Origin of the sequence: Serratia sp. Nf2 (assembly GCF_003028435.1) — a bacterium.
GTDB classification, from domain to species: domain Bacteria; phylum Pseudomonadota; class Gammaproteobacteria; order Enterobacterales; family Enterobacteriaceae; genus Serratia; species Serratia marcescens_L.
The window spans coordinates 1-110,675 of the sequence record NZ_PYTW01000005.1 but is presented as its reverse complement, the minus strand read 5'-3'; the positions used below and the strand labels follow the sequence as shown (position 1 = coordinate 110,675).

Annotated in this window: 117 protein-coding genes and 1 pseudogene (1 of these 118 running past the window's edge); 51 read left to right on the top strand and 67 right to left on the bottom strand. The window is 58.8% G+C overall.

Annotated features, from left to right (window positions below; genetic code table 11):
- From cyoA to C9411_RS12790, 6 genes are all read left to right on the top strand, one after another.
- Window positions 1-788, top strand: the 3' portion of a protein-coding gene (gene cyoA / locus C9411_RS12815) for a cytochrome o ubiquinol oxidase subunit II (protein ID WP_004940365.1). It extends 163 nt beyond the left edge of the window; 788 of the gene's 951 nt are visible here — the last part of the coding sequence; its start codon lies off the left edge, out of view; the stop codon is at window positions 786-788.
- Between the two features lie 3 nt (window positions 789-791).
- Window positions 792-2,783, top strand: a complete 1,992-nt coding sequence (gene cyoB / locus C9411_RS12810) for a cytochrome o ubiquinol oxidase subunit I (protein ID WP_063990972.1) — start codon at window positions 792-794, stop codon at window positions 2,781-2,783.
- Window positions 2,773-3,387: a cytochrome o ubiquinol oxidase subunit III gene (locus C9411_RS12805; RefSeq protein ID WP_004940367.1), complete on the top strand. Its 615-nt coding sequence runs from the start codon at window positions 2,773-2,775 to the stop codon at window positions 3,385-3,387. Before cyoB ends, C9411_RS12805 begins: the two co-directional genes overlap by 11 nt.
- Window positions 3,387-3,725: a cytochrome o ubiquinol oxidase subunit IV gene (locus tag C9411_RS12800; RefSeq protein WP_063990971.1), complete on the top strand. Its 339-nt coding sequence runs from the start codon at window positions 3,387-3,389 to the stop codon at window positions 3,723-3,725. Before C9411_RS12805 ends, C9411_RS12800 begins: the two co-directional genes overlap by 1 nt.
- Window positions 3,726-3,742: 17 nt before the next feature.
- On the top strand, window positions 3,743-4,633 hold the full coding sequence (cyoE, locus tag C9411_RS12795; protein ID WP_025301761.1) for a heme o synthase: 891 nt from the start codon (window positions 3,743-3,745) through the stop codon (window positions 4,631-4,633).
- A gap of 198 nt (window positions 4,634-4,831) precedes the next feature.
- Window positions 4,832-6,196, top strand: a complete 1,365-nt coding sequence (locus C9411_RS12790) for an MFS transporter (RefSeq protein WP_060423360.1) — start codon at window positions 4,832-4,834, stop codon at window positions 6,194-6,196.
- Window positions 6,197-6,230: 34 nt separating this feature from the next.
- On the opposite strand, the gene C9411_RS12785 is transcribed toward C9411_RS12790, so the two are convergent.
- Window positions 6,231-6,722: a YajQ family cyclic di-GMP-binding protein gene (locus C9411_RS12785; RefSeq protein ID WP_033637310.1), complete on the bottom strand. Its 492-nt coding sequence runs from the start codon at window positions 6,720-6,722 to the stop codon at window positions 6,231-6,233.
- Between the two features lie 182 nt (window positions 6,723-6,904).
- Between C9411_RS12785 and panE the strand changes: the two genes are divergently transcribed.
- Both panE and yajL read left to right on the top strand, forming a co-directional pair.
- Window positions 6,905-7,816, top strand: coding sequence for a 2-dehydropantoate 2-reductase (gene panE / locus C9411_RS12780; protein WP_033647309.1), 912 nt, complete (start codon window positions 6,905-6,907; stop codon window positions 7,814-7,816).
- On the top strand, window positions 7,779-8,369 hold the full coding sequence (yajL, locus tag C9411_RS12775) for a protein deglycase YajL (protein ID WP_063990970.1): 591 nt from the start codon (window positions 7,779-7,781) through the stop codon (window positions 8,367-8,369). The genes panE and yajL overlap by 38 nt, the downstream gene beginning before the upstream one ends.
- Window positions 8,370-8,435: 66 nt before the next feature.
- Here the strand turns inward: yajL and thiI are convergent, their stop codons facing one another.
- Window positions 8,436-9,884 (bottom strand): tRNA uracil 4-sulfurtransferase ThiI, encoded by a 1,449-nt coding sequence (gene thiI, locus C9411_RS12770; protein ID WP_063990969.1) that lies wholly within the window; start codon window positions 9,882-9,884, stop codon window positions 8,436-8,438.
- 160 nt (window positions 9,885-10,044) lie between these two features.
- Here thiI and xseB point away from each other — a divergent pair, with 160 nt between their 5' ends.
- The 4 genes from xseB to C9411_RS12750 all read left to right on the top strand — a co-directional run bounded on the left by xseB (window position 10,045) and on the right by C9411_RS12750 (window position 14,216).
- Window positions 10,045-10,308, top strand: a complete 264-nt coding sequence (xseB, locus tag C9411_RS12765; RefSeq protein WP_033642062.1) for an exodeoxyribonuclease VII small subunit — start codon at window positions 10,045-10,047, stop codon at window positions 10,306-10,308.
- A gap of 5 nt (window positions 10,309-10,313) precedes the next feature.
- Window positions 10,314-11,234: a (2E,6E)-farnesyl diphosphate synthase gene (gene ispA, locus C9411_RS12760; protein WP_063990968.1), complete on the top strand. Its 921-nt coding sequence runs from the start codon at window positions 10,314-10,316 to the stop codon at window positions 11,232-11,234.
- Window positions 11,235-11,268: 34 nt separating this feature from the next.
- A complete protein-coding gene (gene dxs, locus C9411_RS12755; protein ID WP_063990967.1) occupies window positions 11,269-13,134 on the top strand; it encodes a 1-deoxy-D-xylulose-5-phosphate synthase in 1,866 nt (621 codons plus the stop codon).
- A 107-nt stretch (window positions 13,135-13,241) separates the two neighbouring features.
- A complete protein-coding gene (locus tag C9411_RS12750) occupies window positions 13,242-14,216 on the top strand; it encodes an aldo/keto reductase (protein WP_107227181.1) in 975 nt (324 codons plus the stop codon).
- A 33-nt stretch (window positions 14,217-14,249) separates the two neighbouring features.
- On the opposite strand, the gene pgpA is transcribed toward C9411_RS12750, so the two are convergent.
- The 6 genes from pgpA to nrdR all read right to left on the bottom strand — a co-directional run bounded on the left by pgpA (window position 14,250) and on the right by nrdR (window position 18,365).
- Window positions 14,250-14,744, bottom strand: coding sequence for a phosphatidylglycerophosphatase A (pgpA, locus tag C9411_RS12745; RefSeq protein WP_004940382.1), 495 nt, complete (start codon window positions 14,742-14,744; stop codon window positions 14,250-14,252).
- Entirely contained in the window at window positions 14,737-15,729 is a 993-nt protein-coding gene (gene thiL / locus C9411_RS12740) for a thiamine-phosphate kinase (RefSeq protein ID WP_063990965.1), read from the bottom strand. Before thiL ends, pgpA begins: the two co-directional genes overlap by 8 nt.
- Window positions 15,730-15,780: 51 nt before the next feature.
- Complete coding sequence (nusB, locus tag C9411_RS12735; RefSeq protein ID WP_004940384.1) at window positions 15,781-16,197, bottom strand: transcription antitermination factor NusB; 417 nt, start codon at window positions 16,195-16,197, stop codon at window positions 15,781-15,783.
- A gap of 20 nt (window positions 16,198-16,217) precedes the next feature.
- Window positions 16,218-16,688: a 6,7-dimethyl-8-ribityllumazine synthase gene (ribE, locus tag C9411_RS12730; protein WP_004940385.1), complete on the bottom strand. Its 471-nt coding sequence runs from the start codon at window positions 16,686-16,688 to the stop codon at window positions 16,218-16,220.
- Between the two features lie 107 nt (window positions 16,689-16,795).
- On the bottom strand, window positions 16,796-17,905 hold the full coding sequence (gene ribD / locus C9411_RS12725; protein WP_063990964.1) for a bifunctional diaminohydroxyphosphoribosylaminopyrimidine deaminase/5-amino-6-(5-phosphoribosylamino)uracil reductase RibD: 1,110 nt from the start codon (window positions 17,903-17,905) through the stop codon (window positions 16,796-16,798).
- Between the two features lie 10 nt (window positions 17,906-17,915).
- The gene (gene nrdR / locus C9411_RS12720; RefSeq protein WP_004940387.1) at window positions 17,916-18,365 is read right to left on the bottom strand and encodes a transcriptional regulator NrdR; all 450 of its coding nucleotides are present in this window, start codon (window positions 18,363-18,365) and stop codon (window positions 17,916-17,918) included.
- Window positions 18,366-18,541: 176 nt separating this feature from the next.
- Here nrdR and C9411_RS12715 point away from each other — a divergent pair, with 176 nt between their 5' ends.
- Window positions 18,542-19,102, top strand: coding sequence for a DUF3251 domain-containing protein (locus C9411_RS12715; RefSeq protein ID WP_063990963.1), 561 nt, complete (start codon window positions 18,542-18,544; stop codon window positions 19,100-19,102).
- A gap of 64 nt (window positions 19,103-19,166) precedes the next feature.
- Here C9411_RS12715 and secF read toward each other — a convergent pair whose 3' ends face one another.
- From secF to queA, 5 genes are all read right to left on the bottom strand, one after another.
- Complete coding sequence (gene secF / locus C9411_RS12710) at window positions 19,167-20,135, bottom strand: protein translocase subunit SecF (RefSeq protein WP_004940389.1); 969 nt, start codon at window positions 20,133-20,135, stop codon at window positions 19,167-19,169.
- Window positions 20,136-20,145: 10 nt separating this feature from the next.
- Window positions 20,146-21,993, bottom strand: a complete 1,848-nt coding sequence (secD, locus tag C9411_RS12705) for a protein translocase subunit SecD (RefSeq protein ID WP_071845295.1) — start codon at window positions 21,991-21,993, stop codon at window positions 20,146-20,148.
- A 24-nt stretch (window positions 21,994-22,017) separates the two neighbouring features.
- Window positions 22,018-22,350 carry a preprotein translocase subunit YajC gene (gene yajC, locus C9411_RS12700; RefSeq protein WP_004940391.1) on the bottom strand — a complete coding sequence of 111 codons (333 nt, stop codon included), beginning with the start codon at window positions 22,348-22,350 and terminating at the stop codon, window positions 22,018-22,020.
- Between the two features lie 33 nt (window positions 22,351-22,383).
- Window positions 22,384-23,508 carry a tRNA guanosine(34) transglycosylase Tgt gene (gene tgt, locus C9411_RS12695; protein ID WP_033647322.1) on the bottom strand — a complete coding sequence of 375 codons (1,125 nt, stop codon included), beginning with the start codon at window positions 23,506-23,508 and terminating at the stop codon, window positions 22,384-22,386.
- Window positions 23,509-23,580: 72 nt separating this feature from the next.
- Window positions 23,581-24,651 carry a tRNA preQ1(34) S-adenosylmethionine ribosyltransferase-isomerase QueA gene (gene queA, locus C9411_RS12690; protein ID WP_016928878.1) on the bottom strand — a complete coding sequence of 357 codons (1,071 nt, stop codon included), beginning with the start codon at window positions 24,649-24,651 and terminating at the stop codon, window positions 23,581-23,583.
- 120 nt (window positions 24,652-24,771) lie between these two features.
- Here queA and C9411_RS12685 point away from each other — a divergent pair, with 120 nt between their 5' ends.
- The 3 genes from C9411_RS12685 to ggt all read left to right on the top strand — a co-directional run bounded on the left by C9411_RS12685 (window position 24,772) and on the right by ggt (window position 28,183).
- The gene (locus tag C9411_RS12685; RefSeq protein WP_063990909.1) at window positions 24,772-25,353 is read left to right on the top strand and encodes an ACP phosphodiesterase; all 582 of its coding nucleotides are present in this window, start codon (window positions 24,772-24,774) and stop codon (window positions 25,351-25,353) included.
- 229 nt (window positions 25,354-25,582) lie between these two features.
- The gene (locus tag C9411_RS12680) at window positions 25,583-26,185 is read left to right on the top strand and encodes a peroxiredoxin C (protein WP_019454212.1); all 603 of its coding nucleotides are present in this window, start codon (window positions 25,583-25,585) and stop codon (window positions 26,183-26,185) included.
- Between the two features lie 234 nt (window positions 26,186-26,419).
- The gene (ggt, locus tag C9411_RS12675; protein WP_107227180.1) at window positions 26,420-28,183 is read left to right on the top strand and encodes a gamma-glutamyltransferase; all 1,764 of its coding nucleotides are present in this window, start codon (window positions 26,420-26,422) and stop codon (window positions 28,181-28,183) included.
- 53 nt (window positions 28,184-28,236) lie between these two features.
- Here ggt and malZ read toward each other — a convergent pair whose 3' ends face one another.
- The gene (gene malZ, locus C9411_RS12670; protein ID WP_107227179.1) at window positions 28,237-30,060 is read right to left on the bottom strand and encodes a maltodextrin glucosidase; all 1,824 of its coding nucleotides are present in this window, start codon (window positions 30,058-30,060) and stop codon (window positions 28,237-28,239) included.
- Window positions 30,061-30,307: 247 nt separating this feature from the next.
- Here malZ and C9411_RS12665 point away from each other — a divergent pair, with 247 nt between their 5' ends.
- The 4 genes from C9411_RS12665 (at window position 30,308) to C9411_RS12650 (ending at window position 32,617) form a co-directional block, all read left to right on the top strand.
- Window positions 30,308-31,564, top strand: coding sequence for a mechanosensitive ion channel family protein (locus tag C9411_RS12665; RefSeq protein ID WP_063990906.1), 1,257 nt, complete (start codon window positions 30,308-30,310; stop codon window positions 31,562-31,564).
- A gap of 132 nt (window positions 31,565-31,696) precedes the next feature.
- Window positions 31,697-31,966, top strand: a complete 270-nt coding sequence (locus tag C9411_RS12660) for a hypothetical protein (protein WP_063990905.1) — start codon at window positions 31,697-31,699, stop codon at window positions 31,964-31,966.
- A gap of 85 nt (window positions 31,967-32,051) precedes the next feature.
- A complete protein-coding gene (locus C9411_RS12655; protein WP_107227178.1) occupies window positions 32,052-32,330 on the top strand; it encodes a type II toxin-antitoxin system RelE/ParE family toxin in 279 nt (92 codons plus the stop codon).
- Window positions 32,330-32,617 (top strand): HigA family addiction module antitoxin, encoded by a 288-nt coding sequence (locus tag C9411_RS12650; RefSeq protein WP_025160069.1) that lies wholly within the window; start codon window positions 32,330-32,332, stop codon window positions 32,615-32,617. Before C9411_RS12655 ends, C9411_RS12650 begins: the two co-directional genes overlap by 1 nt.
- Before the next feature lie 45 nt (window positions 32,618-32,662).
- Here C9411_RS12650 and proY read toward each other — a convergent pair whose 3' ends face one another.
- The 5 genes from proY to phoB form a co-directional block, all read right to left on the bottom strand.
- The gene (gene proY, locus C9411_RS12645; RefSeq protein WP_063991170.1) at window positions 32,663-34,069 is read right to left on the bottom strand and encodes a proline-specific permease ProY; all 1,407 of its coding nucleotides are present in this window, start codon (window positions 34,067-34,069) and stop codon (window positions 32,663-32,665) included.
- A 73-nt stretch (window positions 34,070-34,142) separates the two neighbouring features.
- Entirely contained in the window at window positions 34,143-35,459 is a 1,317-nt protein-coding gene (gene brnQ / locus C9411_RS12640; RefSeq protein ID WP_049188672.1) for a branched-chain amino acid transport system II carrier protein, read from the bottom strand.
- 486 nt (window positions 35,460-35,945) lie between these two features.
- Complete coding sequence (locus C9411_RS12635) at window positions 35,946-36,908, bottom strand: PstS family phosphate ABC transporter substrate-binding protein (protein ID WP_107227177.1); 963 nt, start codon at window positions 36,906-36,908, stop codon at window positions 35,946-35,948.
- 14 nt (window positions 36,909-36,922) lie between these two features.
- Window positions 36,923-38,239: a phosphate regulon sensor histidine kinase PhoR gene (gene phoR / locus C9411_RS12630; protein WP_038873234.1), complete on the bottom strand. Its 1,317-nt coding sequence runs from the start codon at window positions 38,237-38,239 to the stop codon at window positions 36,923-36,925.
- Window positions 38,240-38,263: 24 nt separating this feature from the next.
- The gene (gene phoB, locus C9411_RS12625) at window positions 38,264-38,953 is read right to left on the bottom strand and encodes a phosphate response regulator transcription factor PhoB (protein WP_004940438.1); all 690 of its coding nucleotides are present in this window, start codon (window positions 38,951-38,953) and stop codon (window positions 38,264-38,266) included.
- Window positions 38,954-39,168: 215 nt separating this feature from the next.
- On the opposite strand from phoB, the gene sbcD reads away from it, so the two are divergent.
- From sbcD to licT, 3 genes are all read left to right on the top strand, one after another.
- Window positions 39,169-40,401: an exonuclease subunit SbcD gene (sbcD, locus tag C9411_RS12620; protein WP_107227176.1), complete on the top strand. Its 1,233-nt coding sequence runs from the start codon at window positions 39,169-39,171 to the stop codon at window positions 40,399-40,401.
- On the top strand, window positions 40,398-43,649 hold the full coding sequence (gene sbcC / locus C9411_RS12615; protein ID WP_107227175.1) for an exonuclease subunit SbcC: 3,252 nt from the start codon (window positions 40,398-40,400) through the stop codon (window positions 43,647-43,649). Before sbcD ends, sbcC begins: the two co-directional genes overlap by 4 nt.
- Window positions 43,650-43,880: 231 nt before the next feature.
- On the top strand, window positions 43,881-44,729 hold the full coding sequence (licT, locus tag C9411_RS12610; protein ID WP_049270780.1) for a BglG family transcription antiterminator LicT: 849 nt from the start codon (window positions 43,881-43,883) through the stop codon (window positions 44,727-44,729).
- Here the strand turns inward: licT and C9411_RS12605 are convergent.
- The 3 genes from C9411_RS12605 to mak all read right to left on the bottom strand — a co-directional run bounded on the left by C9411_RS12605 (window position 44,726) and on the right by mak (window position 46,359).
- Window positions 44,726-45,112: a type II toxin-antitoxin system VapC family toxin gene (locus tag C9411_RS12605; protein WP_038873221.1), complete on the bottom strand. Its 387-nt coding sequence runs from the start codon at window positions 45,110-45,112 to the stop codon at window positions 44,726-44,728. The genes licT and C9411_RS12605 overlap by 4 nt on opposite strands.
- On the bottom strand, window positions 45,109-45,342 hold the full coding sequence (locus tag C9411_RS12600; RefSeq protein WP_107227174.1) for a type II toxin-antitoxin system Phd/YefM family antitoxin: 234 nt from the start codon (window positions 45,340-45,342) through the stop codon (window positions 45,109-45,111). Before C9411_RS12600 ends, C9411_RS12605 begins: the two co-directional genes overlap by 4 nt.
- A 102-nt stretch (window positions 45,343-45,444) precedes the next feature.
- Window positions 45,445-46,359: a fructokinase gene (gene mak / locus C9411_RS12595; RefSeq protein WP_107227173.1), complete on the bottom strand. Its 915-nt coding sequence runs from the start codon at window positions 46,357-46,359 to the stop codon at window positions 45,445-45,447.
- A gap of 215 nt (window positions 46,360-46,574) precedes the next feature.
- Here mak and rdgC point away from each other — a divergent pair, with 215 nt between their 5' ends.
- A complete protein-coding gene (rdgC, locus tag C9411_RS12590) occupies window positions 46,575-47,486 on the top strand; it encodes a recombination-associated protein RdgC (RefSeq protein WP_004940461.1) in 912 nt (303 codons plus the stop codon).
- A gap of 64 nt (window positions 47,487-47,550) precedes the next feature.
- Here rdgC and ppnP read toward each other — a convergent pair whose 3' ends face one another.
- The 10 genes from ppnP to C9411_RS12540 form a co-directional block, all read right to left on the bottom strand.
- Window positions 47,551-47,841 (bottom strand): pyrimidine/purine nucleoside phosphorylase, encoded by a 291-nt coding sequence (gene ppnP, locus C9411_RS12585; protein WP_004940463.1) that lies wholly within the window; start codon window positions 47,839-47,841, stop codon window positions 47,551-47,553.
- Between the two features lie 151 nt (window positions 47,842-47,992).
- Entirely contained in the window at window positions 47,993-48,814 is an 822-nt protein-coding gene (locus tag C9411_RS12580; RefSeq protein WP_107227172.1) for an energy transducer TonB, read from the bottom strand.
- 2 nt (window positions 48,815-48,816) lie between these two features.
- Window positions 48,817-50,148, bottom strand: coding sequence for an HlyD family type I secretion periplasmic adaptor subunit (locus C9411_RS12575; RefSeq protein ID WP_107227171.1), 1,332 nt, complete (start codon window positions 50,146-50,148; stop codon window positions 48,817-48,819).
- Entirely contained in the window at window positions 50,145-51,923 is a 1,779-nt protein-coding gene (locus C9411_RS12570; RefSeq protein WP_107227311.1) for a type I secretion system permease/ATPase, read from the bottom strand. The genes C9411_RS12575 and C9411_RS12570 overlap by 4 nt, the downstream gene beginning before the upstream one ends.
- 72 nt (window positions 51,924-51,995) lie before the next feature.
- Window positions 51,996-52,565: a heme acquisition protein HasA gene (locus C9411_RS12565; protein ID WP_033647344.1), complete on the bottom strand. Its 570-nt coding sequence runs from the start codon at window positions 52,563-52,565 to the stop codon at window positions 51,996-51,998.
- Between the two features lie 78 nt (window positions 52,566-52,643).
- Entirely contained in the window at window positions 52,644-55,343 is a 2,700-nt protein-coding gene (locus C9411_RS12560) for a TonB-dependent receptor (RefSeq protein WP_107227170.1), read from the bottom strand.
- Window positions 55,344-55,499: 156 nt separating this feature from the next.
- Window positions 55,500-56,453, bottom strand: a complete 954-nt coding sequence (locus C9411_RS12555) for a FecR domain-containing protein (protein WP_107227169.1) — start codon at window positions 56,451-56,453, stop codon at window positions 55,500-55,502.
- A gap of 76 nt (window positions 56,454-56,529) precedes the next feature.
- On the bottom strand, window positions 56,530-57,030 hold the full coding sequence (locus tag C9411_RS12550; protein WP_063990895.1) for an RNA polymerase sigma factor: 501 nt from the start codon (window positions 57,028-57,030) through the stop codon (window positions 56,530-56,532).
- A 145-nt stretch (window positions 57,031-57,175) separates the two neighbouring features.
- On the bottom strand, window positions 57,176-57,376 hold the full coding sequence (locus C9411_RS12545) for a YaiA family protein (RefSeq protein WP_004940491.1): 201 nt from the start codon (window positions 57,374-57,376) through the stop codon (window positions 57,176-57,178).
- Window positions 57,377-57,423: 47 nt separating this feature from the next.
- Window positions 57,424-57,828 (bottom strand): nuclear transport factor 2 family protein, encoded by a 405-nt coding sequence (locus tag C9411_RS12540; RefSeq protein WP_063990894.1) that lies wholly within the window; start codon window positions 57,826-57,828, stop codon window positions 57,424-57,426.
- Between the two features lie 96 nt (window positions 57,829-57,924).
- On the opposite strand from C9411_RS12540, the gene C9411_RS12535 reads away from it, so the two are divergent.
- Complete coding sequence (locus C9411_RS12535; protein WP_107227168.1) at window positions 57,925-58,668, top strand: AraC family transcriptional regulator; 744 nt, start codon at window positions 57,925-57,927, stop codon at window positions 58,666-58,668.
- A gap of 36 nt (window positions 58,669-58,704) precedes the next feature.
- On the opposite strand, the gene aroL is transcribed toward C9411_RS12535, so the two are convergent.
- From aroL to C9411_RS12515, 4 genes are all read right to left on the bottom strand, one after another.
- Window positions 58,705-59,229 carry a shikimate kinase AroL gene (gene aroL / locus C9411_RS12530; RefSeq protein WP_107227167.1) on the bottom strand — a complete coding sequence of 175 codons (525 nt, stop codon included), beginning with the start codon at window positions 59,227-59,229 and terminating at the stop codon, window positions 58,705-58,707.
- 109 nt (window positions 59,230-59,338) lie between these two features.
- A complete protein-coding gene (locus C9411_RS12525; RefSeq protein WP_107227166.1) occupies window positions 59,339-59,857 on the bottom strand; it encodes a GNAT family N-acetyltransferase in 519 nt (172 codons plus the stop codon).
- 53 nt (window positions 59,858-59,910) lie between these two features.
- Complete coding sequence (locus C9411_RS12520; protein WP_107227165.1) at window positions 59,911-62,034, bottom strand: TonB-dependent siderophore receptor; 2,124 nt, start codon at window positions 62,032-62,034, stop codon at window positions 59,911-59,913.
- Window positions 62,027-63,142 (bottom strand): ABC transporter substrate-binding protein, encoded by a 1,116-nt coding sequence (locus C9411_RS12515; protein ID WP_107227164.1) that lies wholly within the window; start codon window positions 63,140-63,142, stop codon window positions 62,027-62,029. The genes C9411_RS12520 and C9411_RS12515 overlap by 8 nt, the downstream gene beginning before the upstream one ends.
- 219 nt (window positions 63,143-63,361) lie before the next feature.
- Here C9411_RS12515 and C9411_RS12510 point away from each other — a divergent pair, with 219 nt between their 5' ends.
- Window positions 63,362-63,823, top strand: coding sequence for a GNAT family N-acetyltransferase (locus C9411_RS12510; protein ID WP_063990889.1), 462 nt, complete (start codon window positions 63,362-63,364; stop codon window positions 63,821-63,823).
- Here the strand turns inward: C9411_RS12510 and C9411_RS12505 are convergent, their stop codons facing one another.
- Entirely contained in the window at window positions 63,824-64,381 is a 558-nt protein-coding gene (locus C9411_RS12505; RefSeq protein ID WP_033642027.1) for a class I SAM-dependent methyltransferase, read from the bottom strand. It abuts the gene before it with no gap.
- 241 nt (window positions 64,382-64,622) lie between these two features.
- Window positions 64,623-64,907, bottom strand: a complete 285-nt coding sequence (locus C9411_RS12500) for a YdgH/BhsA/McbA-like domain containing protein (RefSeq protein WP_063990888.1) — start codon at window positions 64,905-64,907, stop codon at window positions 64,623-64,625.
- A 311-nt stretch (window positions 64,908-65,218) separates the two neighbouring features.
- Here C9411_RS12500 and C9411_RS12495 point away from each other — a divergent pair, with 311 nt between their 5' ends.
- Complete coding sequence (locus tag C9411_RS12495) at window positions 65,219-66,394, top strand: low temperature requirement protein A (RefSeq protein WP_063990887.1); 1,176 nt, start codon at window positions 65,219-65,221, stop codon at window positions 66,392-66,394.
- 200 nt (window positions 66,395-66,594) lie between these two features.
- Here C9411_RS12495 and C9411_RS12490 read toward each other — a convergent pair whose 3' ends face one another.
- Entirely contained in the window at window positions 66,595-67,956 is a 1,362-nt protein-coding gene (locus C9411_RS12490) for an esterase-like activity of phytase family protein (RefSeq protein ID WP_063990886.1), read from the bottom strand.
- A gap of 426 nt (window positions 67,957-68,382) precedes the next feature.
- On the opposite strand from C9411_RS12490, the gene aqpZ reads away from it, so the two are divergent.
- Window positions 68,383-69,078: an aquaporin Z gene (gene aqpZ, locus C9411_RS12485; protein ID WP_025301712.1), complete on the top strand. Its 696-nt coding sequence runs from the start codon at window positions 68,383-68,385 to the stop codon at window positions 69,076-69,078.
- A gap of 56 nt (window positions 69,079-69,134) precedes the next feature.
- On the opposite strand, the gene C9411_RS12480 is transcribed toward aqpZ, so the two are convergent.
- A complete protein-coding gene (locus C9411_RS12480) occupies window positions 69,135-69,905 on the bottom strand; it encodes a class I SAM-dependent methyltransferase (protein ID WP_063990885.1) in 771 nt (256 codons plus the stop codon).
- Between the two features lie 117 nt (window positions 69,906-70,022).
- On the opposite strand from C9411_RS12480, the gene C9411_RS12475 reads away from it, so the two are divergent.
- The 3 genes from C9411_RS12475 to C9411_RS12465 all read left to right on the top strand — a co-directional run bounded on the left by C9411_RS12475 (window position 70,023) and on the right by C9411_RS12465 (window position 72,324).
- On the top strand, window positions 70,023-70,808 hold the full coding sequence (locus C9411_RS12475) for a helix-turn-helix transcriptional regulator (RefSeq protein WP_038873182.1): 786 nt from the start codon (window positions 70,023-70,025) through the stop codon (window positions 70,806-70,808).
- Window positions 70,809-70,933: 125 nt separating this feature from the next.
- Entirely contained in the window at window positions 70,934-71,680 is a 747-nt protein-coding gene (locus tag C9411_RS12470) for a DUF2076 domain-containing protein (protein ID WP_107227163.1), read from the top strand.
- 95 nt (window positions 71,681-71,775) lie between these two features.
- Window positions 71,776-72,324, top strand: a complete 549-nt coding sequence (locus C9411_RS12465) for a GNAT family N-acetyltransferase (RefSeq protein ID WP_107227162.1) — start codon at window positions 71,776-71,778, stop codon at window positions 72,322-72,324.
- Here C9411_RS12465 and C9411_RS12460 read toward each other — a convergent pair.
- From C9411_RS12460 to C9411_RS12440, 5 genes are all read right to left on the bottom strand, one after another.
- Window positions 72,315-72,566 carry a hypothetical protein gene (locus C9411_RS12460; RefSeq protein ID WP_025301707.1) on the bottom strand — a complete coding sequence of 84 codons (252 nt, stop codon included), beginning with the start codon at window positions 72,564-72,566 and terminating at the stop codon, window positions 72,315-72,317. The genes C9411_RS12465 and C9411_RS12460 overlap by 10 nt on opposite strands.
- An 86-nt stretch (window positions 72,567-72,652) precedes the next feature.
- Window positions 72,653-73,105, bottom strand: coding sequence for a DUF393 domain-containing protein (locus C9411_RS12455; protein ID WP_107227161.1), 453 nt, complete (start codon window positions 73,103-73,105; stop codon window positions 72,653-72,655).
- Between the two features lie 73 nt (window positions 73,106-73,178).
- Entirely contained in the window at window positions 73,179-73,508 is a 330-nt protein-coding gene (locus tag C9411_RS12450; RefSeq protein WP_063990881.1) for a hypothetical protein, read from the bottom strand.
- Window positions 73,509-73,662: 154 nt separating this feature from the next.
- Window positions 73,663-74,289 carry an isochorismate family cysteine hydrolase YcaC gene (gene ycaC, locus C9411_RS12445; RefSeq protein WP_033653308.1) on the bottom strand — a complete coding sequence of 209 codons (627 nt, stop codon included), beginning with the start codon at window positions 74,287-74,289 and terminating at the stop codon, window positions 73,663-73,665.
- 118 nt (window positions 74,290-74,407) lie between these two features.
- Window positions 74,408-75,289 (bottom strand): pirin family protein, encoded by an 882-nt coding sequence (locus C9411_RS12440; RefSeq protein WP_107227160.1) that lies wholly within the window; start codon window positions 75,287-75,289, stop codon window positions 74,408-74,410.
- Window positions 75,290-75,414: 125 nt separating this feature from the next.
- Between C9411_RS12440 and C9411_RS12435 the strand changes: the two genes are divergently transcribed.
- Entirely contained in the window at window positions 75,415-76,323 is a 909-nt protein-coding gene (locus C9411_RS12435) for a LysR family transcriptional regulator (RefSeq protein WP_063990879.1), read from the top strand.
- Here the strand turns inward: C9411_RS12435 and C9411_RS12430 are convergent, their stop codons facing one another.
- The gene (locus C9411_RS12430; protein ID WP_107227159.1) at window positions 76,324-76,707 is read right to left on the bottom strand and encodes a VOC family protein; all 384 of its coding nucleotides are present in this window, start codon (window positions 76,705-76,707) and stop codon (window positions 76,324-76,326) included.
- A 2-nt stretch (window positions 76,708-76,709) separates the two neighbouring features.
- Window positions 76,710-77,492: a DeoR/GlpR family DNA-binding transcription regulator gene (locus tag C9411_RS12425; RefSeq protein WP_107227158.1), complete on the bottom strand. Its 783-nt coding sequence runs from the start codon at window positions 77,490-77,492 to the stop codon at window positions 76,710-76,712.
- A 33-nt stretch (window positions 77,493-77,525) separates the two neighbouring features.
- Here C9411_RS12425 and C9411_RS26010 point away from each other — a divergent pair, with 33 nt between their 5' ends.
- A complete protein-coding gene (locus tag C9411_RS26010) occupies window positions 77,526-77,816 on the top strand; it encodes a hypothetical protein (protein WP_233221905.1) in 291 nt (96 codons plus the stop codon).
- Entirely contained in the window at window positions 77,758-78,282 is a 525-nt protein-coding gene (locus C9411_RS12420; protein ID WP_233221904.1) for a hypothetical protein, read from the top strand. The genes C9411_RS26010 and C9411_RS12420 overlap by 59 nt, the downstream gene beginning before the upstream one ends.
- 35 nt (window positions 78,283-78,317) lie before the next feature.
- Here the strand turns inward: C9411_RS12420 and C9411_RS12415 are convergent, their stop codons facing one another.
- The 4 genes from C9411_RS12415 to C9411_RS12400 form a co-directional block, all read right to left on the bottom strand.
- Complete coding sequence (locus C9411_RS12415; protein WP_004940597.1) at window positions 78,318-78,581, bottom strand: DUF333 domain-containing protein; 264 nt, start codon at window positions 78,579-78,581, stop codon at window positions 78,318-78,320.
- Between the two features lie 49 nt (window positions 78,582-78,630).
- Window positions 78,631-79,119 carry a DUF2501 domain-containing protein gene (locus tag C9411_RS12410; protein WP_015376789.1) on the bottom strand — a complete coding sequence of 163 codons (489 nt, stop codon included), beginning with the start codon at window positions 79,117-79,119 and terminating at the stop codon, window positions 78,631-78,633.
- A gap of 126 nt (window positions 79,120-79,245) precedes the next feature.
- Window positions 79,246-79,836, bottom strand: coding sequence for a lipid IV(A) palmitoyltransferase PagP (gene pagP / locus C9411_RS12405; RefSeq protein ID WP_049202316.1), 591 nt, complete (start codon window positions 79,834-79,836; stop codon window positions 79,246-79,248).
- Window positions 79,837-80,010: 174 nt separating this feature from the next.
- The gene (locus C9411_RS12400) at window positions 80,011-80,472 is read right to left on the bottom strand and encodes a universal stress protein (RefSeq protein ID WP_107227156.1); all 462 of its coding nucleotides are present in this window, start codon (window positions 80,470-80,472) and stop codon (window positions 80,011-80,013) included.
- Between the two features lie 674 nt (window positions 80,473-81,146).
- Between C9411_RS12400 and C9411_RS12395 the strand changes: the two genes are divergently transcribed.
- Window positions 81,147-82,826: an alpha-keto acid decarboxylase family protein gene (locus tag C9411_RS12395; protein ID WP_107227155.1), complete on the top strand. Its 1,680-nt coding sequence runs from the start codon at window positions 81,147-81,149 to the stop codon at window positions 82,824-82,826.
- Window positions 82,827-82,878: 52 nt separating this feature from the next.
- Here the strand turns inward: C9411_RS12395 and C9411_RS12390 are convergent, their stop codons facing one another.
- Complete coding sequence (locus C9411_RS12390; protein WP_063990874.1) at window positions 82,879-83,982, bottom strand: DUF1615 domain-containing protein; 1,104 nt, start codon at window positions 83,980-83,982, stop codon at window positions 82,879-82,881.
- 178 nt (window positions 83,983-84,160) lie between these two features.
- Here C9411_RS12390 and tehB point away from each other — a divergent pair, with 178 nt between their 5' ends.
- A complete protein-coding gene (gene tehB, locus C9411_RS12385; protein ID WP_107227154.1) occupies window positions 84,161-85,024 on the top strand; it encodes an SAM-dependent methyltransferase TehB in 864 nt (287 codons plus the stop codon).
- Here the strand turns inward: tehB and C9411_RS12380 are convergent.
- Window positions 85,019-85,732 (bottom strand): 2OG-Fe(II) oxygenase, encoded by a 714-nt coding sequence (locus tag C9411_RS12380; protein ID WP_107227153.1) that lies wholly within the window; start codon window positions 85,730-85,732, stop codon window positions 85,019-85,021. The two genes, tehB and C9411_RS12380, sit on opposite strands and share 6 nt — an antisense overlap.
- Window positions 85,729-86,784, bottom strand: a complete 1,056-nt coding sequence (gene ada / locus C9411_RS12375; RefSeq protein ID WP_063990871.1) for a bifunctional DNA-binding transcriptional regulator/O6-methylguanine-DNA methyltransferase Ada — start codon at window positions 86,782-86,784, stop codon at window positions 85,729-85,731. Before ada ends, C9411_RS12380 begins: the two co-directional genes overlap by 4 nt.
- Before the next feature lie 237 nt (window positions 86,785-87,021).
- Between ada and leuE the strand changes: the two genes are divergently transcribed.
- Window positions 87,022-87,660: a leucine efflux protein LeuE gene (leuE, locus tag C9411_RS12370; RefSeq protein ID WP_107227152.1), complete on the top strand. Its 639-nt coding sequence runs from the start codon at window positions 87,022-87,024 to the stop codon at window positions 87,658-87,660.
- Between the two features lie 159 nt (window positions 87,661-87,819).
- Window positions 87,820-89,319 (top strand): aldehyde dehydrogenase family protein, encoded by a 1,500-nt coding sequence (locus C9411_RS12365; protein WP_033653317.1) that lies wholly within the window; start codon window positions 87,820-87,822, stop codon window positions 89,317-89,319.
- Window positions 89,320-89,352: 33 nt separating this feature from the next.
- On the opposite strand, the gene feaR is transcribed toward C9411_RS12365, so the two are convergent.
- The 3 genes from feaR to C9411_RS12350 all read right to left on the bottom strand — a co-directional run bounded on the left by feaR (window position 89,353) and on the right by C9411_RS12350 (window position 91,562).
- Window positions 89,353-90,252, bottom strand: a complete 900-nt coding sequence (gene feaR, locus C9411_RS12360; RefSeq protein ID WP_107227151.1) for a transcriptional regulator FeaR — start codon at window positions 90,250-90,252, stop codon at window positions 89,353-89,355.
- Between the two features lie 138 nt (window positions 90,253-90,390).
- Window positions 90,391-91,032 (bottom strand): DsbA family protein, encoded by a 642-nt coding sequence (locus tag C9411_RS12355; RefSeq protein ID WP_107227150.1) that lies wholly within the window; start codon window positions 91,030-91,032, stop codon window positions 90,391-90,393.
- 107 nt (window positions 91,033-91,139) lie between these two features.
- On the bottom strand, window positions 91,140-91,562 hold the full coding sequence (locus C9411_RS12350; RefSeq protein WP_107227149.1) for an Exc2 family lipoprotein: 423 nt from the start codon (window positions 91,560-91,562) through the stop codon (window positions 91,140-91,142).
- Between the two features lie 192 nt (window positions 91,563-91,754).
- Here C9411_RS12350 and C9411_RS12345 point away from each other — a divergent pair, with 192 nt between their 5' ends.
- Window positions 91,755-92,003 (top strand): hypothetical protein, encoded by a 249-nt coding sequence (locus C9411_RS12345; RefSeq protein ID WP_019454278.1) that lies wholly within the window; start codon window positions 91,755-91,757, stop codon window positions 92,001-92,003.
- Here the strand turns inward: C9411_RS12345 and C9411_RS12340 are convergent.
- Window positions 92,000-92,767 carry an NAD(P)H-dependent oxidoreductase gene (locus C9411_RS12340; protein WP_063990865.1) on the bottom strand — a complete coding sequence of 256 codons (768 nt, stop codon included), beginning with the start codon at window positions 92,765-92,767 and terminating at the stop codon, window positions 92,000-92,002. The two genes, C9411_RS12345 and C9411_RS12340, sit on opposite strands and share 4 nt — an antisense overlap.
- An 84-nt stretch (window positions 92,768-92,851) precedes the next feature.
- On the opposite strand from C9411_RS12340, the gene C9411_RS12335 reads away from it, so the two are divergent.
- The gene (locus C9411_RS12335) at window positions 92,852-93,232 is read left to right on the top strand and encodes a helix-turn-helix domain-containing protein (RefSeq protein WP_038873124.1); all 381 of its coding nucleotides are present in this window, start codon (window positions 92,852-92,854) and stop codon (window positions 93,230-93,232) included.
- Here C9411_RS12335 and C9411_RS12330 read toward each other — a convergent pair.
- Window positions 93,229-93,810 carry a flavin reductase family protein gene (locus tag C9411_RS12330; protein WP_107227148.1) on the bottom strand — a complete coding sequence of 194 codons (582 nt, stop codon included), beginning with the start codon at window positions 93,808-93,810 and terminating at the stop codon, window positions 93,229-93,231. The two genes, C9411_RS12335 and C9411_RS12330, sit on opposite strands and share 4 nt — an antisense overlap.
- Window positions 93,811-93,984: 174 nt before the next feature.
- On the opposite strand from C9411_RS12330, the gene C9411_RS12325 reads away from it, so the two are divergent.
- The 5 genes from C9411_RS12325 (at window position 93,985) to C9411_RS12305 (ending at window position 99,574) form a co-directional block, all read left to right on the top strand.
- Entirely contained in the window at window positions 93,985-95,586 is a 1,602-nt protein-coding gene (locus C9411_RS12325; protein WP_063990863.1) for an ABC transporter substrate-binding protein, read from the top strand.
- Between the two features lie 230 nt (window positions 95,587-95,816).
- Complete coding sequence (cybB, locus tag C9411_RS12320; protein ID WP_079656961.1) at window positions 95,817-96,341, top strand: cytochrome b561; 525 nt, start codon at window positions 95,817-95,819, stop codon at window positions 96,339-96,341.
- Window positions 96,342-96,394: 53 nt separating this feature from the next.
- Complete coding sequence (locus C9411_RS12315) at window positions 96,395-97,681, top strand: hypothetical protein (RefSeq protein ID WP_107227147.1); 1,287 nt, start codon at window positions 96,395-96,397, stop codon at window positions 97,679-97,681.
- Entirely contained in the window at window positions 97,678-98,853 is a 1,176-nt protein-coding gene (locus C9411_RS12310) for a hypothetical protein (RefSeq protein ID WP_107227146.1), read from the top strand. Before C9411_RS12315 ends, C9411_RS12310 begins: the two co-directional genes overlap by 4 nt.
- Before the next feature lie 16 nt (window positions 98,854-98,869).
- On the top strand, window positions 98,870-99,574 hold the full coding sequence (locus C9411_RS12305) for a hypothetical protein (RefSeq protein WP_107227145.1): 705 nt from the start codon (window positions 98,870-98,872) through the stop codon (window positions 99,572-99,574).
- A gap of 3 nt (window positions 99,575-99,577) precedes the next feature.
- On the opposite strand, the gene C9411_RS12300 is transcribed toward C9411_RS12305, so the two are convergent.
- Window positions 99,578-100,675, bottom strand: coding sequence for a hypothetical protein (locus C9411_RS12300; protein ID WP_107227310.1), 1,098 nt, complete (start codon window positions 100,673-100,675; stop codon window positions 99,578-99,580).
- 496 nt (window positions 100,676-101,171) lie between these two features.
- Here C9411_RS12300 and C9411_RS12295 point away from each other — a divergent pair, with 496 nt between their 5' ends.
- Window positions 101,172-101,702 carry a hypothetical protein gene (locus C9411_RS12295; RefSeq protein ID WP_107227144.1) on the top strand — a complete coding sequence of 177 codons (531 nt, stop codon included), beginning with the start codon at window positions 101,172-101,174 and terminating at the stop codon, window positions 101,700-101,702.
- Between the two features lie 51 nt (window positions 101,703-101,753).
- On the opposite strand, the gene C9411_RS12290 is transcribed toward C9411_RS12295, so the two are convergent.
- On the bottom strand, window positions 101,754-101,972 hold the full coding sequence (locus tag C9411_RS12290) for a TM2 domain-containing protein (RefSeq protein WP_015376761.1): 219 nt from the start codon (window positions 101,970-101,972) through the stop codon (window positions 101,754-101,756).
- A gap of 613 nt (window positions 101,973-102,585) precedes the next feature.
- Here C9411_RS12290 and C9411_RS12285 point away from each other — a divergent pair.
- From C9411_RS12285 to C9411_RS12275, 3 genes are all read left to right on the top strand, one after another.
- A complete protein-coding gene (locus tag C9411_RS12285) occupies window positions 102,586-103,032 on the top strand; it encodes a DUF4231 domain-containing protein (RefSeq protein WP_228703462.1) in 447 nt (148 codons plus the stop codon).
- A complete protein-coding gene (locus C9411_RS12280; protein ID WP_107227143.1) occupies window positions 103,029-104,117 on the top strand; it encodes a nucleoid-associated protein in 1,089 nt (362 codons plus the stop codon). The genes C9411_RS12285 and C9411_RS12280 overlap by 4 nt, the downstream gene beginning before the upstream one ends.
- Before the next feature lie 133 nt (window positions 104,118-104,250).
- A complete protein-coding gene (locus C9411_RS12275) occupies window positions 104,251-105,105 on the top strand; it encodes a GTP pyrophosphokinase family protein (RefSeq protein WP_107227142.1) in 855 nt (284 codons plus the stop codon).
- A 136-nt stretch (window positions 105,106-105,241) separates the two neighbouring features.
- On the opposite strand, the gene C9411_RS12270 is transcribed toward C9411_RS12275, so the two are convergent.
- From C9411_RS12270 to C9411_RS25595, 5 genes are read right to left on the bottom strand one after another with little or no spacing between them, the layout of a single operon-like run.
- Window positions 105,242-106,633, bottom strand: coding sequence for a relaxase/mobilization nuclease domain-containing protein (locus C9411_RS12270; protein WP_233221903.1), 1,392 nt, complete (start codon window positions 106,631-106,633; stop codon window positions 105,242-105,244).
- Complete coding sequence (mobC, locus tag C9411_RS12265) at window positions 106,614-107,003, bottom strand: plasmid mobilization relaxosome protein MobC (protein ID WP_107227141.1); 390 nt, start codon at window positions 107,001-107,003, stop codon at window positions 106,614-106,616. Before mobC ends, C9411_RS12270 begins: the two co-directional genes overlap by 20 nt.
- Window positions 106,970-107,263 (bottom strand): hypothetical protein, encoded by a 294-nt coding sequence (locus tag C9411_RS12260; protein WP_052945334.1) that lies wholly within the window; start codon window positions 107,261-107,263, stop codon window positions 106,970-106,972. Before C9411_RS12260 ends, mobC begins: the two co-directional genes overlap by 34 nt.
- Window positions 107,260-107,436 (bottom strand): hypothetical protein, encoded by a 177-nt coding sequence (locus tag C9411_RS25830; RefSeq protein ID WP_199200128.1) that lies wholly within the window; start codon window positions 107,434-107,436, stop codon window positions 107,260-107,262. The genes C9411_RS12260 and C9411_RS25830 overlap by 4 nt, the downstream gene beginning before the upstream one ends.
- An 18-nt stretch (window positions 107,437-107,454) precedes the next feature.
- On the bottom strand, window positions 107,455-107,637 hold the full coding sequence (locus tag C9411_RS25595; RefSeq protein WP_021553256.1) for a hypothetical protein: 183 nt from the start codon (window positions 107,635-107,637) through the stop codon (window positions 107,455-107,457).
- A 373-nt stretch (window positions 107,638-108,010) separates the two neighbouring features.
- On the opposite strand from C9411_RS25595, the gene C9411_RS12255 reads away from it, so the two are divergent.
- Window positions 108,011-108,559 carry a hypothetical protein gene (locus tag C9411_RS12255; protein WP_233221902.1) on the top strand — a complete coding sequence of 183 codons (549 nt, stop codon included), beginning with the start codon at window positions 108,011-108,013 and terminating at the stop codon, window positions 108,557-108,559.
- Between the two features lie 92 nt (window positions 108,560-108,651).
- The gene (locus C9411_RS12250) at window positions 108,652-109,461 is read left to right on the top strand and encodes a hypothetical protein (RefSeq protein ID WP_107227140.1); all 810 of its coding nucleotides are present in this window, start codon (window positions 108,652-108,654) and stop codon (window positions 109,459-109,461) included.
- Window positions 109,462-110,548: 1,087 nt separating this feature from the next.
- On the opposite strand, the pseudogene C9411_RS26005 reads toward C9411_RS12250, so the two are convergent.
- Window positions 110,549-110,675, bottom strand: a pseudogene (locus tag C9411_RS26005) (MFS transporter); the annotation flags it as partial.

The following is a 110,675-nucleotide window of genomic DNA, read 5'->3' as shown; positions in this document are numbered from 1 at the left end:
TGGTGCCAGTTATCTTCATGGCGTTCGCCTTTGCCTGGAAGTATCGCGCTTCCAACAAAGACGCCAAGTACAGTCCGAACTGGGCCCACTCCAACAAGATCGAAGCGGTCGTCTGGACCATTCCTATCATTATCATCGCCATCCTTGGCACCATTACCTGGAAGACCACCCACGAACTCGACCCGTTCAAGCCGATTGTCACCGACAAGAAGCCGATGACGATCGAAGTGGTGTCGCTCGACTGGAAATGGCTGTTCATCTACCCGGAACAAGGCATTGCGACCGTTAATGAGCTGGCTTTCCCGAAAGATGTTCCAGTCGAATTCAAGATCACCTCGAACTCGGTAATGAACTCGTTCTTTATCCCGCAGTTGGGTGGACAGATTTATGCGATGGCCGGCATGCAGACCAAACTGCACCTGATCGGCAACGAAGCCGGTGCCTACAAGGGCATCTCCAGCAGCTACAGCGGCGCAGGCTTCTCCGGTATGAAATTCACCGCGATCGTTACCCCGACCGAAGGCGACTTCGATCAGTGGGTGGCCAAGGTGAAGGCATCGTCTAAAAACCTGAACACCACCGACGACTTTAACAAACTGGCAGAGCCGAGTGAAAACAACCCGGTTGAGTACTTTGCCGCTGTCAAACCGAATTTGTTCAAAGAAACAATTGCCAAATTCATGGGCGACATGGATATGCACAAGGGCGCTGGCGCGCACGAAGGCATGGACATGAGCCAAGGTATGGACATGGGTGAACATGCTGCTCACGCCGGAGCCGAGGAATAACTGATGTTGGGAAAATTAACACTTGATGCGGTTCCGTACCACGAACCGATCATCATGGTCACCGTAGCCGCAATTATTGTCGGGGGCCTGGCAGTGCTGGCGCTGCTGACATATTTCGGCAAATGGAAGTGGCTGTGGAGCGAATGGCTGACTTCGGTCGACCATAAAAAAATTGGTATCATGTACATCATCGTGGCGATGGTCATGCTGCTGCGCGGCTTCGCCGACGCCATCATGATGCGTAGCCAGCAGGCGTTGGCGTCCGCCGGCGAAGCCGGGTTCCTGCCGCCGCACCACTACGACCAGATCTTCACCGCGCACGGCGTTATCATGATCTTCTTCATGGCGATGCCTTTCGTGGTCGGCCTGATGAACGTCGTGGTGCCGCTGCAAATCGGTGCGCGCGACGTCGCCTTCCCGTTCCTGAACTCCCTGAGCTTCTGGTTCTTCGTGGTGGGCGTTGTGCTGATCAACATCTCCCTGGGGGTCGGTGAGTTCGCTCAGACCGGTTGGCTGGCGTATCCGCCGCTGTCGGGTAAAGAGTACAGTCCTGGCGTCGGGGTCGATTACTGGATCTGGAGCCTGCAGATTTCCGGTCTGGGTACCCTGCTGACCGGCGTGAACTTCTTCGCCACCATTCTGAAGATGCGTGCCCCTGGCATGCCTCTGATGAAGATGCCGGTGTTCACCTGGGCGGCACTGTGTACCAACGTCCTGATCATCGTTTCTTTCCCAATTCTGACCGTCACCATCGCGCTGCTGACCCTGGATCGCTATCTGGGCACCCATTTCTTCACCAATGATATGGGCGGCAACATGATGATGTACATCAACCTGATTTGGGCCTGGGGTCACCCAGAGGTGTATATTCTGGTTCTGCCGGTGTTCGGCGTGTTCTCCGAAGTCACCGCAACCTTCTCCAGAAAACGCCTGTTCGGCTATACCTCACTGGTATGGGCAACCATCGCGATCACCGTTCTGTCGTTCATCGTCTGGCTGCACCACTTCTTCACCATGGGGTCCGGCGCGAACGTTAACGCCTTCTTCGGTATCGCCACCATGATCATTTCCATCCCGACCGGGGTGAAAATCTTCAACTGGCTGTTCACCATGTATCAGGGCCGTATCAAGCTCAACTCCGCGATGCTGTGGACCGTTGGCTTCATCATCACCTTCTCCGTGGGTGGTATGACCGGCGTTCTGCTGGCGGTGCCGGGCGCGAACTTCGTGCTGCACAACAGCCTGTTCCTGATCGCTCACTTCCACAACGTCATCATCGGTGGCGTGGTGTTCGGTTGCTTCGCGGGCCTGACCTACTGGTTCCCGAAATCCTTCGGCTTCACGCTGAACGAAAAATGGGGCATCCGCGCGTTCTGGTTCTGGATCATCGGCTTCTTCACCGCCTTCATGCCGCTGTACGCATTGGGCTTTATGGGCATGACCCGTCGTATCAGCCAGAACATCAACCCTGAGTTCCACCCTCTGCTGCTGGTTGCAGCCGGCGGTGCGGCGCTGATCGCCTGCGGCATCCTGTGCCAGCTGATTCAGATCTTCGTCAGTATCCGTGACCGCGAACAGAACCGCGATCTGACCGGTGACCCATGGGGTGCTCGTACTCTGGAGTGGTCAACGTCTTCTCCACCGCCGTTCTATAACTTTGCCGTAGTGCCGCAGATTCATGACCGTGATGAATTCTGGGACATGAAAGAAAAAGGCGAAGCGTATAAGAAACCGGCTAAATACGAACCGATTCATATGCCTAAGAACACCGGCGCCGGCGTTATCATCGCCTTCTTCAGCCTGGTCTTCGGTTTCGCAATGATTTGGGAAATCTGGTGGATGGCTCTGGCCGGCTTCATCGGTATGATCGTTGTCTGGATCGGCAAGAGCTTCGATCACGATGTTGACTACTATGTGCAGGTTGATGAAATCGAGCGCATTGAGAACCAACACTACGAACAAATCCGTAAAGCAGGCGTGAACCATGTCAACTGAAACTCTGACCAATCATAACGCAGCCCATGCAGAGCATGGGCACCACGACGCGGGAGAGACCAAAGTCTTCGGATTCTGGATCTACCTGATGAGCGACTGTATTTTGTTTGCGAGCTTGTTCGCGACTTATGCAGTCCTGGTGAACGGGACCGCTGGCGGTCCCTCAGGCAAAGACATCTTCGACCTGAAGTTTGTCCTGGTCGAAACTTTCCTGCTGTTGTTCAGCTCCATCACCTACGGCATGGCGATGATCGCCATGAACAAGGGTAAAGTTGGCGGTGTAAACACCTGGCTGTTCCTGACCTTCCTGTTTGGTCTGGGCTTCGTGGCGATGGAAATCTATGAATTCCATCACCTGATCGCCGAAGGCTTCGGTCCGGATCGCAGCGCGTTCCTGTCCAGCTTCTTCGCGCTGGTCGGCACCCACGGTCTGCACGTGACTTCCGGCCTGATTTGGATCATCGTGCTGATGATTCAGGTGAGCAAGTTCGGCCTGACCGCGACCAACAAAACCCGCCTGATGTGCCTGAGCCTGTTCTGGCACTTCCTGGACGTGGTCTGGATCTGCGTATTTACCGTTGTCTACCTGCTGGGGGTTATGTAATGAGCCATTCATCCCATGAAACCTCTCACGGCGGCGCAAGCCACGGCAGCGTGAAGTCATACCTGGTCGGCTTTATCCTGTCGATCATCCTGACGGTAATTCCATTTGCGATGGTAATGAACGGCTCCGCCTCTCATTCCACCATCCTGGCGGTTGTTGTCGGTATGGCGGTTATCCAGGTGATTGTTCACCTGGTTTACTTCCTGCACATGAACACCTCATCGGAAGAGCGCTGGAACCTGGTGGCATTGCTGTTCACCGCTATGATCATCGGTATCGTTGTTGTAGGTTCACTCTGGATTATGTACAACCTCAACATCAATATGATGGTCGATTAAGAGCTGAGCTGCACGTGATGATTAAGCAATACCTGCAAGTCACTAAACCAGGAATTATTTTCGGCAATTTAATTTCTGTCGTTGGGGGATTCCTGCTCGCTTCCAAAGGGAGCATCGACTATCCCCTGTTTCTCGCCACCCTGGTGGGTGTCTCGTTGGTGGTCGCGTCGGGCTGTGTGTTTAACAACTACATCGACCGCGACATCGACAAGAAAATGGAGAGAACGAAGAATCGGGTGCTGGTAAAAGGCCTGATCGCGCCGAGTGTCACCCTGGTTTATGCGACCGCTTTGGGTATTGTGGGCTTTGCGTTGCTGTATATCGCAGCCAACCCGCTGGCCATGTGGCTGGCGGTGATGGGCTTCGTGGTTTATGTCGGCGTTTACAGCCTGTACATGAAACGCCACTCGGTCTACGGCACGCTGATCGGCAGCCTGTCGGGCGCCGCGCCGCCGGTTATCGGCTACTGCGCGGTGACCAACGAGTTCGACGCCGGCGCGTTGATCCTGCTGGCTATCTTTAGCCTGTGGCAGATGCCGCATTCTTATGCGATCGCTATCTTCCGCTTTAAAGATTACCAGGCGGCCAACATTCCGGTCCTGCCGGTGGTGAAAGGCATTTCCGTCGCCAAGAACCACATCACGGTCTACATCCTGGCATTTATGATCGCCACGTTGATGCTGACCTTGGTGGGTTACGCCGGCTACAAATACCTGATCGTCGCTGCGGCGGTGAGCGTATGGTGGCTCGGCATGGCGCTGCGCGGTTACAAGACCGAAAACGACAGCGTCTGGGCGCGTAAACTGTTCGTGTTCTCGATCGTCGCCATCACCTCGCTGAGCGTGATGATGTCGATCGACTTCAGCGCCACGGCGGCGCCTGAAGCGCTGGTGACCTACGTTTGGTAAGCCAAATCATCTGTGAATGGGCCGCTTTTGCGGCCCATTTTATTTGTCACGCTGAAAAGCGGCCGAACTGTAATATCTGTTAAACAACATTCGATTTACCCCCCCTGCCCTGCACACTAAAATGACGCAGCTTTACAGAAATCATGCCATCAGGCGCTGTCGCAACGTCTGATGGCATGGTTTTTACCGAGGTTTGATGTGAACGATAATTCAATGACCCCGCAGGAGCGCCGCGCCACCTGGGGATTGGGCACCGTATTCTCCTTGCGCATGCTCGGCATGTTTATGGTACTGCCGGTGCTGACCACCTACGGCATGGCGCTCAACGGCGCCAGCGAAGCGCTGATCGGCATCGCCATCGGCATCTACGGCCTGGCGCAGGCGGTGTTTCAAATCCCGTTCGGCCTGGTGTCCGACCGCATCGGCCGCAAGCCGCTGATCGTCGGCGGCCTGCTGATCTTTGCCCTCGGCAGCGTGATCGCCGCCGCTACCGACTCAATCTGGGGCGTGATCCTCGGCCGCGCGCTGCAAGGCTCCGGCGCGATCGCCGCCGCGGTCATGGCGCTGCTCTCCGATCTGACCCGCGAGCAGAACCGCACCAAGGCGATGGCGTTTATCGGCGTCAGCTTCGGCATCACCTTTGCCATCGCCATGGTATTGGGCCCTATCATCACCCACGCCTTCGGCCTGCATGCGCTGTTCTGGATGATCGCCGTACTGGCGCTGGCCGGCATTGTCATCACCCTGGCAGTAGTGCCTTCCGCCGACACTCACCTGCTGAACCGCGAGTCCAGCATCGTGCGCGGCAGCTTCCGCAAGGTGCTGAGCAACTCGCGCCTGCTGAAGCTCAACTTCGGCATCATGTGCCTGCATATCCTGCTGATGTCGAGCTTCGTGGCGCTGCCGCTAGCGATGGAAAAAGCCGGACTGGCAGCCAGCGAGCACTGGATCGTTTACCTGGTCACCATGCTGGTGTCATTCGCCGCCGTGGTGCCTTTCATCATCTATGCCGAAAAATATCGCCGCATGAAGCAGGTCTTTATGGGCTGCGTGGCGGTGCTGTTTTGCGCCGAAGTGCTACTGTGGCTCTCCGGCGCGCACCTCTGGGGCATCATCGCCGGCGTGCAGCTGTTCTTCATGGCCTTCAACGTGATGGAAGCCATTCTGCCTTCTCTGATCAGCAAAGAATCGCCGGCCGGCTATAAGGGCACCGCAATGGGGGTCTACTCCACCAGCCAGTTTATCGGCGTGGCGATCGGCGGCAGCCTCGGCGGCTGGCTGTACGGTTTGCAGGGGGCGGGCTTGGTGTTTATCGCCGGCGCCGTGTTGGCCGCGCTCTGGTTCCTGGTCAGCAGCACAATGAAAGAGCCGCCGTATGTCAGCAGCCTGCGCATTACGCTGTCGGAACTGGCGGTGAAGGATTCGGCGCTGGAAAGCCGCCTGAAGGCGCAGCCCGGCGTGGCCGAGGCGATCGTGGTGCCGGAAGAGCGCAGCGCCTACGTCAAGGTGGATACCAAACAGACCAATCGCGGTCAGTTGGAAGCGCTGGTCAATTCGCTGTAAAGAAACGGGGCCGGCAATGCCGGCCCCGAAGAGATTAATCGCGGAAGTTCTTGAACTGGAACGGCTGCCCCAGATCGCCGCCGCGTACCAGCGCCATCACGCTCTGCAAATCGTCGCGTGACTTGCCGGTCACCCGCACTTCTTCGCCCTGGATCTGCGCCTGCACCTTCAGCTTGCTGTCTTTGATCAGCTTGACAATTTTCTTCGCTACAGAGGTTTCAATCCCCTGCTTCAGCTTGGCTTCCACACTGTAGGTTTTACCGCTGTGGGTAAACTCTTCCGGGATCTCCAGCGCAGCGCCGTCGATACTGCGCTTGCTCAGCTTTTCGCGCAGAATGTCGAGCAACTGCTGTACCTGGAAATCAGACTCGCTGGCAACCTTGATGCTTTGGTCTTTCTCGTTTAGCTCAAAGCTGGCCGGCACGTTGCGAAAGTCCCAGCGGGTGCCGAGATCGCGGGTGGCGTTCTCAACGGCGTTACGCACTTCCTGCATATCAATTTCGGAAACGATGTCGAAAGATGGCATACTTCTTCCTCCTGAATGAGTGCCTAATAGCTTAGGCGATTTTGATGCCGAGCATGATAACCGCTTTGCCGCCTCAGACAAAATCTGCTGAACGCACGCAGGGATAGCGCTTCGGGCTGCCATACAGCCTATAGTTAATTCACGGTAATTGAGCGGTATTCCCGTGTTTCCAAGGAGACTGAATGAAAATAACCATTCTTGGTTGCGGCGCGCTCGGACAACTGTGGCTCTCCCGGCTGTATCAGCAGGGCCACGATGTACAGGGATGGCTAAGAGTGCCGCAGCCTTTTTGCGCGGTGAACGTGATAGAGCCGGAAGGCGTCTCGTTCAATCGCAACTTGCCCACCAACGATCCGGAGCACCTTGCGCAAAGCGAGCTGCTGCTGGTGACGCTGAAAGCCTGGCAGGTGTCCAGTGCGGTCAGCGCGCTGCTGCCGAAGCTGAACCCCCAGTGCGCCATTTTGCTGCTGCACAACGGCATGGGCACCCAGGAGGAGCTGCCGCCGAACGGCCAGCCGATCCTGCAGGGCACCACCACCCACGCCGCGCGCCACGAAGGCAGCACCATTATCCACGTCGCCACCGGCATCACCCACATCGGCCCGACCTCGCCGGCCGCCCAGCACCTCAGCCACCTGGCGGAAGTGCTGCATCAGGCGCTGCCCGACGTTGCCTGGCACAACAACATCGCCTCGGCCAACTGGCGCAAGCTGGCGGTCAACTGCGTGATCAACCCGCTGACGGCGCTGTACGGCTGCCGCAATGGCGATCTGCAGCGCTACCCGGAACAGATCGAAACGCTGTGCCGTGAAGTCGCCAGCGTGATGGCGATGGAGGGCTACCACACCTCCTGCGAAGGCCTGATGCAATACGTGATGGACGTGATCCACAGCACCGCCGACAACGTTTCGTCGATGCTGCAGGACATCCGCAGCCAGCGGCACACCGAGATCGACTACATCACCGGCTATCTGCTGCGCCGCGCGCGCAGCCACGGCCTCACGTTGCCGGAGAATGCGCGGCTGTTTGAACTGATTAAACGAAAGGAAAATGAATATGAGCGTATCGGCGCTGGTCTGCCTGGCACCTGGTAGCGAAGAAACCGAAGCCGTCACTGCCATCGATCTGCTGGTGCGGGCGGGCGTAAAAGTCACTACCGCCAGCGTTGCCGGCGACGGCGAGCTGACTATCGTCTGTTCGCGCGGCGTCAAACTGCTGGCCGACGCGCCGCTGGTGGCGATCGTCGATGAGCCGTTCGACGCCATCGTGCTGCCTGGCGGCCTGAAAGGCGCGGAATGCTTCCGCGACAGCCCGCTGCTGGTGGAAAAGGTGCGGCAGATGCATCTGCAGGGCAACATCGTCGCCGCCATCTGCGCGGCGCCGGCACTGGTGCTGCAGCACCACGATCTGTTTCCGATCGGCAACATGACCGGCTTCCCGGGCCTGAAAGACCAGATACCGGCGGATAAATGGATGGAGCGCCGCGTGGTGTACGACGCACGCGTCAACCTGCTCACCAGCCAGGGGCCGGGCACCGCGATGGAGTTCGCGCTGAAGCTGATAGACCTGCTGCTTGGTAAGGCCAAGGCGGCGGAGATCGCCGCGCAGCTGGTGCTGATCCCGGGGATGTACGACTTCCGCGACTGAGCGGCTTACCGATAAAAAAAGGGCTGAACATCGGTTCAGCCCTTCACGTTTATGCCGCTCCGTGCGTTACGGGCGATAAACCTTCACGTTGTTGAAGCCCTGCTCCAGCAGGTACAGCGCCTGCAGGCGGCTCATCACGCCGCGCTCGCAGTACAGCAGGTAGGTTTTGCTCTGATCCAGATCGCCAAACTGGGTGCTCAGCTTGTAGAACGGCAGCGCTTTCACTTCAACCTGTTCCAACTGCAGCGGTTTTTCTTCCTGCTCGTCGTTGGAGCGGATATCCAGGATCACCTCGTCGGCGCCGAAGGCCGCGACGGTTTCCACCTCGGTCACCTGCTCCTGTGCCTGCTCGGCGATAGAGCGGATATCGACGTTCTTCGCTTCGCTCACCACCCGGTCGAGAATGCTGAAATCGAAGTGGCTCTCTTCCTCTTCAATCTTGGCCTTGATCGCTTTCACCGTTGGGCTCTTCGAAATCACGCCGCAGTATTCCGGCATGGTTTTGGCGAAGTCTTCGGTGCCGATTTCGCGCGCCAGTTTGATGATATGCTCTTTATCGTGCGAGATCAGCGGACGCAGGATCAGGGTATCGGACGCATTGTCGATCAAACGCAGGTTGGTCAGCGTCTGGCTGGAGACCTGCCCCAGCGCCTCGCCGGTCACCAGCGCTTGAACGCCATAGCGTTCGGCCACTTGCGAAGCGGCGCGCACCATCATGCGCTTGAGCACCACGCCCATCTGGCCGTCGTCGACCTTCTCCAGGATCTCGCCCACCACCGGTTCGAAGTCGATAGCGACGAAGCGCACCTTGTGCGAGCTGGCAAAACGGTTCCACAGGTAGTGCGCCACCTGCTTCACGCCAATCTCGTGCGCAGCGCCGCCCAGGTTGAAGAAGCAGAAATGCACGCGGCAGCCACGGCGCATCAGCATGTAGCTGGACACGCCCGAGTCGAAACCGCCGGAAATCAGCGACAGCACGTCTTCCTGAGTGCCGACCGGATAACCGCCGATGCCTTCGAGGCGGCGTTTGACCAGCATCAGCTTGTCGTCTTCAATCTCCAGGTTTACCGTGACCTGCGGGCGGGTCAGGTTAACGCGCGCGCTCTCGATATGCTGGTTCAGGCCGCCGCCGACGTAGCGCTCCACGTCCTGCGAGTTGAACGCCTGCTTGCCGCGGCGCTTGACGCGCACGCAGAAGGTTTTGCCTTCCAGCTGGGCGCGGTAGGCTTCCAGCGTCTGCTCGAAGATGTGATGGATGTCGGTATAAGCGCGGTCTTCCACTTCCAGAATATGGTGGATGCCGGGAATGCGCGTCAGGGCGTCGGCGATGACCGGCCGCTGGTTTTCATCTTTGGCGCGAACTTCGATATGATCCCAGTGACGGACGACCGCCAGCGTTTCATCATACTGCTTCAGGACGTTGCGAATATTGGTCGAGAGAATCTTGATAAAGCGCAAGCGCACAGATTGGCTCTTGATGGTGATTTCCGGGAACAATTTAATGATAAACTTCATGGCGGTCTTTGTTGTCAGATAAGAATTACGGCGCGGAGTATATCACCATATCGCCGTGCTCTGCGCACAAAACCACACATGAGCGCCATGATTTGCTAATCAAGATCCGCTAGGATAGGCTCTGGCGCCACGGTTCACATGATGACGTAAAAAGAAAATTATGCCGAAAAAACCAGCACAATCAGCCAGTACAGAGCAAACAGCCAGCTTTGAAAGCGCCCTCGGCGAGCTGGAAAGCATCGTGACGCGTCTGGAATCAGGCGAACTGCCGCTGGAAGACGCGCTGAACGAATTCGAACGCGGCGTGCAGTTGGCGCGTCAGGGCCAGCAGAAACTGCAACAGGCGGAACAGCGTGTGCAGATACTCCTTAACGACAGCGCCGACGATGCCGCGCTGGCGCCTTTCACACCGGATACCGAGTAACCGACATGTCTGAGATCGCCCCATCGGCCGCTTTTGCCGATCAAATGCAGATTTTCCGCCAGCGCGCCGATCGCGCGCTGCTGGACTTCATCGCCCCGCTGCCGTTCAACGACGGCAACATGGTGGCGGCGATGCGTCATGGCGCCTTGCTGGGCGGCAAGCGCCTGCGCCCGTTCCTGGTCTACACCACCGGCCAGATGTTCGGCGTGTCGCTGAGCAACCTGGACGCGCCGGCGGCGGCGGTAGAATGCATTCATGCCTACTCGCTGATCCACGACGATCTGCCGGCGATGGACGACGACGATCTGCGCCGCGGCCAGCCGACCTGCCACATTAAATTCGGCGAAGCCAACGCGATCCTGGCCGGCGATGCGCTGCAAACGCTGGCGTTTTCGATCCTGGCCGATGCCGAAATGCCTGACGTAGCGTTGCGCGATCGGCTGGCGATGGTCTCCGAACTGGCGACCGCCAGCGGCGTAGCCGGCATGTGCGGCGGTCAATCGCTCGATCTGGAGGCAGAGGGCAAGCACATCAATCTGCAGGCGCTGGAGCAGATCCACCGCCACAAAACCGGCGCGCTGATCCGCGCGGCGGTGCGCCTGGGCGCGCTGAGCGCCGGCGAAGCCGGGCGAGCGGCGCTGCCGCAGCTGGATCGTTACGCCGCCGCGGTTGGTCTGGCGTTCCAGGTGCAGGATGACATTTTGGACGTTGTCGGCGAGACTGAAAAAATCGGCAAGCGCCAGGGCGCGGACCAACAACACGGAAAGAGTACCTACCCGGCGTTGCTCGGGCTTGACAGCGCGAAAGCAAAAGCGTGGGATCTCTATCAGGAAGCCTTAGCTGCATTAGACACTTTGGCAGCGCAATCTTATAACACAGCGCCATTGCGAGCGTTAGCCAGCTTCATTATTGAACGCGACAATTAACGTGTGACGTTAACTCCTCTGATATGAGTATCGAATGAGTCTTGATATAGCCAAATACCCAACCCTGGCGCTAGCGGAAAACCCCGAGGAACTCCGCTCACTGCCCAAAGAGAGCTTGCCGAAGCTGTGCGATGAGCTGCGGCAATACCTGCTGAACAGCGTCAGTCGCTCCAGCGGCCACTTTGCCTCCGGGCTGGGTACCGTCGAACTGACGGTGGCGTTGCATTTCGTCTACAACACGCCGTTCGATCACCTGGTGTGGGACGTCGGCCACCAGGCCTACCCGCACAAAATTCTGACCGGCCGCCGCGACCGCATCGCCACCATTCGGCAAAAAAACGGCCTGCATCCCTTCCCGTGGCGCGCCGAAAGCGAATACGACGTGCTGTCGGTCGGCCACTCGTCGACCTCAATCAGCGCTGGTCTCGGCATGGCGGTGGCGGCGGAGCGTGAAGGCAAAGGCCGCCGCACGGTGTGCGTGATCGGCGACGGCGCCATCACCGCCGGCATGGCGTTCGAAGCGATGAACCACGCCGGCGACATCAATCCGGACATGCTGGTGGTGCTGAACGACAATGAGATGTCGATCTCGGAAAACGTCGGCGCGCTGAACAACCATCTGGCGCAGCTGCTGTCCGGTAAGCTTTACTCCACCCTGCGCGAAGGCGGCAAGAAAGTGCTGGCCGGCGTGCCGCCGATCAAGGAGCTGGTGAAACGCACCGAAGAGCACCTGAAAGGCATGGTGGTGCCGGGCACGCTGTTCGAAGAGCTGGGCTTTAACTACATCGGTCCGGTAGACGGGCACGACGTGCAGGGGCTGGTTGCCACGTTGAAAAACATGCGCGATCTGAAAGGCCCGCAGCTGTTGCACATCATGACCAAGAAAGGCCGCGGTTACGCGCCAGCGGAGAAAGATCCGATCAGCTTCCACGCGGTGCCGAAGTTTGATCCTGCCAGCGGCACGCTGCCGAAAAGCGCCGGCGGTCTGCCGACCTATTCGAAAATCTTCGGCGACTGGCTGTGTGAAACCGCCGCCAAAGACAGCTCGCTGATGGCGATCACACCGGCGATGCGCGAAGGTTCCGGCATGGTGCAGTTCTCTCGTGACTACCCGCAGCAATATTTCGACGTGGCGATCGCCGAGCAGCACGCGGTCACCTTCGCCGCCGGGCTGGCGATCGGTGGCTACAAGCCGGTGGTGGCAATCTATTCCACCTTCTTGCAACGCGCCTACGACCAGCTGATCCACGATGTGGCGATCCAGAACCTGCCGGTGATGTTCGCCATCGATCGCGGCGGCATCGTCGGCGCCGACGGCCAGACTCACCAGGGGGCGTTCGATCTGTCGTTCATGCGCTGCATCCCGACCATGGTGATCATGACGCCGAGCGACGAGAACGAATGCCGTCAGATGCTGTACACCGGCTATCACTACAATGCCGGCCCGAGCGCGGTGCGCTATCCGCGCGGCACCGGCACCGGCGCGACGCTGGAGCCGCTCAACCAGCTGCCGATCGGCAAAGGCGTGGTGCGCCGCCAGGGAGAAAAGATCGCCATTCTCAACTTCGGCACCCTGCTGCCGGAGGCCGCGCAAGCGGCGGAGGCGCTCAACGCCACGCTGGTCGACATGCGCTTCGTCAAACCGCTGGACGAGCAACTGGTGCTCGAATTGGCCGCCAGCCATGAAACGCTGGTCACGCTGGAAGAGAACGCCATCATGGGCGGCGCCGGCAGCGGCGTCAACGAACTGCTGATGGCCAAACGCCGTCCGGTGCCGGTGCTGAACCTCGGCCTGCCGGACAGCTTCGTCTCGCAGGGCAGCCAGGAAGAGCTGCGCGCCGATCTGGGGCTGGACGCCGCCGGCATTCAGCGCCAAATCGAAACCTGGCTGGCGCAGTAATCGCCACTCGCGCCTGACAAAACGCCTCCGCCTTCGGGGGCGTTTTCATTTCCGCCCTCCGGGATCCGCGCTACAGTTACTGTCTGAGCTGTGAATGGGAGGCAAGCATGAAGTACCTGAAACTGGGCAACACCGATCTGAACGTTTCGCGCATCTGCCTGGGTTGCATGACCTACGGCGAACCGAACCGCGGCAATCACGCCTGGACGCTGCCGGAAGAGAGCAGCCGCCCGCTGCTGAAACAGGCGCTGGAAGCCGGCATCAACTTTTACGACACCGCTAACAGCTATTCCGACGGCAGCAGTGAGGAAATCCTCGGCCGGGCGCTGCGCGACTATGCGCGCCGCGAAGACGTGGTGGTCGCCACCAAGGTGTATTTCCCGCTGAGTAACCTGAAGCGCGGTTTGTCGCGCGCCAACATCATGCAGTCCATCGACGACAGCCTGCGGCGCCTGGGTACCGACTACGTCGATTTGCTGCAAATCCACCGCTGGGATTACGAAACGCCGCTGGAAGAGACGCTGGAAGCGCTGCACGACGTGGTGAAAGCCGGCAAGGCGCGTTACATCGGCGCCTCTTCGATGTACGCCTGGCAGTTCGCCAAGGCGCTGTATACCGCCGATCTGCACGGCTGGACGCGCTTCGTCAGCATGCAGGATCAATACAACCTGATTCAGCGCGAAGAAGAGCGCGAAATGCACCCGCTGTGCGCCGCCGAAGGCATCGCCGTGCTGCCGTGGAGCCCGCTGGCGCGCGGCCGCCTGACCCGCCCGTGGGGCGAAACCACCGCGCGGTTGGTTTCCGACCAATTCGGCAAGAGCCTGTACGAGGAAACTGAAGGCATCGACGCCATTATCGCCGAACGCGTCGCCAGCCTCGCCGAGGAACGCGGCGTTTCACGCGCGCAGATCGCGCTGGCCTGGTTGCTGAACAAACCGGCGGTCAGCGCGCCGATCGTCGGCGCTTCGCGCAGCGAACAGCTGGATGACGCCATTGCCGCGGTCGATTTGAGTTTATCGCCGCAAGAGGTGGCGGAGCTGGAGACGGCTTACGTGCCGCACCGGGTGACGGGGTTTGAATAAAGAGAAGCGGGCGCGAAACAGCGCGCCCGTCTGTCAGAACAGCCCGATCGGCCAGTGATGCCCAATCAGGTAGATGATGCCGGCGGACAGCACGCCGGCGATGATATCGTCGACCATGATGCCCATGCCGCCATGTACGTTGCGGTCGAACCAGCGGATCGGCCACGGTTTCCACATATCCAGAATGCGGAAGATGACGAAACCGGCGGCGACCCAGCGCCAGTCGTTGACCGGCAGCGCCATCAGCGTGATCCACATGCCGACGAACTCGTCCCAGACGATGCTGCCGTGATCGTGCACCTTCATGTCTTTTGCCGTACGGTGGCAAATATAGACGCCGATGCAGATGCTGAACATCACCGCCAGCGAGTAAAGCTGCCACGGCAGCTGGATCAGCAGCAGCCAGAACGGGATCGCCGCCAGCGATCCCATGGTGCCCGGCATCACCGGCGACAAACCGCTGCCAAACCCGGTGGCCAGCAGGTGCCACGGATTGCTCATCCGCAGCCGACGCTTGGCTTCATCCATGGGTGCCCGGCTCCGCGTTGAAATGATCGAACCCAATCCAATCCAGCTCTACCGCTTCGTCGTCGCGATAATAGCGGATGCCTTCAGACAGCGGGCCAATTTGGCCGATGCAGGTGTAGTCAGCTCCGAGGTGACTCAGCGCCACTTCCAGCGCGCCGCGGTTGATCTCCGGCACGGTGAAGCACAGTTCATAATCTTCACCGCCCGCCAGCGCCCAACGCAGCGCCTGCTCGGCATCGGCGTGGCTGCTCAGCGCCTGCGACATCGGCAGCTCGTCCAGCACGATGCGCGCGCCACAGTCGCTGGCCTTCAGGATATGCTTCAGATCGGAAATCAGGCCGTCGGAGATGTCGATCGCCGAGCTGGCCAGATCGCGCAGCGCCTGCCCCTGCAGCACCCGCGGCTGCGGCCGCAGATGACGAGCGATCAGATAATCGCGCGCCGCCGCATCCGTCACCGCCAGGCGATCCTGCAGGATCGCCAGACCGGCGGCGCTGTCGCCCAGCGTGCCGGTCACATAGATCCAGTCGCCGATGCGCGCACCGCTGCGGGTCAGCGCCCGACCGGCCGGGATCAGCCCCTGAATGGTCAACGTCATGCTCAGCGGCCCGCGCGTGGTATCGCCGCCGATCAGCTGCATGCCATAATAGTTGAGCTGATCGAACAGGCTGTCGCTGAAGGCCTTCAACCACGGCTCGTCCACCTCCGGCAGGGTCAGTGCCAGCGAGAGCCAGGCCGGATCGGCGCCCATCGCCGCCAGATCGCTCAGATTGACCGCCAGCGCCTTATAACCGAGATCGGCCGGATCGATGTCCGGCAGGAAGTGAATGCCCGCGACCAACGTATCGGTACTGACGGCCACCAGCTGTTTTTCCGGCACTGCCAGCAGTGCGCAGTCATCTCCAATGCCCAACTGTACATCCCGGCGCACACGCTTAAACCGGTCAAAATAGCGGGCAATGAGGTCAAATTCGCCGCATGCCATATCGATATTCCACTAGAAGAAATTAAGGCCGGGAATGCCGGCCTTAATGTTTTACTTTTTCTTGCGAAGGGTTGGTGCCACTTTATCCAGCACCCCGTTCACAAACTTGTGGCTGTCTTCTGCGCCGAAGGTTTTCGCCAGTTCGATCGCTTCGTTGATCGCCACCTTGTAAGGGACATCCTCGCGCATTTTCAGTTCAAACAGCGCGACGCGCAGCACCGCGCGTTCTACCTGGCCCAGCTCTTCGAGCTGACGCGACAGGTAAGGCGCCATCAGTTCGTCCAGCATACCTGCATTCACTGCCGCGCCGGACAGCAACTCGCGAAAATAGGCGACGTCAACATCTTTGACATCCTGCTCCGTCAGGAACTGGTGTTCAACATCGGCAAGGTCGTTTTTAGACAACTGCCAAGAGTAAAGCGCTTGAACAGCGCACTCACGAGCGCGGCGACGAGCAGCAGGTTTCACGGAATTCCCCTTAACTAAATTCAGGCTTTAATAGCTTTGATAACATTAATCATTTCAAGTGCGGTCAGCGCGGCTTCAGCGCCCTTGTTACCCGCTTTGGTGCCGGCGCGTTCGATCGCCTGCTCGATGCTTTCGGTGGTCAGCACGCCAAAGGCAACCGGGATTTCGGCATTCATCGCAACGTTGCCGATGCCGGAGCTGGCTTCACCCGCCACATATTCGAAGTGCGCGGTGCCCCCACGGATAACGGTGCCCAGCGCGATAACCGCGTCGTATTTGCCGGTTTTGGCCAATACGCTCGCCGTCAGCGGCAGCTCGTAAGCGCCCGGGACCCAGACAACGGTGATGTTGTCGTCAGCAACCTGACCAATGCGTTTCAGCGCGTCGATGGCACCTTCCAGCAGGCTGTCGTTGATGAAATTGTTAAAACGTGCAATTGCGATCGCCACACGGGCATTTGGAGTAGCAACAACACCTTCGATAACTTTCATGGGCTTTCCTTAAAAATGGGTTCAATACCCCGCAGGGGGGCGGATTCTATCATATTCTTTCATCGCCTGCGCGGCGCTTTTGTAAAACCGGCGCGCGGGCGCGAGATTCAGTGTTTCGCCCGCAGGCGCAAACGCAGATCGGGGCCGACCTGACGCACGTCGCTAAAGACGAATTCCGGCGCGTCGGCCAATCGCTCCAGGCCCGGCAGGTGGCACAGGCCACGGCCATTATCGCCCAACAGTTTCGGCGCGATGTACAAAATGAGCTCATCCACCAGGCCGGCCTGCAGCAGCGCACCGGCCAGCGATGCGCCCGCCTCCACCCAGATTGAATTCACCTGGCGCTTGGCCAACAGCATCATCATCACCACCAGATCGACGCCGCCGCCGTGCGCCGGGCAGATAAACTGCTCAACGTCTTGCGGCCAGGCCTGTTCATCCGCCTGCAGGCGCGCCAGCCAGGTGGCGCCGGGCTGCTGCACCACGCGGTGCTGCGGGGTAATGCGGTTTTGGCTGTCGAGCAGGATGCGCAGCGGCTGGCGTAGATTGTCGCGCGGATAGAGGCGCTGCGTCTCGGCGTCCAGTTCATCCCAACGCACCGTCAGCGACGGATCGTCCGCCAGCACGGTGGCGCTGGTGCTGAGGATGGCGGCGCTCTGCGCGCGCAGGCGCTGCACGTCCTGACGCGCTTCGGGTGAGGTGATCCACTGGCTCTCGCCGGAGGCCATCGCCGTGCGGCCGTCCAGCGACGCGCCCAGCTTCAGCTGCACGTAAGGGAAGCCGGTGCGCATGCGCTTGAGGAAGCCCAGATTGACCGCTTCGGCCTCGGCCAGCATCAGGCCGTGCCGCACCTTGACGCCGGCCTGCTGCAGCTTGTACAGCCCGCGCCCCGCCACCTGCGGGTTAGGATCTTGCATCGCCGCGACCACCCGCGTCACCCCGGCGGCCACCAGCGCATCGGCGCAGGGCGGCGTGCGGCCGTGGTGGCTACACGGCTCGAGCGTGACATAGGCGGTGGCGCCGCGCGCCTTGTCGCCCGCCATGCGCAACGCATGCACTTCCGCGTGCGGCTCGCCGGCGCGCAGATGATAGCCTTCACCGACAATTTCGCCGTCGCGCACGATAACGCAGCCGACGTTCGGATTGGGCGCGGTGGTGAAACGCCCCAGCCGCGCCAGTTCGAAGGCGCGCGCCATGTAAAATTCGTCGTGATGCATGAAAGATCCTTTAGTCTTGCAGGCGGGCAATCTCTTCGCCGAACTCGCGCACGTCTTCGAAGCTGCGGTACACCGACGCGAAGCGGATATAGGCGACCTTATCCAGCTTTTTCAGCGCATCCATCACCAGATTGCCCACCAGTTTGGTCGGCACTTCGCGTTCGCCGGTGGCGCGCAGTTGGGATTTGATGTGATTAAGGGCGTTTTCCACATCATCCGAGCTGACCGGGCGCTTTTCCAGCGCTTTCAGCATGCCGCGGCGCAGTTTGTCTTCGTTGAACGGCTCGCGCACCTCATCGCTTTTAATCACTCGCGGCATCACCAGCTCGGCCACCTCGAAGGTGGTGAAACGTTCATTGCACACCAGACACTGGCGGCGGCGGCGCACTTGCGAACCGTCCCCCACCAGGCGGGAATCAATGACTTTGGTATCAACGGCGGCGCAGAAAGGGCAATGCATAACACGTCCTGATAAACGTTTTTTATAGATAAAAGCAGTTTACCCCGAAGTGCAGCCACAACAAAGGGCGGCGGCCATTTGTTGCGACAGGCGGCGGAAAGGCGGCAACGATATGACTTTCACCGCCATGCGGACTAAGCTTGATAGCAGGAGACTCAGCATAGGAAATCGCCGTCATGACAACCTGTTACCCTAAAATCGCCCTGCTCGCCGCCGCTATTTTGCTGGCGGGCTGCGCGCACAACGCCGCCGTGCCCCAGCTGCGCCATCAGGTCGCCGCGCTGAACCAGAAAGTGAGCGTGCTGACCGATCAGACCACTGCGCTGGAGCGGCAAAATCTGCTCAATCAGCACTCCGACAACGGCGTCTACCTGCTGCCGGCAGCCCGAAGCGCCGCCCGTTTGCAGAGCGGCATCGGCGAGCTGAGCGTTTCGCTGAGCCACATCAAGAACGAAGCCAACGGCACGCAGGCGCAGCTGCATGTGCGCATCCTCTCACAGGCCACGCTGCCGCCGTTCAAAGCCGTGGTGGAATGGGGCCAGTTGGACGAGGCCACCGGCCGGCCGCTGACCGCCGAGGCGCTGTCGCAACCGATCGCCAGCGCCGACTCGCTGCTGCCGAAGCCCGGCCAGGACTTCGAGCTGCGTTTCAGCGGCCTGACGCCGGAACAATTGGGCTATATCCGTCTGCACAGTCTGGTTTCGATCGCCCAACCGGCGGTGGTGCAGCAACACTGAAACCCGAGGCAAAAAAAAGGAGCGCCATCGGCGCTCCTTCTCATTTCGCTGAATACTGCGGCGGTTAAGGCAGAATCGAAGGCTGATCTGCGCCCTCTTTTTCCACTTTTTGCTGCAGCATGTGTTCGCGTTTCATCCCCAGCTTCAACGCCAGCGCGGACGCGACGTAAATGGAGGAAACGGTACCGATCGACACGCCGATCAGCATCGCCAGCGAGAAGCCTTGCAGCATCGCGCCACCGAAGATGTACAGCATCAGCACTACCATCAGGGTGGTCCCGGAGGTCATCAGCGTACGGCTCAGCGTTTGGGTCAGCGACACGTTCATGATCTCGTAAGGCGTACCGCGGCGGATCTTGCGGAAGTTCTCACGAATACGGTCGGAGACCACGATGCTGTCGTTCAGCGAGTAGCCGATAACCGACATCAGGGACGCGACGATGGTCAGGTCAATCTCGATGTGGAACAGCGACAGCACGCCCAGCGTGATGATCACGTCGTGCGCCAGCGCGATAACCGCCCCCAGCGCCAGGCGCCATTCGAAGCGGAAACCGACGTAGATCAGGATACAGATCAACGCCACCAGCAGCGCCATGCCGCCGGTTTGCGCCAGTTCGCTGCCCACGCTCGGGCCGACGAACTCGATGCGCTTCACGGTGGCGTTTTTATCCACCGAGTCGTTGATCACGCCGATCACCTTGTTGCCCAGTTCCTGACCTGCGGTGCCGGTCGCCGGTGGCATGCGCACCATCACGTCGCGGCTGCTGCCGAAGTTCTGGATGATCGGATCCTGGAACCCGGCCTTCTCCAGCGTATCGCGCATCAGGTCGAGGTTAGCCGGTTTCTCCAGGTTGATTTCAATCACCGTACCGCCGGTGAAATCCAGACCCCAGTTAAACCCGCGCACCGACATGGTGACGATCGACGCGACCAACAGCAGCAACGAGATGCCGAAGGCCAAATAGTCCCAGCGCATAAAGTCGTAGACTTTACGGCCGTAGTTGAGTTGCTCAACAGTATAATCCTGTGCCACAACGCACTCCTCAGATAGACAGCTTGTTAATGCGTTTGCCGCCGTAAAGCAGGTTGACGATGGCACGGGTACCGACAATCGCGGTGAACATGGACGTCGCCACACCGATAGCGGTGGTGATCGCAAAGCCTTTGATCGAACCGGTGCCCACTGCGTACAGGATGACCGCGGTGATCAGCGTGGTGATGTTGGCGTCGACGATACTGGAGAACGCGCCTTTATAGCCCTCATGGATCGCCTGCTGAACGGACCTGCCGTTCTTCAGCTCTTCCTTGATACGTTCGTTAATCAGTACGTTGGCGTCGACCGCCACCGCCAGCGTCAACACGATCCCGGCAATGCCCGGCATGGTCAGCGTCGCCCCCGGTAACAGGGACATCACGCCGACGATCAGCACCAGGTTGGCGACCAGCGCCGTGGTGGCGATCACGCCGAACTTACGGTACCAGACCACCATGAAGACGATGGACGCCACCAGGCCCCACAGACAGGCTTCCAGACCTTGGGTGATGTTCTGCTGACCCAGGGTTGGACCGATGGTGCGCTCTTCGACGATCTGAATCGGCGCGATCAGCGCGCCCGCACGCAGCAGCAGCGAAAGCTGACGCGCTTCGTTCGGGTTGCCGATACCGGTGATGCGGAAGCTGTTGCCCAGACGCGACTGAATGTTCGCCACGTTGATCACTTCTTCCTGTTTCACCAGCACCGCACGGCCGTTGGCGTCTTTCTTGCCGCTGTCCTTATACTCCACGAACAGGGTCGCCATCGGCTTGCCGATGTTGTCCTTGGTGAAGTTGGACATCGACGTGCCGCCGGCGCTGTCCAGCGAGATGTTAACCTGCGGCTGGTTGTATTCGTCGGTGCTCGAGGTGGAGTCGGTGATGTGGTCACCGGTCAGGATCACGCGCTTGTACAGCACGATCGGCTGGCCGTCACGGGTGTATTTCACCTCGGAGTCGCCCGGCACGCGGCCGTTGGCCGCCGCAGTGGCGTCCGCATTGGTGTTCACCAAACGGAACTCCAGGGTCGCGGTGGCGCCCAGAATTTCTTTGGCGCGCGCAGTGTCCTGAATGCCCGGCAGCTCGACCACGATGCGGTCGGCGCCCTGGCGCTGCACCAGCGGTTCGGCAACGCCGAGCTGGTTGACGCGGTTACGCAGGATAGTGATGTTCTGCTGGACGGCGTATTCGCGCGCTTCGCTCAGACGGGCGTCCGTCAGGCTGGCTTTCATGGTGTTGGCGCCGTTGGCGGACAGCACCAGATCGCGCTGACGCGGGCCGATGTAGCTGATGGCCTGGTCGCGAGCCGCATCGTCACGGAAGCGAACTTCCACACCGTTGTTGTCCAGCTTGCGGATAGACGCGTAAGGAATGCCCTTCTCACGCAGCTCGCTGCGCAGGGTATCCATGGTCTGTTCCTGCAGCTTGCTCAGCGCGGTGTCCATGTCCACTTCCATCAGGAAGTGCACGCCGCCGCGCAGGTCCAGGCCGAGTTTCATCGGCTCTGCGCCCAGCATGGCCAGCCAGGTCGGCGTGGCCGGCGCCAGGTTCAGCGCCACGACGAATTTGTCACCCAGCTCGGTCACCAGCGCTTCGCGGGCGCGCAGCTGAACGTCAGGATCTTTAAAGCGAGCCAGGATGGCGCCATTTTCCAGCGCAATCGACTTGCTCGCGATGTTGTCTTTTTCTAATACGGTACGGACCTGGTCCAGCGTAGTTTCACTGGCGGCGACGCCGCGCGCGCCAGTGATTTGTACGGCCGGATCCTCACCGTAGATGTTGGGAAGCGCATAAAGCAGACCGACGAGGATCACGACGATCAACATCAGATACTTCCACAAAGGATAACGGTTTAGCACGGCAATTCCCTTCGGGAAAAAAGATTACAGGGCCTTCATGGTACCTTTCGGCAGAACGGCCGCCACGAAGTCACGCTTGATCATCACTTCCGTGGTGTCGTTCAGCGCGATGGCGATGATGCCGGTGTCGGCCACTTTGGTCACGCGACCGATCAGGCCGCCGGTGGTCAGCACTTCGTCGCCTTTACCGATGGAGTCCATCAGCTTCTTGTGATCTTTAGCGCGCTTCTGCTGTGGGCGCAGGATCATGAAGTAGAAGATCAGGCCGAACACCACCAGCATAATGATCAGAGAGTACGGGCTTCCCTGAGCCGGAGCCCCTGCGGATGCGACGGCGTCAGAAATGAAAAAGCTCATTGAAATTCCCTCATTAAGTTATCAATTATTAGATCAAGCGTTTAAAGGCGGAATCGGCTTACCGATCCGACCATAGAAATCCGCAACAAACTGCTCTAATTTACCCTCTTCGATAGCCTGGCGTAAACCCGCCATGAGGCGCTGGTAGTGACGCAGGTTATGAATCGTGTTCAGTCGAGCACCCAATATTTCGTTGCAACGGTCGAGATGGTGCAAGTAGGCGCGGCTGTAATGGCGACACGTGTAGCAATCACAGTCCTTATCCAGCGGAGAAGTATCATCCTTGTGCTTGGCATTACGGATTTTTACCACACCGTCAGTCACGAACAGATGGCCGTTGCGGGCGTTGCGGGTCGGCATGACGCAGTCGAACATGTCGATGCCGCGACGCACGCCTTCCACCAAATCTTCCGGCTTGCCGACGCCCATCAAATAGCGTGGCTTATCTTCCGGAATTTGCGGGCAAACGTGTTCAAGAATGCGATGCATATCCTCTTTCGGCTCGCCTACAGCCAAGCCGCCCACAGCGTACCCGTCAAAGCCGATATCCACCAGCCCTTTGACGGAAACATCACGTAAATCTTCGTAAACACCGCCCTGAATGATGCCGAACAGCGCATTTTTATTTTCCAGCTCGTCGAAACGCTTGCGGCTGCGCTCCGCCCAGCGCAGCGACATTTCCATTGAACGCTTGGCGTAGTCCCAGTCGGCCGGGTACGGCGTACATTCGTCGAAGATCATCACGATGTCGGAACCCAGGTCATACTGGATTTCCATCGATTTTTCCGGGCTCAGGAATACCTTGTCGCCGTTGATCGGGTTGCGGAAGTACACGCCTTCCTCTTTGATCTTGCGCATCGCCCCCAGGCTGAATACCTGGAAACCGCCGGAGTCGGTGAGGATCGGCCCATGCCACTGCATGAAGTCGTGCAGATCGCCGTGCAGTTTCATGATCTCCTGGCCCGGGCGCAGCCACAGGTGGAAGGTGTTGCCCAGCAGGATCTGTGCGCCGGTCTCTTTCACTTCTTCCGGCGTCATGCCCTTGACCGTACCGTAGGTACCGACCGGCATAAAGGCCGGGGTTTCCACCACGCCGCGGTCGAAGATCAGGCGGCCGCGACGCGCGCGGCCATCGGTAGTTTGTAGTTCGTACTTCACAAAGCCTCCAGCATCAGAGAAACAGTCTGATGTCGTTGAAACGGGGCCGCGCCGTGGGCGCAGCCCGGGAAATTAACCGCCGACGGACTCGTTTTCCGCCTGCGGGTTACGGCTGATGAACATCGCATCGCCGTAGCTGAAAAAGCGATACTGCTCGGCCACCGCCTGCTGATAGGCATTCATGGTATTTTTATAGCCGGCGAAGGCCGACACCAGCATGATCAGGGTCGATTCCGGCAGGTGGAAATTGGTCACCAGCGCGTCGATCACCTGGTAGTGATAACCCGGATAGATAAAGATGCTGGTATCGCCGAAGAACGGCGCAATCAGCGCCTCTTTGCTGGCCGCCGCGGCGCTTTCCAGCGAGCGCACCGAGGTGGTGCCCACCGCCACCACGCGTTTGCCGCGCGCCTTGCAGGCCAGCACCGCATCGACCACGTCCTGCGGCACTTCGGCGTATTCGGCGTGCATCACGTGATCTTCGATGGTCTCCACCCGCACCGGCTGGAAGGTGCCGGCGCCGACGTGCAGCGTCACGAACGCCATTTCCACGCCCTTGGCGCGCAGCGCCGCCAATAGCGGCTCGTCGAAGTGCAGGCCGGCGGTCGGCGCGGCGACCGCGCCGGGCTTCTCGCTGTAGACCGTCTGATACAGCTCGCGGTCGGCGTCTTCATCCGGGCGGGCGATATAAGGCGGCAGCGGCATGTGACCGGCGGCGTTGAGGATAGTGAACACGTCGCGCTCGTCGTTGAAGCGCAGCTCGAACAGCGTCTCGTGGCGCGCCACCATGGTCGCGGCGATGCTCTCGTCATCCCCCAACAGCAGCTCGGCGCCCGGCTTCGGCGCTTTCGACGCGCGCACGTGCGCCAGCACGCGATGGTCGTCCAGCACGCGCTCCACCAGTACTTCAATCTTGCCGCCGCTGACCTTGCGGCCGAACATCCGCGCCGGGATCACGCGGGTATTGTTGAACACCAGCAGATCGCCGGCTTCCAGCTTATCCAGCAGATCGGTGAATACGCCGTGCGTCAGCGCCCCGCTCGGCCCATCCAGCTGCAGCAGGCGGCATGCGCTGCGTTCGGCCTGGGGATAGTGGGCAATCAGGGATTCGGGAAGTTCAAACGAAAAATCAGCGACGCGCATGGGTATTCACTTCTTCAATTTAGGGCTGGTTGGTAAAAAACAGGCGGCCTAGTCTAAAGCCGGGGGCGGTCAGCGGCAAGAAATAAGGAGGATTTGCCTGACTTCGGGTATAGTTGTGGGATGAATTTTCTCGCTCATCTTCATTTGGCCATGTTGGCGGACAGCTCGCTGCTGGGCAACCTGCTGGCCGATTTCGTGCGCGGCAACCCCGCCGCCGACTACCAGCCCGACGTGGTGGCCGGCATCATGATGCACCGCCGCGTCGACGTGCTGACCGACAGCCTGCCGCAGGTGAAAGCCTGCCGCGACTATTTCAGCGCCCCCTACCGCCGCGTGGCACCGATCACCCTCGACGTGGTGTGGGACCATTTTCTGGCGCGCCACTGGCAGCAGTTGGAGCCTTCGCGCGATCTGCACCAGTTTACCCAGGAAGCCCGCAGCCAGATCGAGCCTTATCTGCCGCTCACGCCGCCGCGTTTTCAGAACCTGAACGGCTACCTGTGGCCGGAGCGCTGGCTGGAGCGCTACGCCGAATTGCCGTTCATCGCCCGGGTGCTGCAGGGCATGGCCAGCCGCCGCCCGCGCCTCGAAGCGCTGGCCGGTTCGTTCGCCGACGTCGAGCAACATTATCATCAGCTTGAAACACAGTTCTGGCAGTTTTACCCGCAAATGATGCGGCAGGCGAAGGACAAAGCGCTCTGAGGTCAAGCCCAAGCCATTGAAATTGCAACGCCTTGCAAGAATTTACGTTTTGCCGCTTGCCCTTTTGTGGGAAAAGGTTATTTTTAAAGCTCGCTAAATTATATCAACGACTTTGATAGGTGAAAGCTATCTCATCGATTGGTCTTTTACCCTTTATTCACCAAGTCGCGGCCCCTATACTGGCCCTTGTTTTTACATCCACCCTTTAACACCTATTACAGGAGTAATTATGGTCCTGGTAACTCGTCAAGCCCCTGACTTCACTGCAGCTGCCGTACTGGGTAGCGGCGAAATCGTTGAAAACTTCAACCTGAAGAAGCACCTGAACGGCAAACCGGCCGTGCTGTTCTTCTGGCCAATGGACTTCACCTTCGTATGCCCTTCCGAGCTGATCGCTTTCGATCACCGCTATGAAGAGTTCCAGAAGCGTGGCGTTGAAGTGGTTGGCGTTTCCTTCGACTCAGAGTTCGTTCACAACGCATGGCGTAAAACCCCTGTCGACAAAGGCGGCATCGGTGAAGTGAAATATGCAATGGTTGCTGACATCAAGCGTGAAATCCAGAAAGCTTACGGCATCGAACACCCGGAAGCCGGCGTTGCGCTGCGCGGCTCCTTCCTGATCGACAAAGACGGCATCGTGCGTGCTCAGGTTGTTAACGACCTGCCAATCGGCCGTAACATCGACGAAATGATCCGTACCGTTGATGCGCTGCAATTCCACGAAGAGCACGGTGAAGTGTGCCCGGCTCAGTGGGAAAAAGGCAAAGCAGGTATGGGCGCTTCTCCAGACGGCGTTGCAAAATACCTGTCTGAAAACGCTGCCAAGCTGTAATTTCAGCCTGATAGTGAATCAACCGGCCCACGCGGCCGGTTTTTTTATGCCCCTTTATGGGGCAGACCGCCCACCTTCAGTGCTTTATTTCCCTGTTTCCGCTCACATTTCCCACCCTGCTCGCCGCGCGCACGCCCATCTGCGGCTACTATCAATAACGCTGGCTCGCGCTTTGCAAGTGAACAGCGGCAAGCAAACACAACACAATAAAAAACTGACAGGGTAGGAATAACTATGTTTTTACAGAAATGGAGCAAACCCCTGACCATGGCGGCGCTGCTGGTCAGCGGCAGCCTGTATGCGGCATCCAACCCAGCGGTGGAAGCCAAAAACGGCATGGTGGTCACCTCGCAACACCTGGCCTCGCAGGTCGGCGTGGATATCCTGAAGATGGGCGGCAACGCCATCGACGCCGCCGTGGCGGTCGGCTATGCGCAGGCGGTGGTTAACCCCTGCTGCGGCAACATCGGCGGCGGCGGCTTTATGACCGTCCACCTGGCGGACGGCACCGACACCTTCATCAACTTCCGTGAAACCGCGCCGGCGGCGGCCAGCGCCAACATGTATCTGGATGCCGACGGCAAGGTAAAGAAAGACGCCAGCCTGTACGGCTATCTGGCGGCGGGCGTGCCGGGCACCGTGCTGGGGATGGAAACCGCGCGTGAGAAGTACGGCAAGCTGAGCCGCGAACAGGTGCTGGCGCCGGCTATCAAGCTGGCGCGCGAAGGCTTTGTGCTGACCCGCGCCGATACCGATATTCTCGACACCACCATCGCGCGCTTCAAACAGGATCCCGAGTCGGCCAAAATCTTCCTGCGCCCGGACGGCAGCCCGCTGCAGCCGGGGGACAAACTGGTGCAAACCGATCTGGCCAATACGCTGGAAGCCATCGCCAAAGGGGGAACCGATGCCTTCTATAAAGGCAAGATCCCGCAGGCGGTGGAGGCGGCGGCCAAACAGGGCGGCGGCATCTTGACCGCCGCCGACTTCGCCAATTACAAGGTCACCGAAACCCCGCCGATTACCTGCAGCTATCGCGGCTACAAGTTCGTGTCGGCGCCGCCTCCCAGCTCCGGCGGCGTGACGCTGTGCGAAATCCTCAACGTGGTGGAAGGCTATGACCTGAAAAGCATGGGCTTCAACTCGGCGGCGGCCATTCACACCATGACCGAAGCGATGCGCCATGCCTACATGGACCGCAACACCTACCTCGGCGACCCGGAATTCATCAAGAACCCGATCGACCGGCTGGTGAGCAAGAGCTACGCCGAGCAGATCCGCAAGAAAATCGTCGCGGACAAGGCCACGCCGTCGGAAAACGTGCAGCCCGGCATGGAACCGCATGAAAAACCGGAAACCACCCACTATTCGATCGTCGATCACGACGGCAACGCCGTCTCCACCACCTATACCGTCAACGGCCGTTTCGGCGCCGTGGTGATCGCACCGGGCACCGGCTTCTTCCTCAACGACGAGATGGACGACTTTACGGTCAAAGTGGGCGAGAAAAACCTGTACGGGCTGGTGCAGGGCACCGCCAACAGCATTGCCCCCGGTAAGCGCCCACTATCGTCGATGAGCCCGACGCTGGTGACCAGGGACAACAAGATCTTTATGGTACTGGGCTCGCCGGGCGGTTCGCGCATCATCACCATTACCCTGCAGACCGCGTTGAACGTGATCGACCACGGCATGGCACCGCAGGAAGCGGTGGACGCGCCGCGCATCCATCACCAATGGTTGCCGGATGAGGTGTACTACGAACAGCGCGGCGTTTCCGCCGATACGTTGAAGCTGCTGAGCGGCATGGGCTATAAGATGGTCGAGCAAACGCCGTGGGGCGCCGCCGAACTGATTCTGGTCGGTTTGCCGGGCGCGGCGGGCGTCAGCCCGGCCAACTCCGGCAACGACTCGGCGGTTTCCGGCAAGGTGCGCGAAGGCTATCTGTACGGCGCCAACGACGTGCGTCGCCCGGCAGGTTCTGCGGTCGGTTACTGATGTAAACGCCTACTCACCTTGATCGCGGGGGCCCTATGGCCCCCGCAGTTGCTTTAGCCTTCGCAGCGCCACACGCTGGCCGACGCTTCCGTCAGCTGCAGGCGCAGCCCGCCCGCCGTTTCGCTCAGCTCTCCCCGCCCTTCCACACGCTGCCACGGGCCGCGCGCCAACAGCGGGTTATGCGGCAACTGCGCCTGGCCACTGCCGTCGCGCTGCAGCGCCACCAGCACCTGCTCCTGTTGATACAGGCGCACGAACACCAGCGTTTCTCCGTTGGCATACAGCACCTGACAGCCGCCGCGGCGCAATGCCACGCTCTGTTTACGCAGCGCCGCCATGCGCTGGAACAGCGCCAACAGCGGCCGGTCCCAGTCGCCGACGTCCCACGGGAACGGCTTGCGGCAGAACGGATCGTTGCCGCCGTCCAGACCAATCTCATCGCCGTAATAGAGACAAGGCACGCCAATCCAGCTCAGCAACCACACCGCCGCCATCTGCATGCGCGCCGCGTTCCCCTGCAGCAGCGTGAGGAAACGCGCGGTATCGTGGCTGTCCAGCTGGTTGAACTGGATCAGCTGGCGGCCGTGCGGCAGCCCGGCGCGGTAACCGTCCATCCACTGTGCGCACCCGGCGGCGTCCAGCCGCACCGGGTGATAGGCCACGTCCAGCCCCGCCAAGAACGCCCGCACCGGCAGCGCGAACCCCATGTAGTTCATCGCCGCGTCCTCCACGCCGGCGTGCAGCCAGCGGCGCGCGTCGCCGAAGTGCTCGCCCAAGACGTAGGCCTGCGGGTTCTCCTGCTTCACCGCCTGATAGATGCCAGCCAGGTGGTTCAGGTTACCGGTGGCGCCGCCGTTCTCTCCCAGCATGTGCACCACGTCCAGCCGCCAACCGTCGATGCTGTACGGCGGGCGCAGCCAGTGGCGCACCACGCTGCCTTCTCCGCGATAGATCGCTTCCGCAACCTGCGGCTCGGCGAAATTAAGCTTCGGCAGGCTGGCGTTGCCCTTCCAGTCGAGCGCGCGGCCGTCCGGGTAAAAGTTGAACCAGCCGCGATACGGTGAATCGGGGTGGTGACAGGCGCCGTTTTCGCCCTGGCGATGGCGGTCGAACCACGGATGCGAGTCGCCGGTGTGGTTGAATACCCCGTCCAGCACCAGTTTCATGCCCACCTTGTGAGTGCTCACTCGCAAACGCTGCAGCGCCGCGTTGCCGCCGAAGTGCGGATCGACCTGGTAATAGTCCTCGGTATCGTACTTATGCACGCTCGGCGCGGTAAAAATCGGGTTCAGATACAGCGCCGTCACGCCCAGCTGCTGCAAATACGGCAGTTTGGCGCTGATGCCGTCCAGATCGCCGCCGTAAAAGGTCGAGGCAGCGTGGCGATCCTCCAGCGGATGCTGCCAGTCGCGCCGAATCACCTCGGCACCGGCCGCGTGATGGCGGTAGCTGCCGCTCTGGATGCCGTGTTCGCCGCCGCTGCTGGCGAACCGATCGGGGAAAATCTGGTAGAACAGCTGATCCGCCACCCACTCGGGGCCATTGTCAGGATCGTCGACGGCGAACTGCGCCAGCTGGCCCGGCGGCGTTGATGACCAGCCCTGCGGGCCGAACCACTGCTGGCGATCGGCCCACAGCAGCTTGAAGCAGTAACGCCGCGTCGGCTCGCCCTCATTCAGCGTCAGGCTGGCCTGGTAGCGCCGCATCCCCTCGTGGCGCTGCGCTTTCATCACCAGCAGCCACTCTTCGTTGTCCGGTTCGGCGCGCAAAAACACCCGCTCCGGCAGTTCATCCCCCTGTAACCACAGCGTGATATCCAAACGTTGCCCTTGCTTCACCACAAAAGGCGGGACCGGTTGATGCCAGGCGTTAAGCATACTGTTTCTCCTGCTGTACCAAACGAAATCGACGGCGTTCTTCAAGAAGCGAACAATGCCACGTTAAGTGCAACTCCCCCTCCTCTCTGGCCGCAAAACCCGGGGATGAGCCGGGGGGCGGAGACCGAAAAATAACGCTAACCCGATGTAAAAAAAGGTAAACAGGCACAAATCCTGCACGTTACCCCTTAGGCTAACGCGTTTTAAGTTTACAGGATATTTTTTGCGCATTTTTTAAGGAGCGGTAATGCAACAACAGATAACGCGCTGGCTGGAACAGTTTGGTTTGGAATTCGGCGGAGTGATGTCGCTGTTGATGGTATTGGGGTTGATTGTCCTGATCTCGGTGGTGATCCACCTGGTGCTGCACCGGGTGGTGTTGGCCGCCCTTCAGCGCCGCGGCCAGCAATCGCAGCGCGTCTGGCAACAGGCCATCACCCAATACAAACTGTTCCAGCGCGTGGCGCTGCTGCTGCAAGGGGTGATCATCAGCATCCAGGCGACGCTGTGGTTACAGAGCGGCAGCCAGACCCAGGCGGTGATCGTCACCGCCGCACAGGTGTGGATCCTCGCCTTCACCCTGCTGTCGCTGTTCTCGCTGCTGGATACGCTGCTGGCGCTGCTGCGCCAAAGCCCGATTTCCAATCAGCTGCCGCTGCGCGGCATTTTCCAGGGCCTGAAACTGGTGGCGGCGATCCTGATCGGTATCATGATCGTCTCGCTGCTGATGGGCAAATCGCCGCTGCTGCTGCTCAGCGGCCTGGGCGCCATGACCGCGGTCCTGATGTTGGTGTTCAAGGATCCGATCCTCGGGCTGGTGGCCGGCATTCAGCTCTCCGCCAACGATATGCTGAAGATCGGCGACTGGCTGGAAATGCCGAAATATGGCGCCGACGGCGCGGTCACCGACATCGGCCTGACCACGGTCAAAGTGCGCAACTGGGACAATACCGTCACCACCATTCCCACCTACGCGCTGATCTCCGACTCGTTCAAAAACTGGCGTTCGATGTCGGAATCCGGTGGGCGTCGCATCAAGCGCAGCCTGAATATCGACACCGGCAGCGTGCACTTCCTGTCGCAAGAGGAACAGCACCGCCTGCAGCGCAACCCGCTGCTGCACAGCTACCTGAACGTCAAGACCCAAGAGCTGAGCCAGCACAACCAGGAGATCGCCATCGATCTGGCCTCGCCGCTCAACGGCCGCCGCCTGACCAACCTCGGCACGCTGCGCGCCTATCTGGAAGCCTATCTGCGCGCTCACCCGCGCATTCACCAGAACATGACGCTGATGGTGCGCCAGCTGGCGCCGACGCCGGAAGGCCTGCCGCTGGAAATCTACGCCTTCACCAACACCACGGTCTGGGCGGAGTATGAAAGCATTCAGGCGGATATTTTCGACCATATTCTGGCGGTGATCGACGAGTTCGGCCTGCGCGTGCATCAGACGCCAACCGGCAATGACCTGCGCGGCATGCTGCTACAAAACGCGAACGCTTCCTGACGTCGGCTGACGTAACTGTGTCTGCTGGTAATGATGTTCTTTCAATTGCCAGCAGATATCTCCATCCCCTTCTTTTCCCCGATAAAAACGGCGTTAATGCGCCATCACCTTCACCACCGAGAGGGAAAGCCCTTGCTGAAACGGTTACGTCATCGGCTGTTTACCCTGATGGCCACCCTGCTGTTTATCGGCTGCCTGCACAGCGCTTCGCTGGAGGAAAGCCGCATGCCCCGCAACCTGCAACCTTCGCTGAGCGCGCTCAGCAGCAATATGCAGGACATTCGCGAAGTGTTGGCGCGCTGCGCCGGCGAGGAAGAGGAGGAACGCCTTAACGGCGGCGACGTGCGCATCGAAGCGCGCGCCGCCGGGGAGGATGAAGTGGAAGACAAACGCTTGGCATAGTAGGTTAAAAAACGCCCCATCTTGTTGCGTCACACGCAACACCTGGCTATGATGCGTATAGCGCAACACTCATGGAGCCGTCAGGATGATAAGAAGCTTCAAGCATAAGGGACTCAAAAAGTTTTTCGAAACCGGTTCAACGGCGGGTATCGACGCCAAGCAGGCGAAGAAAATCGCGCTGCGGCTGAGCGTACTGGATCTGGCGAAAGTGATTGATGACGTAGATCTGCCCGACTTCTTCTTGCACCCGCTAACGGGCGCTCGCAGCGGGCAATGGTCCGTCACCGTAACCGGCAACTGGCGTATCACGTTTGAACTGGTCGAGGGTGATGTTTATATCGTGAATTATGAGGACTATCACTAATGAACCGCATGCATAATCCCCCTCATCCTGGCGAGTTGATCAAAGAAACCATGGAAACGCTGAATCTCAGCGCGCGCGCGCTGGCTAAAGCGCTGGACGTCGCGCCCTCCACGGTTCAACGCCTGATCAGCGGAAAGTCCGATATCTCGCCGGAAATGGCCATCCGCCTGTCTATCGTGATAGGCAGTTCCGAACAGGTTTGGATGGGTATGCAGGATGCTTACGATCTGTGGCAGGCCAGGCAGTCCATCGACGTTTCGAAACTGCGCAAGCTGGACTTCGCTTGACGCCTGCCCCTAAAAAAACACCGGCCTTAGCCGGTGTTTTTCCATTTAGTCTTGCTGCGCCGCCAGCGGCGCGCGTTTTTTCTGATGGTTGACCTTGAACCAGTATCCCGCCAGCAGCAATACCACCCAAACCAGGCCGGCGTACAGCGAGACGCGCGTGGTCGGGAAGTAGCCGATCAGGCCGATGATGAACACCAGGAACACGATTGCCACCACCGAGGTGAACACTCCGCCGCGCAGCGGGAACGCCAGCTGCTTCACCTGCTCTTTGCTCAGGCTGCGGCGGAAGGCGATTTGGGAGAACAGGATCATGATCCACACCCACACGGTGGCGAAGGTCGCCAGGGACGCGATCACCAGGAACACGCTCTCCGGCATGATGTAGTTTAGGTATACCGCCAGCAGCAGCGCCAGCATCATCACCACCACCGTCACCCAGGGAATGCCGCGCTTCGATACCTTGCTGAACATCTTCGGCGCATGGCCCTGCTCGGCCATACCGTGCAGCATGCGACCGACGCCGAACACGTCGCTGTTGATCGCCGACAGCGAAGCGGTGATCACCACGAAGTTGAGGATACCCGCCGCCACGGTGATGCCCATATGCTGGAAGGTCAGCACGAACGGACTGCCGTTGGTGCCCACCTGGTTCCACGGGTAGATAGACATAATGACGAACAGCGTGCCGACGTAGAACACCAGAATGCGCCAAGGCACCGAGTTGATGGCTTTAGGAATCGATTTTTTCGGATCTTTGGCTTCGCCGGCGGTGATGCCGATGATTTCAATGCCGCCGTAAGCGAACATCACCAGCTGCAGCGACAGGATCATGCCGATAAAGCCGTTGCTGAAGAAGCCGCCGTTCGACCACAGGTTATGAATGCCGGTCGGTTGCCCGCCGTTGCCGATGCCCCAGATGATGATGCCGATGCCGGCCGCGATCATGATGATGATGGTGGCGACCTTGAAGAACGAGAACCAGAACTCCAACTCGCCGAATACCTTGACGCTCATCAGGTTGATGGCGCCGATGATCAGCACCACGCTCAGCACCCAGATCCAGTGCGGCACTTCCGGGAACCAGACCCCCATATAGATGCCGAAGGCGGTCACGTCGGCGATGGCGACGATCAGGATTTCAAAGCAGTAAGTCCAACCGGTGATGTAACCCGCCATCGGGCCGAGGTAGTCCTGCGCGTAGCGGGAAAACGAGCTGGCCTGCGGGTTGTTGACCGACATCTCCCCCAGTGCGCGCATGATGATAAAGGCCACGATGCCGCCGATCAGGTAAGCCAGCAGCACGCTCGGGCCGGCCATTTTGATGGCGTCCGCCGAGCCGTAGAACAACCCGGTGCCGATGGCCGATCCCAGCGCCATAAAGCGGATATGACGCGTACTGAGGCCGCGTTTCAGCTTATTGTCGGGGGCCGTGGTGGGTGACTGTTGTTGCATGAAGATGACCCATAGTTTTAAACGTAAAAAAGCCACGGACATGTCCGTGGCCCTGGATTAAGCCGGGGGATTATCAGTGCGCGGTCACTTGGGAACGCGTGCACACCCGATCATAAATCGCGACCAGCGCCAGCATCAGCAGCGAAGGCGGCAACCATGCCAACCCCTGCTCCGCCAGCGGCAGGTGAGTGGTCCAGGCCGGCAGCAGCTGCTGGAAACTGGAGGCTTTCACCGCGTCAAGGATACCAAACAACAGGCTGACAAGCATCACCGGCGCGATGATGCGCGGCGCACTGTGCCACCAACGCAGGGTGAAGCTCAGCACCACCAGCACGATGCACGGCGGGTAAATCGCAGTCAGCACCGGAATGGAGATCTGGATCAGGTGGCTCAGGCCGAGGTTGGACACCACCATCGAGAACAGGCCCAGGATAAATACCAGCGTCTTGTACGAGAACGGCAGGTATTGCGCGAAGAACTCGGCGCAGGCGCAGGTCAGGCCGACCGCGGTCACCATACAGGCGATGAAGATCAGCGCCGCCAGGAAGAAGCTGCCCAGGCCGCCGAAGGTGTTCTGAACGTAAGCGTGCAGGATCACCGCGCCGTTGGTGGCGTCAGGCACCAGCGCGCCGCTGCCGGAGCCCAGCTTGAACAGGCTCAGGTAAACCAGCGTCAGGCCCACGCCGGCGATCAAACCGGCCAAGATGGTGTAACGGGTCAACAGACCGGCGTCTTTCACGCCGCGCGAGCGCGCCGCATTGACGATAACGATGCCGAATACCAGCGCACCCAGCGTATCCATGGTCAGATAGCCGTTAACGAAGCCGGAGGAGAAAGGCACGCTCTGGTAAGCCGCCGTCGCCGGGATCGGCGCGCCGGCAGGCCACAGCAGCGCGGCGATGCCCAATACGGCCAGCGCCACAATCTTCAGCGGTGCCAGCACGTGGCCGACGGTGTCGAGCAGGCGGCCCGGATACAGGGAGATGCCGATCACCAGCGCGAAGTACACCAGGCTGTAGATGAACAGCGGCATGGCACCGTCGCCGGTCAGCGGGGCGATACCCACTTCAAAGGACACGGTGGCGGTGCGCGGCGTGGCGAACAGCGGGCCGACGGCCAGGTAGCAGACGGTCGCCAGCAGCAGGCCGGCGCCGCGGCCGATCGGTGAGCTGAGGGCGTCGATGCCGCCGCCGACGCGCGCCAGCGCGATGACGGTAATGACCGGCAGACCGACCGCGGTGATCAGAAAGCCCAGCGCCGCGGTCCAGACGTGTTCACCGGACTGCAAGCCGACCATCGGCGGGAAGATGATGTTCCCGGCCCCAACGAATAAGGCAAAGGTCATGAAGCCCAGTGCCAGGATATCTTTTGACGTTAAACGATGACTCATACGATGTCGTGTTGCCTGTTCAAATGAAAAAATATGGTCCGATAGCGTGGTGGCGTGACGCCCCACCCGGTTGCCGGCATGCCCGATCGTTGCAGCACCAAATAAGCACCCTAAACGCAGTCGATCCGGCGTTTATGTCCCTATTCGAAAGTGGCCACTCATGAAGATGGGCAAAATTTTAGGAGTTATAAAAATGGAGGTTTAATCCGACAACGAGGGCTAAGGTAAACGTTTATAGCGCTTCAAGGCAAGACGCACGGCGAAAAGCAGAGCTATCGACCATATAAACTTTAGCCACCAGTCGATCATATTGGCTATCAATAAATATACACTACATGATTTGTATCATTTTTGAACAACAGATTCACAAAACGTGAAGCATATACCACTTTACCGCGCGAAAACGCCAATAAATGCCCGATTTTCGCGTGGCATAAGCTCCGTTCAGCCGTTAAAAAAGGCGAAAATTACGCCACATTTTGTCGCTTATTGCACCGTGGCCGACGCGAGCGGCTGCAAGCCGAGCGCCTGGCGGGTCTTCTGCAGGGCGGCCGGCGGCAGCGGCAGATAGCCGTCGTGATTGACCAGGTTCTGCCCTGCGGCCGACAGCACGCGGTCGAGGAACGCGGCGGTCAGCGGCTCGAGCGGTTGATTGGGGGCTTTGTTGATATAGATATAGAGATAGCGCGACAGCGGGTAGCGATCGTTGCGCACGTTGGCGGCGGTAGGCGCGACATAGTCCTCACCCGACTCTGCCAACGGCAGTAGCCGCACGCCGCTGGCGCGAAAGCCGATGCTGGCATAGCCGATGCCGTTGAGCGAACCGGCCACCGCCTGCACCACCGAGGCCGAACCGGGCAGCTCATTGACGCGCGGCATAAAATCGCCGCCGCACAGCGCGCGCAGTTTGAAATACCCGTAGGTGCCGGAAGCCGAATTGCGGCCGAAGCGCTGCAGCGAGCGCGTCGCCCAGTCGCCGCTGAGCCCCAGCTCGCCCCAACGCGTCAGCGGTTTGCTTTCTCCGCAGCGCCGGGTGGCGGAGAAAATGCGATCGAGCTGCTGCAGATTGAGGCCGCGCAGCGGATTGTCCTGATGCACCAACACCACCAGCGCATCCACCGCCACCGGCACCGCCAGCGGCGCATAGCCGTAACGGTGTTCGAACGCCGAGACCTCGGCCGCCTTCATCGGCCGGCTCATCGGGCCCAACTGCGCGGCGCCCGCCGCCAAGGCGGTCGGCGCGGTCGACGAGCCGGCGGCCTGGATCTGCAGGTTAACGTTGGGGTAATGCCGGCTGAAATCCTGCGCCCACAGCGCCATCAGATTCGCCAGGGTGTCGGAACCGACGCTGGACAGGTTGCCCGCCAGCATGCCGTCGGGCTGCGCCAGCGCGCCGCGTCCGGCCAGCAGCGCCAGGCAAAGCAACAGCCCTCGGGTTATTCGGGTCATACCGGTGTCTCGCGTTAATTTTTCACCGCATTCTCTGATAAAGCGGCGGGAACAATCAACCGGTTGGGTAAGGTAAAGATAAAGCGGGTGCCGATCCCCGGCTCGCTGAGGATCTCCAGCCGCGCGTCGTGATGGCTGAGCGCGTGTTTGACGATCGCCAGCCCCAACCCGCTGCCGCCGGTTTGGCGCGAACGGGCCTTATCGACGCGGTAAAAACGCTCGGTCAGGCGCGGCAGGTGTTCGGCGGCGATGCCCGGCCCGTTGTCGCTGACCTGGAACTGCGCACCATGCGCCGTCTGCTGCCAGCTCACTTCGATGTGGGTGCCCTTCGGCGTGTGATTGACCGCGTTGTACACCAGGTTAGACACCGCGCTGCGCAACTGATCTTCATTGCCGAACACGTTGAGCTGTTCGTTTACCCGGAAGCTGATCTCGTGATTGCCACCGCTCAACGATTGCGCCTCGCGCTGCAACACTCGCAGCATCAGCGGGATATCCACCCGCTCGTTCATGTCGACATTGGGCGCCGCCTCGATGCGCGACAGCGTCAGCAGCTGCTTGACCAGCCCGTCCATTCGACGGGTCTGTTCTTGCATGGTGCCGAGCGCCTTGCTGCGCAGCGAGCCGTCCTGCTCTTCGTCGCCCATCATCTCCAGGTAACCCTGCAACACCGTCAGCGGCGTGCGCAGTTCATGGCTGACGTTGGCGAAGAAGTTGCGCCGCGCGCCCTCCAGCTGGCGCATCTGGGTGACGTCGCGCGCCACCATCAGCAGTTGCCCTTCGGAATAAGGCATCACGCGGAATTCGACGTAGTGTTCGTTGTTCAGCTGCAGCGTCAGCGGGCGCGAGAACTCCTGCTGTTGCAGGTAGTGGCTGAATTCCGGATAACGCAACAGGTTGAGGATGTGCTGGCCGTTGTCTTCCGGCCAGCGAAAGCCGAGCAGATGCTGCGCCAGCCCATTACACCAGAAGATGTTGCCTTCGACGGTGGTCATCACCACCGCATCAGGCAGCGATTCGGCCCCGCTGCGAAAGCGCTTGATCAGCAGCGCCAGCTCGCGCCGGCGGCGGCGATTGCGCTGCTGCATCTGATACAGGCCATAGAACAGCGGCTCCCAGCTCCAGCGGCCGGGCGGCGGCGTCATGCTGCGGTCAATCCACAGCCAATGGGAGAGTTTGAGCTGGTTGTAGAAATTCCACACCAGCGCAGCCAGCGCGGAGGCCAGCAGGAACCAGGGCAGATAACCGAAAATCAGCCCCAGCAGTAAGGCGGGCAGGCAAAAAAGAGCCAGCTCCAGAGCCAGCCTCTTCCACGACAGACGTTCTAACACGGCATATTCTCCAGCGCAGCGCGATCAGTAGCGCGTTGAGAACCGGTAGCCGGTGCCCCGAACGGTTTGAACCATTTTATCATGCCCACTGGTTTCTAACGCCTTGCGGAGCCGACGGATATGCACGTCAACGGTACGGTCTTCCACATAAACGTTAGTGCCCCAGACGTGATTAAGCAACTGCTCACGGCTATAAACCCGCTCCGGGTGGGTCATAAAGAAGTGCAGCAGCTTGAACTCGGTCGGCCCCATGTCCAGCGCCTGATCGTTAGCCATCACGCGGTGGGAGGACGGATCCAGACTCAGCCCTTGCATTTCAATCACTTCTTCCACCGCCATCGGTGAAATGCGGCGCATGACCGCCTTGATGCGCGCCACCAGCTCCTTGGGCGAGAACGGCTTAGTGATGTAATCATCCGCCCCCACTTCCAGGCCGCGCACGCGGTCTTCCTCTTCGCCGCGCGCGGTCAGCATCATGACCGGAATATCGCGGGTCAGCGCTTCGCGCTTCATATGTTTGATAAACTGAATGCCGGAACCGCCGGGCAACATCCAGTCGAGCAACACCAAATCAGGGAACGGCTCAGACAGGCGCGTCACGGCGCTGTCATAATCCTCGGCTTCCAACGGTTGGTAACCATTCTGTTCCAACACAAAGCACACCATCTCACGGATCGGCGCTTCGTCTTCCACCACCAGTATGCGTCTTGCCATCGTCAATCCTGCCAATGTGTTAGCGACTTTGCGGGCGCCATTATGCGTCAGTTTTGTGACACTTTTATGAAAAAAAGCGGCTGTTATAGGCAGTAAGCATAGCGATTATTTCCCGGCGCAAAGAAAAATCATTCCGTGGTCATCGCCATTGCGCCGGGACAGCCGCCGCCGCGGCCTTTATAATCATCGCCATTACCTTTGCATCCGGGAGTGTCATGCGCCTGATCCACACCTCTGACTGGCATCTTGGCCAGTACTTTTTCACCAAAAGCCGTGCCGCCGAACATCAGGCTTTTCTGAACTGGCTGATCGAACAGATCGAGCAGCAGCAGGTGGATGCGCTGATCGTCGCCGGGGATCTGTTCGATACCGGCTCGCCGCCCAGCTACGCCCGCGAGCTGTACAACCGCTTCGTGGTGGAACTGCAGCGCACCGGCTGCCAGCTGGTGGTGTTGGGCGGCAACCACGACTCGGTAGCGACGCTGAACGAATCGCGGGAACTGCTCTCTTGCCTGAACACCACGGTGATCGCGAGTGCGCAGGGCTCCCTTGAGCAGCAGATCGTGGTGCTGAATCGGCGCGACGGCCAGCCGGGCGCGGTGCTGTGCGCCATTCCTTTTCTGCGGCCGCGCGATCTGCTCACCAGCCGCGCCGGCGAATCCGGCGCGCAGAAACAGCAGGCGCTGCAGGAAGCCATCGCCGAACATTACCAAGCGCTGTATCAGGCGGCCTGCGAACGCCGCGATCGGCTGGGCCTGCCGCTGCCGATCGTCGCCACCGGCCACCTGACCACCGTCGGCGTCACCACCTCCGACTCGGTGCGCGACATCTATATCGGCACCCTGGACGCCTTCCCGGCGCAGGCCTTCCCCCCTGCCGATTACATCGCGCTGGGCCACATTCACCGCGCGCAGAACGTCGCCAAGTCGGAACATATTCGCTATAGCGGCTCACCGATTCCGCTCAGCTTCGATGAACTGGGCAAAGCCAAAAGCGTCTTCCTGGTCGATTTCGCCGACGGCGCCCTGCAGCAGGTAGAGGCGTTAACGATCCCGCAGTTCCAGCCCATGCAACTGATCAAAGGCGATCTGGCCGAGATCGAACGGCAGCTGCAGCAATTTGCCGACTATGCCGGCGAGCTGCTGGTTTGGCTGGATATCGAAGTGGCGACGCAGGACTACCTCAGCGATATCCAGCGCCGCATCCAGCTGATGGCGGATGAGCTGCCGGTGGAAGTGGTGCTGCTGCGGCGCAGCAAAGAGCAACGCCGCCAGGCGATCGCGCAGCAGGACAAGGAAACGCTGAACGAGCTGAGCGTCAACGAGGTGTTCGAACGGCGCCTGGCGCAAGAGGCCGACATGCCCGAAGCGCGCCAACGGCGGATGCATCAACTGTTCCGCCAGGTAGTCGATGCGGTGCAGCACAATCTTGAGGAGCCCCACCCATGAAGATCCTCAGCCTGCGGTTAAAAAACCTCAACTCGCTGCAGGGCGAGTGGAAAATTGACTTCACCGCCGAGCCGTTCGCCAGCAACGGCCTGTTCGCCATTACCGGCCCGACCGGCGCGGGCAAAACCACCCTGCTGGACGCCATCTGCCTGGCGCTGTACCACCAGACGCCGCGTCTCAACGTCACGCCGAGCCAGAATGAACTGATGACCCGCCACACCGCCGAATCGCTGGCGGAGGTCGAATTTGAGGTTAAGGGCATCGGCTATCGCGCCTTCTGGAGCCAGCGTCGCGCCAAAAACGCGCCGGACGGCAATCTGCAGGCGCCGAAGGTCGAACTGGCGCGCCGCGAGGACGGTAAGATCCTGGCGGATAAGGTGCGCGATAAGCTGGAGATCACCGCCGCCATCACCGGGCTGGACTTCGGCCGCTTCACCAAATCGATGATGCTGTCTCAGGGGCAGTTCGCCGCGTTCCTCAACGCCGACGCCAACGATCGCGCCGAGCTGTTGGAAGAACTGACCGGCACCGAAATCTACGGGCGGCTGTCCGAACAGGTGTTCGAATCCCACAAGCAGGCCAAAACTGACCTGGATGCGTTGCACCAGCGCGCCAGCGGCATCGAGCTGCTGAACGATGAACAGCGCTACTCCCTGACTGAACGGCTAGCGGCGCTGAGCGCGCAGGAAAGCGCTCTCGGCAAGCAAACTCAGCAACAGCAACAGGCGCTGAGCTGGCTGCAGCAATGGCAGCGCCTCCAGCAACAGCAAAACGAGGGGCAACGGCGGCTGGAAACCGCCCAGCGCGAGCAGGCCGAGGCCGCCCCGCAGCTGCAGCGGCTGGCGCTCAGCGAACCGGCCGAGAAATTGCGGCCGCTGCGCAGCGAACGCGATCGCTGCCGCGCCGAGCTGCAGACGATACAACAGCAGGCTGCCCAGCTGACGCAGCAACAGGAGCAGCACTCGGCGCAGCTGGCGCCGCTGCAGCAGGCGGTGGAAAAGGCCCGTCTGGCGCAGCAAGCCCATGCCGAGCATATGCGTCAGCAGCAACAGCTGATCGATGACCAGGTCGCTCCGCTCGACCATCAGATCGCCCAACTGCAGTCGATGCAGGCCGAGCGGCGACAGGCCGGCGATGCCGCCGCGCAGCAGTGCGCCCAACAGCAGACCGCACTGGAGCAGCTCACCGCCCAGCGCAGCCAGCTGACGGCGCAGGCCGCACAGCATCAACAGCAGTTGAACGCACTGACCGAAGCGCTGGCCGCTCAACAGCAACAACGGCAGGCGTTGGAGGCGCAAACGCCGCTGGCCCCGCTGCGCCAGCGCCTGAGCGCTCTGGCGGATCTGCGCCCGACGCGCCAGCAGTTATTTACGCTCGCTTCCCTTAACCGTCAGACCCGCGAGCGTCTGGCCCGGCAACAGGCGGAGCACGCCGAACGGCAAACGCAGCTCGCCGGGCTGCAACACCAGCTGGAGAACGCGCGTCAGCAATTCAAACAGCACAAGGCACAGCTGCAGGAAGTGGAGCGGATCCACGAGCTGGAAAAACGCATCGTCAGCCTGGAAGCGGAGCGCGCCCTGTTGCAGAGCGGCGCCCCCTGCCCGCTGTGCGGCTCCACCAGCCACCCGGCGGTGGAGCAATATCAGGCGGTGCAGCCTTCGGCGACGGAACAACGCTTGGTTGAGATGCGCACCCTCGCCGAGAAACTGCAAACCCAGGGCACCGAGCTGCGCACCCGCTGTGAAGGCCTGCAAGAGCAGCAGCAACGCCAGCAGCAGGCTATCGCGCAGGATGAGCAGCAGCTGGCTGCCCAACAGCAGCAGTGGCAGCAGCTCAGCGCGCCGCTGGCATTCGACTTTACCCTGGCGGAGGGCGAGCAACTCAGCGCCTGGCTGAGCGGCTGCGACGACGAAGAGCGACACGGGCAGCACGCGCTGCAGCAGCATGAACAGGCGGCGCAGGCGGTGCAGCAGGCAAAAGACGCGCTCGCCGCTCTGCAAACGCAGCAGCAGCAGGCGCAGCAACAGCTGGCGCTGCTCGAAGAGCGCTTTACGCTGCTGCAAAAGACCCATGCCGACAGCCTGCAACAGCAGCAAGACCTGCAACAACGCTGGCAAGAAGGCGAGAAAACTCTTGCAGAACGGCGCGCGCAGCGGCTGGCGCTGTTCGGCGAACAGCGGATCGCCGAGGTGCGCGAACAGCTGCGCGCCAAACAAACCGCCTGTGAACAGGCCAGCTTGCAGGCCGCCGAGCAATGGCAAAAGGCGCAGGAACTGCGCGAGCGCCTGGCCGGCCAGCAGGCCGGGTTACAACAGCAGCACGCCCAAATGCAGGAACGGCTACAGCAGGCGCAGCAGCAATGGCAGCAGGCGCTGGCCGACAGCGAATTTACCGATGAAACCGCCTTCGCCGCCGCGCTGCTGGACGATGCCCTGCGCCGCGAATTGCAGCAGCGCAAAGAGCAGCTGCAACAGCGGCAGGTAGAGGCTGCGGCCCTGCTGGCTCAGGCGACGCAAACGCTGGAGCAGCATCGGCAGAACCGCCCGGAAGGGGTGGATGAGGCCAACGCGGATCTCGACGCGCTCACCCAATCGCTGGCCGATCTGGCACAGCAGTTGAAGGCGCTGCAGCTGAGCCAGGGCGAACTGCGCAACCAGTTGGAAAGCGACGCCGCCCGCCGTCTCAATCAACAGGCGCTGTTCGAGCAAATCGCCCGCAGCCAGCAAGACTACGACGACTGGAGCTACCTCAACCAGCTGATCGGCTCGAAAGAAGGCGACAAGTTCCGCCGCTTCGCTCAGGGGCTGACGCTCGATCATCTGGTTTATCTGGCCAACCTTCAGCTCGGCCGGCTGCACGGGCGCTACCTGCTGCAGCGCAAAACCAGCGACGCGCTGGAGCTGCAGGTGGTGGACACCTGGCAGGCCGACGCGCTGCGCGATACCCGCACCCTGTCCGGCGGCGAGAGCTTCCTGGTCAGCCTGGCGCTGGCGCTGGCGTTGTCCGATCTGGTCAGCCACAAAACCAGCATCGATTCGCTGTTCCTCGACGAAGGCTTCGGCACGCTGGACGCAGAAACCCTCGATACCGCACTGGACGCGCTGGACAGCCTGAATGCCTCCGGTAAAACCATTGGCGTGATCAGCCACGTCGAGGCGATGAAAGAGCGTATTCCGGTGCAGATCAAAGTGAAAAAGGTCAACGGGCTCGGCGTCAGCCGGCTGGAGGCGCACTTCAGGCTGGAATGATCCCGCGGCGCGCGGCGCAGAAGTGTGACCGCGGCGGCACTCCGCGGTGAAAAGCGTTGAGCCGCGGCGAGCACGGGTTATTATGCAGGCATAACAGGATTGTTACTGTATCCCCTCCGCCGCTCAGGCCGCAGGACAGAAACATAAAATACAGGCAAAACCTGACGCCCGGGATCGCTTCCGGGCGTCAGGTTTTTTCGTTTTCAGGATGCTGAAACACCGGGAAAGACCATGAAAATCGCTAAAATACTCAATAATAACGTGGTGATTACGCTGGACGACCGTCAGGAAGAGACGGTGGTCATGGGAAAAGGAATCGGCTTTAAAAAGAAGCCCGGCGACACGCTGGACGAAAGTCTGATCGAAAAGGTGTTCACCCATAACGGCGGCGAAATCGCCGAGCGCTATAAAGAGCTGCTCTCCGAGATCCCGCTGGCCTGCGTCACCACCGCCGACAGGATTATTACCCTCGCCCGCGAACGGCTGCCGGGCAAGTTGCATAACATCGTCTACATCACGCTGACCGACCACATCCATTTCGCTCTGCAGCGCCACGCGGAAGGGCTGGATATCAAAAATGCGTTGCTGTGGGAGATTAAAAAGCTCTATCCGGCCGAGTTCGCCGTCGGCCTGGAGGCGCTGGCCCTGATCGCTCAGCGGCTGGATACCGCGTTGCCGGAAGACGAAGCCGGATTTATCGCCCTGCACCTGGTCAACGCCCAGCTTAACGACGAGATGCACAATACGCTGCACATCACCCGCGTGATGCAAGAGATCCTCAACCTGGTCAAATACCACTTCCGCTTTGATTACAACGAGGAAGCCCTGAGCTACCACCGTTTCGTCACCCATTTGAAATTCTTCGCCCAGCGCCTGCTGGGGAAAAACTACGTCGACAGCGACGACGACTCGCTGTATCAGGTAGTGAAAGAGAAATACCGTGAGTCATTCGCCTGCGCCGGCAAGATCAACCGCCACATCGAAAAGCACTATCAGCATCAGCTCACCACGGAAGAGATGATGTTCCTGACCATTCATATCGAACGGGTGCGCAGCGAAAGCGAGGAAAAACCGGCTTAACGGCGGGCGTCCGCCACCCGCACGCCGTACTGCGGAAACACCGCGTCGGCGGAGATCAGCGTCAGCCCTTCGGCCTGCGCCTGTGCGATCAGCATGCGATCGAAAGGATCCTGATGATAGGGCGGCAGTTGCCCGGCCTGTTGGCAGTGAAAGGCGTCCATCGGCAGCGCCAGAAAATCTTCGGCCTCGATGATCGCAAAGATGTCTTCCGGCAGCGCCAGCTTGCCCAGCGCCTGTTTGATCGAGATCTCCCAAATGCTGGCCGCGCTGACGTACACCGCATTGCCCGGATCGGCGATCTGCCTTTTGGCGTTCGCGCCCAGGCAGGCGTCATCAATCAGCCACCACAGCAATGTGTGGGTATCCAGCAGCAGACGCTTCATTCATCGCCCTCAAACAGCGCCGCAATGGCCGCATCCCCCGCGTTGAAATCCGCCGGCACGGTGAACTTGCCTTTGGCCGCGCCGGGGCGGCGCGCTTCGCCCTGGATCGCGACCAGCTGTACGTACGGCTTCCCTGCTTTTGCAATAATCACGGTTTCTCCCTCCGCGGCTCTGTCTGCCAGCTGGCTCAGATTGGATTTGGCTTCGTGCATATTGGCCTGAATCGGCATACGCGTCCTCCTTAGCTAAGTTAGCTAAAGCATAAAGCGCCGTCCAGTTTTTGTACAGGGGAGGGTTTAAAGCGCGAGCAGCCTCGCGCTTTGTTGCAACGCTTAGCGCTGCTGTTGCGGCCACAGCCAGGCCGCGCCGCGTACGCCGCTGGAGTCGCCGTGGATCGCCTTGCGGATCGGCGTTTCACACTCGCCGCCGAACACCCAATCTTTCACCCGCTGCGGCACGGTGCGATACAGGCGATCCACGTTGCTCATGCCGCCGCCGAGCACCACCACGTCCGGATCCAGAATGTTGATCACGTGCGCCAACGATTTTGCCAGCCGCATTTCGTAGCGAACGATCGCCTGCTCCGCCAGCGCATCGCCCCGCTCGCTCAGCGCCATGATCTCATGCCCTTGCAGCGCGTTGCCGCTCAGGCGCGCATAGTCGGTGGCGAAACCGGTACCGGAAATAAAGGTTTCGATGCAGCCCGGTTTGCCGCAGTAGCACGGCACTTCGCGGGCGTAGCGCAGCTCATCCTCATCTTGCCACGGCAGCGGATTGTGGCCCCACTCGCCGGCGATGCCGTTGCCGCCGGAATGCGCCTGGCCGTTCAGCGCCACGCCGGCACCGCAGCCGGTGCCGATAATGACCGCAAACACGGTTTGCGCGCCGGCGCCTGCACCGTCGGTAGCTTCCGACACCGCCAGGCAGTTGGCGTCGTTGGCGATACGCACCTCGCGCGCCAGCAGTGCCGACAAATCTTTGTCCAGCGGTTGGCCGTTGAGCCATACCGAGTTGGCGTTTTTCACCCGCCCGGTAAACGGCGACAGCGTGCCGGGAATGCCGACCCCGACCGATCCCCGCTCGCCGGTATGATCTTCCGCCAGTTTCACCAGCCCAGCGATCGCCGCCAGGGTTTGCCCGTAGTCATGGCGCGGCGTGGCGATACGATGGCGAAACAGCTCTCGCCCGTCGTCCGCCAACGCAATCACTTCAATTTTCGTCCCACCCAAGTCGATGCCAATGCGCACGTTTTTTCTCCTCGATGCAGCGCAGCGTTGCCACAGCCTAATGTAAGCGCGCGGATGAATCACCTGTTTCCCTCTCCCCGGCCAGGGCTTTTCCGCTGCGTACGGCGACGCAATTCGGAGAGAATGGGGCGATTTTTCAGCGTCAATTCGTTATCATGCCGCCCTGCTTTTGACGAATCAGCGTGCCGAACGCACGCCCAGCCAGGGATAACATTATGCTGTGGTTTAAGAATTTGATGGTTTACCGTTTGAGCCGCGAAGTGGCGTTAAACGCGGATGAAATGGAAAAACAACTCAGCGCGTTCGCCTTCACGCCGTGCGGCAGCCAAGACATGGCGAAGACCGGCTGGGTCTCCCCGATGGGCTCGCACAGCGATGCGCTGACGCACGCGGTCAACGGCCAAATCGTCATCTGCGCGCGTAAGGAAGAGAAAATCCTGCCGTCGCCGGTCATCAAACAAGAGCTGCAGGCCAAGATTGAGCGCCTGGAGGCGGAACAACACCGCAAACTGAAGAAAACAGAGAAAGACGCGCTGAAGGACGAAGTGCTGCACAGCCTGCTGCCGCGCGCGTTCAGCCGCTTCAATCAGACCTTCATGTGGATCGACACCGTCAACGATCTGATCATGGTCGATGCCGCCAGTGCAAAACGCGCCGAAGATACGCTGGCGCTGCTGCGCAAAAGCCTCGGCTCGCTGCCGGTGGTGCCGCTGACGATGGAAAGCCCGATCGAACTGACGCTGACCGAATGGGTGCGTTCCGGCGAGATGCCGGCCGGCTTCGCCATTCAGGATGAAGCGGAATTGAAAGCGATTCTGGAAGAAGGCGGCGTGATCCGCTGCAAGAAACAGAATCTGATCAGCGACGAAATCGCGGTGCATATCGAAGCCGGCAAGCTGGTGACCAAGCTGGCGGTGGATTGGCAGGAACGCATTCAGCTGATGCTGTCGGACGACGGCTCGCTCAAGCGCCTGAAGTTCGCCGACACGCTGCGCGAGCAGAACGACGATATCGATCGCGATGACTTCGCCCAGCGCTTTGACGCCGACTTTATCCTGATGACCAGCGAGCTGGCGGCGTTGATCAAAAACACCATCGAAGCGCTCGGTGGCGAAGCCCAGCGTTAATCCCGCCGCAGAAACGACCAGGGCCCAGCATCCGCTGAGCCCTGCGTTCCCCTAACAAGCAACGTTATTTGCTCAGGTAGCGGCACAGATAGGCGGTCGCGTCGGCCACCTGCAGGTTGAACTCGCTGTGCCCCGGCACGAAGAACTTCTCGCCCGGCGTAAACACCTGCCAGTCCGGCGCCCCCGGCAGCAGCACTTTCAGCGCCCCGGTGATCACCGTCATTTCTTCCGGCTGCGCGGTGGAGAAGGTGTATTCGCCCTCTTCCATCACGCCCACGCTGGTAAGACCGATGCTGCTACTGTCAAAACCGATAGACTTCACTTTTCCGGCAAAATACTCATTCACTTTCAGCATAGACTGGCACCCGCGTAATCATCTTGATGGAAAATCCATATTGGGGGATTGCGGTTGATCTGTCACTGGTTTTTCGCGCGAAATGCGATCACGGCGCAGAGGCAAAGGTTACCGTGCGCAACGCCCAGACCATCGGCATGAAACAGCCGCGTCAAAAACCCGCGCCGCGCAAACTGAAATCGATCGGCAGCGTCAATTCCACCGTGCCATTGACGTAAGCGTCCGCCGGCGGCGTGGGCAGCGGCGAAGCGCGTTTGACCAGCGCCTGGATTTCGCGATCCAGCGATGGCAGCCCGGCGCTGCTGACCAGCGTCACCGCCAGCACATGGCCCTGCCTGTCCAACGTGAAACGCACCTGCCCGACGCCCTGGCGCTTTAGCCGCAATGCGTCTTTGGGGTAACGTTTAAAACGATTCAGGCGGCCGCTGATGCGGCTGCGCCAGTTGTCCACCCCCGCTTGAGCATAGGGCGTCAGGCGAGTTTGCGGCGCGGCCGTTTTATCCGCCCGGCCCGGCGGCGGCGCGCCGACGCTTTGCTCCTGAACCTTCGGCGGCGCGCCGACGCTTTGCTCCTGAACCTTCGGCGGCGCGATCGTTTTCTCCTGCGGCGGTGTGCGCGGCAGGGGGGGATTCTTCACCGGCTTGGGCGGTTTTTTCTGCTTCGGCGGTACGGCGATGTTCGGCCGTATGGCTTCAGGCACCTTCACCGTCGGCAACGGCTCCGGCGGCGCCGGCGGTTCAACCTGAGGCGGCGTTCTTTGCCCCGGCGGTTGCTTTACTTCGGCTGGAGCCTGCGGTGCGGCAGCCATCACCACCATAACCGCCGGCGGCGGCACCCACGGCGGCTCAACCTTGTCCTGCCAGGGCCAGAACAACGCCGCGGCCAGCAGATGCAGCGCCAGCACCAATACCAGACAACGGCGCCAGGGCATGGCGGCGCCGGGCGCGGCGAAAGGCAGCGGCGAAACCGACATGCTCACTCTTCCGTCAGCGCCAAGTGAAGGCGATCGGTCAGCGGTTTGAACAGATAGTTCATCATCGAACGCTCGCCGGTGCGGATGAACCCTTCGACCGGCATCCCTGGGCGGATCTCCAACCCGTTCAAACGTTGCAATCCTTCTTCGCTGACCTTGGCGCGCACGCTGTAATAAGGCGCACCGCTTTTCTCGTCGGTCAGGCGATCGGCCCCGACCAGCGTCACTTCGCCCTCAACGCGCGGCGTGGTGCTTTGGTTAAACGCCGAGAACAACAGCTCGACCGGCAACCCCACCTGCACCTTGTCGATCAGCTCGACCGGGATACGCGCCTCCACCTGCAGCCCCCGATCGCTGGGCACGATCTCCATCAGTTGCTGGCCGGCGCCGATCACGCCGCCTTCGGTGAACACGCTCAGCCCCACCACGGTGCCCGCCACCGGCGCTTTCACCTGCGTATGGCCCAGATCGGCCTCCGCCTTGGCCAGGCGGTTATCCAGTTCGTCCAGCTTCATCCGCACCTCGGCCAGTTGGCTGCTAACCTCTTTCTGATACTCTTCCCGCCGCTGGATCGCCCGCAGCTTCAGCTCCAGGATCTGGCGCCCCAGGCGGCCGATATTGCCCGTGTCCTCGGATGCCTGGCCGTCGATCTGCGCATACTGCCCTTCCAGATCCAGCAGCCGATTGCGCGCCACATATCCCTGCGCCGCCAGCTTGCGCATGCCGCCCAGCTGCTCTTGCAACATGGCCTTTTGTCGCTGTTTGCTGGCGTAAGACTGCCGGATCCCCTCCAGCATCGCCTGCGATCCGGCGATGCTCTCCGCGATCGCCGCCAGCTCGCTCTGCAACGCCGCGCGGCGGCTGGTGAACAGCTGCTGTTGCAGCAGCATCAACGACATCACCTCCGGCTCCCCCCGCCGCGCCTGCAGCAATGCAGGGAAAGCGATCGCCTGCAGGCCGTCGCGCTCGGCCTGCAGCCGCGCCCGCTGCGCGGCGTTGCTCAACTGCTGGCTGCGCAGCGCATCGCGCTGGGTGCGGCTGTCGACGGTATCCATCAGCAACAGCACCTGCCCGGCGCGGACCCGGTCGCCTTCATGCACCTGAATTTGCGACACCACGCCGCCGCTCGGGTGCTGCACCGCCTTGCGGTTGCCGGCCACCACCACGCTGCCGGAAACCGGCACGCCCTTATCCAACGGTGCCAACAGCCCCCACAGCAGGAAGCCGCCAAATCCCAGCAGCACCAGCCAGCCGCCGAGCCGCAGATGGCGCCCTTCGTCGAACTGCCGGGAAAGGGCGTCGATATCGCCGAGGATCACACTCTGATTGCTCATACTTTTCGTTCACCGCTGGCCGTTTTGGAAAAGTTGGCGTAGTTGACGTTGAAGCCGCCGCTGCTGCGGCCGGCGTTGGCCGGTACGGCCGCGGGTGCAAAACCAGGCAGTTTTTTCAGGATGGCGTCACTGGGGCCGAAGTGCTGCACCTGGCCGGCGGCCAGCACCAGCAATTTGTCGGTCGTCGCCAGGATCGCCGGTTTGTGGGTGACCAACACGATGGTGGTACCGCGCGCCTTCAGCGCTTCGATCGCCCGCTGCAGCGCCTCTTCCCCTTCACGGTCGAGGTTGGCATTCGGTTCGTCCAACACCACCAACGCCGGAGAGCCATACAGCGCGCGCGCCAGCGCCACCCGCTGACGCTGGCCGCCGGACAGGCCGCTGCCGCCCTCGCCCAGCTCGGTTTCATACCCTTTGGGCAAATGCAGGATCAATTGGTGCACGCCGGCCAGCGCGGCGGCGGCCACTACCTTCTCGGCGTCAACCTGGCCAAAACGGGCGATGTTTTCCGTCAGCGTACCGGCGAACAGCTGGATATCCTGCGGCAGATAGCCGATATGCGGCCCCAGTTGCTGTTTGTCCCACCGCCGGAGATCCGCACCGTCCAGCCGCACGTCGCCGCTGAGCGGCGTCAGCGCGCCGACCAGTTGGCGCATCAGCAGCGTTTTGCCGGAGCCGGACGCGCCAATGACGCCCAGCACCTCTGCGGCCTCCAGACGAAAACTGACGCCGTGCAACACCGGCGCGCTCCCGCCGGGCGCGCTGGCGGTCAGCTGATTCACGGCCAATGTGCCGCTGGGCGCCGGCAGCGGCAGGCTCGCCGCCTGCGGCGGGTTGGCGGCCAGCATCACCTCCAGCCGCTGCAGGGACTGGCGTGCCGACGACCACTGCTTCCAGGCGCCGATCAGCTGATCGATCGGCCCCAGCACCCTGCCGATCAGGATCGATCCGGCGATCATCATGCCCGGCGTAATGTCGCCGTTAACCGCCAGCAGCGCGCCGCAGCCCAACATCAGCGACTGCAGCGCCAGCCGCACGGTTTTCGACCAGGCGGTGACGGCGGCGATTTTCTCGCTGGCGCGGTTCTGCAACAGCAGGAACTGCTGGTGCTGCCGCAGCCAGCGCAGGCGCAAATCGGTCAGCATCCCCATGGCGGCGATGGCTTCGGCATTGCGCAGGTTGCCGTTGGCCTGCTGCGTGGCGCTCAGCGCGACCCGGCCGGCCTCCGCGAGCGGCGCCTGCGACACCCGCTGGTTGAGCCAGGCCAGCAGCACCAGCACGATCACCCCGGCGCTGGCCAACGCGCCAAGCCAGGGATGGAGCAGAAAAACCACCAGCAGATAAACCGGGAACCAGGGGGCATCGAAAAAGGCGAACAGCGCATTGCCGGTGGCGAACTGGCGCAGGTTGGTCAGATCGTTCAGCGCCTGTCCCGCCAGCGGGTTGCCGGTTTTCAGGTTGGTTTCGAAGGCGGCGTCGTAGACCCGCTGATTCAGGCGCATATCCATCTGGGCGCCGAGGCGGATCACCACCTGACTGCGCACCCACTCCAGCAGCCCCATAAACAGATAAAGGCCGACCACCATCAGGGTCAGCATCGCCAGCGTCATGCGGTTGCCCGACGGCAACACGCGATCGTAGACCTGCAGCATGTACAGCGCCGGGGCCAGCATCAACAGGTTGATCACCGCGGTAAACAGCGCGATGCCCCAAAACCCGCGCCGGTATGCGGCCAGCACGCTCATCACTTCTCCGCGCCTGACGGCGTTTTTCATGGCGTTTTCCATCGGCTAAAAACGAGAAAATGCCCGCCGGGGCGCGCGGCGCCGGCGGGCAAACGGCCGCAATCAGGCCGCCAGCAGTTCCGGGCTGTCGGCATGCTGCACGCCCACCGCCGTCGCCGCCGCCACCTGATCGAAGGTGGAGTTGACGCTCAGGCCGTAGTCGTCGAGGATGCCGTTCAGCGCGGTCTCCAGCGCGCCGGTATCGCCGGACATCAGGCCGTACACCACCTGGTGCACCACGCCATCGTGGCCCTGCGCCTGCAGGCTGCTGAGGTTCAGGCCGCCGAAGCTGACGTCAGGCACCTGAATGCTGTACGGTGATGTATCGCCACCGCTCAAACCGTCGCCGAACGACAGGGAATCCAGCTGGCCGTACAGGGTATGCGCCGGTTCATTGAACAGTGTGTAGGTCAGGTTGCCACCCGCCACGACCGACGTGACATGGTTATCCGTACTGGTCACGGCGTATTGGCTACCGGACAACCGGCCGCCGTAGAAGCCACCGCTGTTTGAGCCTTCGACGACATTGCCGTTGGTATGGTTGATATCACCGAATGTCGAAGCCCATTGGCCCAGATAGTCATGAATGCTGTAACCGCCAAAGCTGCTGTCATAGTTAACTGAAAATGCCATTTCTCTATCTCCATTGATGAACGGCGCCCCTTGCGGGGCTGCCCTTGTGCTCAAGGATGAGCAACGCCCTTTTACTGCTTAAAAACGGTATTCCACCCCGCCCTGCACGGTGCGGCCGCGCCCGAGGGTATTGGCCAGCGTCTCGCCGTAGCTGACGACATAGGCGCGGTTGGTCAGGTTCTCCACCGAGCCGCGCAGCGTCAGGCTGTCGGTCAGCTTGTAGCTGGCGTACAAATCGAACAGGGTGTACTTCGGCCAGTCGGCCAGGTACGGGTAGTTGGATGGCACCGAGCTGTCCTGATAGCCCGGCGCAAAGCGCACGGTCACCCCGGCGTCCAGCTTGCGATCGAAGGCGCGACCGCCCAGCGTCACCGAGCCGCGATCGCCTGGCAGGTAGGCGGCGGAGCCGAACTGCGTTCCCCCGTCACACGTGACGAAGTCATTGGAAGCGGCATCCGGCTCAACATAGAAGTTGCCGCGGCGCGATCCGTCGCCGTAGCGCAGACGCCCTCCCAACCAGGCCTTGTTCGAGCAGAACTCGTTTTTACCGATCATGTGGGTATAGGTCAGGTCGGCGTAGAATACCCCTGCGTCATAGTTGAGCTGGTACTCCAGCCCACGGAAGCGGGTTTTAGACAGGTTGTTGACGTAAGCGGCATTGCCGATGCTCGGCTGCACCAGCCCCGGCTTATTGCGGTCTATCGCCAGGTTGATGTAGTTATCCACTTTGGTGTCAAAGTAGGCCACCTTGGCCACCAACCGATCGCCCTCAAACCACAGATCCGGCTGCTGCACGTTGAACCCGACTTCCCAGGCACGCGAACGCTCGGGCTGCAGGAAGGGGTTGGGGTATTGCGTGGAAGAACTGTGCGCGCTGCCGTTGGTCAGCGTTTCGGTGATCGCCGGCGGCCGCCAGGATTTGCCGTAGGTAGTATACAGCTCAAGCCACTCCACGCCGGGGCGCACCGCCACCGCCAGCGTCGGCGACAGCTTGCCCTGATCGCGATCCACGTTCCAATCTTCACGGGTCGTGGTTGAACAGCCGGTCAGACGCAACTCTTTGCAAGGATTGTCAATCGTGTAGCGCTGCCCATCTTTGGCCAAATCCGGATAGCTCAGGCCGGTCTGGCCGCGCAGGCGATAGCGGTCGTAACGCAGCCCCCCCTCCAACGTCAGCCAGCCGTCGTAGTCGTAGGTCAGGTTGGCGAACAGGCTGGCTACCGAACGGTTGCCGGCCGGCGTCACCCCTTCCATGCCTTGGCGGGAAGAGTCGCTGGTTGCCTTGTCGTAATAGAACTCCAGCCCGTAGTTGGCGCGGAAGTCATGCCCCGGCGCCAGGCTGAAGCGCGAGGTATTTTGCGCCTGCGCGCCGTAGGTACGCAGCCGGGTACGCGTCGCGTAGCCGTTGTCCAGCAGCGAGCTGGTGCTGTAGGTGTCGCTGTCGTCCTGAGTATCGACGTAATACAGCTTGGCCTGAAAATCGAGCCAGTCGACGTCTTCCGGCGCCAGGCTGTAGTCGAACGCCGCGTTGCGCGCCATCACGTCGCTGTAACCGGTGCGCTTCCAGCCCAGTTCATAGGGCGGGCGGGTGCCCAGGTTGGTCAACGTGCCGGCGATCGGCGACGCGGTCTGGGTCTGCAGATAGCTCAGCTGCAGGCGCTGGTTGGCGGGCAGATTCCAGCCCACCTTGGCCAGCCGCGAGTGCATGCGGTAATTTGTGTCGGGGATTTTGTTGTTCTTGATGCTCTCGGCGTAGCGATCGTAATTGCCGGTGTCGTTATTGATGCGAATGTTGCCGATGTCGCCCTGGTTGCCGGGCCAATAGTCGCCGAGGTGGCGTTCGCTGGCAGCCAGCAGGATATCGCCGGTTTCGTTGCCCAATGCCAATATGCTGCTGCCGATGAAGTGGGTGCCGTTGTCGCCGGTGCTGGCGTGCAGCTTGCCGCCCAGCTCTTTGCCTGGCGCCAGGAAATCGCTCGCGCTGACGGTATTGAAGGTGGCGATGCCGCCGAGCGTGCCGGCGCTGCCCATACCGCCGGTGGTGCCCTTGTCGATGGTCACGCCGGACAGCAGTTCGGAATCGATGTACATGGTGCCGTTACGCTGGCCATGGCCGCTCTTTTGAAAATTCTGTCGCATGCCGTCGATGTTCATGTTCACCCGGCCATAGTCTTGTATGCCGCGGATGTTGACCGACAGCGCCGGATCTTGCTGGCTGACGCTGGAATAGGCTCCCGTCGTCTGCTCCAAAATATCGGCCGCGTGTCGCGCCGGGCGGTTGTCCATCTGCTCACGGCTGATGACGCTGACCGAGCGCGGTTCGTCGTAAACCCAATCGTTGGCGTTGATGCCGCCGGCGCCCAGCACCGTCAGGCTATCCAGCGCCAGCGCGCCGCCGTCGCCGTTCGCCGTCGGCAGCCGGCTCAATACGATCTGCCCCTGCGGCTGCAGGCGGAAAGCCACCGGATTGCCGCCGATCAAGCGCCGCAGGCCCTGTTCAACGCTCATGCTGCCGTTCAGCGCCGCCGCCTGCATGCCGTCGAGCTTCACCTCGTCGAAAAACACCTGCATGCCGGCCTGCTCGGCGAAGCGCAACATAGCGCTCTGCAGCGGCTGCGCCGCAATGTTGAAATGCTTTTGCTGTGCGGCCTGCGCGCCGCTCGCTTCAGCCTGGGCGGCGAGCGCCACCGCCGGCTGAGTCAACATCATCGCCGCCAGCGCGGCGCGTACCGCCGTGGCCAATCGGCCGGCCGGCGTGGTTCCCTTGTGAATAAGCATGCGTGTGTGTTCCACCCGAAAGAATGTCAAACCAAGTGATAATGGAAATCAATCTCGTTTAAACATAAGGACGTTCCGGGAGGCAAAAACCCGTAAAGATTTTTTACAGAAAGTGAAAATAGCGGCGAAACGGGCATCCCGGCCCGCCTTTGCCGCTCAGTAAAGCAGCGTGATGCCGGGGAGATTCAGCTGGCGGGCGGAGAGTTCCTGACGAATGGCGCCGACGCCGTCGTCGAGTTTATTGAGCGCGAACACGCCGCTCACCGTGCGCGCTCTTAGCGCGGGATTGACCGCCACGATGCGGGTCTCGCGATAGCGGTTGAGCTGCGCGAGCGCCTGCGTCAGCGGTTGGCGGTCGATCACCAGCCAGCCGCGTCGCCAGGCGTCATCACCGGCCGTTTGCCGCGTCAGCTGCAGCTGCCCATTGCGGTAATGCGCCGCCTGGCGTTGCGCGACCACCAGCGAGCGCTCACCGCGATCAAGCGTTACCCGCACGCTGTGCTGATGTACGCTGACGTCGACGCCCCGTTCGGTGCGCGCCACGCTGAACTCAGTGCCCAACGCCTGGGTGACGCCGTTTTCCGCCTCCACCCTGAACGGGCGGCTTTCCGCCCCGCCCAACGGCGCGACGATAAAATAGGCGCCGCCGCTCAGCAGCCGCACCTTGCGTTCGCCTGCGGAATACGCCAGCGCGATCGCGCTGCCGCTGTCCAGCGCCACCCGGCTGCCGTCCGGCAGCGCGACTTCGCGCACTTCGCCGCGAACGGTTTGATAATCCGCCTGCAGGCCAATCCACAGATCCGGCCCGCGATAAACGCCGAAGGAAACGGCGATCGCCACCGCCGCCGCCACCGCCCAGCGGGGCCACCTGCGATGGGATGACGTTTTCAGCGCCGCCACCTGTGGTTGTAACGCCCGCCGCTGCTCTGGCGGCAGTTGCCCCAGCGTCGTCCACAGCAGGCGAGCCTGACGCAGCGCCGCCGGATGCTGCGGATCGGCGGCCAGCCAGGCGTCCAACGCTCGCCGCCGATCGGCCGGCAACGCCCCTTCGGCCAGGCTCACGGCCCAGGCGGCCGCCTGCTGTCGCGCCTGTGCGGTTAGCGGTTTCATAATGGCATAGACCTCTGTTTTTTCTGGTTATAGGTTAAGACGTCTGAGCGCGGATAAACCCGTAAAAAAATTGCCATTATTGTTCTTCCATCCGTGCCATCAGCCGCTCGAGCGCGCTGGCCAGGTGTTTTTCTACCGTGCTGAGCGACACGCCCAGCTGCGCCGCCACCTGCGCCTGGGTCAGGCCATCGAGCCGGTTAAGGCGGAAAATCTGCTGCGTGCGCGGCGGCATGTCCGCCAGCGCCTGCTGCAACAGCTGCAGCAATTGGCTGTCGATCGCCAGTTGTTCAAGCGCCGGTTCACCGGAGGGATACTGCGCCAGAATGTCGTCTTCGACCGCTTCGGTCTGCCGCCGCTGCTGCTGGCGCACATGGTCGAGCATCAGATTTTTGGCGGTTTTATACAGGTAGGCCTCGATATCGAGAATGTTACCCTGCGGATACTGCTCGGTAAGACGGGTAAAACTTTCCTGCGCCAAATCCGCGGCCAGCTGAGGGTCGCGCAGTTTGGCGTTCAAATAGGCTTGCAGCGGCCGCATATGGCGCAGAAACAGCGCCTGCAACTCGGAATTGGACATCTCTTTTCCCAGAAGTGAAACACCCAATAGGGGCGATAAAAATCACATAAATGATTATCATTATCAATATTGTTCTGGGAAATATGTGCTAAGGCGGGGGATAAACAGGAAACCGGCCTGGCGCCGGTTTCCGCTGGGCAGCAGGTCAGAGCTCTAGCGCCTCGTCCTCATAGCGGTGCTTGGCGTCGAGCGCTTCCTGCTCGGTTTCATGTTCACTGAGCAGCGTATTCGGCTCAATGTCGTCGGTGCGCACTTCAAAACGGCGCAGATGCAGGTTCGGGTCGCCCCGAAACACCTCTACGACGCGGGCGCTCCGTGGATAAGCAGGTTGATCATTTTCGCGCATGCCGTTCTCCCGTGTGTTTCACACAGTAGCAAGTATAGCAGCCGCCCTCATTCCGACACGCGCGAGCCAAGATCGCGATCGCCGGGGGCGCCCGCCAACAGCTCGGTCAGTTCGTCGCAGGCGCAAATGCGGCCTTCACGCACGGTGAAGTGCGCCAGCACCCGCACGCGGCTGCAGGAGCCGTCGCGCTTTTCCAGCTCGACCAAATGGTGGGTCAGCACCGCCTCGCCCTGCTCCGCCGCCGCGATCACGCTCAGCGTCATGCGGCGAGTTTGCCGCTTCAGCAGCGCCATGTGTTGCTCAAACTGCTCGAAGTTCAGCACCTTGCCATCCACCTGCTGGCGGTAGCCTGCACTGAAACGGGCGGCGAGCTGCGTCGGCCGATGTTCCGGGCTGGCGACGACCTGCTGCAGCGTATCGAGTACCAGATCCAGTGGGGTAAGTTGAGTCATCACGTTTCTCCGAAATAGGGTGAACGGCGATCCTATCCCGGTCCGGCGGTGGCATAATAACCACATTAAGACTTTTAATCACGTTAAACGGCCAATATGACGCAGATCCGCAGCCAACGCCTTCAGCATGAAAAAAAACACCTAACGCCCTGGCACCGGCACGAAGGCGGCCAGATCTATCTCTTGACGCGCGGCATGCTGGCAATGGAGCTCCCGGGCCGGCAATGGGCAATCACCGGCGGTACGCTGGGCTGGCTGCCGCCGGGATGCGCCCATCAGGCGCTGGCCTGCGGCGACGTGGCGGGCTGGAGTCTGTATCTGCCGGTGGAAAGCGTGCCGGAGATGCCGCCGCTGCCGCAGCTGTTCACGGCCTCTGCGCTGTTGCAGGCCCTGGTGGAGCGCATCGCGCAGTTCCCCGCCGGCCCGCTGAATGCGCCGCAACGGCGGCTGCTGCAGGTGCTGCTGGACGAAATGCACGCGGCAAGCCGCGCCCCTTTGCAATTGCCGCTGCCGCAGGACGCCCGGTTGCTGAACATCGCCCGGGCGCTGCTGAACGATCCCGCCAGCCTGCGCAGCCAGCGCGACTGGGCCGCCTGGGCCGGGCTCAGCCCGCGCACCCTGAGCCGCCTTTTTCTGCAGGAAACCGGCATCAGCTTCGCGCTGTGGCGCCAGCAGGCGCGGGTATTGCGTTCACTGGAGGGATTATCACGTGGCGAAGCGGTCGGCGAGGTGGCCGACGCCTGTGGCTATGACAACGTCAGCGCCTACATCGCCGCCTTTCGCCGCCGCTTCGGCGTCACGCCCGGGGCATACTTTGCGCCGGCTCGGCAAACGGAATAAGAAAACGGGCGCCCAGCGCCCGAAGAGAAGAAAGGGTTACTTCACCGCCTCACGCGGCAACACCGCGAGGATTTGTTCCACCACCCGCTGCGGATCGGCGGCGCCGTCTATCACGTAATGCGCGGCGTCCTGATACAGCGCTTCGCGCGCCGCCAGCACCTCGAGCATCTCCTCGGCGATCGGCCTGCCGGTGAGCGTCGGGCGCTGCGCATCTTCCGGGTACTCTTCCAACCGCTGCGCCAACACGCTGGCCGGCGCGCGCAGGTAGATAACGGTGCCGTGCTGACGCATAAACTGACGGTTCTCCTCCGCCAGGATCGCCCCGCCGCCGGTGGCAACTATAGTTGACGGCTTGGTCACGGTTTGCAACGCGATGGTCTCGCGCCGGCGGAACCCCAGCCAGCCCTCGCGCTCGACCATTTCCGCCACGCTCATCTGCGCCGCCTGCTGCATAAACAGATCGGTATCGACGAACTGATAGCCCAACGCCAACGCCAATGCGCTGCCTACCGTGGTCTTGCCGGCTCCGCGAGCGCCTATCATGAACAGGGTTTGTGTCATTACGGGTTGTCCCTTATGCGGTGACTTGAGTGCATTGCATACCAAAATACCGAGCGGGTGCGATGGCGTGGTGGCTGCATCATACCCTGCCCGCTCTGTATTTCAATATTTACGATAGTGTAAATTCCATGGCACAGCGACTGCCGACGGCAAAGCCGTGCGCCAGATCCTCATCCAGGTGCCGCCGCAGGGCAGCCGTGAGCCGCGCGTCGTCGAGCGGCCGGAATCCCAGCCGCCGGTAGTAAGGCGCATTCCACGGCACCTCAATGAAGGTGGTGAGCGTCAGGCGACAGGCGCCCTGCCGTTTGGCCTCTTCCGCCACCGCGCCGATCAGGCGATGGCCGACGCCCTGCCGCTGCCAGGTGCCGGCGACCGACAATTCGGCGATGTGCCAATCTTCCCCCTGATCCTGCACGGCGATAAAACCGGCGCACTCGCCGCTGTCGCTTTCCGCCAGCCATTCACGGCGCTCGGCGATAAACGCGGCATGCTGCTGCGGGGCCATCACCTCACCTTCGGCGATAAAGCGCCATTCCGGCTGCTGGCGAAACAGCTGCGCCGCCGAACGTTCAACCGCCATCAAATGCACGATATCGCGTTGCTGCGCCAAACGAATCTGCAGGCTCATGGGTTCTCCTTAACGTTAGGGCGGTTATTTAAGCAAATTTCACCGCCCGCGGCTTAAAAATCGATACTGCCGCGCAACACCACCTCACGCGGTTCCCCCACCGCCACGCGCAAGTTGCCCCCGCTGGACGGGTAGTAGGTTTTATCGAACAGGTTCTTCACGTTCAGCTGCCATTTCACCCGATAGCCGTTGATCGGCATAGTGTAAGCGGCGAACGCATCGGCAACGGTGTAATTATCCAGGTAGAAGCTGTTGGCGGCGTCACCCGGGCGGCGGCCCACATAGCGCGCGCCGGCGCCGATGCGCACTTCATCGCCGCTGTACAGGCCCAGGCTGCCCAGATTCTGGGTCAGGAACAGCGAAGCGGTATGGCGTGCCACGTTGGTCATCTCTTTACCCTTGTTGTCCGGATCGTCCACCACCCGCGCGTCGGTATACGCATAGGAACCGATCAGGCTCAGCGAATCGGTGAGATTACCGGCTACGTCCAGCTCCACGCCCTGCGAACGCACGCGCCCGGCGGTGCGCGTCACGGTTTCGCCCTCCACCAGCTCATTGACCATCACGTTGCGCTTGGTGATGTCGAACAGCGCCAGCGTGCCGGTAACGCCGTTCGGCAACGCCAGCTTGCCGCCGACTTCCCACGACTTGCCCTGCTCCGGCGGCAGCGAATCAATTTGGGTGGCGATGGAAGAGTTCGGCTTGAACGACTCGGTATAGCTGCTGTACAGCGACACGTAAGGCGTCAGCTTATAGACCACCCCGGCGCGCGGTACCACCTTACTGTCCGAGCTGTCGGTATTGGTCTGGAACGGCCGCCCCTTGCCGGCATAGACGTCGAAAGCGTCGTAACGCAGCCCGCCCATCACCAGCCATTTATCGGTCAGTTGGATGGAGTCCTGCATAAACCAACCGTAGCTGGTGAGGTTTTCCCGCTGGTCGCTGTCTTTGGCGCTGACCGCCGTCGACGGCGGCATCAGGCCGTATACCGGATGGTAGATATTGAAATCGCTGTTCTTTTTGCCGCGGATCATGTCGCCGCGGAAGGTACGGTTATCTTCAAAATCGAAGCCGAACAGCATCTGGTGGTTGATGCTGCCCCAGTCCACGTCGCCATTGAGCGTCAGCTGCACCGCGTTGGCGTGGCTGACGGCGTTGGCGGTCGAGTCGGCCTGGCGGCTCAACACGCCGGTCTCCGGGTTCAACGCCGTGGCGCGCGCCTGGTTGTCGCTGTAGCTGTTGCGGCTGTAGGCGTAGGTCAGCGAGCTTTTCCAGCGCTCATTGAGCGTTTGATCGATCTGCAGGGTAATGCTGTCCTGATCGCCACGGGTGGCGTTATAGGCTTCGTCGAAACGGCGATCGCGCGGCGTATTCACCGGTTTGCCGGTGCGCGAATCGATAATGGTGCCGCGATCGAACGGCACCAGATATTCCATATGTTCGTAGGCCAACCGCACGGTAGTGTTCTCGCCGTACCACATCAACGAGGGCGCGATCACCGTCTGGCGGTTGCGGCCAAAGTTGCGCCAGTAATCGGTTTCATCGTGATCGACGATCATCCGATAGGCAAACCCCGACGTGCCGAGCGGCCCGGTAACGTCGAGCTGGCCGCCGCCGCCGTTGAAGCTGCTGCCCCAGCCTTCCACATGGGTATGTTGCTGCAGCTGGGGCTTTTTGGTGATCATGTTGATCATCCCGCCCGGCTCACCCATGCCGTACAGCATCGAGGCCGGCCCCTTGAGCACTTCCACCCGCTCGGTGGTCGGCGTAAAGTTGCGCGCCTGCACCGAGCGCACGCCGTCGCGCAGAATGGAGCCGTCGCGGTTGTCGCCGAAGCCGCGTTTCATGACCGCGTCCTGGGTGCCGCCCAGCGTGTTGGCCTGGGTAATACCGCTGACGTTGTACAGTGCTTCGTCCAGGCTGCTGACCGCCTGATCGGCAATCACCTGTTGCGGCACCACGTCGATCGCCTGCGGCACGTTCAGCAGGTTGGTTTCGCTGCGGGTGCCGGTGACGCTGGTCAACGGCTGATAGCTCTGCACGCCGTCGGCGTTTTTGCGGCCAATCACCACCAGGCTTTCTTCTTTCGATGCGGCTTTTTCCGCCGCCCACGTCGGCGATGTCGCGCAAGCCGCCAAGGGCAATGCGCACCACCAGCCACGCTTGTTGTTATTCATTATCTAACTGACTCCAATAGGTCCCTGAAAAAGGTAACGGCAAAAACTGCTGATAAAGCTGTTGGAAGGTCTGCTGCGGGTTAATGTCGGCGAACAGATCCGGGTAAAACGCTTTGGCGAACATCTCGACCAGCACCACGTGGTACGGGCTGAGGTAAAAATTGTGCCAGACGCTCCAGGCGCGATGGTTTTTCACCGCCTGCAGGCTGGCCAGCATCGGCTGTGTGGCGATCAGCCGCCGGAAGCTGTCGGCAGCGTCATGCTGGCTGACCTGCGGCCCGAGGCGCAGATCGGACAGCCGTTTGCCCTGTGGGCCGGCCATGCCGGTGGCAAGGTACACGTCAGGATTGGCGCTGAGAATGGTTTCCGGGTTCAGTTCGCCATACACCCCTTTCACGCTGGCGTTGGCGATGTTGTCACCGCCGGCGAAGGTCAGCAGATCGCCAAGGTTGCCGTGTGCGGCGGTGGTGCAACAGGTATCGCGCCGCCCCAGATGCAGGTGCAGCATCACTTTGGGCTTCGCCCCCTGATAGCCCGCCAGCCGTTGCTGAACCACCGCCATATGCTGCTGATAAAACGCGATGAACTGCTCGGCGCGCGGCTGGCGATTGAGCACTTCACCCAGCAGCCGCACGCTCGGCACGGTGTTGTTCAGCAGATCGATACGCAGATCGACGTAGATCACCGCCACGCCGGCCTTGTTCAGCGCGGAAACCAGCAGATCGTTGTCGCCGTCTTCACGCGCGTAGCGCGCCAGGATCACCAGATCCGGCTTCAGCTGCAGCAGGCTTTCGATGTTGACCTGGCGGAAATTATTGCCGCTGATAATGGGGATCGCGGCGATCTGCGGGAACTTCTGCGTATAAAGTTGCCAGCTTTGCGCATCGAAACGCGCCAGATCCGCCGGCCAGCCGACGATACGCTGCGCCGGATTGCCCGGCTCGAGCAGCGCCAGCGTATACAGCATACGGCTCTCTCCCACCACGATGCGCTGCGGGTTATCCGGCACCACGACCTGGCGGCCGGTGATATCGGTCACCGTCTTCGCCTGGGCGGAGAACAGGCCGAACCACAGGGAAAGCAGCAGTAAAATGAGGGAATTGCGCATGATTGAGCCGAAACGGGGGAAATAGTGTGCGCATGATAATCACTCTCATTAACACTTGCAATCCCACGCCGCGATTGCCAAAAGAAATCCGGGAAACGGCGCCGGGCACGCGGTGAAACACCGTGAAACCGCTGAAATAGCGGCTTTAAAAAGTTAAAAAAATGGCGGAAAAATCGGTTAAATAGGAGGGGAAAACAGCAAAAAAACCGGGAGACCTCCATGACTCAACGCATCATTCCGCTGTCGGAGTGCCCGCAGTTTGCCGATGTATGCGCCGCCTGGGCCTTCGGCCAATGGGGCTCACAGCGCGGCGGTTCGCTGGAGCGCACCCAGCTGCGCTTCGCCCAATGCAGCCGGCCAAGCGACGATCACCTGACGCTGATGATGATCGACGGCGATCGTCCGGTGGGCATGGCCAGCCTGTGGCCCAGCGACGACCATCAACGCCAGGATCTCACTCCGTGGCTGGCCGGCGTTTTTGTGCATCCCGATCACCGCCGCAAAGGCATTGCCCACCGCCTGGAGATGGCGATCGTCGAAGCGGCGCGACAGCGCCATCACTCGGTTTTGCATCTCATCACCGACAAATCTGAAGCGCTGTACGCCGGCTGGGGTTGGCAGCCTCTGGAACGCCGGCGGCAGCATGACGAAGACGTGGTGGTGATGGCGAAAACGCTGTAGTTAGCGCGGCGTACAGACATACACCAGCGCCGGCGGGAAGTTGCGTACCACCCGCAGGCGCTTCCAGTGAAAATAGCGGGACAGCAATTTTTCCGACAGGTGGCTGTATTGAAACAACACCAGCGTGCCGTTGCGCGCCAGCAGCCGCTGCCGGGCCTGCTGAAGAATGCGCACGCTGATCCTGACTGGGATCGACAGCAGCGGCAGGCAGGAAAACACCACGTCGTAATCCGTGGCCATCCGGGTCGCCGAATGGCCCATCACCTGCAGCCGCCGATCGTCTATCCCGCGCAGCCGATGCACGAAATGGGGTTGGATCTCGAAAGCCTCCAGCGCCGCATCGGCGCGCATCCGCCCCAAAATGCGTTTGGTCAGTACACCGTCCGCCGCCCCCAGTTCCGCGATCGACAGCGCCCGAGTCCATTCAACCTGGTTCAGCATCGCCTGGCACAGCCACGGGGAAGAAGGCGCCAGCGTACCGACGGTACGCGGTGAAGCCATAAATTGCTGCAGGTAAGCGAAGTGATTCATCAGTTGCAGTCGGGTCGCATTTAACATTGAGGCCTCCTTGGGTTAAGCCCTCAATGTGAGCCGAATATCTTAAGTAATCATTAACATGATTCCGAAAGCGGCGGACACAGTTGTAATAAAATGCAACCTCATCAGCGGCAGGCAAAGAAAAACGGCCGTAATAATGACCTGAGAATAAGCCGTTTATGCACCGCCTGTTCAGATAATTATTGCGACCGTTTATTTTATTGGCCGCGTTGCCGCGGCCAGAGCGTAAAAAAGCGAACGCTTAGCGATAAATTTCCGCATTGCCGCGCCAGTTGCTGGAGTCCCCGGGGGTGTCCAGACCGATAATGCGGTAATGGCTGGCGCCATCCGCCGCGGCTTTTTCTTTCAGGGCGGTGACGGCATCATGCGGTGAGCCGCTAATGCCGGAAACAGACACCACGCCGAGGCTTTGCAGATTGGCGGCCTGTTCACTGTTGACCTGTTTCACCGACGACAGCGGCGCGGCGAAAGTGGAGAAGGAAGCGGCGGCGATCAATACGGCTGCGATGCTTGGGATAAGTTTCATGATTGACTCCAGGTGTTCTTGTTTATTAGCTCGTTGTCAGTGATGTTAATTATCCGCTAGCCAATGAAAGCGGACGTCATGCAACGTAAAGAACATCAATCATTGTGAGGAGAATAAGGAGGATGTGAGAGCGAGTGTGTATTTTCAGGCAGGAATGACTTTATAAAGCTCACCTTACCGCTATTTGATGAACAATTAAAGAAGGGGGGCGAAAGAAAGAACGCGCGCCGCCGCTATTTAAGATTTTTTACCCGCCGAGGCGCGCTGAGCTACGCTGATTTTGTGGCTTACCCTTTTAAGGAAGAACGCTTATGTCGCAAAACCTGCTGCGCGTGCGTGACGGTCAGGGCGCTTCGGTCTCATTTTCCGAGCTGCTGTTCGATCTGATCTACGTTTTCGCCGTAACCCAACTTTCCCACTATCTGTTGCATCACCTGACGCTGACCGGCGCGCTGGAAACCCTGCTGCTGTGGTTCGCCGTCTGGCTGGCCTGGCAATACACCGCCTGGGTCACCAACTGGTTCAATCCGGATACCCGTCAGATCCGCCTACTGCTGTTCGCTATCATGCTGCTGGGGCTGTTCGCCGCCGCCGCACTGCCGCAGGCATTTGGCGAGCGCGGCCTGATCTTCGCGCTGTTCTATGTCGCCATTCAGGTCGGGCGCTCCGTCACGGTGCTGCGCCTGCTGGCACCCGGTCATCCGTTAAAACAAAACTTTCGCCGCATTCTCGGCTGGCTGTGCATCTCCGCCGTCTTCTGGATCGCCGGTGGGCTGGCGGAAGGCAACGCCCGCCTGGCGCTGTGGGCGATCGCCGTCTTGTGTGAATACGTCTCGCCGATGTTCGGCTTCCGGCTGCCGGTGCTGGGGCGCTCGGACAGCAGCAGCGAATGGACCATCGAGGGTCACCATCTGGCGGAGCGCTGCCAGCTGTTCGTGATCGTGGCGCTGGGGGAAACCATTCTAATCACCGGCGCCACCCTGAGTGAGATAGAAAGCTGGAGCCTGCCGGTGCTCATCGCCTCGTTGGTGGCCTTTCTCGGCAGCCTGGCGATGTGGTGGGTTTACTTCGACACCAGCAGCAAAGCCGGCAGCCACGCCATCAGCCAGGCGGAAAACCCCGGCCAGCTGGGCGCTTATTTCCATTACGTCCACGTCGCGCTGGTGGGCGCCATCATCGTCTGCGCCGTGGCCAACGAGCTGGTGATCGCCCATCCCGACGGCCGTATCCAACACGCCACGGCGGTGGTGCTGCTGCTCGGTCCGGCGCTCTACCTGTTCGCCAACGCGCTGTATAAACGGCTGGTGTATCATCGCTTCCCGCTGTCGCACCTGGTGGGGCTGCTGGCGCTGGCGGCATTGGCCCCCATCGCCTATTTAACCGATCTGCTGATGGTCAATGGCCTGACGACGCTGATCATGGTGGTGGTGGCGGTGTGGGAGAGCATCTCGCGCGGCAGAGCGCCGCAGCGGCACGCGGAAGCCTGAAGCAAACGGGGGCGTCACCGCCCCCGCTGTGAGATTGATGACAAACCTCATGCCATTGCCGGGTTTGCAGAGAGCAGCGGATAAAAAAACAAGGAAAATCAATTTATTGATTTTCGGCTAATGGCCACAAAGGAGGAAAAACCACGTTTTTTCCTCCTTTGTCAACGGCCTGACGGGGGCGCTATCGCCCCCGCTGTTTGTCACTTCAAAGGCTGCGGCAAGGTGAGCACCCAGAGCTCGCTCAGCGATTCCGGCTGCTCCAGCGGGCGCAATTCGATGCGGGCGTCGGTCTTGTCGCCGTCGAGGCTCAACCGCCCTTCTTTCTCCAGCTGATAGTCACCGATTTTCTTGCTCTTTGGCGACGCATCCACCAGCTTCGCCTGCAAGCCGAAATCGTTGTCGTTGATCACCGCCAGCGTGCGATCGTCGATCAGCGCCAATCCTTCCGCTTTCTCCTGGCGCCAGCCCAACTGGCGCAGGTCCGCCACTTCCCGTTTCTGCGCCAGCTTCACGCCGCGTTTGGCGAGATCTTTCGCATCGTCGAACTCCAGCGCTTTCCCCTGGCCGTCAAACGCGCTCAGATCGCTGGCCTGCGCGAGATCCACCAGATAGATCTTGTTGATCATCGTCTTGTCTTTACCGGTTCCTTGCTCAATCAACAGGATGCGCTGATTGTCCAACGCCACGACATCGCCAATCTTGGCGTCTTTGGCTTTTTTATAGCTATCGATATCGATGGGATAGCCGTACATGGCGGTTTTGCCACTGCGCGGATCGAAGCTCACCAGCCGGGTAAACTGCGCCTTGTTTTTGCTTTTGCCATCGACATCCAGCGTGCTCTGCACCGCCGCCAGAATGCGCCCATCCGGCATTCGGGTCAGCCCCTCAAAACCGCGGTTGGGCTGGCGCCACTTCAGGATGTTCGGCAAACCGCTCGCCACCGCCTGCTCGCCGGCCTGCGGCGTTGGGCCGTATTTGGCGAGAATTTTACCTTTACCGTCGACATGGATCAGAAACGGGCCGTACTCGTCACACAGCCAATAGCCGCCGTTGCCGTCACCGATGATGCCTTCGGTATCCAACCCGCGGCGATCGCCGGACAGTGGTTGCAACGCATCATTCAACGCCACTTCATTCGTGGAACCAATCAGCTCGCCTGGCAGCGGCAGCCCGCTGATCGGCCCTTTTTCGTCATGCAAGGGCCGCGCATTCTCGGCCACGGCCTTGCCGCCGCCAATACGAATGTCCATCAACAGGGGCACGAATTGCGGATTGGCGAAAATCTTGGCTTCTTGCTTGCCCACCGCAGGGGCATCGGCATTCGGGCCGCGATCGGTCAACGTCGTCAGCACCAGATCGTCGCCCTGCTTGCGATTGAACGTCAGCCCTGAGCCGATCCCCACCGGCAGTCCCTGCGGGAAATTCTTGGCGAACGCCCCCTGATAGGCGACGCGTTCCCCACCGGGGAAGCCGACCACATAACGCGCCACCTCAATGTCGGCAGCGTGAGCCAATACAGGAAACAGTGAAGCCAACAGCAGGGAGAGCGATTTTATTTTCATGGTTTTTACCCGAGGTTGAATGAAGCGTTATCAGGCAGAAGAAGATATTAATTTAGCATGACACTTAGATGACAACAGGCCATTCGTCAAATGCACAATCGGTAATAAGGTTGGCTGGCAAATAGAAATTAGCAATTAACCTGAGCGTATTGAATGGAGAAAACCGCTGGAAAAAATCGCCCGAAAATAGCCCATCATTACGCTTAGGGTAAATTCTTATGGCAAAGATAAAAAAAACGGCAAACACGCGCCGGCACGGCAAAAAACGGTGTTTTTCTCATAGACAAAATAAAATACCGGGGATTTAATACCGCCGTTATTCAAGGTGCATTAAGAAAATTCTATAGAATATCTGCATGAACTGAAAAAGCTGTTCTATAGTTTTTAGTGCTAACGCCCGTTAGTCAATTCCGCAGGATGGAATCTATGTCAAAGCGACTTTTTGCCGAATTTTTTGGCACATTTTGGTTGGTGTTTGGTGGTTGTGGTAGCGCAGTATTAGCAGCGGCATTCCCACAACTGGGTATTGGTTTCCTCGGCGTCGCGCTCGCTTTCGGTTTGACCGTGGTGACGATGGCCTATGCCGTCGGCCATATTTCCGGCGGGCACTTTAACCCGGCGATCACCGTCGGCTTATTCGCCGGTGGCCGTTTCGCGGCGAAAGACGTGATCCCTTACGTTATCGCTCAGGTGATCGGCGGTATCGCCGCAGCGGCGGTGCTGTATTTGATCGCCAGCGGCAAAGCCGGTTTCGACGCCACCGCAGGCGGTTTCGCCTCCAACGGTTACGGCGAACACTCTCCAGGCGGTTACTCTCTGCAATCAGCAATCGTGATTGAGCTGGTGCTGACGGCCTTCTTCCTGATCGTTATTCATGGCGTGACCGACAAGCGCGCGCCGGCAGGCTTTGCCCCGTTGGCGATCGGCCTGACGCTGACCCTGATCCACCTGATCAGCATCCCGGTGACCAACACCTCCGTCAACCCGGCGCGCAGCACCGGCGTAGCGATCTTCCAGGGCACCTGGGCGCTGCAGCAGCTGTGGGTATTCTGGCTGGTGCCCCTGGTCGGCGGCATTATCGGCGGCCTGATCTACCGCTGCCTGCTGGAAGACAAAAAATAAGCGCATCACAGCCGAAGCGTTTCACGGGGCAGCCTTCATCGGCTGCCCCGTTGTTTTCAGCCCTTCGTCACTTCAAACATCATGATATCGCTGGTAAAGGAGCCATCCGGCTGAATGGCGAAGTGCGCCGCCACCTCCTGCGACACGCTTTGCTGCAGCGCACGGATCGCGGTCACGAAATGCGCCGGCGTGCGCATGCGCGCCACCCAACTGCCAAACTCCAGCATCAATCGATCCGACGTCACCTCGCGCACCACCAGCCCGGCCTCGGTCAATAACGCCAGCCACTCGCCCGGCGCATAGTTGCGCACGTGTGAGGTGTCGCGCAGCACTTCCACGGTTTGCAGGTAGATATCCAACAGCGGATGCCCCGGCGAGACCACGTCCATAAAGATCGCTCTGCCGCCCGGCTTGAGTACCCGCCTGACCTCACGCAGCGCCTGGCCGACGTCGTGCCAGTGGTGCGCCGAATAGCGGCTGATGACCAGATCGAAGCCGGCGTCTTCAAACGGCAAAGACTCCGCCACGCCCTGCTGCAGCTGAATGTTGTTCAGGCCTTTTTCCGCCGCCGCCTGCTCCACCACCGCCAGCATCTGCGCCGACAGATCATAGGCCACCACCTGCGCCACCCTGGCCGCCGCCGTGAAGCTGGCATGCCCGGCGCCGCAGCCCAGATCGAGCAGGCGCGCGCTGGCGTGCGGTTCCAGTAACTGTGCAAGGCGTTGCAAATCCTTGCCCTGCGCGTGTACCGCGCTGGTTAAGTAGGCGTTGGCCTGCTCGCCGAACTGCCGGTCTACTGCGTTTTTATGGCTGTTGCTGATGCTCATGTTTGCTCCCGTTATTATCCGGCTTGCGCCTGTGCCTGAAGGCTTTCGGCTACTATAATCAGGCTACTATACGGGTACAATATGAGCAGTTATCCTGGTATAAATAGGTACCACGCTATGTCATCAGAAGCCTTATCCGGGCCAAAGGCCCTCGGCGCTTTCCTGCGCGCGCACCGCGAACGCATCACGCCGGAAATGCTCGGCCTGCCCAGTTCCTCACGCCGTCGCACCAGCGGCCTGCGGCGCGAAGAGCTGGCGCAAATCAGCGGCATCAGCGCCACCTGGTATACCTGGATCGAACAGGGCCGCGAGGTGTCCATTTCCCCCTATACGTTGGCACGCATCGCCAAGGCGCTGCGGCTCGGCCCCGCCGAACGCCACTACCTGTTTACCCTGGCGCGCGTCGCCGACCCCGAGCAGGAAACGCACCGAGAAACCGCCAACGACGCGGTGCTGCAAAGCGTGCACCAGATGACGGTGCCCTGCTACCTGCTGGACGTGACCTGGAACGTCGTCGCCTGGAACCCACAGGCGGCGGCGCTGTTCAGCGGCTGGCTGGATGTGGCCAACAGCCCCAACCTGCTGCACTTCATGTTCTTCCACCCGCTGGCGAAAACGCTGGTCAGCGATTGGGAAGAGCGCGCTCGCCGCGTGGTGGCCGAATTCCGCGCCGAAACCAGCCATCATCAAAACACTGAAGAGATGCGCGCCTTCGTGCGCAACATGACGCACAACAGCGCGGACTTTAATCACTGGTGGAAACAGCATGACGTGATGGCGCGCGAAGGCGGCGAGCGCGCGTTCGAGCACCCTCAGCAAGGTGCGCTGCGCTATCGCCAACTCACCTTCCATCCGGCCGAGCACGGCGGTCTGAAGCTGGTGATGCTGATCCCGCTGCCGTAATTGGTAACAAATTCATAGACAGGTTTACCCGCCATTTATTTATTGGTTCATGTAAACGCGCTAGGGTGATTGTTACCTATGACAACGATCATCCAGCACCGTTTTTTATCTCCCGAGGTACGCCTATGCAATCCGAAGAACAACGCCTTATCGATGGTCTGTTTGGCCGCCTGAAAGAAGCCGAGACCAAGACGGGCCCACGGGATCTCCAGGCAGAACAGCAAATTAATCAGCATATTCGCGAGCAGCCTTCCGCCCCTTATTACATGGCGCAGGCGATGATCATTCAGGAAGCGGCGCTCAAACAGATGGACCAGCGAGTCAAAGAGCTGGAAGCCCAGGTCGCGCAGCTGCAGCAAACCGCCAACGGCCAACAGAGCAGCGGCGGCTTCCTGGCCGGCCTGTTCGGCGGCGGCAGCCGCAGTACGCCAAGCCCGCGTGAACAGTATCAGGCGCAGCAGCAAAATACGGCGGCCTGGAACAACGTGCAGCAGGGGGGCTACTCGCAGCCGCAGCAGCCTGCCTATGCCCAACCGCAGCAGGCGGCGCCTTCGCGCGCCGGCGGCTTCCTGGGTGGAGCATTGCAAACCGCGGCGGGCGTCGCCGGGGGCGTGGTATTGGCCGACATGCTGACCGGCATGTTCCGCCATTCGCAGCCGCAGGAAATCGTGAATATTATCGAAGAAACCCCGGCGCCGCTGGACGACAGCGCGATGCGCAATTTCGACGCCTCCAACAACCTTGATACCTTCAACAACGGCGACGGCGGCAGCTTCCTGAATCAGGACAACGCCTTCCAGAATGCCAACGACCAGGATGACACGGACTACGCCGACGACGATTACAACGACGACGACGATTCCTTCCTGTAATGCCCCTATCCCCCTCTCACTCGCAGAGGGGGATTTCCCGTTTCGCCGATCTGGACTACAGTGAACGCTGTCCATTTATCCGGCCAGGAGAAACGATGCAGAGCTTTAATCCTACCGCCCCTTTTTTTAGCGAACGCCTGCAGATGCGGCCGCCGGTGATGGCGGACCTCGAACGTTTCTACGCCATCTTTGGCGATCCGCAAACCCAACGCTTCAACCCCGCCGGCCCGCTTACCAGCGAAGCGCAGGCCGCTTCGGCGCTGCAGGACCGGCTCGCCGGCTGGCGGCAACACGGCTACGGCTCCTGGGCGCTCGCCCTGCGCGAACGGCCGAATTGGGTTATCGGGTTTGGCGGGTTGTCCTGGAAACCGCTCGGCGCGCAGCGCACCGTCAACCTCGGCTATCGCTTCGACACCCGCGTGTGGGGCATGGGGCTGGCCACCGAGATGGCGCGGGCTTCATTGCAATACGGTTTTATCGGGCTGGAGGTGGGCGAGATTTCCGCCATTGTGCGCGCAGAGAATCAGGCTTCGTGGCGAGTGCTGGAAAAAATTGGCATGCAGCGTGTGGATACGCTGGATGACGTGCCCGGCGCGGCGCCGAGCCTGGTGTATACGCTAAAGCGCGGCGACTATCAGGGCTGATCGTCGCTGATTTTGGCCAACGCCATGCGGTAAGATTTGACCTTCTGACGCTTTTTCAGCCAGGTGGTGGTAGAAACGATGAACACCGCGCCCGACATCGCCAACACCCCTGTCGGGTGGCCGTAAAACACCATCAAGGCAAAGTACACGGCGGAAACGATCGCCACCCATTTTGCCGTATTGCCCATGTCGTTCTTCTCCTGGGTCAAACGGCGGATGTGCTCTTCTTCACTGATTCCCATACGCGCTCCTTGTTGGCTGATCGTTCCATTATATGGAGCTGGGGTGTTGATATTTCAAGCGGTTGGATGGTAAAGATGCGTAAAGCTCAGGCCGGCGGTTCCCGCCGCCGGGGCAGATAGCGCCCGGGCTGGTCGGTGCCCGGCAAATCGGTGCCGTCGTTACGGCCAAACAGCCGGTAGCGATTGCCGGCGACCGCATCGTAGACCTTGTCCGCCAGCCGCGGCGGCAGGTAACGCGCCAACGCCAGTACGCGGTACGGCCACCCCAATTGACGCAGCGCCTGGAACAGCGCCGCCGAACGCAGCCAATAATGCCCCTGCTCAACATAGACCACGGAATCGTAACGATCGGTCGGCAACCCCAACGCCTGCAGGATCGCCTGCCCTTCGACGGATTGCACCGTCGCCAACAGAATGCGCCGCTGTCGATCGGCGCGAATAAGATACCTCACCAGCCCGTGACACAGATTGCATGCGCCGTCGAACAACAGCGCGCGATCGCCGGGCTGGAGATAGGGCAATGGTGATAAAGGGGTCATCCCGCCTCCCGTTAAACGCACGCCTTAGCCTAACGCGCCTTGAGCGTGCGAACCAGAGCGGGATGACGGTCCGTTAACGCGCAGGCGGGGCGTCAGGCACGGCCACCACCGCGACGCGCACTTCGTAATGTTTGGCGCTGCCCGCCGGGATTACCGCCGTCAGTTTGTTGATGGTTTCCACCGGATTGTCGCTGGCCGAGGTGGCGCAGAACAATTCACCGCCGTGGCAGAACCCCGGCTTGGGCGGGTGCCCGCCCGGGAAAGGCGGCATGCGCATCGGTTCATCCGCCGCAGGCGGCAACGCTTTGGCCGCAGGCGCCTCGGGGGCCGACATCGCGCTCGCGCTGAACAACAGCGCCATGCCCATGCAGGGCAGCGCCAGGATCTTGATTGCTTGTTTCATTGAATTTGCCTCATTTGCCGGGTTCGGGATTACGCTACCCTGCCCCCGGCCCATGAGAAAGCCGCTTTTCACTACCTTTTCGCCCCGCTACGTTTTGCTTACATCCCGCGTCTAACGTGATGAAAGGCGAAAGGTGGGGTAAAGGACCGTCGTGTTACTTACCGTTAGTCAGCGTGTTGTAGCTGGTCATCAGATTGCGGTAGTCCGGGATATGGTTGGAGAACAGCGTGCCCAGACCTTCGATGTCGTTGCGCCAGTCGCGATGCAGCTCGCAGGCGACGCCGAACCAGGTCATCAACTGCGCGCCGGCAGCTTCCATACGGCTCCAGGCCGACTGACGGGTCAGCTCATTGAAGGTGCCGGAGGCGTCGGTCACCACAAAGACCTCGAAACCCTCATTGAGCGCAGACAGCGCCGGGAATGCCACGCACACTTCGGTCACCACGCCGGCGATGATCAGCTGCTTGCGGCCGGTGGCTTTCACTGCGTTGACAAAATCGTCGTTGTCCCAGGCGTTGATTTGGCCGGGGCGGGGAATGAACGGGGCATCGGGGAATTGGGCCTTCAATTCCGGCACCAGCGGGCCGTTGGGGCCGTTTTCAAAACTGGTGGTCAGAATGGTCGGCAGATTGAAGTACTTCGCTAAATCACCCAGCGCCAGCACGTTATTTTTAAACCGATCGGGATCGATATCGCGCACCAGCGAAAGCAGCCCTGCCTGATGATCCACCAGCAATACGGCGGCCTGGTCCTTGTCGAGGCGCTTGTAATTTGCAGTCATGGTTTTACTCCTGTGGGGGTTGATGTTGCGGATGAAACGCCCCGCCGCTGGGACGGGGCGTTGAGGTTTAAGTGTAGCGCCTGAGCCGGGGAACACGACCCGGCCCAGACGCCAAGGATCAACCGGCGGTCGCTTCGGCGTTCATGCTACCGAACTTGCCGCTGTTGAAATCGCGGAACGCCTGCTGGATTTCCGCGTCGCTGTTCATGACGAACGGCCCGTAGCCGACGATAGGCTCATCGATCGGTTCGCCGCTCAGCACCAGCAGCGCGACGTCGTTGTTGGCTTCGATAGTGATCGAATCCCCCGCCCGGTCGAAACGCACCATTTGGGTTTCGCGCACCACCTCTTCGCCATTGACCAGGATCGCGCCGTGCAGCATCACCAACGCCAGCGTATGGCCTTCTTTCACCGTCAGCGTGGTGGTGTGGCCGGCATTCAGCTTCATATCCCACACGTTGAGCGGGCTGAAAGTGCGTGCCGGGCCGGCGTGGCCGCCAAAGTCACCGGCGATCACCCGCACCTGCCCTGCGCCGTCCGCCAGCGGAACCACCGGAATATCGGCGTTCAGCAGCGTCTGGTAACCCGGCTTGGCCATTTTGTCTTTGGCCGGCAAGTTGACCCACAGCTGCACCATTTCCATAGTGCCGCCCTTGCGCGAGAAGTCCCGCGAATGGAACTCTTCGTGCAGAATGCCAGAGGCGGCGGTCATCCACTGGACGTCGCCGGGGCCAATCACCCCGCCGCTGCCGGTCGAGTCGCGGTGTTCCACTTCGCCCTGATAAACGATGGTCACCGTTTCAAACCCGCGATGCGGATGCTGACCCACGCCGCGGGTGCCGGAGGCAGAGCGGAATTTGGTTGGCGCCGCGTGATCCAGCAGCAGGAACGGGCTCATTTCCGCCCCCAAATCGTTATAAGAGAACAGCGAATTCACCAGGAAACCGTTACCGACCCAATGCGCTTCCGGGCTGTTGTGAATACCGAGGATTTTTTTCATCTTGAACTCCCGTTTCAGACCTCACGGCCTTAAGTTGATGGCAGAAGTTTAATCTGTCGTAGTTTGCTGCAGTAGTAGGCAAGATGTACACTCAGCGTTCTACTGGTAGAACGATAAGGGATACGATGCTGACCGATCTGAACGATCTGTTTTTTTTCGCCAGCGTGGTCGATCACCAGGGATTTGCCCCCGCCGGCCGGGCGCTGGGCATTCCCAAATCCAAGCTCAGCCGCCGCGTGGCGCTGCTGGAAGAGCGGCTGGGCGTGCGCCTGATCCAGCGCTCGACGCGGCGTTTCTCGGTGACCGAGGTCGGCCAAACCTATTACGCGCACTGCAAGGCGATGCTGGTGGAAGCGGAAGCGGCGCAGCAGGCGATCGAACAGACGCGCGCCGAGCCCTGCGGCACGGTGCGCATGTCGTGCCCGGTGGCGATCCTGCATACCCGCGTCGGCAGCATGGTGGCGGCCTTTATGGCCGACTATCCGAAGGTGACGGTGCATCTGGAGGCCACCAACCGCCGGGTGGACGTGGTGGGCGAAGGGTTGGATCTGGCGATCCGCGTGCGGCCACCGCCGCTGGAAGACAGCGATCTGGTGCTGAAGATCCTGGCGCAGCGCACCTGGTGCGTCGCCGCCAGCCCGGCGCTGGTGCGCACCCTCGGGCCGGCGCGCACGCCGGAAGACCTGCGTAAATACCCGACGCTCGATCTCGGCCCGGCGCGCGGTCAGCACCAATGGCGGCTGACCGGCCCGCTGGGTGAGCGGGTCGAGTGGGAACACACGCCGCGGCTGGTCACCGACGACATGCTGATGCTGCGCACCGCCGCCATCGCCGGCGCCGGCATCGTTCAGCTGCCGGCGATGATGATGCGCGACGACATGCTGCGCGGCGAACTGGTTCAGTTGCTGCCCGGCTGGCAACCGCAGGGCGGCGTGGTGCATGCGGTCTACCCATCGCGCCGCGGTTTATTGCCGGCGGTGCGGCTGCTGCTCGACTACTTGGGCGAGCAGTTCGCCAGCATTGAAGAAGAGTGATCAGGCGGTGATTTCGATCGCGTTGCCGTCCGGATCGCGGATGACGGCCTCATAGAAGCCGTCGCCGGTCCAGCGCGGCGCGGACTGCAGGATACCCTCCTGCTGTGCGCGCTGCGCCAATCTATCGACCTGCCGTTCATCCCCCAGCGACAGCGCGATGTGCGCCCAGCCCACCCGTTCTTCCTGGGCCTGCGCCGGCAACAGCGTCGGCACGCGCATGATCTCCAGCGTCGGCCCGGCCGCCAGGCTGACGAAACGGGAAACAAACCCCGGCCGGTTGCGGCTGACGTACTCCTCACCCGCCTCACCGTTGAAATAGCGCTGCCAAAACGCCAGCTGCGCGTCGATATCACGGGTCCACAGGGCAACATGGGCTATTTTCATCATCATTCTCCGGTCGGTAAATCGCTGTGCCAAACCTGGCCGCCGCCCTGCGCCACCTGCAGCTCAAGCTGCGGGTGCGCGCCGCGCGCCGTCACCAGATGATCCACCCGCCCGGCGGGCAGGAAGGGGTAAGGGGCGTAGGTATTGAGCTTGTCGCGGGTACACAGCACCGCCACGCTGCCGGCGCGCGTCAGCAGCCGCTTTTTGAAGGTGGCGTCCTGGTAGCTCAGCGCGGAGAAGCCGCCGTCCGGGGCGTAGGCGCAGATGCCGGTGAACACCAGATCGAAGTGGAAACCGTCTATCTCTTCCGCCGCTTTGGCGTCCACGCAGCCGCCGACCTGCGCATCCAGCTCACCGCCGATCAGGATGGTGCGGATCCCCGGCCGTTCCAGCATTTTGCCGGCGATGCTCAATGCATTGGTCACCACCGTCAAACGCCGATCGCGCGGCAACAGATCCGCCAGATACAGGTGGGTGCTGCCGGCGTCGAGGAAGATCAGCTGTTCTTCACCGATCAACTCCAGCGCGGTCTGCGCCAGCGCCAGCTTCTCATTGCCGCTGAGCGCCATGCGTGCCGCAACGGGGCCCTCGGCCGGCGTCGGCGCCAGCGCACCGCCATAGATGCGTTTGCACAGGTTCTGCGCCGCCAGCTGGCGCAGATCGCGGCGGATGGTCGCTTCAGTGGTATTCAACCGCTGCGCCATCTCCGGGGCCAGCACCCGCCCCTGTTGGCGAAGCACATCGAGAATGGCCTGATGGCGCTCATTCGGTAACAGTTTGGACATCGCGTGGCTCCGGTGACGCTAAATTGATCACGAATGTACACAAACAAACAAAAACGTACAATACAGGGCGAAAGAAAAATCGCCGGGCAGGATTTTCGCCTGCGGGATGTTGGCTATACTGAGGCAAGCGAAGTTACCGCAGACGTAACGGCTTGGACGCTAAGGGAAAACGATGTTATTGACGATCGCAAGGTGGCTGTTTCAACTCCCCGGGAAGCTGTTCGGGCTGATTTTCAAAAATCGCCTGAGGATATTTTTGTTCTTCATGCTGATCGCCGTTGGGGTGCTCGGCGCCAAGCGCTATTTGCGCGCCCACCAATCTGACGACGAGTTCAGCCTCGCCGCCCCCACCGATTATAACCGCGCAATAAAGCGCGAAATGCCGCTGCGCGAGGCGCGTGAACAGTGCGGCGGTCCGCTGCATGACAATGCCGGGCAGCCGTGGCCCGCCTCAGCCGGTTATCTGCATCAGCCGACGCGGCTGCCCGCGACCGGTCTGCATCGGCTGACGCTGGATAACCAGGGCAACGATTTCGCGGTGCTGGTCAAGCTGGAAACGCCGACGGCGCCGCAACAGCTGGCGGAAGTCTTTATTCCACCCGCCGGCAGCTTCGAGATGAAAATCAATGCGGACGCGGAACACGTCATGAAAATCAAGAACATCAAGACCGGCTGCATGTTCCGCTCCCGGCCGTTCAACCTGGATAAACAGAGCGATTGGCGCATGCCGCTGACGCTACAGAAGGACGGCAGCCTGCAGCTGCAGCCGATAGGGGATCGCCAATTCTGATCGGGCGCCGGGCGGAAAAGCCGGCGCCGCGAGGGTTACTTTTTCACCGGGTGATCGCGGCGGAACAGTTCCCAGCTTTCAATTTCCTGTCCACTCGGCAAGGTGCAGGTGGAATACTGGCCTGCCGCATTCTCTTTGGCATTCAGCTTGCCGCCGATTTGGGTGCAGTACACGTCGGCCGGGTTCGCCATGCCGATCGGTTTCACCTGCGGCGGTGGCGGCGCATCGTTGGATTTCACGGAACACCCCTGCAACATCGTCATCCCTGCCAACAGGGAAAGCATCAACGTTTTTTTCATTTTTCCAGCTTATGCAAAAAGAACGGCGGAGCGCTCCGCCGTTCGCTCATCATGAAATAAAGGATTTGCCCTGTTTCAGCACCAGATCGCAGGCTTTTTGCTTCACCTTCTCGGTGATCTGCGAGGTGCCCAGGCTGTTCAGATCCAGGCTCTTGCCTTCGCCGGTCTGCAGCAAGCCGCCCAGGCCCTGCTGATAATCCTGACTCTTGGCGTTTTCGGTGCTGGTGATGCCCAGCTTGCTGAGCAGCTGATCTTTCACCCCTTCGGCGCCGTTAGCCGACAGCACGTTGTTTTTCACGCAGTACTGCAGGATACCGGCGGCATTGGTCATGCTGCTGGAGCTCAATGCCTTGTCGCCACCGTTCAGCAGGCCGGTCAACGAGGAAAGCGACATGCCGCCGCTGCTGTCGCCGCCCGACTTGCTCAGTTCGCCCGCCGCACTGCTGAGGGAATCCATCAGCCCGGCGGCCTGGGTGGCGCCGCTGGCCAGGGTAGCGGACAGCGCCAAAGCCAGCAGTAAACGATGTTTGGTGATCATAGTGGTGAAACTCCTGTAATAACGGCATGCGATCGGCGCAGCGCGCCGGGATACCCTTCCGACGCCAGCGGCGGCGACAAGTTCCTTTTATCTCTCCACCGCGCCGTTTTTCGGAATTCAGGAAGTTTAGAACTGCCAGCGCAGCCAGGCGAAGAACACGTTGCCGTTGTTATAGGTGCCGGGAATGTAGGTCGCCTGGAACGTCAGCCGCTGATAGCCGATAGAGGCCAGCGGCAGCGGCGCCGGGATGGGAATGTATTTCCAGTTGTCACGCGCGGTGACGCTGGCGGTGAAGCCCAGCCCCAGGCGGAAATCCTTGTCATCCAGCGGGCGCCAGATCTTCTCGTAGGCGTAGCCGCCGATCGGCTCCCACTTGTTGAAGGAGTCCTTGAACGCCATGATGTAGATGCCGTGCCAGTCACCGTCACTGTCGTAGCGGGAGATGCCGTAACCGGCGCCCCACGGGCGCTCGTTGTACTTATCGATATGTTCATCATCGTAAGTCCAACGGTTGTGCCAGGTGATGGCCGGGATATAGAGATCGTGGTTAGGCGAGTTGTTCCAGGTCTCCGCCACGTTATGGGTAAAACGCTGCCATAGACCCGGTTTTTCAGCCTGCGCGGTATTGCCACTTTCTGTACCAACCTCAGCGTAAGAAGGCAGTGCAGGAAATATCAACGCCAGAGAACATGCCAAAAGAGTCCGTTTGAGAAACATCGTAAAGCTCCTGTAAAAATACGGCCGCAGATTTTTACCGATAGCCCAGGCAAGATCAAGCTGTATCTAATTTATCCAACGCCCGTTGTGCTTTGGTTAAGTTTAGCACCGGAAAATTCCCAATAATTCATAACAAACTGTACCGATATCCGCATGCTATCGCCTTTAGGACGGCTAAACCGTGGGAAAAGTCCGCTTTGTCGCACGCGACTCGCGGGCAAGATGCTTGACCAACACATCGACATCGAGACGGTTCACAAACTCCAGAGAATATGAGGAATAGAGACCGAACACGCGGTTTTGGTGCCCGACCACCACCAGATCGATGCCGGCCTGATGAATGAAATCGCTGACGTCCTTAAAGCGCCGGATGGTGACGATTTGCTTGACCGCAATCGGCGCATCGACGGCGCTCACCAACCGGCTCAGCATCGCCTTGGCGGCGATCACCTCCTGCGCCTGGCGATCTTTGACCAGCGCATCGCTGCCGTACTCCAGCTCCGCATAGTCGGCGTTAAGGTGGCCGACGGTGATGGCAATCGGCAGCCCGCGCACCATCGCCACCGTTTGACGCAGCAACGGCAGCCCATCGCGCTCATCGTGAATCAGTACCAGAATATGTCGATAGCTTTTCATCGCTCTTTCCCCCGTTGGCCAGTGCCACTGGGGCACGACCCTCTCTGGTAGGTATACGCCATCTGCGCGCACGTAGAGAAAAGTTTACGTATCACTTCCCACGGAATGTGATGGCCACCACGTTATATTAACGCCCGCAACGGCGTATTTTAACGCCGGCCCGACGTGGCGCGCACTGCGGCCCCCGTAAAGCAAAGCTGACGAAAACGGGCGAACAAAAAACGCCTGTTGTTAATTTTTTGTTTTTTATTGGTTACTGGATGGTTTCATGAAATAAGCGTGCGGCGGATCACCAAAATCCCCCTTTACGTCAGCTTCGGTTTTTCTTTTCCAGACCCACAGCCGGGTGCTACCAGGCAGGATTTAACGCAGCGTCAAAAGTACCGGATGATTCGCCCTGCATCATGATAAATGCCAATGCGCCGCCGCTTTTCTGTCGATATACCGCCAATGAAAAATACCGTCTCTTCCCAATATTCAATAACCCTACTTTTTATGCATTACTCAATCGCGTAAAGCGCCGAATACAAACCGCCTATTTACCGCCTGCCAGCCGTCTCTTGAACAAGCCAACGCTTTAAATAACTGTTAATGCTAACGACACAACATCGCCAGCAATTTATTTTTGCTGATTTTCGCCTGACAAAATAAAGATAAATAATCCGGAGCAATCAATGAAAATAACTATCGGGTCATTCATTCTGCAACAGCTGCACGCCCTGAAGGTCGATCGTATTTACGGCGTGCCCGGCGACTATAACCTCAGTCTGCTGGAGCTGCTGGAAAGCGACGAACGGCTGGCGTTTGTCGGCAACTGCAATGAATTGAACGCCGCCTACGCCGCCGACGGCTATGCCCGGATGAAGGGCGCCGGCGCGCTGATCGTCACCTACGGCGTCGGCGATCTGGCCGCGCTGTCCGGCATCGCCGGAGCCTATGCCGAATCCTCACCGGTGGTCTGCATCGCCGGCACGCCGCCGCTGCACGCGATGAAGAATCATCAGCTATTGCACCATACCCTGGGCGACGGCAATTTCGACAACGTCATGAACTGTTTTAAACAATTCACCGTTGCTCAAGCCTTGATTACGCCGGAAAATGCCGCCCAGGAAATCCCTCGCGTTATTTCCCGCGCCTGGATAGAGAAGAAACCGGTCTATTTACAGCTGCCTTCCGATATTTGCGACGTCGAAATTGACGTCGCCGAAGCCGCAGCGGCGCCGCAGTTGCCGGCCAGCGATAAATATAATGTGCAATTAGCGGCAATGGCGCTGTTAACCAAAATAAAACGCGCGCAGCGCCCGATCATGTTGGTCGACCAAATGGTGGATCGCTATCAGCTGCAGCAGCAGGTTATCGAAGTCGCTCATCGCTTTGCCATTCCGCTGACCAATATGCCGACCGCCAAATGCATTATCCCGGAAGATACCGCCGGTTGGATGGGCGGCTACAGCGGCAACCTGTCGCGCCCCGAACTGTATGAACGCATGGCCCACTCGGACTGCGTGCTGAGCTTCGGCGTGCGTCTGGTGGACTCCACCACCGGCTATTTCTCGCAGCAAATTCCCGCCGCCGCTCAGGTGGATATCCAACCGTTCTCGCTGAAGCTGGACAACACCTCCTACCCGGCGGTGGCAACGACGGAACTGCTGCAGGCGCTGCTGGATCTGAGCGAAGACGCGCCGGTACAGCCCCTGGCGCCGCTGCCCGATCCCCGTGAAAAGCTGGCGACGCCGAGCGACGCCCCCATCGATCAGGCCTATCTGTGGCAACGGATCCAGCGATTTATCCGGGCGGATGACGTGGTGGTGGTGGAAAACGGCACCTCGGGCGCCGCCATCGGCGGCATGCGCATGCCGGGCGGCGTCAAGGTAGTCAACCAACCGATCTGGGGCTCGATCGGCTATACCCTGCCGGCGCTGCTCGGCACCCTGATGGCAGCCCCTGAGCGCCGTCACCTGTTGTTCATCGGCGACGGCTCCTTCCAGCTTACCGCACAGGAAGTGTCTACCCTGCTGCGCTGCGAGCAAAAGCCGATCATCTTCCTGATCAACAACGACGGTTACACCATCGAGCGTTATATCCTCGGCGAAAACTCGTCCTACAACGACATCGGCCCGTGGGACTACGCCAAACTGCCGACGGTGCTGAATACCCAGGCGCAGCCGTTCAGCGTGGCGGTAGAGACCACGCAGCAGCTGGAAATGGCCCTGGAACATGCCTCGCGGCAGGATCGGCTGGCGTTTATCGAGGTGAAAGTGCCGATGATGGACACGCCGCCGGTGATGAAAGAGTTCTGCAACCGCTGCAACAGCTTTAACTTCGGCCTGACCAACCCGCGCCGCAGCGCCTGAGGCGCGATCGCGCCGCCGGTGGTTCAGGCCACCGGCGGCGTTTTCTTTTAGGTTACCCGCCGGCGCGCGCCATGCAGCGCTGGCGGCGTTCGTCCACCCGCTTGGCGAACCAGGCGGTGGTCAGCTTGCGGGTGATTTTCGGGCTTTCCAGCTGGATGCCCGGCAGCATTTCGCGCGGCAACTTGCCGCCCGCCAGCGCATAGACCTTCTTATACAGATCGGTATCGGCAAAGTCAGCCGTATCGCCTTTCTCGAGCGCCCGGCGAATGGCGCTGTCGCTCATGTTCAGGCGCTTGCCGAGCGTGCGTACCGCCAGCTCGGTCGAGCCGGGCTTGTCGCTGCCGAAGTCGATAAGATCGCCGTCCAGCGCCAGCGGAATAGCGCTCGCCCGGCTGACCGCGTTTTGGAACGCCGCGTTGCGGCTGGCGTACCAGCCGGCGTTGAAGTCGGCAAAGCGGTAAATCGGCCGGCTGTAATCGGCCGGGTACCCCAGCAAATGCATAATGCCGAAGTACATACCGCCGCGCCGGCTGAAAACTTCGCGGCGAATCGAGCCGTCGACCGGATAAGGGTACCCTTTGGCGTGCGCCTCGGCGAAGGCAATGCTCACCTGCATCGGGCCACCGGTATGTACCGGGTTTAAATGACCGAACAGCTTCTGCCCCATCGGCACACGGTCGATCATGTCATCGAAGATATCGCTCAGATCCTTCTCGGTGCGCACCTTATCGAGCCGCTCGCTGTAGCTCTGCCCGTTCGACGACGAAATCTTCAACGCGGTGTGCACCAAAAAGTTCGGGATGTGCATCTGATCGGCGCGGCGGTCAATCTCCTTCCAGGCGATCTTCGGCAACCCCGGCACCTGCGGGTTAGCTTGGAACGTTGACTCCTGTTCGGCCACCGCCAGCACCGAACACAGGTTCTCATCGCTCGGCTCAATGCCCTGCGCGGCGAAGGCGGCGGTAATATCGGTGGCCCAGCCCTGACGATCGCCGGCGTTGGCCGGGATCAGCGTCATCAGTCGCGCTTTGACGTCGGCGGGACGCGCCGTTGGCGCCGTGGTGGTGGTTTTGCTGGTACAGCCCGCCAGCGCCAGCAGCGCGGCCAGGCTCAGCCAACGGAAGGGCTGCGGGTGGAATAAACGAGGTATCGGCATCTTTTCCCTGAACGTGATGACATGAACAGCACTGAAATTAGCCCAGCCGCCGCGCACAATCCAGTATAAAGATATCGCCGCGCCTTTCCGTCAGGCCGCTATGTTCAAACGATCGATAAAGATGTATTTTATATGCATCATATAAATCACTTTGCTTGCCCAGCCAGAGGAGCCCCGTATGGAGCAGCAATTGCTTTGCTATAAAACCCTGCCGGAATGGAACAGCGACACGCTGCCGGAGGCCTTCCGCCAGCGCCATAACACCCAGAGCGGCACTTGGGCGAAGCTCACCGTACTGAGCGGCAGCCTGACGTTCGCCATGATGACCGAGGACGGTGCCACCACCGAGACCTGGCAATTCAGCCCCGAAAGCCAGCCGCCGTTTATCGCACCGCAGCAGTGGCACCGCATCGTTTCCTTCTCGGACGACATGACCTGCCGGCTGGCGTTTTACTGCACGCCGGAAGATTACTACCACAAGAAATACGAACTGACGCGCACCCACTCCGAAGTGATCGAGGCGGCAGTGCGCATCGCGCCGGGCAAGGCGCTGGATCTGGGCTGCGGCGGCGGCCGCAATTCGCTCTATCTCAATCTGAAAGGTTTCGACGTCACCGCCTGGGACAAGCACGCGCCGTCGATAGACCGCCTCAATCAAATCATCGACGCCGAGCAGCTGACCCGCCTAAGCGCGGGAGTGCAGGATCTCAATACCCACCGCTTCAGCGGCGAATACAACTTCATCCTGTCCACCGTGGTGATGATGTTTCTCGAACGCCAGCAAATTCCGCATATCGTGCAAAACATGCAGGACAGCACCGTGCGCGGCGGCCATAACCTGATCGTGGCGGCGATGGATACCGAGGATTATCCCTGCCCGCTGCCGTTTCCGTTCACCTTCAGCCCGGGTGAGCTGAAACGCTATTATCGCGACTGGGAGATCCTCAAATACAACGAGGACGTCGGCCAGTTGCACAAGACCGACGCCGCCGGCAACCGTATCTCGCTGCGCTTCGCCACCCTGCTGGCGCGCAAGCTATAGCGCGTCGTGAAAGATCACCCCCAGCGTGTGGCGTTGGCCGGCGTGTATCCGGCTGACGCCGTGGCGCAGATTGACCCGATAGTAGCCTTTCACTCCCGCCACCGGCCGATGATGCACGGCGAACACCACCGCGTCGCCCTGCTGCAGCGGCACCACTTCCGGCCGGCTCTGCATCCGCGGCCGTTGTTCGGTCAACACGAATTCGCCGCCGGTGAAATCCCGTTCGGGGGCGGAAAGTAAAAACGCCACCTGCAGCGGAAACACCCGCTCGCCGTACAGATCCTGATGCAGGCAGTTGTAATCTCCGGCTTCGTAACGCAACAGCAGCGGCGTCGGCCGCCGTTGGCCAGCCCGGTGGCATTCGGCCAGGTAGGCCTCGTGTTCGGCGGGATAGCGCGCCGCCAGGCCCAACAAAGTGTTCCAGCGGTTGGCCACCGGCGCCAGCCGTGCATACATCAGGCTGCGCACCTCGGCCACCGGAAGCGGCAGCGGATAGGCGAAATACCGGTACTCGCCGCGGCCAAAACCGTGCTTCGCCATCACGATGCGGCTGCGGAAATACGCATCGTGCGGGTAGAGCGCCGCCAGCTCGCGGCACAGGTCTTGGGTGAGCATGCCTGGCAACCGCGCGCAGCCCTGCGCATCGAGTTCGCGTTCAATCGCCGCCCAGTCCAATTCGGCCAGCCGCGCCGCCAGCGGGCCGCTCATCGCTGCGCCTCTTTTTCCAGCAAGGCTTGCTTGCGTTCGACGCCCCAGCGATAGCCGGACAAGGCGCCGTCGTTACGCACCACCCGGTGACAGGGGATCGCCACCGCCAGCACGTTGGCGGCGCAGGCGCCGGCCACCGCGCGCACCGCTTTGGGCGCGCCGATGCGCCGAGCGATATCGGCATAGCTGACGGTTTCGCCGACCGGTATCGTCTGCAGCGCCTGCCAGACCCGCTGCTGAAACGCGGTGCCGCGAATATCCAGCGGCAGCGCCAACCCGTTCTCCGGCGCTTCAATCAGCCCCACCACCTGCGCCATCAGCGCTTCATACTGCGCGTCGCCGCCGATCAGCTCGGCATTGGGAAACTTGTCCTGCAGATCCTGCACCAACCGCTGCGCATCGTCCCCCAGCAAAATGGCGCAGATGCCCACCTCGCTCTGTGCCGCCAGGATCTCGCCCAGCGAACAGCGCCCGACGGCGAAATGGATGCGCATACCTTTGCCGCCCGCCCGGTAGGCCTTCGGCGTCATGCCCAGCGCGGCGTTGGCTTGCTGGTAGAAGCGGCCGTTGGCGCCATAGCCGGCGTCGAAGATCGCGTCGGTCACCGTATCCTGCTGCGTAAGACCGGTGCGCAGCCGTTGGCCGCGCTGCGCGTCGGCATAGCCTTTCGGCGTCAGGCCGGTGATCGCTTTGAACAGCCGGTGGAAATGGTATTGGCTCAACCCGACGTGGCGCGCCAGCGTCTGCAGCGACGGCGCTTTCTCCGCCCGTTCGATATAGCGGCAAGCCTCGGCTATCTGCCGCGCATGCTGCTCCGTCAACGGCGTCAGCCCCTGGCGGCAGCGTTTGCAGGGCCGATAACCCGCCGCCTCCGCCTGCTCGGCGTCGTCGAACAGCTCCACGTTTTGCCGGTTCGGCTGGCGTGACGGGCAAGAAGGCGAGCAATACACACCGGTGGTTTTCACCGCGTAGATAAAGCGGCCGTCGGCGTGCTTGTCGCGGCTAACGATCGCCAGCCAGCGCGGATCGGCGCTGTCGATTACGTTTTTCATCATCCGTTCCTCACTGGGGTTTCGATGTTAACCAGCATAGTGACGGGCCGTTGGCGAAACACGCCGACTCTTGCTTTTTAATTCAGCGCCGACGTTTTCAACAATGTTTCGACAATTTTTAACCAACAACATGAAGTTTATTACGTTGCCAACCCGGTTGCACAGCGTTAGGATCGCGGCCGGCCACGGGCGTGGCCAGTGTTTTTGCCTGTTAGTTGCGCGCATGGAGAGGTTATTGTGTTAGAGAGTTTTGGCGTCCTGAATTTATGGACCTATTTGGCCGGGGTGGTCTTCATCATCATTCTGCCGGGGCCGAATACGCTGTACGTCCTGAAAACCGGCGTATCGCGCGGCGTGCGTGCCGGCTATACCGCAGCGCTGGGCGTGTTCATCGGCGATGCGATCCTGATCTTCTGCGCCTATATCGGCGTGGCTTCGCTGATCCGCACCACGCCGTTCCTGTTTACCCTGGTGCGTTTTCTCGGCGCGATTTACCTGCTGTTCCTCGGCGCAAAAATTCTCTTCGCCACCTTCGTGCAGAAGGCGCAGGCGCAACAGCAGCAGATTGAGGGCGGCCACAGCATTCTGCGCAAGTCGCTGACGCTGAGCCTGACCAACCCGAAAGCTATCCTGTTTTACGTGTCGTTCTTCGTGCAGTTCATCGACTTCAACTACGCGCACACCGGGCTGTCGTTCACCATTCTGGCGCTGATCCTCGAATCCGTCAGCTTTATCTACATGAGCACGCTGATCTTCTCTGGCGCAATGTTGGCGCATTTCTTCAATCACAAGAAAGGCCTGGCGAAGCTCGGCAACGGCCTGATCGGCCTGCTGTTCCTCGGTTTCGCCACCCGTCTGGCGACCCTGAGCTCGTGATCCCTCCCGGCCGGCACCCGCCGGCCGCGGTTTACCCTTCCGTCACGGCAAAATGACACGCAGGGCAAACCGAATGTCAGGCAGACCAAAGCCGCCGCTTTCCCGCTGATCTAGACTTGCAGGGTTAACGATAACCTGATGAGCCTGATCGGAGGATGTATGTCTGACAATACCGTAGCCGTGCTGGATAGCGTGTCGCGTTTTCTCGATCGTCAGCATGGGCTGTATATCGACGGCCAGTGGCGCGCGTCCGCCGCGGAAGGCCGCCTGGCGGTGTATAACCCCGCCAATGGGCAGCAGATCGCCACCACCGCCGATGCCAACGAACACGACGTCGCGCTGGCGGTGCAGTCCGCCCACAAAGCCTTCAGCGAAGGCGTCTGGGCGCAGCGTCTGCCGGTAGAACGAGAACGCATCCTGCTGCGCTTCGCCGATCTGGTGGAACAGCACGCCGAGGAGCTGGCGCAGCTGGAAACCCTGGAGCAGGGCAAATCCATCAACATCGCCCGCGCTTTCGAAGTCGGCAGCACCCTGAACTGGATGCGCTACACCGCCGGGCTGGCGACCAAAATCACCGGCCAGACGCTGGACGTCTCCATTCCGATGCCGCCGGGCGCTAAATATCAGGTTTATACCCGCAAAGAGCCGATCGGCGTGGTCGCCGGCATCGTGCCCTGGAACTTCCCGTTGATGATCGGCATGTGGAAAGTGATGCCGGCGCTGGCCGCGGGCTGCTCCATCGTCATCAAGCCGTCGGAAACCACCCCGCTCACCCTGTTGCGCATCGCCGAACTGGCGAGTGAAGCCGGCGTGCCGCCGGGCGTGTTCAACGTGGTCACCGGCCGCGGCACCGTGTGCGGCAAGGCGCTGACCGAACATCCGCTGATCGCCAAAGTCAGCTTTACCGGCTCCACGCCGGTGGGCAAAAGCATCGCGCGCGCAGCGGCGGATCGCCTGACCCGCGTGACGCTGGAGCTGGGCGGTAAAAACCCGGCCATCGTGCTGAAAGACGCCGATCCGCAGCAGGTGATCGAAGGCCTGATGCTCGGCAGCTTCCTCAACCAGGGGCAGGTGTGTGCCGCCAGCTCGCGAATTTATATCGAAGCGCCGATTTATGACCAACTGGTGGCCGGATTCGAACAGGCGGTGAAATCGCTGTCGGTCGGGCCGGGGATGGATACCGGCGCGCAAATCAACCCGCTGGTGTCGCTCGCGCACCGCGACAAGGTGGCGGCCTACCTTGACGACGCCCGGGCGAAAAACGCCGAGCTTATCGGCGGCGCGGCCGGGCCGGACGCCAACGGCTTCTACATTCCGCCAACGCTGGTGATCAACCCGGACGATCGGCTGAATCTGACGCGCGAGGAAGTGTTCGGCCCGGTGGTCAACCTGATTCGGGTGGCGAGCGCCGAGGAGGCGCTGAGCAAGGCCAACGACACCGACTTCGGGCTGACCGCCAGCCTGTGGACCACCAGCCTGCAGCAAGCGATGGCGCTGACGCCGCGCATTCAGGCCGGCACCGTGTGGGTCAACACCCATACGCTGATCGACCCGAACATGCCGTTCGGCGGGTTCAAACAGTCGGGCAGCGGCCGTGATTTCGGCCCGGATTGGCTGGACGCTTACACCGAGTCGAAATCGGTCTGCATCCGCTATTGAGTGAAGCGGCGCGGGCCTGGCCCGCGCCCTGACTTACTGATACTGCCGACGGTACTCGCTCGGCGACATGCCGAAACGCTGCTTGAAAGCGGTCGAGAAATGGCTGTGATCGGCAAAACCCCAGTCGAGGCCGACTCCGGCCAGCTTCTCCTGCCCGGCGGCGCTGCGCAGCGCCTGCGCGCACAGATCCAGCCTGCGGTTCCGGATGTACTGCGCCACCACCAGCCCCTGACGGGCAAACAGCCGATACAGGCTGCGCAGTGACACCCCCAACTCGGCCGCCACCCATTCCGGGCGCAGCTGTGCCGACTGAATATGCCTGTCGATCAACGCCAGTGCCTTGTCGAAAACCGGCTGTTGCCCCTCCGGGCGCGCCTGTTCGAGCGCCAGCGCCGGGCGCAGCAGCGCCGCCAGCGCATTCAGCACCGCCTCGCTTTCCGCCGCGGCGAGCTGAGGATCCTGCATGCTGCTCAGCACCAGCTGGCGGCTGAGGCGCACCGCGCTGAGCTCTGCTCCGAGACGCTGGGCACAAGGCGGCGGGACCGGCAGGCAACCGCGCGGCAACAACAGGGAGATTTGGCGCGAATCGCGCTGGAAGGTAAAGCTGCTGGGCCGTGAGGCGTCGATCAGCGTGACATCGCCGGGAGAGAGCACCGTCTGGCGATCGCCCTGCTCCATCAACGCGCTGCCGCGCAGCTGGAAGACGGTAAAAAAGTGCGCGCCGTCGCTGCGGGCGATCTCGCGCGGCGTGCGGTACAGCCGGGCCTGAGACACGTCGACCACGCTCAGGCGCAGGGCATGGGCGCGAAACTCCTGCATCGCCCCGCTGAAGCCCGGCCCCAGCGTTTTCGCGCAGAATCTGCCACAGGCGGTGTTGATTTTCCCCAGCCACTCTTCGAAGCCGACGTCCCGGAGTGTTGCCAATGCCGTCATGATCTCTCCCTTCAAACAGCAGCGGTGCTGCGCCGTTGAACAGAAAATCACCATAACAATCCGTTAACACACAATCAATGGCGAGCCGGGGATTTGGCGCCGCGATCACAGATCATCGGGCGCCGGGGAGGAATCGCCTTAAGGCTGCGTATCCAACAGGTAGCGTACCACCGCCGCGTACTCTTTGGCGTAGCCTTCGACGCTGGTGCTGGCCATGCCGGCATTGTCTATCTTGTATTTGCCAGCCACGTAGAACGACGGGGTGCCGCGCACCTCGAACGCCTTCACCGCTTCGTTCTGCTTGGCGATCACCCCTTTGACCAGCAGGCTGTGGCGCGCGTTTTCATAGGTGGCGGCATCGATGCCGGCCGCCGTGAACACCCGCTGAATATCTTCGGCGCTATTGACGGCGCGCTGTTTCTGCACCGCGTCGAACATCGCCCCTTCAATCTTGTCTTCTACGCCCAGCACCGTCGCCACCGCCCAGGCTTCGGTCAGCTCATTGCCCAGTTTGCCCATCAGGCTGACGTGATACTTCGTAACCTTTTCGCCGGCGGGCAGCGCCTGCGCCACGGTGCTGCCTACGCGGTAGGTTTCGGCGAACTGATAGCAAGGGCCACAGTAGAAGGAGAAAAACTCCACCACCGCCGGCGCGGTGGCCACCGGTTTATCCAGCCGGGTATATTGCTCGCCCGCACGGTAATCCGCGGCCTGGGCCGCGGGCAACGCCAACATCAATACGACGGCGGCGGCGAACGAACGCTTAACGTTTGCCAACATAAACACTCCTGGTTTCGATTATGAACATCATCCTTAGCGGCGGTTTTTATAATCAAATAACCGGCAGAAGGCCAGTGTTTATTACCTTCTGTTTATGTGGGATTCAGTCAACGGCCTTCGTACCCGTCCCAATAGGCGCCCACCGCTTCCTGCGACAGCACCTGGCGGCGTTTAGGATTGTCGGAACCGCTGTAGGCGCGATTGATGAAAATGGTTTTGTGTTCCATGTTCTGCTGGAATTCCGGGCTGGCCAGGTAATCGGCCTTTTTCTGCGCCTCGCTGCGCGCCACGCCCGCTACACGGTCCTTTTTCCCCTGCTGGTAGAACTGTTCGAACATCGGCACGGCGTTTTTAATGCTGCCGTTCACATCGGTGCGGAATTGCGGCTCGAAGTCGTCGCGGGTTTGATAAACGTAGTGTTTGGCATGCTGCTCGGCGCTGCTGAGGTGATGAGTGCAGGCGCTGAGCGCCAACAGCGGCAACAGCGGCAACAGCGGCAACAACAGCGCCGCGCTTTTCAGTCTTTTCATGTCGTCTGTCCCTGTCAGTGAGGAAGGTTCCTTTAGCGCCACGAGCATAGCGCCGGCCCCCGGTGAACGTCAAACGACAAATCGTGCATCACTTTGTTTTATATTAATATTATATACATTGATTGGTATTCATTGCCTGAAACACTATGCTTTAACAGACAGGGTAAACACTCACCGACAGCGAGGCGGCCAATGAAACCGATCGACAAAAACGTGGGGGAGTACGACCTCACGGCGGAAAAAAAAGCGGGCATGATCACCGGCACTATCCGCGGCGAACTGCCGGACAGCGACGCCAATCTGCCGCTGCTGCCCTTCTCCGGCACCTTCGCCGGCCCGAGCGTGGCCGAAGCCATCGCCGATATCCAGCAACAGTTCCCCGACATCGAACCGGCGATTATCGATGACTTGCGCGAGGAACTGCTGAAGGCCGGGTTCTAAACCGGATCGCGGTGCCGCACGAACGGGCTGTAGACCGGCGCGTCGGGCTTCAGCGCCAGATCGGCGTCAAAATCGTTATTGCGGTTGAACGGCACCGCCGGCCAGGCGGCAAGATCGCTTAAATCATCCCGATATGCCTGCGTCACCTGCGCCAAAGCGGCGTTCTGCGCCTGCAGCGCCTCTCCCGTCAGCCCGCCGCGCACGCCATAGACCAGGAACGGCTCCAGCACGCTAAAGCCGATATAGTGCAGCGCATGCATGATTGGCCACAGCATCAGCCGCATATCGCCGTCGCGCCCGTCCGGGGCGCAGGCCTGTGCGGAGGCGCCGGCGGTCACGGTCAGCAGCGCCCGCTTACCGCGCATCACGCCGTTCTCATGGCGGTGGCGGCTGTCGTAGATCCCGCCGTAAACGAACACCCGATCCATCCAGCCCTTGATGATGGCCGGCGCGCCGAACCACCAGAAAGGGAACTGCAGCACCAGCGTATCCGCCCAGTGCAGCAGCTCGATATGCCGCCGGATTTCCGCCGGCAGCGCCTGATTCGTCCAGTGATGGCGCTGCTCCTGCATCGCATCGAACCTGTCCGCCTGCTTTCTGCTGGGGTAATGACCGGCGCCCTCGCGCGGATCAAACTCCTCCTGATACAGATCGACCGTCTTCACCTGATGCCCTTGCGCCAGATAAGCCTGCCGCGCCTGTTCGGCCAAATGGGCATTGAAAGAATGCGGCTCGGGGTGAGCCAGCACAATCAGCACGTTCATCCTGTGTCTCCCGTTGTAAGGTGGTGCTGTTATGCTGTGGCTTTATCGCCCCCTTGGCAATTACGCACCTGAAGGTAACCCCCCATGGCTTATCCCGGCGACGTCTATTCGAGCAAGTGTTCCGCGCGCGATGCGCTGGCGCTGATTTCCGGCAAGTGGGTGATGCTGATCCTGCCCGCGCTGGCGCAACGGCCGATGCGCAACGGCGAGCTGCTGCGCCGCATCGACGGCATTTCACAGAAGGTGCTGACGCAAACGCTGCGCCAGCTGGAACGCAACGGGCTGCTCGAGCGGCTGGATTTAAGTGAAAAGAATCAGGCGCATGTGGAATACCGGCTCAGCGCCGTCGCCTGCTCGCTGGTCGAGACGCTGACGGCGCTGGACCGATGGGCGGAATACCATTTCCCCGAGCTGGACGCCGCCCGCGAGCGCTATGATGCAGACCGCAAGCGCGCGGCCGATTAAAGCGGTTTGGCCCGCAGCGTCTCGCCGCTGCGCACGAAGTTGCCCGCCCCCAGATGATGAAGGGTGTGCAGTTCCGCATTGGCGGCGGTGAAGTTCCAGCGCCCCTGTTGGAACACCCGCTCGTCCGCCGCCGCGCTCAGCACCTCGCCGAAGCAGGTGTCGTATTTTTCCTGCGCGCCGCTTTCCGGCAGTAAGCGGCACTCCAGCCACGCCACGCAGCCCTGTTCGATCAATGGCACCTGCAAGGTGGCGCTCGGCGCCGCGGCGATGTGGAAGCGGGCGAACTTGTCGTCATCCAGCCCGGACACGCTGCCGACCGCGTAGGTGGCGTCGATGAACATGGCTGCCGGCACGCAAATGCCGAATGCGCCGCTCTCCTCGATCATTTGCCGGCTGTGCGCCCCTTTGTCCACCACGATGGCGATGCGCGGCGGGCTGAACTCCACCGGCATCGACCAGGCGGCGGCCATCACGTTACGTTTGGCGCCGTCACGGCTGCGGCTGGTGATCAATACCGTCGGGCCGTGGTTCAGCAGGCGGCTGGCATGTTCGAGGGCGACAGGGCGAAAGTGGCTCATCGGGAAATCCTTGCGAGTGAGTGATTGCCCCGCAGTGTAGATCTACGCCGTAAAGGCAAGCAATGTGGGGCGCACAGAATGCGCAGATGAGACGCTTGTTCCCCGTCTCGCCATCCGTTATCTATAGTTAAATCAATTCGCCGCTAACGGCCCATTCCACCTGAGGATCTTGCCTTGACGTTTTTAAAACACCCTATCGCTGCGCTGGCGCTGGCAAGCGCCGGCCTGCTGTCGGCGGGCGGCGCGCTGGCCGCTTCCGATGCGCTGGTGTACTGCACTGTCGCCTCGCCGGAATCGTTCAACCCGCAGCTCTCCAGCTCCGGGCCGACCTTTATCGCCACCTCGCAGGTGCTGTACAACCGCTTGGTGACGCTGCGCGAAAGCGATAAAACCCCCGCCCCTTCGCTGGCCACCGAGTGGAGCGTCAGCCCGGACGGCAAGACCTACACCTTTACCCTGCGCCAGGGCGTGAAATTCAACAGCAATAAATACTTCACCCCAACACGCGATTTCAACGCCGAAGACGTGGTGTTCACCGTGATGCGGCAGAAGGATCCCGCTAACCCGTATCACAAGGTCTCCGGCGGCAACTATGAATACTTCACCGACATGGGCCTGGATAAGCTGATCGTCAAGGTGGAAGCGGTGGACGAGCATCACGTGCGCTTCACGCTGAGCCAGCCCAATGCCGCCTTCGTCGCCGACTGGGCGATGGATTTCGCCTCGATCCTGTCCGCCGAATACGCCGACGCCATGCTGAAAAAGGGCACGCCGGAATACGTCGACAACTGGCCGATCGGCACCGGGCCGTTCGCACTGCAGCAGTACAAGCAGGATTCGTTGATCCGCTACATCGCCAACCCGCACTACTGGCAGGGCGAAGTGGCCAGCAAACACCTGATCTTCTCGATTACGCCGGATCCGCAAACCCGGCTGGCCAAGCTGAAAACCAATGAATGCCAGATCATCCCCGCGCCGCTGCCGGAACAGTTCGCCGCCATCAGGGCCGACGGCAATCTGCAGTTGCACGACATTACCGGGCTCAACGTCGGTTATCTGGCGTTCAACACCCAGAAAAAACCGTTCGACAACCTGCTGGTGCGCCAGGCGCTGAGCTATGCGGTGGACAAGAAAGCGATCGTCGCCGCAGTGTTCAAAGACAGCGGCACGCCGGCCAACTCGCTGCTGCCGCCGGGTATGCTGGGCTACAACGATAAACTGCCGGAGTACGCCTACGATCCGCAGAAGGCGCGCGAGCTGCTGAAGCAGGCCGGGCTGGAACAGGGCTTTGAGACCGACATCTGGTCGATGCCGGTGCAGCGCCCCTACAACCCGAACTCGAAGCGCATCGCCGAGATGATCCAGAGCGACTGGGCGAAGGTGGGCGTGAAAGCCAAGATCGTGACCTGGGAGTGGGGCCAGTATCTGGCCGGGCTGCGCAAAGGCGAACAGCAGAGCGCGCTGTACGGTTGGGTGTCGGACAACGGCGATCCGGACAACTTCGCCACCCTGCTCGGCTGCGCCGGGGTGCAGAGCGGCGCCAACGTGGCGCGCTGGTGCGATAAGGATTATGACCGGCTGATCCAGCAGGCGATCCAGGAGAACCAGCCGCAGGCGCGCGCCAAGCTGTATCAACAGGCGCAGGTGATCTTCGCCAAACAAGCGCCGTGGCTGCCGCTGGCCACCGGCAAAGTATTCTACGCCACCCGCAGCAATCTGAGCGGCTATGTGGTGGACGTGAACGGCAGCGATTTCGCCAAGGCCAAGTTGAACTGATCCCGGGCGCCGCGGCGAGGGCTGCGGCGCATTAACTTCGCAACTTACGATGCTCGCTGCCTCCCCTGCCACCAGGCACTTAACCCACTAAATTCATAGCTTATTAAGCGGTGTAACCCTTGGCATTTTGCTTAAACTGCACACGGGCGCTTTCCTCGCCTGTAACATTTCGTTACCATCGGCACACAGACCCTTTAACATCAAAAGGTAACCCGGTGCAGAACACCTACATGCCGTGGCAAATTCGCCTGCACTGGCTGGTGGCGATCCTGCTGGTCATCACCTGCGTCACCATCGAGCTGCGCGGCTTTGCCGAACCGGGCAGCGCCCCCTGGTACGTACTGGTTGTCACCCACTTCAGCTGCGGCGTAACGGTGTTTGCGCTGATGATCGCCCGCCTGTTCCTGCGCTGGCGCCACCCCTCGCCCGCCATCGCGCCCAAACCGCCGAAGTGGCAAACCGGCCTGGCGCACCTGACGCACACCCTGATTTACCTGCTGCTGCTGACGCTGCCGGTGCTGGGGGTGTACTCGCGTTATCTGGGCGGCAAGGAGTGGTATCTGTTCGGCCTGCCGATGCCGTTCGCCGACGTGGCCGATCGGCCGCAGGCGCGGATGATTATCGGCTGGCACAAAACGCTGGCGTCATTCGGCTACTGGCTGATCGGCCTGCATGCCGCCGCCGCGCTGTTCCACCACTATATCGTCAAGGACAATGCGTTGGTGCGCATGCTGCCGTTGATGAAAAAGCGCTGAATACCCAGCACCAGGGATGAATTTTCGGGCCACGCCCGCCGACAGGGAATGACATGCAAACCCAATTTTTTCATGTGACCGTCGAACAATGCGCCTGCCAACAGACGGCGCCCGATAATCTGGTGAGGATCATCGCCTCCGGCCAGACGTTCTTTTTTTATCGTGACGACTTCAGCGACAGCGAAAATCTGCTGGCCAGGCTCGCCGCCGGCGATCGAGTGAAGATCGGCGCCCACCGCCTGCGGGACGGCAGCTACTGGCTGCACTGGCTGCTGCACGGCACTAAAGGCCGGCTGGAGCCTGACAGAACGCTGAAATACAAGCTGAAATACTTTGCCCTGCTGCTGCTGGGCGTCGTGCTGGCCGGCGGTTTCCCGGCGGGCTTTTTCATCATGGACCGGGAAGATTCCTGGCTGACTATTGTCCTGTTCTTTATCGCCATTATCGCCGGCCTTATCGGCATCGGCCTGGTGCTGTTCGTCGGTTCGGAGCTCCTGTTGATTGCGCACCGCGGCCGCAGGCGCCTGCTCAGGGCGCTGGATCGCGTGCTGCAGGGGCAAGACGTCACGCCGCCCGGCTCGCTCAGCCTGAAAATTCCCGGCATCAGATACCGGGCCGTCCGTGCAGACGCAACGTCAGCGCCCACATCGCAACAAACCGAGTTCCCCCTCCCTGACGGCGTCGAGGCCTCCGGCATCGAGACAGTCAACGCCCTGAGCTACGAACTCTGCCACTATGAGATCCCGCGGCAGGTGCAGTATTTGGACACTTATGCGTGGCGCCAGAAGGAGACGCACTTCGCGTTGACGACCCGCGCGCTCAACGTCCCCAATACCAAACTGCATCCGGTATTTCGTCGGCAACATCCGCTTTTCATCGCCAAAGGCGATCCGCTGCAGGTGCTGTATTGCGAGAACGACACCGTCCCCGAGCTCCCTACGGTGCGTGGGATCATCAACCATCGCGATCGCCAGACCTATCTCATCGGCGGCAATCGCTACTTCACCGAAGCCGGCCTTAACCTGAGCGCGCGCGTTGTCTTCATTTTGGGCGCGATCGTGACGTGCTTTGTGCTCGGCCTAGCGGTGGTGGATAACGCCGATACCCCGGTGGGCTTTTACCTGGATGCCTGGACCCTGAAGCGTCTCGGCAGTGAATTGCCACCGATTCTTCTCTTGCTGATGCTGATGGTCAGCGGCCTAGCGCTGCTGATCGAGGGCTTCGCCCAGATCTGCCGCTTTTACTCTTTTGACCAGCACCGCACGTTTAAGACGTTCAAATACCTGCGCCATCTGCGCCGCAGGCTATGGCGGCAGGAACAGGTGACGGAGCTGAAATGATGACGTTAACGCTTTATAAAAGACCCCTTATTATCCTGACGCTGTTTTTGGCCAGCGCGCTGGGCGTCTATTTCCTCGCCCCTGAGCAACGCTATGCACAGTGGCAATGGACCCAGAGCGACGAGGCCTTGCCGACGATAGCCCGTTACGATCTCATCCACAGCTACCCGGCGCAGGACGGCGCTCTGCTGCTCATCAGCAAAAGGAGTGAACGCGGGGCCTACAATAGCTTTTACGGCTGGGCGGCCAACTACCTCAGCCAGGTGTTATTCACCGGCCCTAAGGGGCTGCAGATGCTGGGGCAACTCGACGAGTTGATCTACGATGCGGTTTGCGTCGAGCAGGAGTGCGTGCTTTTTCTGTCCAAGGGGCGCAGGCTGGTCGATGTGCAACGGGGCACCATCGGGCCACTGATCCCCTGGCCGGAGGGTGACGACAACCTGCCTTCCTTTATCGGCGGCAAACTGGTGGCGCTGCCGGGGAAACGCGCGCTGTATTTCATCAGCACCGAAGGCGTATTCTACAGCCCGGACTTTGGCACCCATTGGCAGCAAACGCTGGATCTGCCGGCACAGCTGGACGCGCGGCAGCTGCTGGGCTTTGAGCGCGGCGAGGAGGACTCACCGACGGCTAACGCCTCCGGTAAGCGCAAATCCATGCCCGAGATCTTTACCGCCGTTGATGGCGAACGCGTGCTGTTCTGGATGAACCCGGTGCTCGGCTCCGGCGCCTTGCATATTGCCGTTAACGGCAAAACCGGCGAGGTGGCCGAACTGCATTGGCTCGCGGTGCGCGTGAAGGAAAGCGCGCAAGCGCCGGATGGCGGCATCTACCTGATCGCGCAAACGCTGGACAGAGGGCTGTATCAGCTTCTGCGTTATCAATCTGACGGGCAGCTGACGGTGCTGTTGGAAAACGGTGATAAATCGCTGTATCAGCTGTGGGCGGGCAACGACAAGCTGGTCGCCCAAACGGATAACGGCGATGCGCGCCTTTCGCTGATTTTCGATCTGCGCTCATCCGACGTGCGCTACCGGCAGCCGTTGGAGTATCGCTACAACGGGCGCGACGACGCACGTCAGACCGTGATCGAACCGGAAAGCCACTATGGCGATGACGGAGAGACCCCGCCACTGCCCTACTTCGTTCGCTATCGCTCCACCACGCCGTGAACATAAGGAACTTGCCATGCTGTTAGGTTATGGCGCCGGCGCCGCAGGACTGCTGGCGCTGTTGTTGGCCCTGCTGCTCACCGGCATCCTGATCGCCTGGTGGGGATGGCGCTACGCTTCTGCCCGCTGCGGCCGCCCGCGACCGCCGCTCTCCTGGGGCGGCTATCTGCTGGCCTCGGCGCTGGCAGTCTACCCGGTGGCGTGCGCGCTGATGCTTATCGGCATCGTCATCCAGGATTTCAAGAGCCAGCGGGCGGAAGATCGTTGGAATCAACGCAGCTACCTGACGCTCGACGAAGCAAAGCCGTTCGGTGAAACGACGCTACCGAAAGGCAGTTGGGTAAACCGCCAGGAGCCACGCCTGCCCGGCACCGAAGACAGCCCTATCACGATGGACGGCGTGACCGCCGTGCGTTTTCCTCAGCCGCAAAGCGTGGCCGGCGTGCCGATCATCGCCTTTGAGGTTTTACCGCCGGTGATGGAGCTGGCGAGCGCGCACACCTTTACCCGCCCAAGCGGCCAAAGGGTACGCTGCGAAGCCGGTTGGCTGGTCTCTTTCTCTTTACCGCCGGATAAGCCGACCCCGCAGTGGGAAGAGTGGCAGGCCGGGCTGCCTGCGGCGGCGTTTCGGCCCAGCGACTGGATCTTTAGGGAGTGCTTCTCCGGCAGCCCGATCGCCTTACTGACCTTGCACAACGGCGAAGTCAGGGTGCTGCCTTAAACCTTACGCCGTGGCGTTGGGCAAGCGCACGGTCACGCGGTTATTGGCCGTGGGCAGCTGCAGCGGCGTTTCCTGCCAACTCACCGCGATAACCAAGACCGGCGGCGCCGCGACACGCGGCGCACGCCCGTCGGGCTCCACGCCGTAGGCATCCCATTCAATCACGAACACACCGCCGTCTTGCGGCTCGACCCGCTCGACGAAAAAAGTGGTGTCCGAACCGCGCCCGCCCGCCGGTTTGTGCGCGTAAGAGAGCAGGCTGAACCACTCGCCGGCGAAGTACAGATGGTACAGGCCATCGACAATATGCTCGCCGTGGAACTGGCAGCCACCGACGCTCAAGCCGTCATCCGCCGGGGATCCCGCCACGCGCTCGAGATCGCGCACGAAGAGATTAGTCGGCCGGTTATCCAGCAACAGCTCATAAGGCGGCGCGTGCAGCAGCGCGGCAGGATCGTCCGCATGGCGCAGATCCGCCGGCAACATCGAGCGCGCCGCCAGCGCGCGGCCGTTGGGTAAGGCGATCTCCAGACGATCGGCCGGATCCTCTGTCCACAGCGGCACCCACAGACCGCGCACCGCATGCAACGGCGTGGCCTCCGCCTGCCGGCATTTCGCCCGCAGCCGCGCCAGCGCCTCGGCGGAACCGGCGGCCAACGCGTCCTGCTCGCGATCGGTCAATGCAGGCAGCGCGTACATCACCCGGGCGGCAGGCTCGTACACCGTCAGCCCCTCCCCCTCGCGGCTACGGGTCGGGATCAGGCGCAGCTTGCCGCTGTCCACGTCCTGCGGCGCGGCACAGGCGCTATGCACAATCGCCCCGTCACGCAGCAGCAGCGTCCAAAAATTGGGGCCGCCCATACCCAGTTCCCCCACGCCGCCAATCCGCCGATCGCTGTCGCCGGCGTGCGCCATTTCAATCGGCTGCGAGCGCCAGTCGGTCTTACGCCACTCTGCGGCCTCTTCGGGGTCTTGCGCGCTTTTAGCGGCGTACTTCACCCATTGCAGCACGGCAAACAGCGCGATGCACAGCACGCCGAAAACCGGGTGATCCTGCCAAATCAACAACCAACCGACGATCAAAAGGGCCCAGGCGGCCATGGCGATATCCTTTTCCAAGAGAAAACCGCCTGATTCTAGCGCAGGAAACGCAAGGGGTTGAAGCCTATGCCATGGATAATTAGCCATTCAATAGAAAGGTAATAATTTCAGCGTTATTTCTGTGACTACAGAGATCACATAAATAACGCTTCACAGAGTAATTTCAACATAAAAAGATAACCCTCTGTATCTCAATGCAATATTCGCAACCTTATTAAAACCAAAAAGATAAAAGGGGAAAAAAACCGCAATGATTTGTGTATATTCTAAACATTGACTATGTTTAGACATACTATTTATATGCAGGTAAAACGCCGAATAAAAAAAAGGCGTTTAGGAAGTTAAATCAACCCCGTTATCCGCGAGGGTGAAAAACCATTTCATAGCAATATTCCGAGGGAATTTTATTTCCACGGAACGGGTAACCTTGCGTTTTATCAAGCCAATAGGCTACACACCGCAATTAATATCATTATTAGCATTCCGGAGAGTGACAATGAAAATCGTTACAGGCATTATCCTTACCTCTGTGGCCGCCTTCAGCGGCGCGGCTTACGCGGCTGATGCGCAGCCTACCACCGGCAGCGCGGCGGTGATGCTGGAACATGTGCATGCCGTGATGGAAAACGGCAGCCCGGCGCCGCAGCACGACGCCGCCTGCAAAAAAGAACTTTCCATGCCGGAATCGAAATATATGGGCATGAAGGTCAAAACCGATTACACCATCAACAGCAGCACCATGATGATGTCGGCCAAGTCGATGTTCCCATCGCCGGACTCTATGAAACCGATGGAGCTGACGGTCGATCTCTCCGCGCTGGGCCTGGCGGATGTGTATGCCTTCGGCGCCTTTAAACCGGCCGCGTTGCCGCAGGCCTATATTTATTTCACCATCGACAAGAATTTTAAAGATCCGGTCAGCACCTTTATGATCATTAACCAAGGCAAGCAATATAACTGCGTCATTTCCAGCTCGAATAAAATGATGAGCAAAGAGATGCGTGGCAAGATGATGAAGAAACAGTAACGGAATGAAAAACGGCGCTTCCCTTAACAGGAGGCGCCGCCAGAAAACGCGTTAAATCAGACCCGGATTGTATTTCTGATTGAACTTCTCTTCCGATTGGAACAGATAAATAATGCCTTCGATAAAGCCGACAATCGCCGGGATCCCCGTCCAGCAGAACAGCAGGTAGAACAGCCCCCACCACTTCATGCCTAAGTAAAACTTGTGAATGCCCAACCCACCCAGGAAGATGGCCAGCAGGGCCGCCGCGAGCTTGTCTTTTCTGCTCATAGTGCACTTCTCCTAACTTCTCACCGAACCACCGGCATGTCCAAAAAACGGATGCCGCTCCACAGAGCGCCGCATCGCAATGCTTGAGGGGAAAACATTCATCCATCAAGACTCAACAGAGGTAATTATAACAGTGATTAATTAAACGGTTGTTTAACCGGCGAACAGGGTAAGCAAAGGGAATCTGAAGGAGAGATGGTGCGATAATAGGATTCAAACAAGGAAGGCATATCATTGATTCTACATGGGAATGTTTCATTTCATCTTTTATATACCCCCAAAAATACCCCCATTAATCTAGTTGTCTTGTCTGCGGGAAATCAACCTGAACTTTAGACTAACGTGGATTCCATATGCCATCCTAAGGAAACACATTCGCAAATAGTAATGCTTGGTTACTATATTCATTTGTATTATTGCCACATCAACCATTAGCTCTATTGAAAAGAGCAACTCTAAGAAAAACATAAAGAATAGTGAAGTTCGAGACAAAATAATATGAAAAGAATTGACATTTTCAATCAAATCAATAAATTGCTCTATAACTTAGATAAATATACTTTCATTTTTCTGGTTAGACTACATGACAAGCAATACAGCAAGAACCATACTTATGGACATGGTTGACACCAAAATAACCACCATCAAAGCTAAATGCAGAAGAAATAAGCGTTTTTTTCAATTTTTTACAGCTGGTTCTATAATTTTAAGTGCATCGATTACCGTTGTAGTTGGTTTAGAATGGCCTAATCATGCTGCTATTCAAAAGAATATTGCACTTATAATGGGTGTATCATTAACTCTCATTAATGGTTGGGTAGCTATTTTTGATTTTAAAAAACTTTGGATGAGACAAAAAAATACACTTTTTGGTTTATATCTTATAGATAACGAATTAAAAATCCTCACTGATAGCGATGAAGATAAGTTGAGAGTTAAAGAACTTTTCAATGCTTATCAAGCAGTTTGGGAAAAAGACGGCAGTGAGTGGGCAAATATTTTCAGTTCCGACATTGAATCATCGAAAATAACACAAAATATCAAAGAGTTGCAATCATGAACTTCTTGCATTTAAAAGTTGATAAAATAGCTATTCATCAGATCTTTCCAAGAGGTGAAGATGGGAAGGAAGTATTACCGGGCAAAGGCACGGAGTTAATAAATTTTGATGAAGATGCTTTGAGCGATTTTAAACAAAGAATTTATAACTCTCTTGGGCATGATTCTTCTGCTGTGGAAATGGTGATAACAAACGAAAAGACAGAAAGCACTCCGTTTTACGTAAATATTCTACATGGTTGTAATGATGTGGAATTTATAAATAACAGTTATGAAATTGCTAAAAATTTATCAAAAGCACAAACACGTAGAGGCATGTCCGGAGGTATACTTGTTGTTTTCAGCGCCACCTATCAATATAACAAGCTTCCTTTTGTAGGCATTATCAAAGCTGACTTATACAGTGGATACGAAAAATGGCAAGATAAAAAAACAGGCATTATTTCTTTAAAACATGTAAAAGAGCTACTACTTACGCCTTCAACCAAGCTTTATAAGTCTGCCGGATTTTTTAAACGTGAAAACGTAAAAAATGATAGCACCTTAAGTGAACAATGGGCCGTACATATTTCTGATTATCAGATTGATAAATCTGACGGTAAAGCTGCTGCTCAGTATTTTTATCAAACTTTCCTCGGTTGTGATTACCCAGCAACCAGTGCCAGAACAACAAAACGTTATTTTGAAATAGCATGTGATTTTATAAATCAAATGGATATTGATGAAGAAGAGCGAACCCACTTACACAACGTCTTATACGCAGACCTAAAAGCAGGTAAATCACAAAAAGTTGATCCTATGGCATTTGCTGGCTCATATATGTCAACAGCAGATGTAGATAATTTTAGGAACTATTTAGACGATTATGATTTTCCGGTTGGTCCATTCATAAAAGATACGCAGTATATCTCTAGCAAATTAAAGAATAGGCGTTTAAAATTTAGTAAAAACATTCGAATTAGCGCACCATCAGAAATCTTTGAAGAGTTTGTTTCTATTGAAACTGTAGAGGGTGAAGCAGGTCAAGATGGTTATAGACCAACTTGGACAAAAATTCTTGTTAAAGACAGAATAGTAGATCAATAATGACTGAGACTGAATTCCTCAAGCAATGGCATTCCGAGAAGGCGATGTATGGCGCTTGGGGTCAGTATATTGTTAATTCTATATCAGAAGCGCTTATCAAATCTCTTAAGGTAGATCTAAGAATTATCTTAAAATACCAGTAAATCACAGAGTTAAAGATGATGGGTCTTTAGTTGATAAAGCCTTATATCGTAATAAAGCGTACAAAAATCCTTATAATGATATTGAAGATAAGGTAGGTGTTCGCTTTGTCGTAATGCTCCAAACTGACGTTGAAAAAGTATGCGAGGTTATTAAACAAGTTGCCGTTCAAGAAGGTTGGGATGCTACGCAGTGTAGAAACTATAATGAGGAGCGTAGAGAATCGCCAATGCTCTTCACCTATCAATCTCATCATTTTATCATCCGAAATAAAAGAGCATTTACACATGGAGGTATTCTCATTCATGAAAACACCCCTTGTGAGGTTCAGGTACGGTCTCTGCTTCAGCATGCATATGCTGAATTAACCCATGATGCCATTTACAAGAAAAAAACAATTATAGAACCTGATGTTGTTCGTACCGTTGCTAAAACAATGGCTTTTATCGAAACGGCAGATGAATTCTTTCAAAAGGTTGTGGATAGAACTGAGTCGGAAAATATACTCAAAAATGAGTCGTTTTTGGATACTCTCTTTGAACAAATAACAGGCGTACAACCTATAAAACAAAACTCATCTGTTATTATATATGATACCTTTGAGCATATTATTAATGATAACTTTGAAGAGGAGATGATTAAGTTTATTGGGAAGAATCCCCAACTTGGCGAAACTATTAAGGAAAAAATGGCTACCAATAAATTTTATCAACAGAGCGTTGTTTTATTTGTTTATTGGTTAATTCGAAGGAGAAAAAGCACCCTTGAATCTGAATGGCCATTACCATGGGATATAGTTAGTGATATGGCAATGGATATTGGCGTCGCGCTTAGTAGGGTGACTTAATTATTTCAAAGATGACTAATGCCGCAAATGTGTTTTTAACGCAAATCCTTTATTTACCATAGTTTAAATCCACCGTAGTATAGATTCTGTTCGTCTTCCTGTTGCGTTTTAGTTTGTTCTTTCTTGAGATTTTCTTTTAGTTTCGATTTGAATCTATTTTCATAATAAAAAGAATAAGATGTTTTTTCTTTATTTCTTCTTTCATGGTCTTCTCTTTATTTTTAGACTGAATAACTGATTTTTTTATTCCCAGCCTATATCTCATCTCTTCGAGCTTAGTTGCTCTGCTATTGACACGGCTACCGCTCTTGAGTCTAAATTTATTTGTGGCTGCGTTTGCTGTTTCTGCATGATCAAGTATCCTACCAATAGAACCGCTGCTAAGTTTAGAACCCCTACTATTGAAGATACTTTTATTATAAGTTTTGATTGGTTCTTTATGGTATTGTTTTTTAACTCTGTTGAGTACTTGTGCAGCTTTTTGTGTTGTTCTTCTAACTTTTGGGTTTGTTGGTCTATTGTATTTTTCGCTGAGTTTAAAGCGGTTGTTGTTGCCTCTAATGAGTTGTTCACTCTTGTTAGTGTCTGTTGTGTCTGGTTTAAAGCTGTGCTGACTGACTCCGATAATATCATCATCGTTTCTGATAATGGTTCTATCGTCATTGATATTTGGTTCAACAAATGATCGTCTAATACTATTTTCGTCATATGTTTTTCTTGCTGCGAATCTTCTAATGAGTTCATCATCTCTATTTTTGTCATATTTCACCTTGTTTTTTATAGTGTTCCAACTGAATTTTTTACCAAGAGATGCCCCCTTGAAGAAAATATTTTTTTCATTATTTTTGATACCAAATGATACTCCGGCGACGTTGCCATTAGAAGCAACGTTAAATGCCGGCTCGATGCCTACAGCCTGCAGACGTTCCAAGAACGTAGACAAATCAGGCTTACCGACTAAAGCCGCTTGTAGTGCGTTCTGTAGCACTAAACGGGCTGGTTTCTCACCTGTCCTCAAGGCTTGCTCGATCTCTGCTTTGGTTGGTGCTGATACGTCTGATTTTTGGCCTTTGAGACTTTGTGTAATGGTTAAACTGTACTTTACTTCTAAACGTTCACAAGCTGCTATTGTATTAAATGCTGAGTGCTGACCGTGCCATACAGAACCATCTAAGCCAACCCTATTTGCTACAATATGAATATGGTCTTGATCTGTATCTTTATGGCGCACACAAATACATTGATGTTTTTCTATATCGATATTCATTTCTTTCAAATAGTCTTTTGCTATCTCCTGCCATTTTTCATCTGTTAATTTTTCATCTTTTGGAAGAGATAAAAACGCATGAAACACTGGTTTTTTTATATCTTGCCTAAAACTGCTTACAGTTTTAAACTCATCAGTTAAATCACTAACATTATTATAATCACTTGCCATATTGCTACAAATGAAATCATGATCATCTTTTAATATATATTTAACTCTGTTTTTAAAAGATTTACCTGATTTAGCTACGTATCCCTTCATAATTTAGATCCTTGTTTATTTCTAATATCCTTCTGCTAACTTGCTTTATATTAAACATAAGTTTATCAACTTCATTTTTTCCAAAATACTCATTAACATTTAGTTTCTTTGTTGCTTGGTTTATATTATTGCCTATGGCTGACAATTGTATATAAGTCTTCTGATTTACTTCCGGCATTTTTCTTTTTACCACCGGTTCAGATTTTAATATTTCTCTTCTTATATAATGGCCTCGTTCAAGGCCGGATGCTTCAACCAATGATTTTAAATATTCGAACTCTTCTTTGTTTACTCTGAACTGTATCGATATGTCTCGGCGTTCGTCAGCATTTAAATTTATACGCCCTCGTTTTCTGTCTGTTGTTGGCATTTTCTATTCCTCATAATAATGTAATCATCTGTTGCTCTTATGTAGTCGTTATCATTTTCAATAATTAATGCTTCAATAAGCTCATCAGCTTTATTCTCTTGTATGTATCTATGAGCCACAAAATAACATAAATCTCGCTCATCAATATTGATTTCATTAAATGGTATATCTTTGTTTTGTTCTATGTAATAAAAAAATCTTGCCAGTATTTCGAGCTTATATTCTATAGTCATACTATTCATTAAGTTTTCTACATTCATGTTCTATTATTCCTTTTATATTTTATGAGAGCTTTTTTATCGATTATTTTTCTAACATCTGATATTGCTTGTTTTGCTTCGCTTGAAGAGTTTGTTTTACCAGTACAGATACGGATCATAAAACCTCCCAACATAATACAAAGTATTACCATGGCTACAGACATAAGCATCATATTTATTTATCCTCTTCTTTAATAATCATCACGATCAACATCTAACTTTGACTCTATTTTAAAAAGCCTTCTTTTTAATGATATAATATCATCGTCTTTATTCTTTGCTTCTGTTATTGAATTTGATATAGCAGTAAATAGAGATAAAACAATAATACCAATACCGATCACCGACCAAATAACACAAACTAACGTTATCATATATAACCCCTTATTTTATTATTAACGTAAACGTAAAGCTATCAGCTTTACCGCTTCCCCTTGATAGGGGAATAAGCGGAAGGGTAGATATTTTAACAACCCTCCGAACGAAGTGAGAGGGGGCAATCCGAAGGATTGGGTATAATACCGGCTACGGGATTACACCTTGCCTCAGTTTCCGAAAGCTAAAAAATAAAAGCTGAACTCAACTTATATTTAAATAAATAACCGCTCTAAAAAACTAGTCAATAGCGGCTACATAAATAAATACACTGTACGACAAATAAAATGCAAATAAAAGATAGAGTGATAATATATTGACTTTCTGGTAGTTGTGCGTAAAATTCGCAACGGAGCAAGTGACTTACCTCCTGTGCAATTTAACTTTTTACAGCAAGCGAGCAATTGTGATTTTCGCCTTGCATGGAGCATAAATCCAGCACAAATCACAAAAATACTTTCTAATGTGAAATCAAAAATACTTGATTGGGCTTTATTACTAGAAAGTAAAGGGATTTTAGGTGAAGGTTTATTATTCTCACAAGCAGAGAAAAGAGAAGCGGCAACAATGACTGTTAACAATATTAATAACTTTAACGGCAACGTGCATAATGCTGGTGCTATTGGTGCTGGCAATACCGGAGATATTCACCAACAGAACAGTTTTACTTCAGGTGATTTTAACTCCCTTGCGCGTCAGCTAAAAGAGCACGGGTTGGATGATTCTGATGTCACAGAGTTGGAGCAGCTTGTCAAACAGACTGCTAAACCAACGTCAAAAGATGAGGTTGAAAAGGGCTTTGGGTCTTGGATTGGTAGGATTACGGGAAAGGCTTTTACTGGAGGGCTTAAAATCGCTGGTGCGGCTGCTCCTGCTGTTCTTACTAATGCACTTTGCCATTATTTCAGTATCCCTGTTTAAGTCTTTTAAGGTCGCTATGGTTAGGCGGGATTTCAGTTTATTATCTAAGAAGTCAATTACTTACTATTATACAGGCACCAAAGGACTGAGCCATGAATGGAATAACTAAAGAGCCAGTTGAGCAGATTAAACAAGCATTTAAAGACAGGGTTTCAAGCCCTTTATGGGGTTATGTGTTTTTCTCATGGCTTGGTTTCAACTGGCAAAATATTGCTAAGTTATTTATGAGCAAAAGAGAGGTTGAAGTAAGGATTGCGGAAATAACCTCTCAGGAGTGGTTTTTTGTTCACTACATCGTATTACCAGTGATTGTTGGTGTTGCTCTGGCTGCCGTTTCCCCCTATCTTCAGCAATGGCTGGCAGCGGCACACAAAAAGGCAGAAGATAAGAGGAAAGCTGATACTCTCACAGAGGAATTAAGGCTTCTTGATGTTGATATGGTTAAAAAAAGGAAGTCTATTGAACTTTCAAACGTTGAGGAATTAACTAATAAAAGTGAGCAAGCTAAAGTTGATAGGCAGGATGAGAGGAATAAAAATAGGCTTGAATTTCAAAAACTGAGGGGTATTAAAATATCTAAGGCAATAGGTGACATTGAAAAGTCATTTAATGATGCTAATGATAAACTTCAGGATAAGTTGAATGAAATAAAAGTTACAGATGAAACATGCAAGCTCAAAATGCAGACTCTTGAAAACTTAGCAGAAGGTTTGAACAAGGTTGCTGAATTATATCACACATATCGGAATGTCAACTCCAGGGAAGAGTTTGCATCCTTTTTGTCTGAAATTAAAAAAGGTGATTATTTTGGTTCAGCACAGCTTGATAAGAAGTTTGAGGCAATGGCCCAAAGGGAATCACTATTAGAAGCTCTTAGCAGAACAAAAAGTACTAAGAGTTAACAATATACCCTGAAGATTTATTACCAGCCCTGTAAGGTCGCTATGGTTAGCCAGATTTCCTTTTTGATTTCTGAAATTTCCATAGTGACCCCTTCAATGACTTGTGAACGCTGAAAAGTAGCCTTTTAGATGGCTAAATTAACAGTGGAAAACAGTCTCTCCATATGGTGTAAAAACACCTATCAACACTAGAAATTTCAATAGCTCTAGCCCATTAACTGTTTTAGTTCCAAAAAGAGATAAAAATTAGTATTTATATAACCTGTTTCAATGATTCAGTTTGTCTCAAAAGGAAGACGTTAAAAGACAATAGTAGCCATTTAGCCCCGGCTGGTGATACCAATCAACGGGAGCTTTAGCGACTTCATCATGTACGCTCAAAAGCCATCTTATCAGGACGCTCGTGTATCCATATGGAACCGTGAGCCAGCCGGAGATAGAGCCTGTATATCGTTTACAGGGACGAGAATCACCATAAGCCTGTTTATCCCTCAGTAAGGGGCATCGGGGCTTAATGCGTGACTTCTAAGCGTTTATTGGGCAATTTTGAGACATTGGAAGTCATCAGCTTCGAGTTAAGCTTGTACCTGTTCGAGCTGTACAACTACAGGCCGTTACAGTTAACATCCCAATTGCCATATCAACCATAACGGCAGTTATGAGGGATGATTTACCGATTCTTATAGATGAATAAAAGGCAGATTTTTAAGTATAACTTATTGATTTATAAGGATTTTTACGTGATGGTGCCGATAATAGGAATGAATTTTACTAACCAAATAATTGATATTTATAATAAAAACTTAAATTCAAAAGTCATCTATACACACAGTTATACTAATAAAAGCACGCCAGTGTAACAAGTACAAAATCCCCTCAATCTCACTTTCCTTTGCCTGCGATTTCCCACCAAAAAAGATTTATCCCAAAACTATGCATCCTCTTCACCATATAATTTTTATATTTATATTCATAGTATTAACTGGTTAACACGCTTATCAGCCCCTTCACTCCCCTTCACCTTTTGGTGTTGGCAGCAAGCCAAGGTTTCTTTCGCTGTCGCCCGATCGCTGCGATGAATGACGGAAAGGCAGAAGTACAGCACCAACAAAGCGACGACGAACACCCCCGCCCCAGCAAACGCCACCTGGCGGAAGCCGAGCTCGGTCAGCAGCGCGCCGGCAACTGGGCCCAACACGGCACCGAGTTCGCCG

Bases quoted from the DNA above. Each gene is read 5' to 3' on its own strand.
- cyoB (WP_063990972.1), top strand. From the start codon at position 792: ATGTTGGGAAAATTAACACTTGATGCGGTTCCGTACCACGAACCGATC.
- C9411_RS12805 (WP_004940367.1), top strand. From the start codon at position 2,773: ATGTCAACTGAAACTCTGACCAATCATAACGCAGCCCATGCAGAGCAT.
- C9411_RS12800 (WP_063990971.1), top strand. From the start codon at position 3,387: ATGAGCCATTCATCCCATGAAACCTCTCACGGCGGCGCAAGCCACGGC.
- cyoE (WP_025301761.1), top strand. From the start codon at position 3,743: ATGATTAAGCAATACCTGCAAGTCACTAAACCAGGAATTATTTTCGGC.
- C9411_RS12785 (WP_033637310.1), bottom strand. From the start codon at position 6,722: ATGCCATCTTTCGACATCGTTTCCGAAATTGATATGCAGGAAGTGCGT.
- panE (WP_033647309.1), top strand. From the start codon at position 6,905: ATGAAAATAACCATTCTTGGTTGCGGCGCGCTCGGACAACTGTGGCTC.
- yajL (WP_063990970.1), top strand. From the start codon at position 7,779: ATGAGCGTATCGGCGCTGGTCTGCCTGGCACCTGGTAGCGAAGAAACC.
- thiI (WP_063990969.1), bottom strand. From the start codon at position 9,884: ATGAAGTTTATCATTAAATTGTTCCCGGAAATCACCATCAAGAGCCAA.
- xseB (WP_033642062.1), top strand. From the start codon at position 10,045: ATGCCGAAAAAACCAGCACAATCAGCCAGTACAGAGCAAACAGCCAGC.
- ispA (WP_063990968.1), top strand. From the start codon at position 10,314: ATGTCTGAGATCGCCCCATCGGCCGCTTTTGCCGATCAAATGCAGATT.
- dxs (WP_063990967.1), top strand. From the start codon at position 11,269: ATGAGTCTTGATATAGCCAAATACCCAACCCTGGCGCTAGCGGAAAAC.
- C9411_RS12750 (WP_107227181.1), top strand. From the start codon at position 13,242: ATGAAGTACCTGAAACTGGGCAACACCGATCTGAACGTTTCGCGCATC.
- pgpA (WP_004940382.1), bottom strand. From the start codon at position 14,744: ATGGATGAAGCCAAGCGTCGGCTGCGGATGAGCAATCCGTGGCACCTG.
- thiL (WP_063990965.1), bottom strand. From the start codon at position 15,729: ATGGCATGCGGCGAATTTGACCTCATTGCCCGCTATTTTGACCGGTTT.
- ribE (WP_004940385.1), bottom strand. From the start codon at position 16,688: ATGAAAGTTATCGAAGGTGTTGTTGCTACTCCAAATGCCCGTGTGGCG.
- ribD (WP_063990964.1), bottom strand. From the start codon at position 17,905: ATGCATCACGACGAATTTTACATGGCGCGCGCCTTCGAACTGGCGCGG.
- nrdR (WP_004940387.1), bottom strand. From the start codon at position 18,365: ATGCATTGCCCTTTCTGCGCCGCCGTTGATACCAAAGTCATTGATTCC.
- C9411_RS12715 (WP_063990963.1), top strand. From the start codon at position 18,542: ATGACAACCTGTTACCCTAAAATCGCCCTGCTCGCCGCCGCTATTTTG.
- yajC (WP_004940391.1), bottom strand. From the start codon at position 22,350: ATGAGCTTTTTCATTTCTGACGCCGTCGCATCCGCAGGGGCTCCGGCT.
- queA (WP_016928878.1), bottom strand. From the start codon at position 24,651: ATGCGCGTCGCTGATTTTTCGTTTGAACTTCCCGAATCCCTGATTGCC.
- C9411_RS12685 (WP_063990909.1), top strand. From the start codon at position 24,772: ATGAATTTTCTCGCTCATCTTCATTTGGCCATGTTGGCGGACAGCTCG.
- C9411_RS12680 (WP_019454212.1), top strand. From the start codon at position 25,583: ATGGTCCTGGTAACTCGTCAAGCCCCTGACTTCACTGCAGCTGCCGTA.
- ggt (WP_107227180.1), top strand. From the start codon at position 26,420: ATGTTTTTACAGAAATGGAGCAAACCCCTGACCATGGCGGCGCTGCTG.
- malZ (WP_107227179.1), bottom strand. From the start codon at position 30,060: ATGCTTAACGCCTGGCATCAACCGGTCCCGCCTTTTGTGGTGAAGCAA.
- C9411_RS12665 (WP_063990906.1), top strand. From the start codon at position 30,308: ATGCAACAACAGATAACGCGCTGGCTGGAACAGTTTGGTTTGGAATTC.
- C9411_RS12655 (WP_107227178.1), top strand. From the start codon at position 32,052: ATGATAAGAAGCTTCAAGCATAAGGGACTCAAAAAGTTTTTCGAAACC.
- C9411_RS12650 (WP_025160069.1), top strand. From the start codon at position 32,330: ATGAACCGCATGCATAATCCCCCTCATCCTGGCGAGTTGATCAAAGAA.
- proY (WP_063991170.1), bottom strand. From the start codon at position 34,069: ATGCAACAACAGTCACCCACCACGGCCCCCGACAATAAGCTGAAACGC.
- brnQ (WP_049188672.1), bottom strand. From the start codon at position 35,459: ATGAGTCATCGTTTAACGTCAAAAGATATCCTGGCACTGGGCTTCATG.
- C9411_RS12635 (WP_107227177.1), bottom strand. From the start codon at position 36,908: ATGACCCGAATAACCCGAGGGCTGTTGCTTTGCCTGGCGCTGCTGGCC.
- phoB (WP_004940438.1), bottom strand. From the start codon at position 38,953: ATGGCAAGACGCATACTGGTGGTGGAAGACGAAGCGCCGATCCGTGAG.
- sbcD (WP_107227176.1), top strand. From the start codon at position 39,169: ATGCGCCTGATCCACACCTCTGACTGGCATCTTGGCCAGTACTTTTTC.
- sbcC (WP_107227175.1), top strand. From the start codon at position 40,398: ATGAAGATCCTCAGCCTGCGGTTAAAAAACCTCAACTCGCTGCAGGGC.
- licT (WP_049270780.1), top strand. From the start codon at position 43,881: ATGAAAATCGCTAAAATACTCAATAATAACGTGGTGATTACGCTGGAC.
- C9411_RS12605 (WP_038873221.1), bottom strand. From the start codon at position 45,112: ATGAAGCGTCTGCTGCTGGATACCCACACATTGCTGTGGTGGCTGATT.
- C9411_RS12600 (WP_107227174.1), bottom strand. From the start codon at position 45,342: ATGCCGATTCAGGCCAATATGCACGAAGCCAAATCCAATCTGAGCCAG.
- rdgC (WP_004940461.1), top strand. From the start codon at position 46,575: ATGCTGTGGTTTAAGAATTTGATGGTTTACCGTTTGAGCCGCGAAGTG.
- ppnP (WP_004940463.1), bottom strand. From the start codon at position 47,841: ATGCTGAAAGTGAATGAGTATTTTGCCGGAAAAGTGAAGTCTATCGGT.
- C9411_RS12580 (WP_107227172.1), bottom strand. From the start codon at position 48,814: ATGTCGGTTTCGCCGCTGCCTTTCGCCGCGCCCGGCGCCGCCATGCCC.
- C9411_RS12575 (WP_107227171.1), bottom strand. From the start codon at position 50,148: ATGAGCAATCAGAGTGTGATCCTCGGCGATATCGACGCCCTTTCCCGG.
- C9411_RS12570 (WP_107227311.1), bottom strand. From the start codon at position 51,923: ATGAAAAACGCCGTCAGGCGCGGAGAAGTGATGAGCGTGCTGGCCGCA.
- C9411_RS12565 (WP_033647344.1), bottom strand. From the start codon at position 52,565: ATGGCATTTTCAGTTAACTATGACAGCAGCTTTGGCGGTTACAGCATT.
- C9411_RS12560 (WP_107227170.1), bottom strand. From the start codon at position 55,343: ATGCTTATTCACAAGGGAACCACGCCGGCCGGCCGATTGGCCACGGCG.
- C9411_RS12555 (WP_107227169.1), bottom strand. From the start codon at position 56,453: ATGAAACCGCTAACCGCACAGGCGCGACAGCAGGCGGCCGCCTGGGCC.
- C9411_RS12550 (WP_063990895.1), bottom strand. From the start codon at position 57,030: ATGTCCAATTCCGAGTTGCAGGCGCTGTTTCTGCGCCATATGCGGCCG.
- C9411_RS12545 (WP_004940491.1), bottom strand. From the start codon at position 57,376: ATGCGCGAAAATGATCAACCTGCTTATCCACGGAGCGCCCGCGTCGTA.
- C9411_RS12540 (WP_063990894.1), bottom strand. From the start codon at position 57,828: ATGACTCAACTTACCCCACTGGATCTGGTACTCGATACGCTGCAGCAG.
- C9411_RS12535 (WP_107227168.1), top strand. From the start codon at position 57,925: ATGACGCAGATCCGCAGCCAACGCCTTCAGCATGAAAAAAAACACCTA.
- aroL (WP_107227167.1), bottom strand. From the start codon at position 59,229: ATGACACAAACCCTGTTCATGATAGGCGCTCGCGGAGCCGGCAAGACC.
- C9411_RS12525 (WP_107227166.1), bottom strand. From the start codon at position 59,857: ATGAGCCTGCAGATTCGTTTGGCGCAGCAACGCGATATCGTGCATTTG.
- C9411_RS12520 (WP_107227165.1), bottom strand. From the start codon at position 62,034: ATGAATAACAACAAGCGTGGCTGGTGGTGCGCATTGCCCTTGGCGGCT.
- C9411_RS12515 (WP_107227164.1), bottom strand. From the start codon at position 63,142: ATGCGCAATTCCCTCATTTTACTGCTGCTTTCCCTGTGGTTCGGCCTG.
- C9411_RS12510 (WP_063990889.1), top strand. From the start codon at position 63,362: ATGACTCAACGCATCATTCCGCTGTCGGAGTGCCCGCAGTTTGCCGAT.
- C9411_RS12505 (WP_033642027.1), bottom strand. From the start codon at position 64,381: ATGTTAAATGCGACCCGACTGCAACTGATGAATCACTTCGCTTACCTG.
- C9411_RS12500 (WP_063990888.1), bottom strand. From the start codon at position 64,907: ATGAAACTTATCCCAAGCATCGCAGCCGTATTGATCGCCGCCGCTTCC.
- C9411_RS12495 (WP_063990887.1), top strand. From the start codon at position 65,219: ATGTCGCAAAACCTGCTGCGCGTGCGTGACGGTCAGGGCGCTTCGGTC.
- C9411_RS12490 (WP_063990886.1), bottom strand. From the start codon at position 67,956: ATGAAAATAAAATCGCTCTCCCTGCTGTTGGCTTCACTGTTTCCTGTA.
- aqpZ (WP_025301712.1), top strand. From the start codon at position 68,383: ATGTCAAAGCGACTTTTTGCCGAATTTTTTGGCACATTTTGGTTGGTG.
- C9411_RS12480 (WP_063990885.1), bottom strand. From the start codon at position 69,905: ATGAGCATCAGCAACAGCCATAAAAACGCAGTAGACCGGCAGTTCGGC.
- C9411_RS12475 (WP_038873182.1), top strand. From the start codon at position 70,023: ATGTCATCAGAAGCCTTATCCGGGCCAAAGGCCCTCGGCGCTTTCCTG.
- C9411_RS12470 (WP_107227163.1), top strand. From the start codon at position 70,934: ATGCAATCCGAAGAACAACGCCTTATCGATGGTCTGTTTGGCCGCCTG.
- C9411_RS12465 (WP_107227162.1), top strand. From the start codon at position 71,776: ATGCAGAGCTTTAATCCTACCGCCCCTTTTTTTAGCGAACGCCTGCAG.
- C9411_RS12460 (WP_025301707.1), bottom strand. From the start codon at position 72,566: ATGGGAATCAGTGAAGAAGAGCACATCCGCCGTTTGACCCAGGAGAAG.
- C9411_RS12455 (WP_107227161.1), bottom strand. From the start codon at position 73,105: ATGACCCCTTTATCACCATTGCCCTATCTCCAGCCCGGCGATCGCGCG.
- C9411_RS12450 (WP_063990881.1), bottom strand. From the start codon at position 73,508: ATGAAACAAGCAATCAAGATCCTGGCGCTGCCCTGCATGGGCATGGCG.
- ycaC (WP_033653308.1), bottom strand. From the start codon at position 74,289: ATGACTGCAAATTACAAGCGCCTCGACAAGGACCAGGCCGCCGTATTG.
- C9411_RS12440 (WP_107227160.1), bottom strand. From the start codon at position 75,289: ATGAAAAAAATCCTCGGTATTCACAACAGCCCGGAAGCGCATTGGGTC.
- C9411_RS12435 (WP_063990879.1), top strand. From the start codon at position 75,415: ATGCTGACCGATCTGAACGATCTGTTTTTTTTCGCCAGCGTGGTCGAT.
- C9411_RS12430 (WP_107227159.1), bottom strand. From the start codon at position 76,707: ATGAAAATAGCCCATGTTGCCCTGTGGACCCGTGATATCGACGCGCAG.
- C9411_RS12425 (WP_107227158.1), bottom strand. From the start codon at position 77,492: ATGTCCAAACTGTTACCGAATGAGCGCCATCAGGCCATTCTCGATGTG.
- C9411_RS26010 (WP_233221905.1), top strand. From the start codon at position 77,526: ATGTACACAAACAAACAAAAACGTACAATACAGGGCGAAAGAAAAATC.
- C9411_RS12420 (WP_233221904.1), top strand. From the start codon at position 77,758: ATGCTGATCGCCGTTGGGGTGCTCGGCGCCAAGCGCTATTTGCGCGCC.
- C9411_RS12415 (WP_004940597.1), bottom strand. From the start codon at position 78,581: ATGAAAAAAACGTTGATGCTTTCCCTGTTGGCAGGGATGACGATGTTG.
- C9411_RS12410 (WP_015376789.1), bottom strand. From the start codon at position 79,119: ATGATCACCAAACATCGTTTACTGCTGGCTTTGGCGCTGTCCGCTACC.
- pagP (WP_049202316.1), bottom strand. From the start codon at position 79,836: ATGTTTCTCAAACGGACTCTTTTGGCATGTTCTCTGGCGTTGATATTT.
- C9411_RS12400 (WP_107227156.1), bottom strand. From the start codon at position 80,472: ATGAAAAGCTATCGACATATTCTGGTACTGATTCACGATGAGCGCGAT.
- C9411_RS12395 (WP_107227155.1), top strand. From the start codon at position 81,147: ATGAAAATAACTATCGGGTCATTCATTCTGCAACAGCTGCACGCCCTG.
- C9411_RS12390 (WP_063990874.1), bottom strand. From the start codon at position 83,982: ATGCCGATACCTCGTTTATTCCACCCGCAGCCCTTCCGTTGGCTGAGC.
- tehB (WP_107227154.1), top strand. From the start codon at position 84,161: ATGGAGCAGCAATTGCTTTGCTATAAAACCCTGCCGGAATGGAACAGC.
- C9411_RS12380 (WP_107227153.1), bottom strand. From the start codon at position 85,732: ATGAGCGGCCCGCTGGCGGCGCGGCTGGCCGAATTGGACTGGGCGGCG.
- ada (WP_063990871.1), bottom strand. From the start codon at position 86,784: ATGAAAAACGTAATCGACAGCGCCGATCCGCGCTGGCTGGCGATCGTT.
- C9411_RS12365 (WP_033653317.1), top strand. From the start codon at position 87,820: ATGTCTGACAATACCGTAGCCGTGCTGGATAGCGTGTCGCGTTTTCTC.
- feaR (WP_107227151.1), bottom strand. From the start codon at position 90,252: ATGACGGCATTGGCAACACTCCGGGACGTCGGCTTCGAAGAGTGGCTG.
- C9411_RS12355 (WP_107227150.1), bottom strand. From the start codon at position 91,032: ATGTTGGCAAACGTTAAGCGTTCGTTCGCCGCCGCCGTCGTATTGATG.
- C9411_RS12350 (WP_107227149.1), bottom strand. From the start codon at position 91,562: ATGAAAAGACTGAAAAGCGCGGCGCTGTTGTTGCCGCTGTTGCCGCTG.
- C9411_RS12345 (WP_019454278.1), top strand. From the start codon at position 91,755: ATGAAACCGATCGACAAAAACGTGGGGGAGTACGACCTCACGGCGGAA.
- C9411_RS12340 (WP_063990865.1), bottom strand. From the start codon at position 92,767: ATGAACGTGCTGATTGTGCTGGCTCACCCCGAGCCGCATTCTTTCAAT.
- C9411_RS12335 (WP_038873124.1), top strand. From the start codon at position 92,852: ATGGCTTATCCCGGCGACGTCTATTCGAGCAAGTGTTCCGCGCGCGAT.
- C9411_RS12330 (WP_107227148.1), bottom strand. From the start codon at position 93,810: ATGAGCCACTTTCGCCCTGTCGCCCTCGAACATGCCAGCCGCCTGCTG.
- cybB (WP_079656961.1), top strand. From the start codon at position 95,817: ATGCCGTGGCAAATTCGCCTGCACTGGCTGGTGGCGATCCTGCTGGTC.
- C9411_RS12315 (WP_107227147.1), top strand. From the start codon at position 96,395: ATGCAAACCCAATTTTTTCATGTGACCGTCGAACAATGCGCCTGCCAA.
- C9411_RS12310 (WP_107227146.1), top strand. From the start codon at position 97,678: ATGATGACGTTAACGCTTTATAAAAGACCCCTTATTATCCTGACGCTG.
- C9411_RS12305 (WP_107227145.1), top strand. From the start codon at position 98,870: ATGCTGTTAGGTTATGGCGCCGGCGCCGCAGGACTGCTGGCGCTGTTG.
- C9411_RS12300 (WP_107227310.1), bottom strand. From the start codon at position 100,675: ATGGCCGCCTGGGCCCTTTTGATCGTCGGTTGGTTGTTGATTTGGCAG.
- C9411_RS12295 (WP_107227144.1), top strand. From the start codon at position 101,172: ATGAAAATCGTTACAGGCATTATCCTTACCTCTGTGGCCGCCTTCAGC.
- C9411_RS12290 (WP_015376761.1), bottom strand. From the start codon at position 101,972: ATGAGCAGAAAAGACAAGCTCGCGGCGGCCCTGCTGGCCATCTTCCTG.
- C9411_RS12285 (WP_228703462.1), top strand. From the start codon at position 102,586: ATGGACATGGTTGACACCAAAATAACCACCATCAAAGCTAAATGCAGA.
- C9411_RS12280 (WP_107227143.1), top strand. From the start codon at position 103,029: ATGAACTTCTTGCATTTAAAAGTTGATAAAATAGCTATTCATCAGATC.
- C9411_RS12270 (WP_233221903.1), bottom strand. From the start codon at position 106,633: ATGAAGGGATACGTAGCTAAATCAGGTAAATCTTTTAAAAACAGAGTT.
- mobC (WP_107227141.1), bottom strand. From the start codon at position 107,003: ATGCCAACAACAGACAGAAAACGAGGGCGTATAAATTTAAATGCTGAC.
- C9411_RS12260 (WP_052945334.1), bottom strand. From the start codon at position 107,263: ATGAATGTAGAAAACTTAATGAATAGTATGACTATAGAATATAAGCTC.
- C9411_RS25830 (WP_199200128.1), bottom strand. From the start codon at position 107,436: ATGATGCTTATGTCTGTAGCCATGGTAATACTTTGTATTATGTTGGGA.
- C9411_RS25595 (WP_021553256.1), bottom strand. From the start codon at position 107,637: ATGATAACGTTAGTTTGTGTTATTTGGTCGGTGATCGGTATTGGTATT.
- C9411_RS12250 (WP_107227140.1), top strand. From the start codon at position 108,652: ATGAATGGAATAACTAAAGAGCCAGTTGAGCAGATTAAACAAGCATTT.